Raw genomic sequence first — 115343 nt, 5'->3', positions numbered from 1 at the left:
TTGAACAAGCCTTATACCATAGGAAGCATAGGCAGGCCGATAGAGAGCCTTGACATAAAGTTTTCCGAGGAAGGGGAGATTCTTCTGAAAGGTCCGACAATCACGAAAGGCTACTACAACCGCCCTGACCTTAACGAGGCGGCGTTCACGGAGGACGGATATTTCAAGACGGGTGATGTGGGCTACATGAAGGACGGTGAGCTTTACATCACGGAGCGCATAAAGGATTTGTACAAGACCTCCAACGGCAAGTACATCGCCCCACAGCTTGTAGAGTCGAAAATCCTTGTCGACAAGTATGTGGAGCAGGTGGCTGTGATTGCCGACAAGCGCAAGTTTGTCTCTGCGTTGATAGTCCCGAACTACCAATTGCTGGAGAAATACGCCTATGACAACGGCATTGAGTTCGCCGACCGTGAGGCGTTGTGCGCCGACAAGCGCATCAATGCGATGTTTGCCGAGCGCATGGAGACGCTTCAGCAGTCACTTGCCGGATATGAGCAGATAAAGAAATTCACGCTTATGGCTCACCATTTCTCACTTGAAAAGGGTGAGATTACGAACACGCTGAAGATAAGGCGCAATGTATTGAACAAGAATTATTCAGAGATAATTAAAAAGATGTACGAAGAATGATAACACTCGACCAACTGAAAGACATACAGGACAGGGCTGACGCCTTGTATAAGTACCTTGACATCGACAGGAAGAAGATGGAATATGAGGAGGAAGACCTCCGCACTCAGGCACCGGACTTCTGGGAAGACCCTGTCCGTGCTCAGGAGCAGATGAAGCTTGTCAAGGGAATAAAGAAATGGATTGACGGCTATAATGAGGTGCGCACCGCTGCCGATGAGTTGCAGCTCTCCTTTGATTTCTACAAGGATGAGCTTGTGACGGAAGAGGAAGTGGATGCCGCATACGAACGTGCCGTGAAGGCTATCGACGACCTTGAGTTGCGCAACATGCTCCGTCAGGAGGAAGACCCTATGGACTGTGTGCTGAAAATCAACTCCGGCGCCGGCGGCACCGAGGCTCAGGACTGGGCTGAAATGCTTATGCGCATGTACCAGAGGTGGGCAGAGAAGGGCGGCTACAAAGTCACAATCTCCGACCTTCAGGAAGGGGATGAGGCAGGAATCAAGTCTGTCACTATGCAGATTGAGGGCGGCGAGTATGCCTATGGCTTCCTGAAATCGGAGAATGGCGTGCACCGTCTCGTGCGTGTCTCTCCTTATAACGCGCAGGGAAAGCGCATGACATCCTTCGCTTCCGTGTTCGTCTCGCCGCTTGTCGATGACACTATCGAGGTCTATGTCGACCCGTCGAAGGTCTCTTGGGACACGTTCCGTTCCTCGGGAGCCGGCGGTCAGAATGTCAACAAGGTGGAGACGGGCGTGCGATTGCGCTATATGTACACCGATCCGGATACCGGTGAGGAAGAGGAAATCCTCATCGCCAACACCGAATCGAGGAAGCAGCAGCAGAACCGCGAGAACGCCATGCGCCTCCTCAAGTCACAGCTCTACGACCGTGCCATGAAGAAACGCCTTGAGGCTCAGGCTGCCATAGAGGCGGGAAAACTGAAGATAGAGTGGGGAAGCCAGATACGTTCCTATGTGTTTGACGACCGCCGTGTGAAGGACCACCGCACAAACTATCAGACAACCGACGTGGATGCCGTGATGGACGGTAAGCTGGACGGTTTCATAAAGGCGTACCTCATGGAGTTCCCTGTGGTGGACTGATTGCGCAGGGATTACCGTTGAGGCTTGTCCTCATGCCGGTTTGCAAGCCGGAAGCAATGAATTGGAGCAATAAACCTTAATAAACTAAAATACAGAAAACTATGTCACGCAACAAAAACAAAAGAGAAGTCGGACGCGCCCGCAAGGCGGCACGCGACGAACAGCAGGGAAAGAACGTTGTCAATGCCATCTTCGGTGTGCTTGTAGCCCTTGCATTGGCGTTCCTTATCTATTTCGTCGTTGCCATAGGATAATGAGCGGACAGGAGATAGAACGTAAGTTTATGGTGAGGAAAGCCGGCGCGCCATGGCGCAGCCGGGCTTTCTCCGCCAGCCGGATACGGCAGGGCTACATGGCTGTCACCGGTGCTACGGTGCGCATAAGGGTGCGTGACGACAGGGCTTTCCTGACCATAAAAGGACCTTCTGCCGATGGCGGGATGTCCCGGTATGAGTTTGAGAAGGAGATAACCTTGGACGAGGCGCAGCATCTCCTTGACCTCTGCCGTGGGGGAATGATAGACAAGACGCGCTATCTCGTTAGGAGCGGTGCGCATACGTTTGAGGTTGACGAGTTTCATGGTGCAAATGACGGGCTTGTGTTCGCGGAGGTTGAGCTTGGGAGTGTTGACGAACCGTTTGAAAAACCTTCGTTCATCGGTCCCGAAGTGACCGACAACAGGCATTATTATAATGTATGCCTGCTTGCCAACCCCTATCCGCAATGGAAGGAAGAGGTGCCGGAAGAGTACCGCTGACGATACGTTATGGAACAAAAAATGCTCTTCTGTCCATGGTTAATGTGGACAAAAGAGCAGATGTATTGTGTCTGTCTTGCAGATTGTTTTCTGTTATTTGACGGATGAATATCTGTCGTTGAACAAAAAAGGTAAAAGGATATGTACGATATTTCAAAGGTAAGGGAGGAATTCCCGATACTTGGGCGTGAGGTTTACAACAAGCCCTTAGTGTATCTTGACAATGCGGCGACGACGCAGAAGCCGAGGGTTGTCATCGAGGCAATGACTGATGAGTACTACAATGTCAATGCCAATGTCCACCGTGGGGTGCACTATCTCTCGCAGCAGGCCACCGATTTGCATGAGCAGGCACGCGAGACAGTGCGCCGTTTCATCAATGCGCGCTCCGCCAGCGAGGTCATTTTCACGCGTGGAACGACAGAGAGCGCGAACCTTGTTGTCTCCTCTTTCTCCGACGCCTTTATGGAAGAGGGGGACGAGGTGATACTCTCCGTCATGGAACACCACTCGAACATCGTCCCCTGGCAACTGCAGGCGGCGAAGAAAGGCATAGCACTGAAGGTCATACCGATGCACGATGACGGCACGCTTGACATGGAGGCATACGAGAAACTGTTCTCCGACAGGACAAAGATTGTCAGCGTCACGCATGTCAGCAATGTGCTCGGAACAATCAATCCGGTGAAGGAAATCATACGCATCGCCCATGAACACGGTGTTCCGGTGATGATAGACGGCGCGCAGTCAACACCGCATTTCAAGGTGGACATGCAGGAACTCGACTGCGATTTCTTCACATTCTCGGGACATAAGATATACGGTCCGACGGGCATCGGTGTGCTTTACGGCAAAGAAGACTGGCTTGACCGCCTGCCACCGTACCAAGGCGGTGGTGAGATGATAGAGAGTGTGACATTCGAGAAGACAGTCTTCGAGCGGCTGCCCTTCAAGTTTGAGGCAGGCACTCCCGACTATGTCGCCACCCATGGGTTGGCAAAAGCCCTTGAATACGTCACATCCCTTGGCATGGACAACATCGCCAAGTACGAACAGGAGCTTACCCGTTACGCCATGGAGAGGATGAACGCCATAGAAGGCATGAAGATTTTCGGCGTTAAGGATGCAGCCATGAAGGATGCGGTCATCTCGTTCCAAGTTGGCGACATACATCATCTTGACATGGGAACGCTGCTTGACCGCCTCGGAATAGCCATCCGCACCGGTCACCACTGTGCCCAACCGCTTATGGAACGCCTGGGAGTCAACGGAACGGCGCGTGCATCCTTTGCACTGTACAACACTCGTGAGGAGGTCGACGCCCTTGTTACAGGCATAGAGAGAGTGGCGCGGATGTTCTGATTCCACGCTTTTCCGCTTGCCCGGCATGGCTTTCCCACCAAGATTATTCCGCCATTCGCTGCTTGCAGAGCAGCAATGAACCCGCAAAAAGAGCAATGCTTGCCGTGCGATAGACCATACCGAGGTCGGCAGGAAACACCATTGCGAAGAACGCAACCTGTGCCATGACCAGCGCTTTCGCCTGCTTTGCGGTGACGTTCTGCTCAAGAGTGGTGCTGTACCATGTGGCGATTGCAGCGAAAACCGTCTCGATTGAGTTTGCGAAATGCCGGATTTCGTTGCTTAAAGCAGTGGAGGCATTGCTCTGAAGTGTAATCTCGTTGTTCATATTCTGTGTGGTTTTAATTATGGATATGCTGTTAATAATCACGCTAATCATGATTTTCGGGTGCAAAAGTATAGCGGTTTTGTGAACGATAAGTTCACTCTTGAAAATTCTTAGTTAAATAACTCTAACATTTAAGCAAAATTAAATAAACCGATGCTCTTAAACCATTATTATGACGGTCTTGTCGAAGCTGGCTGCGATGAAGCAGGCCGCGGATGCCTTGCCGGTTCGGTTTATGCCGCCGCCGTCATCCTTCCGCCCGACTACCATAATGAGGACCTGAATGATTCCAAGCAACTTACGGAGAAAAGGCGTTACATGCTGCGCGAGCAGATAGAGCGTGATGCCGTGGCGTGGGCGGTGGGCATTGTCACGCCGGAGGAGATAGACCGCATCAATATCCTGCGCGCCTCGTTCCTTGCCATGCACCGCGCCATCGACGGTCTTGGCGTGCGACCCGAAGCACTGATAATCGACGGCAACCGTTTCACGCCCTATTGCCCTCTGCTCCCTGACGGCAGCCGTGCGGAAAAGCCGCTGCCATACACGCCTATAATAAAAGGTGACGGCAAATATCTCGCCATAGCGGCGGCAAGCATCCTTGCAAAGACATACCGCGACGACTACATGAACCGCCTTGCAGAGGAATATCCGCAATACGACTGGCTGTCAAACAAGGGCTACCCGACCAAGAAACACCGACAGGCAATCAAGGAATACGGCACGACACCTTACCACCGCCTCTCGTACAACCTGCTCGGCACGGGCGAGCTGAGCCTTGATTTCAAGTAGGTTTCTATCGTTAAATATAGAAAAATCAACCTCTGCTGCTTTATTGTATCTGCACCTGAGCAGATTTTTCCATATTTATTTTGCAGTTTCCCATAAATTAATTAATTTTGTATCAGAAAGGATGATTCATCATGAACTTTCGGATATAAGTGGTAGAGAGCTTAACAGAACTTACCCAATATTGGCTGAAAACCTAAAGTTTAATATAAAATATGTAGTTGTGGATTTCTAACATAAACCAACATGCATTGGTGCTGATAAATTCTATTATTTATAGTGTGACAGTTATAATCCCCCCCCCATTATAATTTTTATGAAAAACTGTATTTTTTTTGTTTTACTGTGCAGTGCCTTTCTGGTCATGTTATCATCATGCGAGGAAGAAGTTGAAACGGTAATTGATGATACAACTACTCATGAGACAATGGCTCTCCGAGAACAGTATTCTGATAAAATAACCGGTGGTTGGATATCAGTTATAGAAACTGAATCGTCATATTTGGAACAACACTATTCTTTTGGCGCAGACGGCAAAATGACAGGAAAAGTCTTTTTCAAGTCCCGAAAGAACATGGTTAATGGTGAAAGTGTATTTGCAGACTGGGAGATTCTTGCAGACGAGGATGTTGCCGGCACTTGGGACTTGCGTTATGTCTCATCATTACAGAAGAATGTTCTATACATGAATGTGGATTCAGAATACGCTTTTAATAATCCGATAGAATTTGTCAGTGTAGACAGCTCCGTCTTGGAGATTACATCACCGTTCTTCCTGAATGAGATAATTAAGATGCAGCGAGTCGCTGATTAGTGCGAAAGCTGTTTTGTGATGTTTTACAACAGGTTGCCTTTTACTCAGTGAAAGGCAGCCTGTTGTGTATTAGGACGCACTTCTTGTGCAGTGCCCACCATAGGATTCTTGTACAAAGGCATAGCTCTGTCTGCTAATATTTGCATTCCTGTAGCTCGCTGTTTTGCGGCGTACTGTTGCGAATGTTCTTGTCCACGGTACGGTGACCTTTAGCTGCATTTGGCGTAAGGAAATCATAAAAAATACAAAAGTATGCGGAAATACAGAAAAAATCAGTAACTTTGCCTTTCGGCAGGTTTGTCACGCTCCACTTTTGCCATACGGTGCCGGCATTGATCCGGCAGCATAGCCACTTACGGAAGGAGGTCACTGCCAGACAGCATCACTCATTACCAAAGAACAAAAAAGCAAATATGCGCCACGACAAACTTGGGCTTCAGTTAGAACTCCTTCTCATGCTCACCGAGAACAAGCAATGGACCGTTGAGCAGATGTGTGAGCGTCTGGACATCGGCAAACGCAACCTGTACTATTATCTGGAGTTCTTCAAGGGAGCCGAGTTCAACCTTGTGAAGCATGGGCGTTATTACAGCATCTCGCGGCAGTCGAAGTTCATCTCGCGCCTTTGCGACATCGTGAAGTTCACCGAGGATGAGGCGATAATGCTTAAACTCCTCCTTGACGGAGCCGATGACCGCAGTGCAGTGGTGCGCTCCGTGAAGCAGAAACTTGCACGGTTCTACGACTTTGACATCATCGAGAACGACCCCGTGCGCCGCAGGCATGCAGAGATGGCGAGCAGAATCTATGAAGCGATAAAGTACAGGAACGTCATCTTCATACGCGGTTACTCATCCTCCCATTCCCATTCTGTTACGGACAGAAAGGTGGAACCCTTCCTGCTGATGAACGGCGGAAGGGATTTGCGAGCCTATGAGCCGCAGTCTGGCATGAACAAGACATTCCGCATCGCACGAATGGCGGATGTTGAGATTCTGGATGAGGAGTGGACGTATGCCGACTGCCACCGTCAGATGTTCAGTGACTATTTTAATTTCGCCTCGGAGACGCTTACCCCTGTCCGCATAAGCATGGACAGGCTGGCGTACAATGTGCTTGTCGAGGAATATCCGCGTACGGAGAACGATGTAAGGGAAGAGGACGGCAGATGGATTCTTGCCACGGAGGTGTGCTCCATGCTCGGCATCGGAAGGTTTGTCCTCGGACTTTATGACCACATAGACATTATTGACAGCCCGGAGCTTGCCGACTATGTCAAGGATAAAATTGCCGGATACGGCGAAAAACATGAAAGACATAACCAAGAGAAATGAAGGAACTTACACTATTACCGGTGAACATAAAGCGCTTCATGCGTTATTGCGAACCGACTTGCCACATCGATGAAGACCTTGTGCTGACGGATTTCACAGAATTTCCCATTCCGGGCGAGGCACGCAAGATGCAGTGTGCACTTGCCGCAGTGTGCACGGGAGGAGAGGGAAGGTACACAGTGGATACGGTGGAGCATAAGGTGAAGCCCAATGATGTGATAATCGTTGCGGTGGGGCAGGTGCTTGGCGACATAAAGACAAGCAAGGACTTCCGGGGCAGTGCGCTGCTCATCTCCCACGACTATCTGTACTCCGTCATCCGTGAGGTGCGCGACGTCTCCAACCTTTTCGTCATGTCGCGCAAGCGCCCTGTGGTCACGTTGTCGTCGGAGACCATGGCAGCATTCCTGAATTATCTTGCCATTCTGAGGGAAAAGGTGGGCGACACGACGCACAAGTTCCGCCGCCAGATAGCTGGGACGGTGCTTGCCACAATGATTTATGACCTCAGCAACATCATCACCGACGAGCAGCCAACGACAAGCCTTAAGGCGCAGGAGACTTTCGAGACGTTCATACGTATGGTGGAGGGCAATTTCCGCCATGAGCGTCACATATCATGGTACAGCGGGCAACTGGGCATTTCGCCGAAGACTCTGCTTGAAGTGGTTAAGAGAGTGTCGTCGCGCACGCCGAGCGAGTGGCTTGACATTTACACTACGCTTGAAATAAGGCTTCTCCTCCGCCATACCGCGAAATCGATAGGGCAGATTGCCGAGGAGATGCACTTCAGCACACAGTCGGCTCTCGGTAAGTTCTTCAAGGAGCAGGTGGGCATGTCTCCGAAAGCCTACCGCCAGTTTGAGGGCTGAGGAATATCATGGTTTAATGGGGAAACTCTGTGCAGGGAACCGCGTCAGCGGTGACGAGAAAGGATCCCAAACAATTTGCTAATAAACACGACCGATTTATTGGTCGAATAAATATAAACAGTTGGTGCTGTTCGACCGATAAATCGGTCGTTTTGTGTGGCTTGACTTACATTCCGTGGGTACGACCCACGGCTACTTTCTTGTCACCGCTGACGCGGTTCCTTTGTATAGAGTTCTCACGCAGAATGCAAATGCAAAGTTAATTTATAGTCACCGCTGACGCGATTCCTTTGCAGAGTGCAGCTTTGCTTGTGCGAAAGACAAAGTGCTTTCCTGCAACTGCTAATGCGTCAGCATGAGCAGGTTGCTGCCTGCAAAACTTTAATCAGCAAAAATGCCAATACGATGCTTGTAAAGACAAATGCCATAGTGCTCCACACACTGAAGTATGGTGACCGCAAACTCATCGTTGATTTCTACACCGAGGAGCTTGGCAGGGTGACCTCAGTGGTGAAGATTCCGCAGACCCGGCGGTCACGGTTGCCGAAGCAGCTCTTCATGCCGCTGACACTGCTCGCCATGGAAATCGACTTCCGACCACGGCAGCAGATGCAGAAAATCACTGACGCACAGTTGCTTGCACCCTGGCAGTCGCTGTGCTTCGAACCGGCAAAGACCACCGTCGGCATATTCCTCGCCGAAGTCCTGACCTACGCCACGCGCACCGGACAGCCGGACCACAGCCTCTATGGCTTCGTGGCGACATCGCTGCAATGGCTTGACCTCGCAACGGAAGGGACGGCAAACTTCCACATAGCCTTCCTTGTCATGCTGACGAAATATCTCGGATGGGACATGCTCCACTCGGAAAACGCATGGAAATTCGGCGATGTCATCGGCATAACCTATGACACAATGGACTCCTGTCCGCTTTCCAGGCAGCAGCGGCAGATGTTCCTCGGCGAACTGATGCGCTACTACCGGCAGAACATCCCCTCGTTCCCGGAACCGAAATCCTTGCATATAATGCAGCAGATTTTTGACTGAAATGCTTTTCCGTTGAGCAGGTTTGATGTGGAAAGCGCACCATTACTTGTTTTGGGGACTGCAACCTGTAATTCTCTTTTGCCATTTTGCCGGCAAAAGGAAGCAATTGCTTGCAAAATGACAAGTGTTTGGTAAGTTTTTGGCAAACCAAAAACTTACCAAACGTTAAAATATCATTGGTAAAACGAAAGGTAACACTTTACCATGTGAAAGGTAACACTTTACCATGTGAAAGGTAACGCTTTGCACGGTAAAGTGTTACCTTTTGTTTTGTAAAGCGTTACCCTTCATAATGTCACTCGCCACCTTCCGGCTCCCCATGCCGGCAACCTTTTAGGCTGATTGACAGCAAAACTGGCAGAATCCGTAATCCGGGTACAACAAACCGTAATCGAGATACAGTACGAACGATTGTTTTGCCTTAACTTTGCAAACGGAAAGAAATCCGAAAAGCAATTCACTTGCCAACGACTTGTTTTTTCAGGACCAATGCAAAAGAAAATGTATTACAACAAACTCAATGTACAATGAAAAGACTTATTCTGTCCATGGCAGCCATGATCATTGTCGCTGCCATGCAAGCAAAGACCCTTGTGGCTTGCTACAGCTACACCAACAATGTGGAACGTATCGTGACAGCACTGAGGTCACAGACGGCAGTGGACGTGATAAAGATTGAGCCTGCCGAAAAGGGGCTTGACTACGCTGCGAATAATTATGCTCTCGGCACGCAACTGCTGAACGCCATACGCAGCAATCCTAACGATGCCTCGTCGTATCCGGCGACAGACCCCGTCAAGGTTAATATGAATGAGTACGATATGATTGTCATTGCCACTCCTCTGTGGTGGAGCCAAATGGCGGCACCGTTCCAGACATTCCTGTTCCATTACGGACCGCAGATGGCAGGGAAGAACATTGGGGTGATTGTGTCGAGTGCCAGCAGCGGCATCAGCGGAGTGGTGGCTGACGCAAAGCGGCTGATACCCGGAGGGAACTTCGTTGAGCCGAACCTTTGGATACGCTCCTCACAGACATCAGACGCTGCATCCATGATTTCATCGTGGCTTGAGGACATTCATTACAATGACCTCACAACAGGCATCTCGTCGATGACCACGGAGAATGGTTTCGGAATAACGGCGTCACACGGTTTCCTGAGTGCAAGCGGGGAGTTCGGCACGCTCTCCTTGTACAATCTTTCAGGTAACAAGGTGGTTGATGCCACGGAATGTCCGGTAAGCACCTCGGCACTTGTCCCCGGCATATATATTGCGGAGGCAAGCAATGGCAACAGGTCCGTAAAGCTGAAAATAAGCATCGGTGGACGTTAAAATGCCGTTTGGCAGACTTTATGGTTATACATTCTTTAACCACCTGTCATCTTTCCCTGCCTTATGTTTTACAGATAACAGCACTTTTTGTGTTAATAATATCTAAATATTCAAGGTGTGAAGGTTCCCGATTGCGGTTTTCTTAATTATAATGTGTACCTTTGCATGAGTTCAGTGGAATGAGGGACCTCAGCCGAGGTCTCTCATTCTTATTTTAGAGAAGGGAGGGACGCATACCACCCGGTAAGTATGATGTGCACTCAAAAGCATGTTTTTCAGGCACACCTTATAACACATATATATGATAAACAAAGAAACAGTAAGGACATTGGTCAACGAGTGGCTCAAGGAAAAGGAGTATTTTCTCGTTGATGTGGAAGTTACCCCGGACGACAGAATCGTGGTCGAGATTGACCACAAGGACGGAGTCTGGATTGAGGACTGTGCGCAGTTGAGCCGTTTCCTCGAAGAAAACCTCAACCGTGACGAGGAGGACTATGAGCTGGAAGTGGGCTCGGCAGGTCTCGGGCAGCCTTTCAAAGTCGTGCAGCAGTACATCAACTGCATCGGCGAGGAAGTGGAGGTGCTCCGCAAGGACGGCAAGAAGCATACGGGAATCCTTAAATCCGTCGATGAACCGAAGTTCGTTGTCACGGTGAAGGAGAAGAAACGCCTCGAAGGGCAGAAGCGTCCGCAAATGGTGGAGACAGACATTGAGTTCGACATGAACGAGGTCAAGCACACAAAGTATGTCCTGAAGTTCAAATAAACAACCATTAACCCACATCCGCCGTGTGGGTTAGTTTCTGCCACCATGCCACCCTCCGTGGCACATGAAAAGGAAGAAAAGAAAACAAAAACATAAAAATGGCAACAAAATCAACTATTCAACAGCCCTCAATGATTGAGACCTTGAAAGAGTTCAAGGAAACAAAGAACATTGACCGCACAACGCTCGTAAGCGTCCTCGAAGAGAGTTTCCGCAACGTAATAGCGAAAATCTTCGGCAGTGACGAGAATTTCGATGTCATTGTCAACCCTGACAAGGGCGACCTCGAGATTTACATGAAGCGCACTGTTGTGGAGAACGGAGCCGTACAGGACGAGAACAAGGAAATCGAACTGAAAGAGGCACAGAAGATTGACGCCGACTATGAGGTCGGCGAAGACGTGTCCGAATCTGTCGATTTCGCAAGTTTCGGACGACGCGCAATCCTCAACCTCCGCCAGACTCTTGCATCAAAGATTCTCGAACTGGAGCATGACGCTGTCTACAACCAATACAAGGACCGCATCGGAGAGCTTATCTCAGGCGAGGTTTACCAGACATGGAAGCGCGAGATCCTCATCATCGACGACCAGAACAATGAGCTTATCCTCCCTAAGGCAGAGCAGATTCCAAGCGACACCTTCCGCAAGGGTGAGACAGTGCGTGCGGTAATCCTTCGCGTTGACAATGAGAACAACAATCCGAAGATTATCCTTTCACGCACATCCCCTATGTTCCTCCAGCGTCTTCTGGAGCAGGAAGTGCCTGAAATCACAGACGGACTCATCAAAGTCCATAAGATTGCCCGCATCCCGGGTGAGCGTGCAAAGATTGCAGTGGAGACCTACGACGACCGTATCGACCCGGTTGGCGCATGTGTGGGTGTCAAAGGCGCACGTATCCATGGTATCGTGCGTGAGCTTAACAACGAGAACATCGATGTCATCAACTACTCCGCCAACACTAAAATCTTCATACAGCGCGCCCTCTCTCCGGCAAAAGTCAGCAGCATAACCCTTGACGAGGAGAACCGCAAGGCAGATGTGTTCCTCGCTCCAGAGGAAGTCAGCCTCGCCATCGGTCGCGGCGGACTCAACATCAAGCTCGCTTCTCTACTCACAGAATTCACCATCGATGTCTACCGCGACTCCGCTGACAATGAGGAGGGAGAAGAGGACATCTATCTCGAAGAGTTCAGCGATGAAATCGACGGATGGGTAATCGAAGCAATAAAGTCTATCGGCCTTGACACGGCAAAATCAGTTCTTAACGCACCACGTGAAATGCTAATTGAGAAGGCAGACCTCGAAGAAGAGACTGTCGACCACGTTCTCGAAGTACTCCGCGCTGAGTTCGAACAGTAAGAATAGGAGGTATCAATGAGCATAAGATTAAACAAAGCAATCAGAGAACTTAACATCGGAATCCAGACGGTGTCTGAATTCCTTGAAAAGAAATACGGCATAGACAGTGTCGACCCTAACCTCAAACTCACCGATGAGCAGTACTCTGCCCTGAAGACAGAGTTCAGCACCGATGCCGAAGTGCGCAGCAAGGCTGAGCAGATGATTCAGAAGAAGGACAAAAAGTCCGACAAGAAGGAGGCTGCCGCTGCCACCAAGGCTGAAAAGGCTGAGAAAAAGGAGGAGAAGCAGACATTCAACGTCCTTGGCAAGATTGACCTTGACCAGTTCAAGAAGCCTGCCAAGAGCAAGCCTGCTAAACCTGCCAAGGCTGAAAAGGTTGAGGCGAAACCTGCCAAGAAAGAGGAAAAACCTGCTCCACAGCCGGCAAAAGAGGAGCCAAAGCCTGTAAAGGAAGAGCCTGAGAAGGAAAAGGCAGAGCCACAAAAGCCACAGGAAACACCGAAACCGGAGGCTCCGAAACCTGCCGAGAAGCCTGCTCCGGCTCCTGAACCAAAGCCTGTCGAGGCTAAAGAACCGGCAAAGGAGGAGGGGATAACAGAGAACGGAGCCTTCCGTCTTGAACATAACAAGAAGCCTTCCTTCACCGTCCTTGGCAAGATTGACCTTTCCGCCATCAACCAAAGCACTCGTCCGAAGAAGAAATCCAAGGAGGAGAAGAAGAAGGAGCGTGAGGAAAAGGCCCAGCAGGCACGTGACCAGAAAAAGAAGCGTGCACGCATAGGCAAGGAGCGTGTCGACATCAACGATGTTGCCAACCAGCCTAAGAAGGGCAAGGGCGGCAATAACGGCGGTCAGAACGCTAACGCCAATGCCGGCGCTCAGGGCAACAACAAGAAGTCAAAGAAGAAGAACCGCCGCAGCAACCAGCCTCAGGAGGTCAACGAAGAGGATGTTGCACGCCAGGTAAAGGAGACTCTTGCACGCCTTACCAACAAGCAGACGCAGAACAAGAAGGGCGCAAAGTACCGTAAGGACAAGCGTGACGCAGCAGCAGAACAGCGCGATGCCGCCATGGCTGCTGAGGCTGCTGAGAGCAAGGTGCTCAAGCTGACAGAGTACGTTACTGTCTCCGAGCTTGCGACGATGATGGATGTCCCTGTGACAAAGCTGATTGGAACTCTCATGTCCATAGGTGTCATGGTGTCTATCAACCAGCGTCTTGACGCAGAAACCATCAATATGGTTGCCGAAGAGTTCGGATTCTCAACGGAATATGTCTCTGCCGAGGTGCAGAACGCTATCACCGAGGAGGCCGACGATGAGGTGGATCTTGTCGAGCGTGCGCCGATTGTCACCGTCATGGGACACGTCGACCACGGCAAGACATCACTCCTCGACTATGTCCGCAACACCAATGTCATCGCCGGAGAGGCAGGAGGCATCACGCAGCACATCGGTGCTTACAACGTGAAACTTGCTGACGGCAGACGAATAACCTTCCTCGATACACCGGGACATGAGGCGTTCACCGCCATGCGTGCCCGTGGTACACAGGTTACGGATATAGCAATCATCATCATTGCTGCCGATGACTCCGTCATGCCTACCACCAAGGAGGCTATCGCACATGCACAGGCTGCCAACGTGCCTATGGTGTTCGCTATCAACAAGATTGACAAGCCGGGCGCAAACCCTGACAAAATCCGTGAGGACCTCGCCCAGATGAACCTCCTCGTTGAGGACTGGGGCGGCAAGTACCAGTGTCAGGAAATCTCTGCAAAGAGCGGTCTTGGTGTCGACGAGCTTATGGAGAAGGTGCTCCTCGAAGCGGAAATGCTTGAACTGAAGGCCAACCCTAACCGCAAGGCAACGGGCTCAATCATCGAGGCTTCGCTTGACAAGGGACGCGGATTTGTGTCAACAGTACTTGTAAGCAACGGTACGCTGCATGTCGGCGACATAGTAATCGCTGGAACATACTACGGCCGTGTAAAGGCAATGTTCAACGAACGTAATCAGCGCGTGCAGCAGGCTGCTCCGTCAGAGCCGGTGATTATCCTCGGACTCAACGGTGCTCCGTCAGCCGGAGACTCATTCCACATCATGGAGACAGAGCAGGAAGCCCGCGAGATTGCCAACAAGCGACAGCAGTTGCAGCGTGAGCAGAGCCTGCGAACAACGAAGACCCTTTCCCTTGAGGAGATTGCCCACCGTATCGCATTAGGAGAGTTCCACATGCTCAACCTTATCGTCAAGGCGGACACACAGGGTTCTGTCGAGGCTCTTACCGACTCTTTCATCAAGCTTTCAACAGAGAAGGTGGAGGTGAAGGTCATCCAAGGTGCTGTCGGTGCTATCTCCGAGAACGATGTCATGCTGGCCTCAACAGCCGAGAACGGTATGATTGTCGGCTTCAACGTGCGTCCTTCCGTTGCTGCAAAGAAACTTGCAGAGAACGAAGGTGTGGAAATCAATACTTATTCTGTCATCTATGATGCCATCGACGACATCACTGCCGCCATGGAAGGCATGCTTGACAAAATCAAGAAAGAGGTTGCCACGGGTACTGTTGAGGTCCGCGAGGTGTTCAAAATCTCCAAGGTTGGCACCGTTGCCGGTGCCATCGTCACCGACGGCAAGGTGCATCGCTCCGACAAGGCGCGCCTTATCCGCGACGGCATAGTAATCTTTACCGGCAACATCAACGCCCTCAAGCGTTACAAGGATGACGCCAAGGAGGTTGCGACAGGCCTCGAGTGCGGTATCTCACTCGTCAACTGCAACGACATTCAGACAGGTGACATCATCGAGACCTTCACCGAAATCGAGGTCGAGCAGCACTTGTAATCCTACATTCTCCCACGGCTCACAATGCCAAGGGCGAAACATAACCACCAAGAAATGTCACGGCGCATTTGCGCGCCGTGACATTTTTTCGGTTGATAATGTGCAGAAATGCAGTTTTTTATAATAAAATTTGCCAAATTGAAAAGAAAGCATTATCTTTGCATAAAATAGGCTGCAGCTCAGCAATAAGAGCAAGCTCTTGCTGCTCTCGCCTTGCATTATCTTTGCGACAGAATAACATAAGAGTACATGAAGACACGAGAATACTACATAAGCATCTTGAAGAATTTCAAGTTACAGCATGTTGAGAAATTCGGACTTCGCAGCATCGGCATCTTCGGGTCTGTCTCCCGCAACGAGCATACGGAGGATAGTGACCTTGATGTCTTTGTGGATGTCAGCAAGCAAGATTATTTTCTAATGGACGAGATGCGTGAAGAATTGGAACGTCTTTGCGGTTGCAGGGTCGATTTGGTGCGCCTTCGTCCGACATTGCGTCCGCTTTTGCTAAAACGAATACAGGAAGATGGGATATACGCTTAGGCAGAAAGAAGAGCTGCTTGACAAACTCGAACAGATTTCGGAGTCGGTAACAGTCATTGCAGAACGGATAAAAGGCATTGACTCTTTGGATGAACTCATGGTTACGCCTTGGGGAATGACGACCTTGGATGCTTGCATCATGCGCCTGCAGGTGATAGGCGAGCTTGTGCGTGCCATAGACTGTAAGACAGAAGGGCTTTTGTTTGAGCAGTATCCGTCAATTCCTTGGAAGCGCATTGTTGGTATGAGAAACATTATTTCTCATGAGTATGCGAACATTGACTATCATTTGATTTGGGATGTGTTCACCACGCACCTACCCATTCTTGGCAAAGAAGTTGAGAAAATAAAGAAAGATTTAGGGCAATGTGATATTTCCGAAAATGCCGAGGAAAACATATAGATTATGTATTTTGTTTTCTGATTTTCAAAAAGAATTGCCGGAAGGTATGGAAGAGTGAGTGGCTCTTGTCATTGTTTGTGCTGTATTTCGCTTCAAACTCTGTGACAAGGTCTTGGAATTCGGTTGGCAGATAGCCCATAGCCTTCTCGCGGATGTCCTGCGGGATGCCGTAGTACGCCTCGGCTATTGAGCCTGTTATGCAGCCGATGGTGTCGCTGTCGCCGCCGATGCTTATGGCATTACGGATGCAGTCCTCAAAGTCTGTGCCGTCAAGGAATGCGCGTATGGCTTGTGGCACACTGCCCTGACAAGTTCCGCCATTGCCTGCGTCGTCCAGTCCGCCCCATGAATAACGGGGACGGATTTCATCGATGCTGAGTGAAAGGTCGTAATGGAACTCGCTCTCTATGGCTTTGCGTATTTCGTCTTTCGACGCTCCGTTTCTTGCCATGAAGATGCATAGTGCTGTTGCCTGTGCGCCTTTGATTCCTTCCGGATGATTGTGGGTGCATTCTGCCGACAGTTTGGCGTGATGCAGCACCTCTTCTTTTGTGTTGAACGCCCATCCCACGGGGCTTACACGCATTGCGCTGCCATTGCCACAGCTGTTGTATGGACGGTAATCTCCTGTTGTTTGTGAACGAGCAACCCATCTTATGAACATACCGCCATAGCCACCCATAGGGCAATGGTTCTTTGCAGCATAGTTGCTGTAAAGATGTGCGATGTCACCGCCATGCAGCAGCCAGTCAGCCGTGGCAAAGGTGAGAATGCTGTCGTCGGTATAGTTCGAGCCCTCCGGGAATAACGGGAACTCCTTTGTCTTGATGTTGCAGAACTCGTAGGTGCTGCCTACAATGTCGCCAATGATTGCTCCTAACATAAATGTGTGTTGATTTTAAGGTTAAAACTCTAATCTGAATCCCTTCTGCTTCAGTTCGTCATACTTCTCCTTGTTGAAACTGTAGAGATAAGCCTCACGCTTTGGTGTGGGCCATACGGTCTCTTCAAGTTGGGTAAGTATGTCGAAATGAAGCATTTTCTTTGCAAAGTTGCGGCGGTCGAAACGCACATCGAGGATAGCCTCGTAGAGCATCTGCAGCTGCTTCAAGGTGAATTTCTCAGGCATCAGTTCGAAGCCGATTGGCCGGAAATGGATGCGTTCACGCAGCTTTTGCAGAGCCATACGCAGCATTCTGTCGTGGTCGAATGCCAGTTGCGGAATCTCGTCAAGATTGAACCACCGTGCGTTGGCAGCATCATCGCCCCCGTGCACTTCCGACATTTTCACCAAAGCGAGGAACGCAACGGAGATGACCCGCTCACGAGGGTCACGCTGCGGGTCGGAGAAGCAATAGAACTGCTCTATCATGTTTGTCTCCAATCCGGTCTCCTCCTTCAGTTCGCGCCTTGCACCTTCCTCTACCGACTCATCCATTTTTACGAATCCACCGGGAAACGCCCATTTCCCTTTGTATGGTTCCAGTCCGCGTTCTATGAGCAGGACCTTCAGTTTCATGTCCTCGTAACCGAATATCACACAGTCGGTTGTGACAGACGGATGCGGATACTTGTAGCAGTAGTTTTTCTCTTCCATAACGTCTCTTGTGTATAAATTACGCTGCAAAGATACATACTTTACCTGACACTGCCAAATTTTCAGGGTACAATTTACGCAAGAGTACGAAATTTGTTCATGAAAAGACATAAAAGACAGATTCACATCTTATATTTTTATTGATAATGTGAGTTCTATAAAAAAATAATGGAAAGCAATTGAGCAGGCTTTTGCTGAATAGCTGGCACAGAGAAGATGTCAAACGATGAAAAAAAGATAATAGAGAATATGCCATACATCTCCGCTGAAAGCGGCATATTGGCCGCAGATTGACTTACAGTAGTTTATCTGCAAACCGGCGATTCATAGTATTTCGCACTTGTTAAAAATGGGAAATATTTTGACAAATGAAAATGTTGCTTTTTTGCGCCATATTGCCTTAGAAACAGAAAAAGTGCCGAAAAATGCAAATTCTCGGCACTTTTCCGGCTCGTTCAATACCTTCCGCATGTCAAAGCAGTACGTTTCATGGGACAAAGCATTACTCATTGTATCATGAAGTGATACTTTTTGCGTGGTAAAATGATACTCTTTATAACCTTTTGTGGCAATAGAAGGGTGAAGAATTTATGATGTTACAACTAACAGTTTGATATACAGTAAGTTGCGGTTTGAGTATATTTTCGCGGTTTTTCCTCCCTTGTCTTGCAAGTTCTCGCAGAAATGTTAAAAGTGGCCTGCTTTGTTTTATCTTCATCTCAGGCTGTGCCTTTTATTCGAGTTTGGTTTTCTGGTACTGTGCGGGGGACATGCCACATATTTTCTGAAAGACTCGATAAAAGGTGCTCCTGCTTGTGAAATTGGACTCTGCCGCAATGGCATCTATCGAGAGGTATGGCTTTTCGCTCATCAATTTTATGGAATATTCCACCTTAAGGCGATTGATGTAGTCGGTAACATTGTCAGCGCCGGCATATCGGCGCAGCATCGGACTGATGTCGTTCTTTGAGACATTGGCTATCCGGCACAATTCGTCGCGGCCGAATCGTGGCTCAAGAAACAGTTTTTTATCAACAATCAGAGATTCCATTTTCATGAATTTCCCATAATCAAAGCCTTCGCCGCCAGATGTGATACTCTCAGATGCTGAGTTTGATGCCAAGCTTTCGGATGCCTCCTCTGTAGCTTGGGCTTCCAAGGTTGATTCACCCACGTCGAGGACACTCTCTCCATAGGCTCTGCGATGTTCTTCATGTTCAGCGATATATTTGTCGAGTTTGTTGGCCAATGCCTTGTTTTTCTCCTTGGAAATCGAAAGATTACGCCGCGCAATCCACAGCAGGACAATCAGCAGTACGGTTATGATGGTTATTCCCGTAAGGAAGATGTTACGCTTAGTGGCATTGGCGTTAGCCATTTTTAATTCAAACTCCTTCTCCTTAAGCTGGAATTGCACGGCAAACTTTTGGGCTTCACTTGCGCTTTCACGAGCATATATGGTATCACGCAGTGTGTAGCATCGTTTCATGGTGATGCTCGCCGCCTGATAGTCCTTGAGACGGCGTTCTATGTCAGCCTTATGCTGCAAGAGTTGAAGATACTCATAGCTGACGGTGTCATTGGCAAAGGCAGCTATGCACTCCTCGTTCAGTGCCTTGGCTTCACGGAAGCGGTTGGACGAGATAAGGAATGGTATGGCATAGTTTTTGCCTTCAATCGTTTTGGAGAAGTCTGTTGAAAGAAATTTGGCATGATATCGTTCCGACTCTCTCTTTCGCCCCGCTGTGTGCAATAAGAATGCCATTTTGGTGAACAAGTATCCATATTCCCGGTCGATATATCCCGGTGGAGGGCCGGGTGCCATGCTCATCCTTCCAATGACAGCTTCCTTCTTGTATCCGGCAGAGAGAGCATCATCTATTCGGCCTTGGTCTATAAAGAACGAGATGTAATCGCCGTAGGCAGTGGACAAAACCGCCATATCACGAACATCTTTGGAATCCTTCATCAAACTTATGGTTTTGTCAAAACACCTCTCCGCCATACTGTTGTATGACATCTGCTTGTAGATGCTTGCCAAGTCACAGAAAATCTGAGCCTCGGCATTCCAGTTTCCTGTAGTGCGAGCCATACCAATCACTGAGTCACATTGATTGATGGCCTCCTCGTATCTGTTGGTACGCACCAACGCCTCTACCAGAAGTCTTGAATATGGGATGTTCCGTTCTGGCACCAAACGTATCGAATCATTGGCCAATCCCCTGCGGACGCACGCCTCCACTTGGAGATAGTCTCTCTTTACATTATAGCACCATGCACGCATCAGGTCAAGGCGCAGAGGGTCTATCCCTCCTGAAGGTGACTTCTCCTCCTTGCCTATGAGTGCCAGAGCTCTGTCCGGGTTTTTCATATAGATTGCCCGAAAAGTGTCTTCCGTAAATGATGTTCTGCAGATTCCCTCCGTATGGAAAAACCCTGCCAATAGAACAAGTAATAATATATGATTTGATCGAAGCATCAGTTTGTGGATTAAGGCTTCCGCCTATTGCTTTACAAATTTAATAATTTTATCGGAATCACACAAGGATATTCCACAATAGATTGATTCCTTCCTGCTTGATGAAGTTAGTGCATAGGTGGCATATATACGCAAAACTTGATTTGTTGTTGTTTGTAATCCATTAATTAACAGCAAAATGACATAATGAGATATTGGTTTGACAATATGGGACTACAAGGTTGTACAACAGAAAGGACAGAATGGGACTCCTCCATAGAGACAATATGTCCCGGTGACAGTATTATTGACTAAATTTGCATGAAATGACACTTTACAGCTTACGGCGGCTTAGCGGATAGCAGGGGATGCCAATGCGCCAACGCTTGGAAAGAATTTTGCAAGATATTTGAAAACATATTATTACCGATGCACAAATTTATTGATTACTCCTGGTGGAAAGATGTGACGATAGCCACCACCGGCACTATAATCGGCATTGTTGTGACCTTTGGCACAACGGCTTGGTTAGAGGATAAGACACGGAAGGAAATGGCAGACAAAACCGTCATTATGACTCTTCACAATCTTGACTCTTCGATGGACAATCTGAGCAATCTCCTTGGAGAAATGCAGAGCAACGACACGCTGTTCCACCGTGTGTTGTCGCTGATGCCTGACAGTCTCGGCGTGATGGGCAACGACTCTCTGGAGATGGTAGTCAGCAGATTCGCTTCTATGCGAACCTATACCACCGACAAGAGCACACGCCGGATTTTCTCTTCGAGCTTCGAGGTATGGCAGAATATAGACGATGCCAAGGTGATAAGCCGCATCGGCAACTGCTACAGCATGCTTGATCTATGCTACAAGGAATATGACAAGATTGAGCAACTCAGAGCGGAGGCGTTCAAGGCCTACTGGAATGAATGTCCCCCGCAGGACTACGCTGATGCCGAGGAAGCGGTCAGGGTTTTTCTGAAGCGGAATGATGTCCGTTATGCCATAGACATGCAGGCCAACATTACACCAATCCTCGTCTCTGTAAATGATATAGCGCGTCAGTTGAACGAACGCAACAAAGAGGTGCTGGGAATAACACAGGACGAGTTGGATGAAGTGGGCAATCTTCTGGACAAAAACGAATATTTCACAGATGAAGACTACAGGAATCAGAAAAAGCAAAATTAATCATAATAACAGAATGTCAATATTTCATAACAGACTTGAGGGTTTTTCGAGAAAGGCGTTGCTCATTTTTGCAGGATTGGGCATAAACATTCTCGCATTTGGAGACGCTCCTCCCGGTGACATGCAAATTGTTTTTGAAAACCGTAAGAGTGCAGACAGCATCATGGCACTGTATCCCGACATCAAATTCGAGAGGGTCATCCCCCTTGCTTCCAATCGGGAAATCGAAGCACGTCATCGCGATTCGGGCATCGACCTGTGGTATATAGTCAGAACGTCATCAAGGAAAATGACACGGTCAGCCAATATGTTTGCGAATTGCCGTGGAGTGCGTGGAGTTTTCGAGACACAGTTGATAACGATGCCGGAATCCCACCCTGTCTCAGATACAGGTTTCAAGCAACAGGCGTCACATCGCTCGCTGGTTGCGCGCAGTGCCTCGGTGATGAACGACCCGCTGTACCGGCGTCAGTGGCATTATAGCATGATAAACATGGAGAAAGCATGGGAATTGGAGCAGGGCAAACGTAATGTGACAGTTGCGGTGATGGACGGATGGATTGACCACTCTCATCCCGACCTTGCCCCTAACATGTGGGTCAACGAGGCAGAACGCAACGGACAGCCGGGCGTTGACGATGATGGCAACGGATATGTCGATGACATATATGGATACAATACATCTGCTGATCTGGACTATTATAGCCCTCATGGAACTCATGTTGCCGGCACGGTGGCTGCTGTAAACAACAACGGTATCGGTGTATGCGGTGTGGCCGGAGGCAACGGTGTGGACACCGGCGTGAGAATAATGTCTGTCGGAATCCAGAACACCGGGCAGAAAATCCCGGAATGGTTAATGGCTCGAGGATTCGTATATGCCGCAGACAATGGTGCTGTCATATCTCAAAACAGTTGGGAAGGAAGCTACACACATCAAAGTCCGGTACTTAACGAAGCTATCAGTTATTTTATGGAGAATGCGGGCAAACACCCTGACAGCCCGATGAAAGGAGGTCTTGTGCTTTTTGCCGCAGGAAACGACAATTCCAATACACCCCACTTCCCGATAAACGGCCAGTCGTTCAACCGCAACCGTTTTATCACGGTCGGAGCGGTATCGTCCGACAAGATTCGCTCTTCGTATTCTAACTATGGGTGGTGGGTTGATGTTGCAGCCCCGGGCGGTGAGCAGAATGGCGTCAGCATAATGAGCACAGCCCTCGAAGGAGGCTATATGCTCATGAACGGAACATCCATGGCTTGTCCGCATGTGTCAGGCGTGGCGGCCTTGATAGTATCCAAATTCGGGTCTGCTGGTCTGACTCCGGAATTTGTCAAGAACCGCATCCTCTCTACGGCTACTCCGATAGAGGGGTATCAGGCCGGTTATACGCATGCGACAGAGACATCACTTGGCATCGTAAACGCTTATGCTGCTCTATGTGATGAAAACAAGGAAGTTCCGGGGATTCCCGAGGATTTCTGCATTAAAACATACGATAAATCCTATGCCCTGTTCTCTTGGGCAATGCCATCCGACAGCAATGGCAATGCCCCGTCTGTCTGCAAAATATACACCGGCAAAGAGGATGTGCCGTTTGCCGTCGTAAAGACATCGGGTGCGGAAGCAGGCGCACGGTATGAGTATTTCGACCAGTCCGGATATGCTTCAGATTATTCTGAATTCACCATCGAGGCCGTAGATTGTGACGGGAACAGGTCCGGACGTTCGGCAGCATCGGCTGTTGCCGACTGCACAAATGACTTGGCTGTCATCAACCCATATAACATTGATAATTTTGTCGTATATAAACCGTCGGAATACGACTTCGCCGAGCCGTTTGATGACGTGGCACTAACATTCTTTGTAAACAGCGACGGGCCTAAAACAGTGGAAATCGAAAACTCCAACGATTTTATCAGATGCAGCCTGTTTAGGAATGAATGTGAAGTGACATTTGACTTGACAGATGAGACACCGACGGGCACATTTCCATTCACCATCAAGGCATACGAGAATAGTGATCCTGACAATGCCGTCCGTTTGCATCTTACTTGCACGGTAAAGAATGCGCTATCCGGAAACAAAGGAGTCGTCAGCACAACCGGTGGAAGCACTCTTGCCGTTGTCGAGACAAACAAGCGTAGAGGGGAGATTTCCATGGATCTGACAAAATATTTGACTCATCCGTGGGGCACCAACTTTGCCATTCCTGACAACAGCAGAACAATAAAGGATGACTTCTTCGGCTTTGAAGTAAACTATAGCATAGTAAATGGTATATTGGATGCCAAATACAATTTTGACAACGCAATCACATTTTGTTCGGCAAGTATAAAGCTGGATGCTGTGGACGAATATATGATAGAATCTTCATTTGATGTTGAGGTGAAATTCATTGACAATGGCACCGGTATTGAGGATGCAGTGTCTGACAAAGCAACAAATAATTCGGGAATCTATACAACTCAAGGGGTAAAACTTGATTGCGAGGTAGAGGACCTTCTTCCGGGCATGTATATTATCAATGGTAAAAAGGTATTAATAAACAGATAATAAATGAAAAGAATAGACTATACCATTATTAGTTTGGTTGCCATCACTGCAGTGATTCTTTCTTGTTGCGGGAACACTAAAAGCGAGACTTCGGATAATCCGGAGGAGCAGTCGTTGCCGATGCTCGGCTCATGGAGATACGCATCAATGACATATATATTTGAGGGAGACAAGCCTGACACTGCCTCTACTGTATTCGGACCGGACACAATCCAAATATATGATGTGTATCGCCATGACAGTATTTTGGAGTCGTATGTTACTTTGGGTGATACAATCCTGCGCCGGACGCAGATGCGCTATATCTTCCGCAATGATTCCATCATCGCTGAGAATGAAGTGAAAAAGGTGCAGGTGCATGTTGCAAATGCCACCGACAGCACCCTGAACTTTGACTTCACACTTGTTGATGGAGACAAGACTGCCATTTGTCATACACTAAGCGAACGTTGCGAACTTCCTGAATGGCTGAAACACAAGATTAAACGCTAACGGCACACCGGTAATCATTATTCTTGACCTCTTGCAGGCAGAGTAAGCGTGACGGGTTATAAGGAAATGCCGGTACGCAAATGAACTGAATGATAATATCAAAAAAAGAAGCACATAAAAATGAAAACGAGTAAAATTATCTATGGGCTGTTGCTTGCTCTGACTCTTTCGCTCACGGCTTGCCGTGATGAGGCGGACAATCTCATGCAGCCCGGTGCCCTTCCAGGCGAGACACTGACTTCCCAGTTTGAACAAATCTGGCAAGGAATCAACCAAAACTACGTGTTCTGGGAGATAGACCCGGTTGATTGGGATGCTGTATACACCCAATACAAGCCCAAGATTGAGGAGTTGGACAAGCAGGAAGTTGTTAAGACATCTGATTTGAATAAATTGTATGAGGAAGCCTTCGGTCAGCTGATAGACCACCACATGCTGATAAAAGCCGTCAATGTCAAGGCTGCTCCGGATGACGAACAAAATGTGTACGTCCATCCCGGTTCCTTAGCCTCGGCAAAGCGCGAAGGCTTTCATGAGGCAATTCCCATCATAGGGTTTCAAGTAATACGCAAAAAGATGAAAGAAGACGGCCGTATCACTTTTGCGCATGAATATGTGAATGAGGAAGCGTCGCCAAGGCACTTGGAAACCTGTGTCATCGACAATGACATACTATATCTCGGTTTTAGGGCGTTTAATATCATTGAAAAAATCCAGAGATACAGATTTCTTGGCGATGAAGATGCCAAGGAAATTTATGACGTATACTCCGAATATATGCGCCAACTGCTTTTTAACAAGAACATTAAGAGCATCATTGTGGATGTGCGCAGCAATAGCGGAGGCGACCTCGGCGATATGCTTACGGTGCTTTCACCGCTCTTGAAAGAGGATGTGCATCTATTTGACTCCAAAACAAAGATAGGCCTTGGGCGTCTTGATTACGGCGAATGGACTCCTTGGAACGGAAAAGCTGTCACCCAACGTCAAATGGGAGAACTGCTCGCCTGGGAGGAGGAACTGCCGAACACGGACTGCATAGGTGACCGCAAAGTGGCATTCCTCATCGACTGTCAGTCGGTAAGCATGGCTGAGATGTCTGCGACAGGGGCAAAGTCCCTGCCTTACGCCACGGTGATTGGCGAACGCTCTTTTGGAGGTCTCGGCCCTTTGACCTCTGATGTGCACAATTCCTTCTGTGGACAATTTGGAGATGAAAAACTGAAATCAAAGAGCTATTATGTGTACACAAGCACTTGGATCACACGCACTGCCGATGGTGAGTATCCGGAAGGAAAAGGCGTAGAGCCGGATATTACGGTACCATTGAATATAGAGATGCTTACAGGCCAACATATCGACAATCAACTTGAATATGCCGTTGACTACCTCCATGGTAAAAAATAATATCAGAGTATGAAAACAAACAATATCATATTATTAGCACTAATCCTTTTGTCGGCTATCTTTCCAATGCCGGTAGTCGCACAATGGAAAGTTGGCGCCACCGTCGGATACGATTATAACCATTATGCCCTTGACACACAGTATGCCTACGACCTGAACTACAGTGAGCGGAGTGGTGTCACCGTAGGCTTCCTCGGAGAGTACGGATTCAATGACTGGCTTGGCTTGCGAGCCGAGTTGGTATACCTGCAAAAAGGGTACAAAATGGACCGTCTCTACAATGAGACAAGCCGGCAACGTCGCGACCACTATCTTGAATTGCCAATAATGGCACGCTTCTCATTCGGTTCACAAAAAATCCGAGGTTTCCTGCATGCCGGCGGATATGTTGGCTACTGGATGAATAGCCGCGTGAAGGGAGCGGAACGAAGCCTTACCTACGATCCTGACAAACAGATTGAATATGAGGACGCTAATGAGCTTTACGCCTACAACAAATCTTATGTTTTCGATTCAAGGCGCGATAATCGTTTTGATGCCGGCTTGGTTGGAGGCGTTGGTGTAAGCTATCGGGTTCTGCCTCAGCTTGAAGTGGAAATGGAGGGACGCTGTTATTATGGCTTGACCTCCACTACAAAGGATTACATGGAATATATGAAACAGCCAAGATACAATACCACCTTCACCTTGCAGGCCGGGATAAAGTATTGCTTTTGACAAATGCGCGTGTATTATAGTAAGACAGAATAAATTAGCGAAAATATGCAAGCGTATTGCTCATGGTTTTCCTATTACTCAATGACTACGTTTTTGTATAATTCCCATGTTCTACAGTAAATGCCGTGCAAATTAATTTTGTGGACAAACTTAGCTTCAAATATTATCATTTAAATTATTTTTGTGGATAAACTTATGATACAGCTATTTTATCGAAACATCACAGCAATTCTACTGCTGTCATTCACTGTGATTTTCACGTCATGTGGCAATGACGATGACAACGACATCATTAATGAAGAACCTCTGCCGGAAGAGTCACAACCGGTGGAAAGAGCCATTCTCGCTTATATCTGGGGCGACATTGATGGCGAAAGCGGTCTTGAACTCAGTGATTGCCAGTTGGATTATATCAACAAAATGGAAGCAGGATGGAACGACAGTTATGCCGGAAGCCTTTATGTCTATATCGATCCGTCGCCGATGTTTGTACAGTTTGAGAATCCGGTGCTGTTGAAAATAAAGCATGATGACACACCGGCCATCGTAAGCGAGGTCGTCAAAGAATATGAGCCAATCGAGGCTCATGGGGACATCACCCGCTATCCGGAAGTGCAGAACGACGTCCGTGCCATAGCCCCTGCAAAAAGCTATGGACTTATGCTTTTCGGACATGGCAGCGGCATCATCCCATTTGGTGCAAATGATGATACTGCGGTTAAAACCAGAGGAATGGGCGGTGATGCCGTGAAATATCTTGAAAACAGAGAAATAGCAGGACTTACTCTGCCTGACTATGAATTCATAATAATGCACGCTTGCATGATGGCGAGTGTGGAGGTGGCATATGAACTGCGTCAGAAAACCAAGTATTTTGTTGCAAGCGAAGTGTCCCTTTCTTCAGTAGGATGGCCTTGGCATGAAAATCTGTCGTACCTTTACACCAAGCCTCGCGCCGACTTGTCAAAGTTTGTGATACATTCCTACGAATGGCTTTACAACAATTTGGACGATAGCGACAAGTATGCGACACTGTCCCTCATAGATGCTGCCCAACTTGACAACCTTGCCGTAAGTACAAAGAAAGCTCTGATGGACAGTGAAATCACCTTGGACAACATCAAGGACGCTTTTGTCAACAAATGTCATCTTACGGAAAACGTCTTGGACGATGGCAAAGGAGAGGAAGCATTCCAAAAGAACTTTCCTTACGCTCAGCTTGATTTTGTGGATTTCATGCGCAAGACAGGCGCGTTTACCGATGAATGGTTCTCGGCATACAATAAAGCATGCCTGATTAATGTTTGCGGATTCGGGAAAGATTTGCAGATGCATGATGTGGTTGGGAACAATATAGAGTCTTATTACAACGGACTTTCAATATATCCTATTGTGGCACTGGAAAACCACTTTGACTCCCCGTCATACAAAGATTATGTCAATTATGCCATACGCTCATACCGTTTGAACCAATGGTACACCGCCTGTGGCTTTGACTTGTTGGAGTAAGCAACTTGACATTTTTAATTACGTATTTGCGATAAACTTATATCAATCAGCACATTAACACTGCAATATCATTGCAATGTTAATGTGCTGCAGTGTTATTATTTCATTCTTTCAAAATATATAACGTGAGTTTGACGGATTTGCAATTATTCGGCAGAATGAAGAAAAACGCTATCAAATCACCGTAAAACGGTGGCTCTTCATTAACTTTACCCCTATGCCATAATACAATGCCAATTGCTCTTGGTTAACCGACTTTGCTGCACGAGCCTGACTTTGCAATATAGCGGTTTTCAATATATATACAGCATCAGTTGCTTGCAGAACTCCATTCTTTTTGATATGTTTATCCATAGTAATTGCTTTTTATGTATTGAAAACTGTGTTTCTATATTTGCCTATACTATCGGCAGGCTTATACCATTGATTTTCTGATAGATGTCGAGAGCATAGATGTCTGTCATCCCGGAGATGTAGTCTATCACTGCAAGGATGCGGGTTTCGAGGTCTTCCGCTTCAATGTCGTACTGGGATGACACACGGCGTATGAGCTGGCGGGAGTAGAAGCGGTCGGGATATACAGCGGCTTCCACCATCTGTTCCATGAGAGTTTCCATTATTTTGTAACCCGAAAGCTCAATGTCGAGGACAGGCTTGCTGCTGTAGATTTTCTTCTGTGACACCTTTTGGCAGCGTTTGTAGGCAGAGCGAGGCTGCTCAGGAATGCAGTCCATGAGGCAACCGCGGAACTCTCCGCGCAGGATATCCTGCTCGTGAGTTGTGAACACCTCGGTGCAAAGGCTTTCAAGAAGCCCGATGACACGCGCTCTCATGTAGATGATTTTCTCGTTGCTGTCCGTTATTCCCTCATCGTCGATTCGCTTGCGGATGCTTTCCTGTGTCTCATTGTCAAAGAATCCGAGGAGGAGAGAGCTTGTCTCCTCAAAGGAAAGAATCTTCAGTTTGTGGGCATCCTCGATGTCCATTATCTCATAACAAATGTCATCCGCAGCTTCCACAAGATAGACCAAAGGATGACGGAGCTTGTAACAGCCAAGGTCGGTGGCTATTTTGCGATAGATTTGCGCATCGTCATTGAAGAATCCGAATTTCCCTTTGCCACAGTAATGTGCGCCGGGAGCGTCGGAGACAGTGCCTTTCTCCGCCAGACGGCTCTCGCAAGGATACTTTATTATGGATGCGAGAGTGGTGTATGTCATCACGAAGCCACCTTCACGGCGTCCCTTGAACCTGTGGGCGAGAAGGCGGAAACCATTGGCGTTGCCCTCAAAGTGTGTGATGTCGTCCCACAGTTCGCGGCTTATCATCTCGCGGATGTACTTGCCCTTGCCCTCAGTGAAGAACGTCTGTATCGCCTTCTCTCCCGAATGTCCGAAAGGAGGGTTGCCCATGTCGTGGGCAAGGCAGGCGGTAGCCACGATTGTGCCTATCTCCTGAAACAAAGTGTCCTGCAGTTCCGGATGTATGGCTGTGAGTGCGCGTGCCACGTCGTTGCCGAGTGACATGCCCACACTTGCCACTTCGAGCGAATGCGTCAGGCGGTTATGCACGAAGATGCTTCCCGGAAGCGGAAAGACCTGTGTCTTGTTCTGCATACGGCGGAAAGGAGCGGAGAATATGAGTCTGTCATAATCGCGCTTGAATTCAGAGCGTTCGTCGTGGCGCTCAATATGTCGTGCCTCCTGACCGAGGCGTTTTGTCGAAATAAGTTGTTCCCAGTTCATCATGATGCAAAAGTAGTAAAATAAATTAAGAATTAGGTATTATGGATTGACATTTCTTGCGTTATTCGGGAAAAAACTGTAAATTTGCACTTTATATATAACATAATGCAATCAATTACAAGGATGTTAGAGGTAAAGATAATCAACAAGGGACATCACGAGCTCCCTGCTTATGCCACAGAACAGAGTGCGGGAATGGACCTGCGTGCCAATCTTGACGAGCCTGTTGTGCTCCGTCCGCTGCAGCGCGCGATAGTGAAAACGGGACTGTTCATGGCACTTCCTGCCGGTTATGAAGCACAGGTGCGCCCACGTTCGGGACTTGCACTGAAGCACGGCATAACGGTTCTGAACTCTCCCGGCACCATCGATGCCGACTACAGGGGAGAGATTGGTGTGCTGCTGGTGAACCTCAGTGACAAGGACTTTACAATCAACGACGGCGAGCGTATCGCCCAGATGGTCATAGCAAAGCACGAGACAGTGCAGTTTGTCACTGTTGACGAACTTGACGAGACAAAGCGCGGTGCAGGAGGCTACGGTCACACCGGTGTGAAGTGATTGCAAGGATTTATTCTTGATTATGATGAATGAATTGATACGTAAACATGGAGGCTTGAAAAGGGCTTTTGCCGCTGTGCTTCTCTGCATTGTGGCGATGGTCTCTTTTGCCGATGACTACCTTGAAAAAGGAGGGTTTGCCGAGGAGGAGAAGAACAGTTACAAGTACATCTTCCTCGGTGCGGTGACGCGTCTTAATGTCGGCGACACCGACTCCGCCATGGTTCTGCTGGAACGTTGCCGTGAGATGAACCCGGAGGCATCCGAGACATACTTCTTCCTTGCTGACTGCTACCGTCAGAAAGGGCAGGATTCGCTTAAGGTCGTGATGATGCGCAAGGCTGCAGAGCTTAGCCCGGGCAACATCACGTATAAGGAGGCACTGCTTCCGGTGTATCTGGAGAATGAGGAGATTGACAGCGCCATATCTGTCGCAGAGGAGATTGTGCGCGGCACTCCGGAGCGTACGGACATGCTGCAGCTGCTCCTGCAGATTTATTCCTACAAGAAGGACAACGCCAAATGTCTTGAAACGCTCAACCGCCTTGAGGTTCAGGACGGACAGACGGAGCAGATTACCATGACAAAGGTGCAGCTCTACAGTAACATGGGTGAGGACAAGAAGGCTTACAATGAACTGGAAGCCCTTGTAGACAACCACCCTCTGAATCTCAACTACCGTGTGATGATGGGCAACTGGCTGCTTGGAAAAGACAGGAAGAAAGAGGCTATGGCAGAATACAGCGCCGTTCTCCGTGAAGACCCTGACAATGAGGCTGCACAGATGTCACTGATGGATTATTACAGCAGTGAGGGACAGGGAAACATTGCTGACACTCTTCGCAACAGAATCCTTCTTAACCCGAAGACACAACAGTCCACGCGCCTCCTGCTCCTTAAGCAGTACATCCGCCGGCAGGAACAGGCATCGACGGATTCCACGGCGGTTCTCGCCCTGTTCGACAAAATCCTTGAAAGCAAGCAGACAGACACTCAGGTCATGGAGTTGAAACTTGCTTACATGACCATGAAGCGCATGCCGGAGGATTCTATAAGGACCGTGCTGCAACAGATACTTGACCTTCGCCCGGAGCATGCTCAGGCACGCTTCGAACTGATAAAGATGGCATGGGGAAAGGGTGAGCATGAGGAGATGATACGCCTCGCAAAGCCCGCCCTGCAGTACAATCCCGACGAATGGGCGTTCAGCTATTTCCTCGGTGTGGGCTATTTCCTTAACGACCAGACGAAGGAATGTGTGGAAGCTCTCATGAAGGCTTCGGAACATGTCGATGAGGCAAAGGAGAAGGATTTGGCAGTGGAGATGTACGAACTCCTTGGCGATGCGCAGCATAAGCTGGGGAACACAAAGGAGGCGTTCGAGGCTTACGAGAACTGCCTGCGCCTTGACCCGGAGAAGATTCCGTGCCTGAACAACTACGCTTACTACCTCTCCGAGGAAAACAGAGACCTTGACAAGGCGGCTGCAATGAGCCTGAAAACAATAAAGGCGGAGCCGAACAATCCGACATATCTTGACACGTATGCCTGGATTCTCTATCTTCAGGGACGCTACGAGGAGGCGAAGATATACATGGATCTTGCCGTAAAGAACCTCAAAGAGGGTGAGGAGAAGGAAGTCTACCTTGAACATCAGAAGGCAATCGACAAGAAAGTCGCCGCCTCACAGAAACAGAAATGACAACAAAACACAATCCAATGAAAATGAACATAAAGGCAACAATATTCGCCATGGTACTCGGACTGACGCTTGCCGGTTGCGGTTCTTCAAAGCAGGTGTCACAGGAGCCTATCAAGAAAACCACGGGAGGAACGACCATTGCTTCTGAAACGCGTGAGGAACTTGCACGCCAGGTCGAGGTGGAACAGAAAACCACTGTCAACAGGTTCATCGCTGACCTTGACCTCGCTGTCGGTATGGACGGCAGTTCCTATAATCTCGGCGGAAAACTCGCCATGAAACGAAGCCAGGTGGTAAGGATGAATCTCACATTCATGGGATTCATAGAGGTGGGAATCATAGAGTTCACGCCGGATTATATCCTTATCGTCAACCGCATGGGAAAGGAATACACAAAGGCACCGTACAACTCTCTTGATGTCCTTGTCAAGAATAACATCAACTTCAAGACAGTCGAGGCCATGGCATGGAAGAACCTTTATTCGCCTGACGGCAAGAAAGTCAAGGATGCAGACTTCGGAAAGATGATAGAACAACTCATAAACTCCAACATAAAAGGCAGCGGAAAAGTCACCGTGAAGGTTAATATCGGCGCACCGAACACGACACGCGACTTCGAGACCTACACCTCGGTAAAGGCTAATTACAAGGAAGTGCCGGCACAGGTGCTTATGGCAAAACTCATGAGCTTTGCACAATAGCATTAAAAAAACATATTCCACAGAAATCCACCCCGTAAGACCATACCACTGACAGTACCACAGACTGACAATGAAGAGACACATACTTATCATCCTTGCAATGCTCGTCTGCCTCGGCATTCCTGCACAGCAGCGGAACGGAACGGCAAGGAAAAAGACCACGACAACCACTGCAAAAAAGCGTCCGCAAGGAAAAAACACCAAGAAGACAGCACGGTCGAAGACAAAAAAGGCTGCACCGACAAACTCTTCCATAAAGGGACTGCAAAACAAGCGTGTGGCATTGCAGAAGCAAATCAGGGCGCAGGAGGCTGCCCTGCGACGCAACAAGGCGGACGTGAAGAAGAAGCTCCACGACCTGATGATTATCTCCGGTGACATAGAGACTCGCCGCCGCAGCATCGACAGCATCAATAACGACATCCGCAGCATACAGGGCAACATAGACATCCTTGAGAGCCAGCTCTCAACGCTCAACCTTCAACTTCAGGAGCGCCGCCACCGGTATGTCAAGGCAATGCGCTACATGAACCGCCATAATTCGGTTCAGGACCAGTTGATGTTCATCTTCTCCGCAAAATCCATGACACAGATGTACCGCCGTCTGCGTTTCCTGCGTGAATATGCCTCGTACCAGAAAGTCCAGGGTGAGCAGGTGAAACTGAAACAGCAGCAGATAAACAAGAAGCAGGAGCAGCTTGTTGCTGTCAAGAGCGAGAAGAGCAATCTGCTTTACAAAGGAAAGAAAGAACAGGCGGCACTGCAGGGTAAGCATGCCGAGCAGCAAGCCCTTGTCGGAAAGCTGCAGAAGCAGCAGAAAGTGATACAGAGCGTCATCGACGAGCAGAAGAAGAAGGATGCTGCCCTTAATGCCCAGATTGACGCTGAGATAGCCAAGGAGGTGGAACGTGCCCGCCTGCGTGCCGAGGCAGAAGCCAAGAAGCGTGCCGAAGAAGAGGCTGCGGCAAGGAAAAGGGCTGCAGAGGAACTTGCGCGCAAGCAGGCTGAGGCTGCCAGAAAGGCTGAGGAGAATGCACGGCGCATAGCCGAAGCGCGTAATCGTGAGGAGAAAGCTAAGGCTTTGGCGCGTGAGGCAGCAAAGAAAGATGCTGCTGCCAAGGCGCGTGCCGAACAGGCTGCGCGTGAGGCAGAGGCAGAGCGCGTGGCTGCAGAGCGCAAGGCGAAGGCGGAGAAAGAACGCTCTGAGAAGGCTGTGGCAGAAGCCAAGAAAGAGGCGGAGCCTGCGCTCAGGATGAGTTCTGCCGACCGTCTTGTCAGTGGTGGGTTTGAGAAGAACCGCGGGCGACTGCCGGTTCCAATCACCGGTGGTTACCGCATAGTGAGCCATTACGGGCAGTACACCGTCGAAGGTCTGCCTAATGTGCACCTTGACAATAAGGGTATAAACATCCTCGGCTCTTCTGGATGCGCCGCACGTGCCATATACGACGGCGAGGTTAGTGCCGTTTTCGGCTACGGAGGGCAGATGGTGGTCATGGTGCGCCACGGCCAGTACATCTCCGTCTACTGCAACTTGCGCAACGTAAGCGTATCGCGCGGGCAGAAAGTCTCTGCAAGGCAGCAGCTCGGTCTTGTAGGCAAGGACAATATCCTGCAGTTCCAGTTACGCCGAGGCACATCGAAACTGAATCCAGAGTCTTGGCTCGGACGGTGATAAAAGCATTTTATTGACGCCTATACAGCGGCAGCATATTCTGTTTTGGAATATGCTGCCGCTGTTTTTATGGTTGTTCGACCAAACCTCTGATGCCTGTTTTCTTCGAGAGATAAAGAATCTTTAAGAAATGTAAAAAATCATTTTCGGATTTTACTTTTGGGGACTTTGCGGGTTTATATATACAGAAACCCTCCGAAAAATTAATCAAATGGACGATAAAGACATAATCCTTGCGATGCAGGCGGCTCCCGACAGAGGCTTCAGGATGCTGATGACGAAGTACAAGGAGCCGGTCTATTGGCACATACGCCGCCTTGTCGTGGCGCATGATGATGCGCAGGACGCGGTGCAGGAGACATTTGTGAGAGTGTTCCGCTCTTTCTCGCGGTTTGAGGGAAAAGACTCGCTGAAGGCATGGATTTACAGGATTGCCACAAACGAGGCATTGCGCCTCCTTTCCCGCTGCCGCACGGAGACATTGCCGCTTGAGAATGCAGGGACTGCCGTGGCAGGGATTCCGGCCTCCGACTATGTCGACTACAGCGACCTGGAGGCGGTGATGCTGCAGAAAGCTATACTCTCCCTGCCGGAGAAGCAGCAGATAGCGTTCAACCTGCGGTACTATGACGAGATGGACTATGACGAGATTGCCGCCGTCATGGAGTCCACTCCGTCGGCAGCAAAGTCCAACTACCACCTTGCAAAAGGCAGGATAACAGAGTACATGAATAATCACGGATAAACATACATACAATGATGAAGGACAGATTTGATTTTGACAAGGTAGGCAAAAGGATGCCTTATACCGTTCCTGACGGCTTTTTCAAGGAGATGGAGGATAATGTCCTCAATAGTGTAGCGTGCCGCAGGACGGAAGAAAAACGGGGTTTCCGCCTCTCCCGGCGCGTCAAGGCTGGCATGGCAGCCACAGCCGTTGCCTCCGTGGTGCTTGCCTTCGTGCTCTCCACAGGCGGGTATGAGCCCCGGCACACGGACTTTGCGGAGGTCGAGAAGGCTTTCTGCAACCTCAGCCCCGAGGACCAGATGTACATGCTTTCGGTGTACCAGGAGGATGTGTTCATGGAGGAATAACCATTATAATAACAAATAAAAACAACCGGATTATGAAACATTTTTTCAGATTTTTCCTGCTTGCCGTTGCAGTGATAGCATGCAGTGTGGAGACAAAAGCTCAGGACAACGACAAGCAGCGCATGGCACCTGAGGAGCGTGTGGAGAGGAAGAAGCGGGCGATGAATGCCGCTAAACGTGGCGAAAGTGAAAAAAAAGAGATGCAGAAGAGGGTTGCCATGACGCGCGAGCAGCTTGCGGAGAAGCAGGCAAGGCACATAGCCGAGGCAATGGCAATGGACGATGCTACGGCAAGCCGCTTTGTGAAGACCTACGGGGAGTGCCAGAAGGAAGTATGGGCAATCAGCCCCAAACGTGAAAAGGGTGCACGCCGTAATGCTGCCGAAATGACGGAGGCGGAGGCGGAGCAGAAACTTAAGGCTGGTTTTGAGCACAGCCAGAAGATTCTTGACATACGCAGGAAATACTATGCGGAGTACAGCAAGTTCCTGACCCAGAAGCAAGTCAAGCGTGTCTACGAGCTGGAGAAGCAGACGAAGAACCGTCTGATGCACCACAAGGGCAGAGCGCAGCGCAACAAGCCAGTGAGAAACACCGGAAGATAAGCCTGCGGGAAACGCAGCTGCCAGACCCTGTCCGCCAGTTGATTCCTATTAACTTATAAATCAGCCTGTTATAAGGCGTATGACAAAAGGTCACCTTTCGCATCATGAAAGGTGACCTTTTGCCGTATAAAGTGTGGCCTTTTGTCATGCAAGCCGTAACCTTTCGCTCAGCGGCCTGTATAGTTGCGCTTTTGCTTGCTCACAAGGTTAGGTTTTGACCCTTCCGAAATATTCCTCCTGATGGAAATAACCAAGCAACGCGCCTCAAACATGCGCAGCCGCCTTAACGAAAAACTGTTCCACCAAAGTGGCTCTGCAACATTCAGGAAGAATATTTACAGATTATAGCGTGCAGTGTACAAAATGTACTTTTTGATGTAACACGCTATATAATAACACTTTGTACGCTGTGTCAAAAAAAGCAGTGTACAAATTGTACCTCAAAAAATCTTTGTTTCTGAAAAATGTTTGTACTTTTGCAAGCGGAATTCCAAAGTGAAACTAAAAAAAACAGTCAGAAACATGAAAAAACTAATTATTGCAATTTCCTGTGTTTTGTGGAGCATCGGCTCTGTTGCCCACAATGAAACGTTGGATTCCTATGAAGATGTAGTGCGGATAGATTTGACATGCTCATACGATGACATTACACGCTACACAGGGGATATCAAGCGAGCACCGGCACGCAAGCCAACGGCATATCTCGAAGGCAACACCATCTCTTTCCCCGCATTTGCAAGCGACTGCACGTTTGAAGTAGTGGACGCTGCGACGGAGGAGGTTGTTTTCAGCCGGTACGTTTCTGCCTCAGAGACAAGTTGCCAGTTGCTGGCAGACTTGATTGGGGAGTATATCATACGCTTTGTCTTTGAGCAGTATGTGCTTGAAGGGAAGGTAGAAGTATAAAAAGATAATATTTCAAGCAAAACATAACGAGAGAAGCCGGCATCTGTCGTTTGTCCGTATTCGAAAATCGGTACGGTGATAATTCTAAACAAAATTACAATTATGAAGAAGATTTTATTTGGAGCAATGTTTATTGCAATGTCCACATCTTTGTATGCGCAAGAAGTGAATACGCAGCCAAGCTTGCTGTCAAGTAATGGCAATGGCAACGAGCAAGTGACGACATTTTACGGTTCGAAAGCCAGTTCAAACGCCAACAATCCCTGCAAAGGTGCAACAATCAGGAAATGTGGCACGATTTCTACAAAGATGTTCAGTGACGACGTTGCCATGGTAGAGACAACATGGCTGGACGAGAACGGTAATGTCGCAAAGCAAGAGATGTGTGTCAAAGAGGCTGAGGACTTAAAGCTTGATTTTGATGATGTACTTCCGGAAATCAACGATTAGTATTTTACTGTTGTTCTTTTCTGTCTGTGCATCTGAGGCCCAGACCTCCAATCTGATGTATGACATGGAGAACAATTATCTGCAAATTCGGCAGAAGGCTGGCACAGACAGCCTTCTGCGCGAATTCATTTGGGATAACGGCATAGAGGAGGACACCATCTATGCGTTTATGTACAGGCCAGGCAACTGTCCGAGATGTGAAGCCGGGTTCAAGCTTTTCAGGAAGTGGCTGAATGAGCGCGGCAGGAAATTTACGCTTATAAGTGTCGGCAGGGATGCTAATGTATCCGGTTATTATAACAGGATGAAAGGGTATTTGGCTGACTATTATATAAATGACACTACTGAGGCGTACAGCAGAATATTCAGTTTCAACAATATTCCTTTGGACGGTTCCAATGTCCTGAAGATAAGCCGTGACGGCCGTCTGATAACTGGTGGTGATTTTACAGAACTCTGCCCGGAGTTTGTTGACCAGCTGATTGCACGCACGGAGCCTGTGCCCTACAAGACTTATGAGCAGTTGTCGTCCGAAGAGTATGTGGAAAATCCGGACACATCTGCTTTTGAGCGTTTCAGAGAGGAGAAGACATTTACGCTTGACGGATGTGACATTCCGTTGTGCAAGGTGGACCGCGCCCCTGTATGGAACGGCAGATGGCTCTGCATCCCTGATGACATTCTGAACGAAGTGTTTGTTTTTGAAGAGGAACAGAAAAGGTTCGTATTCCGCCAGCTTGCCGGTGTGCAGGAAGATGTGAAGAATACCTTCATAGAAGTCTCCGACTCCATGAAAGCCAATTATGAGAGAAACGGCATGCTGTTCTATCTTCTGTGCAATGCCGGTGTGGACAGGGATACACTGTACATGTCATATTCCATACCAAAAATCATTTTCACGGACAGTCTGAAAAGCAGGATAGGAATCTTCAACCAGCCTTGCATAATAGCCCGTGTTCTCGGCGGGGAACCTTCTGCGGACAGGCTCTGCCCTTTGGATTTCAATATATTCAATGAAGAGTATTTCTACAAGCATTTCCAGTTTGCCGTGGCAGGAGGTCATGTCACCCTTGGCTGCCAGCAGCTTACATGGCCTATGGAGTATGAGGCGGAAGATTACAGGGATGACGAACGCAGGAATCCTTTCCGTGACGAATATTATGACTACGGGCATCCGTATATGGCAGATTTCCGCCTGGCGGACGGCAAACTCGCAAGAAGGTACGGAAATCTCTCAGAGGAGGCACGCAGGACGAAGACGGGCTATTATTTCAATTTGCCTTTTGTCACAGCCAATGGAGATGAGACTGCATATACTGACGGATTCTCCGGCAAGGTCTGTGTGGTGGAATCCGGCAGAGAATCAGTATATGATGTCTTTGACTTCAACGCTTCAACGCTTCCGTCAGGCGATTCTGCCTTGTTCTATACGTATGAATACGCTGATGCTTTCAAGAAATATTTCAACAGGCAGATTGTTGACATGCAGATTAGCGGCAAGGAACTGTGCTGCATTGTCCTTCACGGAGGGTGGACCAGTGATGTACGGCGCAAGGTGTACACCTTCGTAAGGATAGACCGCAGGACAGGAAGCAGGCATGAATATCTGCTTCCTGCCCGTAAGAACCTTATATGCACAGGACTGAGGCGTGGCAAGTCGTCCATCACTCCTTTCCAAATCGTAAGGCATAATAACACGTATGTCGTAAAGTTGTTGGAATAGGAAGCATGAATGATATACATAAATGAATAGGGTGTGTCAAAACTCAAAACGGTGTCTTCAAAGGTTGCGATTTGTAAGCTCAGTGCCACGAACTGCCACGTAGCGGTTGAAGATTATAGTTTTACCTTTGCATTCGATTAGCAAACTCTGTGCATCTGAAATGGTATCCTGTCTTATCAAGACTCTGCAAGCTGTCATTGGCAATGTTGCCTGTGGCTCCAATTGGCAACATTGTGTATAATGCCACCATTGTGCTTTTTTCCTCCTATTGGTTGCTCTTTTCATAATATCCGTGGTTGATTATTCTGCGGAATATAAACCGAATTACCTGGATATGCTGATAGGTGGCCTTGGGGTGTTCAATGTTTTTTTTCTTTGGCGGCAAGGGGCATGCGATATTTTGGTTGGCTTATCTGTGCTTTTTGTTCATTGATAAAGTGAGAAATCGCAAGTGTGGCTAAATCATTGGTCAGTATGTTTAAGTGACATATGGATTTCAAGTTCCACAAGCAGATGGAAGTCTGCGTGTGGAACTTTGTTTTATTAATGCCAGGTATATGCCGGCTGGATTGTTGTACCCCTATTTGTATCCCCATAAGATTTGGAATCGCTTGTGAAATGTTGTACCTTTGCATTGTAATCAGAACCAAAAGAGATGTTGGATATATTGATTACAGTGTTCTTTGGCATGTTTACCATACTAAAAAATAAATCTTCTGAATCCGTATGAGAAGTCATGATGGGATGCGGATTCAGGAAGATTCGTGCTGAGCTAAATAAGTTAGGGCATAAAAAAAGACCACTTGCCGTTGTCCGGCAGTGGTCTTGCGTATTGTTGTATGTGGCTGTACGCCACGGCTGTGTCATTGCCTTCAGCAAGCAGGCTCTTAGAGAGAGTTTATGTGGAGAGCGATGCTTGACTTGATGTTGGCAGCTTTGTTCTTGTGGATGATGTTCTGCTTTGCGAGCTTGTCGAGCATCTTCTGAACCTTAGGAAGCATTTCTGTTGCCTCTGCCTTGTCTGTTGTTGCGCGGAGCTTTCGTACAGCGTTACGCATAGTCTTAGCGTAGTACTTGTTGTGGAGAGTCTTGGTCTTGGTCTGACGGATTCTCTTCTCTGATGACTTGTGATTTGCCATTGTTGTTAATGATTTTGATTGTGTGAGTAATAGCCTATGGGTCTTGCGCCGTCGTTGAGGCTGCCCTGGGCGGATTAGTTGAAACCCTCATGTACCAAAACGCCGCATCAACTGCGGCGATACATGATATTATGAGTGGTAGCGCGTAGGGGAGTCGAACCCCTCTTACAAGAATGAAAATCTTGGGTACTAACCGATATACGAACGCGCCATTGCGTAAAAGCGAGTGCAAAGGTACAACAAAAAGCTGAAAGACAGAAGACAAGATGAGGAAATCTGTTAATTGTTAAGGTTAATTAACTAAAGGTAACCTTTTATGTCCATTGCTACGGCTTTTTATTGTGCAACAGTTGTCTTCTGTCATTGTTCTCAGCAGTTGTCAGTTTGCGGATTTGCGGTCTGCATATCGCGGATGCGCTGTTCGGCTTCGTCGAGGATAGGGAGTAGCTCGTCAAGAGTGTTTGCGCGCAGCATGGCGATGCGTGTCTGCCGGAAGTCCGGTATACCTTTAAATATAGGTGTGGCAGCGAGGTGGCGGCGTGTATGTAGTATTCCGCGACGTTCGTCGATGCGTTCGATGTTTATGCGCAGCTGTTCCCGCAGGAGATGGAATTTTTCTTCGAGGGACAGTTCCTTTTTGTTGAAGAACCATGGGCAGCCGAAAGTCGCTCTGCCGACCATTACGGCGTCGACACCGTATCTGTCGAATGCTGCATCAGCTTCTGCAAGGGAAGTGATGTCACCATTGCCGATGATAGGGATGTGAATGCGAGGGTTGCTTTTCACCTCACCGATAAGAGTCCAGTCTGCCTCACCTGTGTACATCTGTGAGCGTGTCCTGCCATGGATTGTCAGTGCCTGTATGCCGCAGTCCTGCAGTTGCTCGGCAAGAGTTGTGATGATCAGGTTCTCGTGATCCCACCCGAGGCGTGTCTTGGCTGTGACGGGAGTGCTGACGGCTTTCACGACCTTGGAGGTGATGTCAAGCATCAACGGTATGTTGCGGAGCATTCCTGCGCCTGCCCCTTTGCCCGCCACCTTCTTTACAGGGCAGCCGAAGTTAAGGTCTATGACGTCAGGATGTGCCTCTGCCTCCACAATCTTTGCCGCTTCAACGACGGCATCGGCGTCTCTGCCATAGATTTGTATGCCTACGGGACGTTCATCTTCGGCGATTGTGAGTTTCTCGACCGTGGACTTGACAGAGCGTACGAGGGCTTCTGCGGCGACAAACTCCGAATAGACCATCGCTGCTCCTTGCTGCTTGCACAGGCGGCGGAAGCCGATGTCCGTGACGTCCTCCATGGGAGCAAGGAACAGAGGGCGTTCTCCTAATTCAATATTCCCTATTTTCATGTGAGTTGTGTTTTTGGGGGATGTGTCATGATTAATCATGTTGCATCAGCATCTTGTTGCGTCATGTTGAATCATGATACACCAACCTAAAGTCTCCCACTTTCGCGCAATGCGCGAAAGTGGGAACTGATTTTACTTTTTCTTGTTCTTTTTAGGTTTTCTGCGTGCCCAACCCTCTTCTGAGAAGTCAGGCTCGTCGTCATGGAACTTGAAGTTCTTGTTGTCCTGCATGAGTGAAAGCCAGTCGTCGGCCGTGAATTCCCCTGCCTGCCGGTTCTTTTTCTTTGACGGCTTCATGAACGGTTTGCCGTCATCGCGGCGGCGTCTCTTGGAACGGCTGAAGCGGTCGTCACCTCTGCTCCAACGGTTGACAGGAGCATTGAATGCCCCTTCCGGTTTGCCGTCGTCCTCAGCGTTGCAGCGTACCTGACGCCCGTGGTAGGTTGTTCCGTCAAGTGCGCCCATGACATTGTCGGCGTCCCGTTCCGGTACTTCTATGAAGCAATAGTGAGACATTAGGTCGATGTGCCCGACTTCCTGGCGTTTGCCCTGTCCTCCTTTGCCTTTTCCTGATACATGCTGGTTGACAAACTGCATGATTTCTCCCGGATAGAAGCCCTCTGCCTTGCCGAGATTGATGAAAAGGCGTGTGTAGCCCTTCTCCGCCTTGTGTTCTGGTCCGCGGTCGCGTCCGTCACGGTCACGGCGGCGTCCGTCGCGGTTCTTGCCTTTCTTTGTCTCGCTTACTTCTTCAATGTCCGGTTCGTCAGCATAGTATTCGAGGAACTTGCTGAACTCCATCATGACAATCTTCTTTATGATGTCCTCTTTGTCGAAATACTCGAAATGGCGCTGTATCTCTTCCATGAACGGGTTGATTGTCTCATCGTCGACATCAACTTTCGTTATGTGGTCCATGACGCGGAAGAGCTGTTTCTTGCAGATTTCCTGTGGGGTAGGGAGAGCACCCTTTATGAATTTCTTCTGTATGATTTTCTCTACGGCATGGATTTTGTGCTGTTCACGGCTGTGGATGATAGCTATTGAAGAACCTGTCTTTCCTGCGCGTCCTGTTCGTCCGGAGCGGTGGGTGTAGGACTCTGTGTCGTCAGGCATGCCATAGTTTATGACGTGAGTGAGGTCGTTGACGTCAAGTCCGCGTGCTGCCACATCAGTTGCGACAAGCAGCTGCACGGTATGCTGACGGAACTTCTGCATAGTCTGGTCACGTTGCGGCTGTGAGAGGTCGCCGTGGAGAGACTCTGCATTGTAGCCGTCCTTGATGAGTTTGTCGGCAATTTCCTGCGTCTCGAGTTTTGTTCGGCAGAATATTATGCCGTAGATTTTAGGATAAAAATCGACAATGCGCTTCAAGGCGAGATATTTCTGTTTTGCTGTGACCATATAGAATGTGTGGTCAACATTCTCCGCGCCTTCATTACGTGAACCGACGACAACCTCCTCATAGTCATGGAGATAGTTCTTTGCCACTTTCTCCACATCTTTTGACATTGTCGCGGAGAAGAGCAGTGTGCGGTGGTTGGCGGTGAGCTGTTCGAATATGGCATTTATGCTGTCAGCAAATCCCATGTTAAGCATTTCGTCTGCCTCGTCAAGCACGATTGTCGTGGCGGTGGATATGTCTGCCACTCCTCGCTCTATGAGGTCGACAAGGCGTCCCGGTGTGGCAACGATGACCTGTGAGCCTTTCTTCAGTTGTCGTATTTGCGAGTCGATAGGCGCACCTCCGTAGACGGCGGTGACGCGAAGCCCTTCCATGTATTTGCCGAAATCCTTGAGGTCATCACTGATTTGGAGGCACAGTTCTCTTGTTGGGGACATCACCACGGCTTGTGTCTGGCGTGTGGTGAGGTCAATGCGTTGCAGCAGAGGAAGGCCGAATGCGGCAGTCTTTCCTGTTCCTGTCTGTGCCAGTGCGATGATGTCGCTGCCTTCGTTGAGGAGCTTTGGTATTACAGCCTCCTGTACAGGCATCGGTTGGACGAAGCCAAGTTCGTCGATAGCTTTCCTGATGGTGTCGTTGACACCTAATTCTTCAAAGTTTGCCATATTGGTAGTAAGATTCTAAAAACCAAGATTTTTTTTATTATTGTGTTTTTTTAGGTTGGATTCTTTTGCCTTGCCTTTTGTTTCTTTTAAAAAAGATGACAGGCAGGTTGCGTGTTTCTTGCTGATTGTTTTTGCCTGTCATTTGTAGTTTTTTCCTGACTTTTAGAATCCGCCTAAAAAAGGAGCCCCGAAGACGAGGCTCCTCTAAATTAAGTATAGAGGGTCTCTTTACTATAAAGAAACCCTCTACACAAAAGAATTAGTTTATTTTACTTTGTTGTGTCGTTGAAGAGAGCAACACGGTTGAACTCAACTTCGTCGAAGAGTTTGTCTGTTGCGCCAAGACCTTCTGTTGCAATACGGTCAGCAGCAATCTTGTACTTCTTAACGAGGACATCCTTAACGGCAGCTGCACGCTTCTCGGAGAGCTTCTGGTTGAATTCCTTAGAGCCTTCTGGTGATGCGTAGCCAGAAATCTTTATCTTAGCGTTAGGATTGTTCTTCATGTACTTAGCAATCATCTCAACGTTAGACATCTGTGATCTCTCGACAACAGACTTGCCCTGAGCGAATACTACAGATGGCTGGAGGTTAGCAGCCTTTGTCTCTACTACAGGAGCCGGCTTGTTCTCGCAGTCAGAGAGAGCCTTCTTCAGACGAGCGATTTCAGCGTCTTTTCTTGAAGCGGCAGACTTGGCAGCGTCAGCCTCTGCACGTGCAGCGTTGATTTGTGCGTTGAGTGCGTCAATCTCAGCCTGGTCGCGAACCTGCTCTACTGCGAAGTTGTGTGTGCCGTTGGAGTTGCCGAACTTGTAGTTCACACCAAGCTTAAGAGACACGCCAGAACGGTTGATGTCATACTTGAAGTTGTTGTCAGCTGGCTCGCCCTCTGCATATCCCTGAAGGCCATAAGTGATGGCTGGCTCAAGGTAAACCTGCCATGCTTTGTCCTTGCCGAGGTTGAGAGCGAAGTCAAGGGCAACCTTGGATGTGAGGGCGTTGCTCTTGCCATAATATCCTTTGAACTGGTGTCCCCATCCGAAACCGCCGAGAGCGATTACCTCGAATGTGCGTGGCTCACCTTTGTATCCTGCGAAGAGGTTGGAGAGGTTTGCTGTACCGAGAAGGGAGATGTTTGTGTTGTCTACCCATGTTTTTGTGTTGAACTCGGATGGCATAGAAGAGAAATGCATTGTAGCATCAACTGCAACACCGAATACGGTCGTAAAGTTCTTGCCAATACGTACGCCAAGTTCCGGAGAGAGGTTTCCGAATACAGAGTGGTGTGTGGTAGGAGCTGCTACACCGGCATTAACACCTACATAGATGTTGTCAGAAGCTTTTGAAGCTGTAACCACAGTTCTCTGTGCGTTTGCTGAAGCTGCTATCGCAGCGGCAGCAACAAACATTGCGATTTTTTTCATAATTGATAATATTTAAATAAGTGGAATACTTTAATAATAAAGCACACTGCAAAGATACATACTTTTTTTTAATTACCAAGCGAAAGTGAAGAAAAATTAGGAAAAAGTTGCGAAATTGTCGGAAAATGACGAACTTTGCAGCAATACATAACACTTTTAAGTTTTTAATAATGGAAAAACTGTTGCATTATTGCTGGAAACACAGGATTTTTCCTGAGGGCAGGCTCATGACAACTGACGGCAGGGAATTGGAAATCGCGGACTCCGGGCTCCATAACTCCGGTTCCGGTCCGGACTTCTTCAATGCGAAGGTCAGGATAGGTGGGGAGTTGTGGGCAGGGAATGTTGAAATGCATATTGCAGCAAAGGATTGGTTCGCTCACAAGCACGACAAGGATGAGGCTTACAATAATGTCATCTTGCATGTTGTCTCCCGGGCTTCCAGCGACAGAAAGGCTGTTACGAGCAGCGGACGTGAACTGCCGGAGTTTATTTTAGATGTACTCGCGCACGTTCGAGAGAACTATGAAGAACTGCTGAGTGTGGACAGTTATCCTCCTTGCTATAAGAACATCCCCAATCTTACGTCTTTGAAGATACACTCATGGATGGCTTCTCTGCAGACAGAACGCCTTATGCAGAAGACTGCCGCTGTCAGTGAGTACCTCCAACAGCTTGACGGCGATTGGGAACATGCCTATTTCGTGTCCCTCGCACGCAGTTTCGGATTCGGCTCAAACACAGAAGCCCTTGAACAATGGGCCATGACACTGCCACTGAAGGCTGTCGCCCACCACCGCGATGACCTTCTTCAGGTGGAGGCACTCTTCCTCGGGCATGCCGGACTGATAAAGGATAATCCGCGCATGCAGCAGGAATACGACTACCTTTGCCGGAAGTTCTCGGTCTCACCGGTGGTGTACGACACTCTCCCTGACGGCAGCCGGCGATGCGCACCGGCATGGCGGTTCATGCGCATGCGCCCACAGAACTTCCCCGATGTGCGCATACGGCAGCTTGCACTCCTTTTCCATGAGAGCCGCACCTCACTGTCACAGCTCCTTGCCTGCGAGACAACAGAAAGTCTTGGGAAACTTCTTGGACAGGGATTGTCAAAGAACAGCGTCAACCTCCTTATGATAAACTGTGCCATACCGATGCTTTTCGCCTATGGAAAAAGTTTCGTGAAAGAACATTTGTGTGAGCGTGCGCTTAATCTGCTTGAGGAACTTCCTCCGGAGAACAACAACATCACAAGAATGTGGCGTGACGTAGGGCTTGACGTGCGCTCTGCCGGCGACTCGCAGGCACTCATACAACTCAAGAAACAATACTGTGACCGAAGGGATTGCCTTAACTGCCGCTTCGGCTACGAATACCTGAATCAAAAAACACAAGAATGAAAATAGCGGTATACTGTTCGGCAAACAACAACATTGCCGGGGAATATTACGAAGCCACACGCCGTCTTGGCGAATGGATGGCTGCCAACAACCACACGCTCGTATGGGGCGGTGGCAACTGCGGACTCATGGGATGCATCGGCGACACGGTGCACGCCCATGGCGGAAGAACTGTCGGTATGGTACCACGCGCATTGGAACAGAGTGGGCGAGTGTCGGACAACATCGATGTCTACATACCCACAAACGGTCTTGATGACCGCAAGGAACTGATGATTGCACAGTCGGACATCGCCATAGCACTGCCCGGCGGCATAGGGACCCTTGACGAAATATTCACTCAGGCGGGAGGAAACACGATTGGTTTCCACAACAAGAAGGTGGTCCTCTACAACGTTCGCGGCTTTTGGGACACGACAATCGCACTGCTTGACTTCATGCAGGACAACGGCATGGTGCGCGGTCATTGGGCTGACTACATAATTGTGGCAAACAACATGGAGGAACTTTCACACATAATAGAACAAACATCATAACATAATGAACTACCATTACGAGACAATCATGCAGGTGCGCGACTACGAATGCGACATCCAGGGCATCGTCAACAACGCCAACTATCTGCACTACACAGAGCACACGCGCCACCTTTTCCTGCAGCATTGCGGAATCTCCTTCTCCGAAATGCACAAGAAAGGTGAGGACTTTGTCGTGGCACGCATGAACCTTCAGTACAAGACCTCCCTTTGTCCTGACGACGAGTTCCGCTCTTGTGTGCGCCTGAAGAAGGAGGGATTGCGTTACATCTTCCTTCACGACATCTACCGCCTACGCACAAACGGCGAGGGCATACGGGAGAATGACACGCTCTGTTTCCGCGGACAGGTGGATGTTGTCTGCCTGGTAAACGGACGACTTGGCGAGAGTGAAGTGTGCAACAAGGCTTTTGAGAAGTATCTGAATGAATGACAATGTCCATAAATCACTTGCATTCCAGCGACTGACCTTCAACCATCCGCAGGCTGCCATGCGCCTTTGCCTTGCTGCAGGGGCAATGGCGGAGCTGTACGACAACCGCATGGACATACGCCAAGTGGACAGTGAGGCGTCGGAAACCCTATGCTCGCTGCTGCGTTCCGACTGGAAAGAGGCGTTGCAATGGGCGGAAAAGGAGGTGGAATGGTGTGCGAAAAAGGGTGTCAGCATCCATACTTTCGACGATGAGAGCTATCCGCAGCGTCTCCGTGACTGCATTGACGCGCCTGTCGTGCTGTTTTCCCTTGGCAATGCCGACCTTAATGCGTCCCATACGGTCTCCATTGTAGGCACGCGCCAAAACACTGCCTACGGGCAGGACTGTGTCAGCCGTCTTGTCCGCGACCTGAAGTCGCTGGTGCCCGATGTGGTGGTTTTCAGCGGATTGGCTTATGGCATAGATGTCTGCGCCCATAAGTCTGCATTGGCGAATGGTGCGGAAACGGTGGGCGTTGTCGCTCATGGCTTGGACACAATGTATCCCGCATCCCACCGCTCCATAGCTGCGGAGATGCTTGCCCATGGCGGTGTGGTCAGCGAATATCCTTCGGGGACGCGCTGCGACAGACCGAATTTCTTGCGCCGCAACCGCATTGTGGCAGGGTTGGGTGATTGCACTGTCGTGGCAGAGTCCAAAGCTCACGGCGGAAGTCTTGTCACTGCACGCATCGCAAACGACTACGGACGTGATGTGTTCGCGTTCCCCGGGCGTGTCGGTGATGCCTCTTCTGAGGGCTGCAACGCACTTATCCGTGACAACAAAGCGTCTCTGCTCACCTCTGCCAATGACATTGTCGAGGCCCTCGGGTGGCAGACGGCACAACGGCAGGCGGAGGAACGCAAGAAAGGTGTGCAGCTTGAGATGTTCCCGGACCTTTCTCCTGAGCAGCGGAAGCTCGTCGACATCCTGAAAGAGGGTGACTGTCAGACGGGTGCTTTGTCTGTGAAGAGCGGTTTGCCGATAAACAAGGTTATCGCCATGCTCTTTGAACTGGAGATGAAAGGCTTGGTAAGACCCTATGCCGGAGGTGTGTATCATCTGGTGATGCCATAACAAAAGGCATTGAAAAAGTTATTAACAAACAGTTTTTTTTGATATATAGTCAAACAAAATTGATTTGCGGAAACACTCATGCTTTATTGTCAACATCTCCATGCAAAGTGTGGCGGTTACTGTAGAACATGGGAATTATACAAAAACGTAGTCATTGGGTAATTGGAAAACCATGGACAATGCGCTTGCATATTTTCGCAAATCTATTCTGTCTTACTATAAAAAACAAAATAAAAACGTATGAAAAAGATTTTATTGCTTACCACTTTATTCCTCGTTTCCGCCTTTTCGGCAGTTGCACAAGACAAATTCGTGCCGACGGCGGAGGAACTTGCAAAGTATCTTCCCACACTGAAAGCCGGTGACAAGGCTCCGGAATTGTCGGGAAAGGACACGCTCGGCGTTGTCACAACCCTCGAATCGTTCAAAGGTTCGTATGTCGTCGTGGATTTCTGGGCTACATGGTGCGGCGACTGCCGTCGTGAGATTCCTGCCCTGAAGGCACTTTATGAAGAGACAAAGGGCATGAAACCGAACGGAAAACCGATGAAATGGCTCAGTTTCAGCTTTGATTTCCAGGCTGATGCATGGAAGAACATGCTGAGGAAAGAGCGTTTCCCATGGCCGCAAATCAGCAACCTGAAGAAGACGCGTGAAGACCCGACATTCAAGAATTGGCAGCTTCGTTGGATTCCCGCGTTCTTCGTCATCGCTCCCGACGGCACTATCTGTGGCACGGCAATCACTGCTGACGGCCTGCGTGAGGAAATAAAGAAAATTGTGACTCAAAACTGATTGATTGTTAGTGTGTTACGGGTTATGGTGTAATTCGTAACACTTTGTCTTGCAATTCGTAACACTTTGTCTTGCAATTCGTAACACTTTATAAGGTAAAAGGTAACGATTCGTTTGGCGAACCGTTACCTTTTGTTTTACTGTTTGTAATGGTATGTTTTCAAAAGTATTGGAAGATAGTTTTGCTTTGTTTGATCTTTCCTGCGTTATAGGTCTCTGAAACCCGGAGGGCAGGTTAGAAAGTTTGCCCAATGTTTTTCCCGGTCTGTCCAATGTTGAAAAACCGTCCTACTGCTAATTGCTGTTAAAAAAGGATAAGTAAAACAAAAATGGGGGGGTAATTGGCACTTTTCTGTTTTTATAGTAATTTTGTAATGGAAAAAGAGGGAGGATTCTTTTTTTTGTCAATTCATGCTATATTAGAGAATTATGAATATAAATTACTAACCAAAATTTACATGATTATGAAAAAAATCTTGTTTTTATGTGCATCTTTATTCCTTGTACAGAGTATTAATGCGCAAATCAGCGAGAAACCAAGCGTGTCATTGGGTGAGAAGAGTTATTTGTATCTTACTTCTCCTTCGCTGGCGGCAAATGACAACCCGATAATTTATACTTTTGTGACGAACGAGAAAGAATCTCAAACAGAAATCACTATTTTTGATAACAATTTATCTGTTATAAAGGAGTTTGTTGCCCCATATGGGCGTTTTGAGCGTACTATAACTCTATATTTTCTGGAGGATGATGGTTCTTGGAGATCTTCCGATCTTGGCGTTAGTGATATAACATCATATCCGGCAGAGCCTTATTATGATAATCCTTCAGCTGCAATAGATGATCATCCGGCACTTCTAACGCAGACATTTTTCAATGATGATGACAACTATGAATACATTGTTCCCATTGTAGAAAAAGGAAATTGGGAATATATTGAACCCACCGGTGATGAGAAGTATGCTATAGACGGATATGCCGTTGTTGGAATTAAGGTTGTCAATGATAAAGGTACTGAGGTCTGTTCTTTAAGAACGGGCGCAAGAGTGTCTGAATATGATTGGGAGGTTGATTTTTACACAATTGGGGATAACAACTATCTTACGGTGGGCAATGAATTCTACAAAGTTGACAAGTTGCGTTCAAGCCTTACCAAGGTCGCTATGCCGGAGCGTTTCTCTGTCTCTCCTAAAGTGGCAAGGCGCAACACTCTTGTTAATGTTAGTTTTGACGCAAGCGACAGCCCTCGTGCAATCAAGGTCATCGGCGGCAATGGCATGGAGTGCCAGAAGATAAATGTCGTCCCCGGCACGGAATCCGTTGGCGTTGACACATCACGCTTGTCACCGGGAGTGTATGTTGTTATGATGAGCGAAGGCGGCAAGAATGTTGAGAAATGCAAGATTGTCGTGCGCTGACCAATGGTAGTGTTATATATAATGGAAGGCTGCCATCCGAATTTCGGGTGGCAGCCTTTTCCGTCTATATTTGACTCGTTTTTTTTTGTATTCCTTGCAGGACAGCGCAGTTTCTCTGTCTCTGCTATTGGGAGAAGTGTTTTTTTTTAGTCGCCCCAGTTGGATGTGTCGCTCATGTCAGGGAAATAGTTTCCGTCTACAAACACTCCGCTGTTTGCTGAGAAAGCAGGGTATACTACAATAGGAGTTTCACACTTCTCCACCTTGCCATTGTAGTCTATTGTGCCGGTGAGCAGTATGTACCATCCGTTGACTGTGCCTACATAGTTTGTCTCGTTTGCGCGTGCGAGTCCGGTTGTGTTGGCGTATTTGGTAGTATATGTCGCCTTCACTTTGTTGCTTTTTCCTGTTTTGTCGCCGATGAACACCCATGTCTCCTCCTGTTCCCAGTTCTTTCCTTGTTTTGTCACAGTGTATCCGGCTGTCATTGCGTCGTCAACCTCTTGCTGTGTTTTCAGGATATCTGTGGCTTTGTAGACCTTTATTTCCTCCGGGCGGAGGTTGTCAAGCATAGTCGCGCTGATGTATGCCTTCTCTCCCGTAGGGCTTTTTACCTGTCTCCAGCCGTTGTTTGCCGCTTCTGCATAAAAGACCATGCCCTCTTTCGCCTTTCCCACGATTTTCCCTTGTGTGGACGGTGTGGCACGCATGTTTACATTATTCTTTGTGACGAACGCAAGTTCTTGCGCATTTTGCGCGTATGCTGCCATTCCGACTGCCAACGCTGCAAGGAAAATTGATAGTTTCTTCATGTTGAAAGGGTTATGTTTGTTATGTTTGCGCATAGTGCCTTTGTAGTGTAGTGCAAACTCTTTCTTTGCAACTGTAAGGCGGATGCTCGAGTGTATTTCTCTTGCGCTCCCTTTAGTCCACGTCCTTGAAATCCTCGGCGGAAGGCTGTGACTTGTCCTCGTAGATGACTTTGTTGGCGCCGGAAGTGATGGTGCGGCACTCAGGATGCTCCTTTATGAAAGAGTCGATGTGGCGCAAACGCTTCTGCTCGAATATCTCATCGACGGCAATGAGTATGCCCGTCTCCTCCACATCGCCGAAGCCGTAGTTGATGGCTGTGCCGAAGAGTTTCATTGTCGGCGACAGATTCATGTAGGCGTTGATAAGCGGTGGGATGTTGTAGCCCAGTGAGCGAATCTCACGGTTAAGGATTCGGTAGTTCTCCTTGAACGTCGGAGCATTGAAAAGATTCTCGAATTCCGAGTCGGGAGTGTCAATTTTTAGCGGTTTTATCGGTAAAATCAATGCTTCCTTGTCACCGAAGAACTGCTTCAGGAAGTACAGAATCATGTCCCTTCCGCGACGGATATATGACGGATACATCGTCATTTTTCCGAAATAATACTTCAGTTTGGGGTTCACAACGGTGATTGCTCCGAGTCCGTCCCACAGGTTGTCGAGTGCAAAGATGCTCTTCGCGCCCTTCTCGGAACTCTGGTAGCCGAGTGTGACAAACGACCTTCCGAGTTCCACCGTCTGGTCTTTGTACTCCTTCAGGAACTTCTCCGAGAAGTGGAACATGTGGCTTGTCGCGAGTACGGGCTGCCCGTTCTCGTCCATTTCCCAGTCCTCACCCTCCAGGAACCTGTAGCCTCCGATAATCTCCTCCTCTTCAGGGTTCCATACGATGAGCTGCTTGTAGCAGTTCTCGCAGATGTCAAATTCATCGATGTCGCATTCCTTGCCCGTTCCACCGCCGGCGGCGCGGAACGCCTCCTCACGCAAACGGCCTATCTCGCGCATCGTGTGCGGTGCGTTGTGTGCGGTGATGATGTAAATCCTGTTGTGGCTTTTGTTTGTAAGGCGCAGCTGGCGTTCCTCTGTCAGTTCGCTCTTCAACAGTTCTTTTGGCACTGGTGCGATTATTGGTTGTTCCATGTTCTTTTGTTATGGTTGTGGGTTGTTGGTCTTTGTGTGTTCTTTTTGTCGATGAAATCGTAGAAAATTGTATGTGTGATGTGTATTTTGTGTACTTTGCAAGTGTACTATGTGTACTCGGCAGTGTACAAGTGTATTTGTCTATTTCTGTAAATTGTAGACCTTGTCCTGTATCGTTTTTGCCCATTCCATCGGTGTTCTCGACTTGTCGAGTGACTGCCAGGGGATTGGCTTGCCGATTGTTATGCGGAAAGTCTTGTTGCGGTTTTTGTACATTTCATCGACAAGGAACAGCATTGCGATGTTGAATTTGATGTGCAGAGCCTTGCAAAGGTTAGCGATGCGGTAGAACTTGTCAGAGTTCTGTCCGCCGAAATGTATGGGGATGATGTCGCGGTGGGTCTCTATAGACTTCGCTACGAAAGTCTTTGTCCAAGGGATGTCGCGTATCGTGCCGTCTTTTTGCCGTCGCGAGCACAGTCCGGCAGGGAACATGAGCATATGTTTGTCCGAGGCGAAGCCCGCCTCCACCATTGCAGGGAATGCGCGGCTCTGCTTGCCGGTCTTGTTGATTGGGATGCAGAGAGGCGCGAGTCCCGGCAGGAACATCAGTTCGTCGCGGACGAGATAGGAGAAGTTCCCGTCATAGTGCTTGCCTATCAGTGCTCCAAGAGCCACTCCGTCGATGCCCCCAAGCGGATGGTTGGACACAAACGTATACTTCCGTCCGTCGTTGGCGGGCGGAAGATTCTCCATTCCTTCGACTTGCAGGTCCATGCCAAGGTATTCCACACAGCGCTGCAGCCATGGGACTCCCTTCTCGTTGCGGCTCTCCCAAAGGAATGCGTTTACCTCGTCCTCGTGGAGGATGCGTTTCAGCCAGTTGGCAAGGAAGCGTGGCACCATGTTTGCCTTGTCCCCCATTTTGCTTCTCAGCAGGCTGTCTATATCAATGGTTTTGTTTGTACACATAATGCTGTGCAAAGGTAATGATATTATTTTGTTTTTGTCTCTTTTTGAGTAAAAAAAACACATATTTTAAGAAAGAAAATATTTTTACGAAAAAGTTTGTGTAAAAATGGTGTGGAATAGAGAAAATTTCGTAACTTTGTACTCCAAAACCGCAATAGAATAACAAGACAGTTGCAGAACGATAATCAGACATATCATGTGCCGGTTCTCCTAAAGGAGAGTGTCGATGGTTTGGCCATCGGCGAAGGCGGTGTTTTCGTTGATGTCACGTTTGGTGGCGGAGGTCATTCGAGGGAGATATTCTCCCGTTTGGATGAGAGGGGCAGGCTCTTCTCTTTTGACCAGGATGCCGATGCCGAAAAAAACGCCGAAGTGACGCGTGAGGACGGTATACGGCTTGCCGGTGACGACCGCTGGACTTTCGTGCGCTCGAATTTCCGGTATTTGAAGAACTGGATGAGGTACTACGGCGTGGACGGCGTGGACGGGATTCTTGCCGACCTCGGTGTCTCAAGCCACCATTTTGACGACGAGAGCCGCGGCTTCTCGTTCCGTTTCGATGCACCGCTTGACATGCGCATGAACAAGCGTGGAGGGAAGACGGCTGCCGACATAGTCAACGAATACGACGAAAGCCGCCTTGCGGACATCATCTATCTCTACGGTGAGCTTAAGCAGTCGCGCAAGATTGCAGCAAGCATTGTCAGGGCAAGGGCTGAGAAGCCTATCCTTACGACTCAGGATTTGCTTGCCGCAACGCAGAAGTGCTTCCCTCGGGAAAGGGAAAAAAAGGATGTCACCCGACTGTTCCAGGCTCTCCGGATAGAGGTGAACCATGAGATGGACGCCTTGAAAGAGATGCTCCTCGCTGCCGGCGAGGTGCTCCGTCCGGGAGGAAGGCTGGTGGTGATCACCTACCATTCGTTGGAGGACCGTATGGTGAAGAACATCATGAAGGCGGGAAACGTCGAGGGAAAACGTGAACAGGACTTTTTCGGACGTGTCACAACGCCTTATGCCACAGTGACAAGCAAGCCAATAGTCCCTACGGAAGAAGAACAGGCAAATAACCCAAGAAGCCGCAGCGCGAAACTGCGTATTGCAGAGAAAAGATGAAAGACGACGAACTTATCATAACGAACGAGGAGGAGCTGGCAGTGTCCGATGACACTGCCGCTCCTGTCGCGCAGAAGAAAGGTCGTGCCGCGAGTGACCGTGGTACGGCAGAAAGCGATGCGGAAAAAGCCGAGCTGCAGAAGCCGCAACCTACTTTCCGGGAGGCATTGGCGAAGGAAATCCACGAGGAAGACACCAAACAGGGGCATGACATCTCCGTGATAAAGATTCTTGGCGGCGATTTCTTTACGGCGCAGATTCTCAGACGCCAGGTCTGGCTGATGCTTCTCATAGCATGCTTTGTCGTGTTCTATATCTCCAACCGTTACAGCTGCCAGAAAAGTCTGTTGGAGATAGACAAACTGAAAAAGGAACTGAAGGATGTGAAGTACAAGGCGTTGTCGACGTCAAGCCGCCTTACGGAAATCTCAAGGCAGAGCCATGTCTTTGACCGCCTGAAGGAAAACAGGGACAGCACCCTTCACATTGCAGACCAACCGCCTTTTATCATACAAGTGCCGGAGCAATGATTGGCAAGGCATGTGTAAGGCTGCGACGGATGTTGTTGCGTCGGGCAAGTCCGCATGCGATGCGGAGAATGATGCCACAAGCAGCCGGTTTGCCTGCAAGCAATGCTGTATTTTTATTTTGTCAAGTTTTATCCCAAAAGCAAATAGCAACCGGAAATGAGCAAATTCGATTATAAATCTTCGATGTTGCGTTACCGCATCCTCGCATGGATCATGTGCCTGATAGCTGTGGTGATAGTCTGCCGCGCAGGCTATATCATGACAGCGAAGCGAGACTATTGGATTCAGGTGTCCGACCGCCTGAAGGCTGACAGTGTGCCTGTCAAGCCGACACGCGGCAACATACTAAGCACTGACCGCCAGCTCCTCGCGTCAAGCCTTCCGGAATACATGCTTTTCGTGGATTTCAAGACGATGAGGGAAACGCAGACCGACACGCTTTGGGAGGAAAAGGAGGACTCTATATGCTACGGTCTGAACCAGATATTCCCGCAGGTGTCGGCGGAAGAGTTCCGCCAGCATCTCCGTGAGGGGCGTGAGAAGCAGAGCCGCTACTGGCGAATCATCAACAAGCGTGTCAGCTATGATGTCTTTTGCGAGGTGCGCCAGCTGCCGATATTCCGCCTGCCAAGGTTCCGCAGCGGTTTCAACTATGAGGAGTACAATGCCCGTACGCGTCCCAACGGACTGCTTGCGTCGAGAACCATAGGTGAGATGTATGGCTTGAAAGACTCCGCGCGTTGCGGACTGGAGCTGTATTATGACTCTGTCCTCCGCGGAGAGAAAGGGCTTATCAACCGTCGCAAGGTGCTCAACAAGTACCTGGACATCATGGTCAAGGAGCCTGTCCATGGCGCGGACATTGTCACAACGCTCGATGTCAACATTCAGGACCTTGCCGAGCATGCCATGATAGAGGAGATGAAGAAGGACAACGGTGAGCTTGGCGTGGTGATTGTCATGGAGGTCAAGACGGGAGACGTAAAGGCTCTTGTCAACATGAGCCGCCTTACGGACAGCAATGGCAACTACTATTACAGAGAGGTGAAGAATAATGCCGTTTCTGACCTTGTCGAACCGGGTTCCGTTTTCAAGACAGCATCAATCTTTGCCGCCCTTGATGACGGGCTCATAGATACCACTGCCGCATACAACATTGACACAGGCGGCGGCGTGTGGCCGATGTATGGCAGGGAGATGCGTGACCATAACTGGCGCAGAGGAGGCTACGGAGTGATGACAGTGCCACAGGTGCTGCACTACAGCAGCAACATCGGTGTCAGCCGCCTTATAGACAGAGGGTTATACCATGAACATCCTGAAAAGTTCGTGGAGAAGATTCACAGTCTCGGACTGGGCATAAACTTCGATCTTCCGTTCCCCGGAGCGCAGAAGCATGCCATCATCCGCAAGCCTGTACCGGCTAAGAAGAAAGGGCAGTACCTCAACTGGTCAAAGACAACCTTGCCATGGATGTCCATAGGCTACGAGACACAGATACCGCCGATATTCACTGTGGCGTTCTATAACTCCATAGCCAACAACGGACGCTTCATGCAGCCGCGCTTCGTCAAGGAGATTGTGAAGGACGGACAGACTATCAAGGAGTTCCCGCCGGTATGCCTTATCGAAAAGACATATAAGAACAAGGAGGCTCTCCACAAGATACAGGCGATACTCGAAGGTGTCGTTTCAAAGGGACTCGGCAAGAAGGCCGGCAGCAAATCCTTCCGTGTCGCCGGCAAGACAGGCACGGCACAGATTGCCGACCAGCACGGTTCCTATAAGTCGGGTACAGTGCGCTACTGGCTGTCGTTCTGCGGCTATTTCCCTTATGATGACCCACAGTACACATGCATCGTGTGTCTCAAGAAGACTGGTCTGCCTGCTTCCGGTGGCGGAATGTGCGGAGTGGTGTTCCATGACATAGCGGAAGGAATAATGGCTCATCAGCTGAAGCGCGACCATCTGACGGCGCGCGACTCCACTTCGGTGCTTGTCCCTGATGTCAAGAAGGGCAACATCCTTGCCGCGGACTATGTCCTGACACGCCTCGGCATGAAGACCGGCGGCGGTTGGAAAGGCTCTTATGCCACCGGAAACCCTATCTGGGGCACGGCACAGAAGAACGCCGCATCCGTAAGTCTTGTGAAAAGCGGCGCGCCGTCAAAGTATTTCGTCCCGGATGTCATCGGCATGGGAGCCCGCGATGCTGTCTATATCCTTGAGAGCAGGGGAGTGAAAGTGCAGCTGACGGGCAGAGGAAAGGTAAAGACCCAGAGCATTGCACCAAACACGAAGATAAGGAAAAACATGAAAATATCCCTTGAACTTGGTTAGAACCATAAGCAGGGACCGAACAACAGAAAAAGAAATGCACTCTGCAGATGCAGGATGTGACATACATTACATATAACATGTTATCATGAAACTATCGGAAATCATCAAGAAAGTCAGCGTACTGAAGACAGTAGGCGACACTGACAAGGATATAACAGGCATAAACATCGACAGCCGCCGGATACAGCCGGGACACATCTTCGTGGCGATGAAAGGCACACAGGTCGACGGTCATAGGTTCATTCCTAAAGCCATTGAACTCGGAGCCGTGGCGGTCATCTGTGAGGATATGCCTGAAGAACAATTCGAAAATGTGACATTCGTACAGGTGCAGTCATGCGAATCCGCTGTCGGTCCTGCCGCTACGGCATTCTACGGCGACCCTTCACGCAAACTGAAGCTCGTCGGCGTGACAGGAACAAACGGCAAGACGACAATCGCCACCTTATTATATAATATGTTCCGCCGCATGGGTCACAAGTGCGGACTGCTTTCCACAGTGTGCAACTACATAGAGGATGAGGCGATAGAGGCGTCGCACACCACTCCTGACCCTATCGAACTCAACCGTCTCCTCGCACGGATGGCGGAGGCAGGATGCGAATATGTCTTCATGGAATGCTCCAGCCACGCCATCGTACAGCAGCGCATCGGCGGCTTGCAGTTCGCCGGCGGCTTGTTCACCAACCTCACCCGCGACCACCTTGACTACCACGGGACGTTCGAGAACTATCGCAACGCAAAGAAACTCTTCTTTGACAACATGCCGAAGGGTGCTTTCGCAATCACCAATGCTGACGACAAGAACGGCATGGTCATGGTGCAGAACACAAAGGCGACAGTGAAGACCTACAGCACACGTGGCATGGCAGACTTCAAGGCACGCATCCTCGAGTGCCATTTCGAGGGCATGCTCCTCGAAATCAATAACCGCGAGGTTGCCGTCCGCTTCATCGGAAAGTTCAATGTCTCCAACCTTCTCGCTGTCTACGGTGCCGCCCTGATGCTTGGAAAGCAGGAGGAAGACGTGCTACTCGTCCTCTCTACACTGACGAGTGTTGCCGGACGACTCGAGCCCATACGCTCCAAGGAAGGCGTGACAGCCATTGTCGACTATGCCCACACCCCTGATGCAATCGACAATGTGCTGAAGGCTATCCACGAAGTCCTCAACGGCAAGGGTCAGGTAATCACCGTCTGTGGATGCGGAGGCAACCGCGACAAGGGCAAACGCCCTGTCATGGCACAGGAGGCCGTGCGCCAGAGCGACCGCGTAATCCTCACTTCCGACAACCCGAGAAAGGAAGATCCGGAGATGATTCTTGACGACATGGAAGCGGGACTCGATGCGGAACAGATGAAGAAGGTGCTCCGCATCACCGACCGCCGTCAGGCAATCAAGACCGCACTGACACTGGCTGCGCCGGGCGATGTTGTCCTCATTGCCGGCAAGGGTCACGAGGACTACCAGATAATAGGTGAGACAAAGCATCATTTTGACGACCGCGAGGAGGTTCGCAAGGTCTTCGGAATGTAGGAAAACAAACATAAGAACAGCAGAAACGCATTATGCTATACTACCTTTTCCGCTTCCTGGAGCAGTACGGCATCCAAGGAGCACACCTCTGGAGCTACATATCCTTCCGTGCCATATTGGCACTCATCACCTCACTCGTCATAAGTATATGGTTCGGTGAGTACTTCATAAAATGGCTGCGCAAGCGCAATGTCAGCGAGACACAGCGCGATGTCTCCATCGACCCTTACGGACAGCAGAAGAAAGGCGTGCCCACGATGGGCGGAGTCATCATCCTTGTCGCCATCCTTGTGCCATGCCTCCTCTTCGGAAGGTTGCGCAACATCTACATGATTATCCTCCTTGTGACAACCGTATGGCTTGGAGCGATAGGCTTCATCGATGATTATATAAAGATGAAAATCACGAAAGACGGACTGCGCCCTGTCTACAAGCTCGCCGGACAGTGCCTCCTCGGATTGTTTGTCGGCGTGACCCTCTGGCTTTCCCCTGACGCTGTCATCCACGAGAACGTATCGATGAAGAAGCAGGGCACGGAGATTGTCGTCCACAAGAGTAAGCCTGTGAAGTCCACGATAACGACAATCCCGTTCGTGAAGGACAACAACCTCGACTACAAATGGTTCGTCAGCTTCTGCGGAGAGCATAAGGAAGCCGCCGGCTGGGCAGTGTTCGTGCTGATGACAATCATCGTTGTCACAGCCGTCTCCAACGGTTCCAACCTCAATGACGGCATGGACGGCATGTGCTCCGGCAATGCCGCGATAATCGGAGTGGCACTGGGCATCCTGGCTTATGTGTCGTCGAACATGTCGTTCGCCTCATATTTCGACATCATGTACGTGCCCGGCTCGCAGGAACTCGTCATCTTCCTCTGCGCATTCATCGGCGCACTGATAGGTTTCCTGTGGTACAACGCCTATCCGGCACAGATATTCATGGGTGACACCGGTTCTCTCGCCATCGGCGGAATCATAGCCGTGACAGCCATCATCATCCACAAGGAACTGCTCATCCCTGTCCTCTGCTTCATCTTCTTCATGGAGAGCGTCTCCGTGCTGCTGCAGGTTCAGGTGGCGAAATACGGCAACAAGCGCGGCAAGAAGCTGCGACTGTTCAAGCGCGCGCCTATCCACGACACGTTCCGCATACTGCCCGGACAGCTTGCTCCGGACGTGAAAGTGCTGCTCAACTGGCCTCGCGGATGCTGGCTGGAGTCAAAAATCACGACACGATTCTGGATAACCACCGTGCTGCTGGCGGCACTTGCAATAATAACTCTTAAGATAAGATAACCGGAAGGTTGTAGGTTATGGGTTGGAGGTTGTTGGTTTTTCATGATGCAGAATGATGTAACATGATATGACACGATGCACCATGAGAAAACATGATGCACCATTATTAATCATAAAGATTCAACCAATAACCCGCAACCCATAACCCAAACAAAAAACAGACGACGATGGGAAAGATAGCAATACTCGGTGCCGGAGAGTCCGGAGCAGGCACAGCAATCCTCGCAAAGAAGCAGGGCTACGATGTGTTTGTGTCCGATATGGGCACCATTCTGGACAAATACAAGGCGTTGCTTGACGCCAACAACATAGAGTGGGAGGAAGGAAAGCACACCGCAGAGCGCATCCTCGATGCCGATGAGGTGGTGAAAAGCCCGGGCATCCCTGACACAGCACCGCTCGTAAGGCAGCTGATAGAGCAGGGGACACCTATCCTTGCCGAACTGGAGTTCGCACAGCGGTACAGCAAAGGAAAGACAATCTGCATAACAGGGTCCAACGGAAAGACAACCACAACGTCACTCATATATTACATAATGAAGAAGTCCGGCGTGGATGTAGGTCTCGCCGGAAACATCGGACGCTCCTACGCTCTTCAGGTGGCGACGGAAGACCACGACTGGTATGTCCTTGAAATCAGCTCTTTCCAGTTGGATAACATGTTCGATTTCCGTGCCGACATCGCTGTGCTCATGAACATCACGCCCGACCATCTTGACCGCTACGACTTCGATTGCCTTAAGAATGGCGCGACACCGATGCAGAACTATACAGATTCTAAGATGCGAATCATACAGAACCAGACGGAGAACGACATCTTCATCTATTGGAAAGAGGATGAGCACATCTCCGAGGAACTGCGCAAACGCATGCTCGGCTACGCTCCGCAGCCTACGCCTTCAAGCCGTCCGGCGAACGACGGAATGCCGTCACAATACGCTTTCGTCGACACGGACTTTGAGGATATGGGGCTTGAGTTCTCACAGATGGGGCAACACAACAAGCGCAATGCTCTTGCCGCCTATCTCGCTACGCGCAGCGCAGGTGCCGATGAGGCTCTCGTGCGTGAGTGTCTGAAGGATTTCCCGGGCGTGGAGCACCGTCTCGAGCGTGTCGCGGAGAAGGGTGGAGTGCTCTATGTCAACGACTCAAAGGCAACGAATGTCGATGCCTGCCATGTCGCTCTGAAAGCCATGGACAAGCCTACTGTGCTCATTGTCGGCGGAAAGGACAAGGGCAATGACTACTCCGCAATCACCGGCATAGTGAAGGAAAAGTGCCGCGCCGTGGTCTGTCTCGGAGCGGACAACGCCAAGCTCCACGGCAGTTTCGACAGTCTCGGGCTGCCGGTTGCCGACACTCATTCCATGAAGGATTGTGTCGAGGCATGCCGGAGCCTTGCACAACCGGGCGACTGCGTCCTGCTCTCGCCATGCTGCGCATCGTTCGACCTCTTCAAGAACATGGAAGACCGTGGCGAGCAGTTCAAGACTATTGTCCGTGCCATGCCATGATTCATAATGAAGAGTGGTATGCATAGGTGTTATTTGTAAAACATTGTCTTTCAGGTGTTTATAAAGTGTTAAACAAAAGGTTACGCTTGACTATGCGAAAGGTAACCTTTTACATGGTGAAAGGTTACACTGTGCACTGTCAAAGGTAACGCTTTGGAACCGCATCTGTACACCATAGATTAATATAAGGTAAAGTGAACAAGAAATTAGAGAATCTCTTCAAGGGAGACAAGGTCATCTGGATGATATTCTTCATCCTCTGTCTGGTGAGCATCATTGAGGTGTTCTCCGCCTCGTCGTTCCTTATATACAAGGGCGGAAGCTACTGGTTTCCTGTCATGAAGCACACGTTCTTCATACTGATGGGCATCGGCGCCATGCTCTGTGTGCTCAATGTGCCGTGCAAATATTTCAAGATTGTCACCTTCCCGCTGCTCATCGTCTCCGTGTTCATGCTCCTTCTGGTGCTGTTTTTCGGAGAAAGCACCAACGGAGCAAGCCGTTGGATGGGCATCGCCGGCATACAGTTCCAGCCTTCCGAGATAGCGAAAGGCGCATTGGTGCTCGCCGTTGCGCAGATTCTCAGTGCCATGCAGACCGAGAAGGGTGCCGACAAGCAAGCCTTTTGGTGGGTTCTCGGCACAAGCGCATTCATTGTGCTGCCCATATTCTTTGAGAATTTCTCCACCGCAGTGCTCATCTCCGCAGTGGTGTTCTTCATGATGTTTGTTGCCCGTGTGCCGCTTTCCCAGCTCGGAAAACTGCTCGGAGTGGTCATCATCGGTGGCGTCATAGCTGTCTCCAGCATCATGGCGTTCGGCAAATCATCATCTGACGCGAAGCCGGCAAACACGGAGCATGTGGAGTATGCAGAAGGTTCGCAGCGAGGACAGCAGGAGGATAATGCGGAAAAATCCGGCGGTCTGCTCCACCGTTTTGACACATGGAAGTCACGTATAGAGAAGTTCACGTCAAGTGGCGACATCGCCCCGAACGAGTATGACCTTGACAAGGATGCGCAGGTGGCACACGCCAACATCGCCATCGTAAAGAGCCAGGGTGTCGGTTGTGGTCCGGGCAACTCCGAGGAGCGTGATTTCATCTCGCAGGCGTTCTCGGATTTCATCTTCGCAATCATCATCGAGGAACTCGGACTGTGGGGAGCGGCAATCATTGCCAGCCTGTATGTGATAATATTCTGGCGCGCCGGACATATCGCACGCAACTGCGCCAACACCTTCCCAGCGTATCTTGCCATGGGCATCGGCATGCTCCTTGTCATCCAGGCGATGTTCAACATGCTTGTCGCCGTGGGACTTGCGCCTGTCACGGGACAGCCCCTGCCGCTCGTAAGCAAGGGAGGAACGTCGACAATCATCAACTGCGTGTACATCGGCATGCTCCTCTCTATCTCCAGGTCGGCAAAGAAACGCCTGCCGGCAGAGAAGGCGCACGTGTGAGAAACAGAACGGCATCACGATGCATAATGTTATATCATGTTGCATCATGTTACATCATGCTGCATCATGATAAAAAAAACAAAAAAATAACCCAAACAACCCATGAGAATCATAGTAAGTGGTGGAGGCACCGGAGGCCATATCTTCCCTGCCGTATCGATAGCAAACGCAATCAAGGCGCTGCGCCCTGATACAGAAATATTATTCGTCGGCGCAAACGGACGCATGGAGATGGAGCGCGTGCCGCAGGCAGGCTACAAGATTGTCGGTCTGCCCGTGCGCGGACTTATACGCCCACTCTGGAGTCCGAGGAATGTCGGTGTGATGCTCGACTTCCTCAAAAGCCGCTCACAAGTGAAGAAGGTCATCCGCGAGTTCAACCCGCAGGCAGTGGTCGGTGTGGGCGGATATGCTAGCAGCCCGACACTCAACGCCGCACATTCCATGGGAATCCCCTGCATCGTCCAGGAACAGAACTCCTATGCAGGAGTGACAAACAAGTCCCTGGCAAAGAAGGCTGTCAAGATATGTGTTGCCTACCAAGGCATGGAACGCTTCTTCCCGAAGGAGCGCATCGTCCTCACCGGCAACCCTGTCCGTCAGGCTCTGCTCGAGTGCAAGGCGTCACGCGAGGAAGCGCGCAAGGCTTTCGGACTTGAGCCCGACCGTCCTACTGTTCTCGTCATTGGCGGTTCGTTGGGTGCAAGGACAATAAACGACAGCATAGCACAGGGCATCGGCGAGTTCGAGAATGCCGGCATACAGGTGCTTTGGCAGACAGGAAAGTTCTATGCAGAGGAGTGCAGGCAGAAGGCGGAGGCTTCCGGCACCCGGCTTGTCCACCCTCAGGCGTTCATTTCTGACATGGCAATGGCGTACCGTGCCGCGGATGTCGTCATCTCACGTGCCGGAGCGTCAAGCATTTCAGAGCTTTGCCTTCTTGGAAAGGCTGCTGTCCTCGTCCCTTCCCCTAACGTTGCGGAAGACCACCAGACAAAGAACGCCTGCGCATTGTCCGACAAGCAGGCGGCAGTGTTCTGTGCTGACAAGGACGCACGCCGGGAACTTGTCAGGGAAACGATAGCACTCGTCAACAGTCCTGAGCGCATCAGCGCGCTTGAGCGTGAGGCAGCGAAGCTCGCTTTCCGTGATTCGGCGGAGGTGATAGCCAAAATCGTCATCGAACAGGCAGAGAAGAAATAAGGCATTAAAACAAGAAAGGCAATACAAGAATGAAGGCAATATACTTTATCGGCGCAGGAGGCATCGGCATGTCCGCCCTCGAACGCTATTTCAACAATAACGGATACAAGGTCGGAGGGTATGACAAGACTCCGTCCACCCTTACCGAAATTCTCATCAAGGAGGGCATCGACATACATTATGAAGACAATATAGACTCCGTTGCACCGGAGTTCAAGGACAAGGAGAACTGCGTTGTCTGCTATACTCCTGCCATTCCGGCTGACCATACAGAGCTGTGCTATTTCCAAAAGAACGGTTTCCAAGTGATGAAGCGTGCCCAAATTCTCGGCATGCTGACACGAGACAAGAAGGGGTTGTGCTTCGCCGGCACTCACGGAAAGACCACCACATCGACCATGTGCGCACACATCATGCACCAATCCCATGTCGATTGCAACGCTTTCCTTGGCGGAATATCCAAGAATTACGGCACAAACAACATCCTTTCCGATAAATCCGGGTTTGTGGTGATAGAAGCTGACGAGTTCGACCGCTCTTTCCATTGGCTCCGTCCGTGGATGACCGTCATCACATCCACTGACCCTGACCACCTTGACATCTACGGGACGGAAGAGGCTTACCTCGAATCCTTCCGCCATTACAGCACCCTTGTCCGGCCGGGCGGTGCCATTATCCTCCGCAAAGGCCTGGCAATGAAGGCTGAACCACAGCCGGGAGTGCGCGTATATGAATATTCCAAGGAAGAAGGAGACTTCCATGCGGAGAACATCCGCATAGCAAACGGTGAGATAGTCTTTGACTTCATCTCCCCGATAGAGGACGTCCGCGACATCAATCTTGGACAGCCTATACCGATAAACATCGAGAACGGCATCTGCGCCATGGCGATGGCACAGCTCAACGGATGCACGGCAGAGGAGTTGCGCCACGGCATGGAGACCTACGGAGGTGTCGACCGCCGCTTCGATTTCAAGATAAAGGACGCACGCCATGTGTTCCTCTCCGACTATGCCCACCACCCGAAGGAGATTCTGCAGTCGGCACGCTCCATGCGCGAACTGTACAAGGAGCGCAAGATTACTGCCATATTCCAGCCGCATCTCTACACCCGCACACGCGATTTCTACAAGGAATTCGCCGACGCGCTTAGCATTCTCGATGAAGTTGTGCTCACCGAAATCTATCCGGCGCGTGAGTTGCCGATAGAGGGCGTTACCTCCCGGCTCATCTATGACAACCTTGCGGAAGGCGTGGAGAAGCAGATTATCGCAAAGGCCGATGTGCTTGACTTCGTGAAATCTCGCGATTTCGATGTCCTTATCATACTTGGTGCGGGCGACCTTGACAACTATTGCGGCAAGATAGCTGAGATAATACAGGCAAAATAGTAGCCTTCGGCGCAACATATAAGGAAGTATCATAACCATTATAACAACATACTTTAAAACAATAGGACAGATAATTGAAAAAGTATATCATCATATTGATTGACATAGTCCTTGCGGTCTATCTGCTGCTTGCCGTCACTGCCTTCAACAGTCCTAAGGAACTGGTGAAGAAATGCACAAAGGTGAACATCAATATCACTGACGAGTCGACCTACGGCTTCCTTGATGCCAACGAGATAAAGGCAATTCTCACGAAGAAAGGGATATATCCTCTTGAGCAAGACCTTGACAAAATCTCGCCACGCAAGATAGAAAGTGTGTTGCGGAACTCACCGTTTGTAAACACTGCCGAATGCTGCAAGACCACTGACGGCCATGTCCTCATCTATGTCACCCAACGTTCGCCGCTCGTGCGCATCAAAAGCCGGAACGGTGATGACTACTATATCGACGAGAATGGAGGAATAATGCCAAACTCAAAGTACACCTCCGACCTCATAATCGTCACGGGCAATGTCTCAAAACAGTTCGCAAGACAGTACATCTCGGCACTTGCCAACACGATAATGAAGAGCGATTTCTGGCGCAACCAGGTTGAACAAATCAATGTCAGGCAAGACTTTGGCATAGAAATTGTGCCACGTGTAGGTGACCATATCATCTTTCTCGGCTATCTGCCTGAAGCAACAACACAGCAAAAGAGGATAGATGAGGTCACGGCATACACCAATGAGAAGCTCGACCGTCTCGAAAAGTTCTACATCTATGGATTGAAAGAGACAGGATGGAACAAGTATGAAACCATCGATGTGCAGTTCCGTAACCAGATTATCTGCAAGAAACATCCGCAGCAAACCAAAATCCAGATTGCCACACCACCGGAACAGAAGCCCGGAAGCATTCACGACATGGCGGCAGGAATCTTGGATGGACAAGAGAAGAAGCAAGAACAAAACAAGAAACAGAATAATTAACAACTGAAAATACTCCTAAAAAAATACACATTATGCCAGCAACAAAAGAATTTTATGTAGCCATAGAACTCGGCTCTTCAAAGATTATCGGCATAGCCGGACAGAAGAAGATGGACGGAAGCATCTCCGTTCTCGCCGTCGCTTCTGAGACAGCACCCTCCTGTATACGCAAAGGAACCGTCTATAATATAGAGAAAACAAACCAAAGCATACGCAACATAATACGCCGCCTGCAGGACCAGCTGCAGACAGAAATCATCCGTGTGCATGTCGGCATAGGAGGACAGGGAATACGTAGCGTGGTCAACACCATCGTAAGGGACCTTGATGAGGCAACCGTTGTCAACAATTTCATCATCGACCACATGATGGACGGCAACCGCGCCACACACTATCAGGGCAAGACAATCCTCGATGTCGTGCCACAGGAGTATAAAGTCGACTCGCAGTTCCAGCTTGACCCTGTCGGCATAGAGTGCAACCGCATAGAGGGGAACTTCCTCAACATCGTATGGCGCGACACCTTTGACCGCAACCTCTCAAAATGCTTCGAGCAGGAGAAGATGCCGGCAACAAGCTACTATTTTGCCCCTATAGCCCTCGCTGACTGCATCCTGACGGAGTCAGAGAAGCGCACCGGATGCATCCTTGTCGACCTTGGGGCTATGACAACGACAGTATCCGTGTACTACAGGAACATACTCCGCCATATCGTCACCGTACCTATGGGCGGATGGAACATAACAAAGGACATCATGTCCTTCCATGTCGATGAGATGGACGCTGAGAACATGAAACTGAAATACGCTTCCGCACTGACAAACTCCTCGGATGTAGACCCTGAGATGAAACTCAGTATCGACCCTCTGAGGTCAGTCCCTCAGCGTGAATTCATCCCTATTGTGGAGGCGCGTGCCGAGGAAATCATAAAGAACGCCATAGCGCAGATTCCTTCGGAATACGCCGACAAACTTGTCGGTGGCATAGTCCTCACCGGCGGAGGATGCAACCTGAAGAACATAGAACTGGCGTTCCGCAAATACTCCAACATCGACAAGATACGCATAGCAAAGGAAATCAATGTCAGTGTCAACACTGCCAAGAATGTCAACATTGAGGAAAATGCCACAATATGCACAGCACTCGCACTCCTTGTGAAGGCTGACGGCATCTCTTCCGGCAGACCACTGAGCGAGATTAACACCCTCTTTACCTCGGATAACGACACCAATGCCGAAACTTCCGGCACACGCACGACCAGCGAGATGAAACCGGGACAAATCCAGGGAGCAAGGGAACGCGAGGCGGCTGCCGAGGAAGCGCGCAGAAGAGCCGAAGAGGAGGAGCGCAAGAGGGCTGAGGAAGAGGCTGCAAAGAAGGCTGCCGAAGAAGAGGAACGCAAGAGAAATTCCACCTCCGGCAAGATAAAGCGCGGATTCATTGACTTCTTCAGGAAGATAACCGAGGCGGAAGAATAACACCGGAGAATAAGAACGACCAATATTGAAACGTAAAAAAAGAACAGTAATTTATGGCAGACAACAACAATACATTATCCAATCTCGTGGATTTCGGTGCTCCGGAGAAAAAGCACAGCATAATAAAAGTCATCGGTGTAGGCGGTGGCGGCGGCAATGCTGTCAACCACATGTACCGTGAAGGCATACATGACGTGTCCTTCGTGCTCTGCAACACTGACGCACAGGCTCTCAATGATTCCCCCGTACCGGTGAAGCTGCAGCTCGGCAACGAGGGACTCGGTGCCGGCAACCGCCCTGCACGTGCCCGCGAGGCGGCAGAGGAAACCATCGACGCCGTGCGCAACATGCTCTCCGACGGTACTAAAATGACATTCATCACCGCAGGAATGGGCGGCGGAACAGGCACAGGTGCCGCTCCTGTCATTGCACGCGAGTCCAAGGCACAGGGCATCCTGACCGTCGGTATCGTGACCATCCCGTTCCAGTTTGAGGGCAGGAAGAAGATTGACCAGGCTCTTAACGGTGTGGAAGAGATAGCAAACAATGTCGATGCGCTGCTTGTTATCAACAACCAGCGCCTGCTCCAAATCTATCCTGACCTGCCTATCATGCAGGCATTCGGCAAGGCTGACGACACTCTCTCTATCGCCGCGAAGTCCATTGCAGAGATTATCACCGAGCACGGCATAATCAACCTTGACTTCAACGATGTCAAGACAGTCCTCAAGGACGGCGGTGTGGCAATCATGTCCACAGGCTATGGCGAAGGCGAAGGTCGTGTCAAGAACGCCATCCGTGACGCTCTCGACTCCCCACTGCTCAACAACAAGGACATTTTCAACTCAAAGAAAATCCTCCTCGCCATCTATTCCTCTGCCGAAAAGAACGCTCAGGGACTGATGATGGACGAGATGAACGACGTCAATGACTTCATGGACGGCTTCAGCGATGAGATAGAGACCAAGTGGGGACTGTTCAGCGACCCGGAACTTGGCGACAAGGTCAAGGTCACAATCCTTGCCACAGGCTTCGGCATCTCCTCCGTTGACGGACTCTCCGAACGTGTCAAGAAGCAGGACCAGGAAGAGGCTATCGCCGAAGCCGCCAGGGCTGAGGCTGAGGCGAAGAAGGATGAACGCCGCCGCAAGTACTATGGCGACACCGACAACAAGTTCGTTCGCCGTGCCGCCAATGTCTATATCTTCAACGCAGAGGACTTGGACAACGACACAATCATCGACGCCGTGGAGAACACTCCTACCGCTAAGCGCACACGCCAGCAGCTCAGTGACCTCATCAGCCAGTCGACAGGCGCACCGCGCCGTGACGACTTGTCCGGCGGTGAACATGGAGCGGACAAAGTGAAGGTAATCAGCTTCACGTAAGACATAGGAAAACAGTCATATAACTTACGGTCTTGCAGACGCGGAGAAGCGTTTGCAGACCGTCTATGGGAACAAAGCATGATAATCGAAATACAAGGAATACTCGTCTCGACGGACATCATTACCGAGGAATTCTGTTGCGACCTCGAGGCCTGCAAAGGGCAATGCTGCATCGAGGGCGACGCCGGTGCGCCGGTCACCCTTGACGAAATAGCCAACCTCGAGGACGTTCTTGACACAGTGTGGCATGACCTTTCCGCCAATGCGCAGGCTACGATTGACAAGCAGGGCGTGGCATACACCGACCGCGAGGGTGACCTTGTGACAAGCATTGTCAACGGAAAGGACTGTGTCTTCACCTATTATGACGACCTCGACCTTGGCGGTTGCACAGTCAAAGGCTGCTGCCTCTGCGCCACGGAGAAGGCTTTCCGTGCAGGGAAAACGTCATGGTGCAAGCCCGTTTCCTGTGCGCTTTACCCCATCCGCGTGAAGGAGTTCGGCAACGGCACTGTCGGTCTGAACTACCACCGGTGGGACATCTGCAAGGCCGGCATAAAGAAAGGCAGGGAACTGCACATGCCTTTGTACAAGTTCCTTAAGGAACCGCTCATCCGACGCTTCGGGAAAGAGTGGTACGATGAGCTTTGTACCGTGGCGGACGAACTGAAAGCGCAGGGCTTTTCCTCATGATGCCAATAATGAAGGAATGGGGAGTGGAAAATGAAAGGTAACACTTTACCATACGAAAGGTTATCTTTTGACCAATAAAGTGATACCTTTTGCAGGGTAAAGTGATACCTTTTGCAGGGTAAAGTGATACCTTTCGCAAGTACTTTGTAACTCATTGAAAAACAAAAGAATAAAAGATACTCTATATAAAGATTATGGCAGAGAAGAACGAATTTGTGCGTCAGGTGGCTGAACAGAAATATGAATACGGCTTCACCACCGATGTGCATACCGAGATAATACCCGTCGGACTCAATGAGGATGTCGTGCGCCTCATTTCAGCCAAGAAGGGTGAGCCGCAATGGCTGCTCGATTTCCGTCTTGAGGCTTACCGCCACTGGGAGAAAATGGAGCAGCCGACATGGGCACACGTCACTGTGCCGGAGATAGACTATCAGGCAATCTCCTACTATGCCGACCCTATGGCGAAGAAGGAGAGCAAGGTCAAGACCCTGGACGACATCGACCCGGAGCTCATGAAGACATTCGACAAACTGGGAATCCCGTTGGAGGAACGCCTCGCACTGAGCGGTGTGGCGGTGGATGCCATAATGGACTCTGTCTCTGTGAAGACCACCTTCAAGGAGAAACTCAAGGAGAAGGGCATCATCTTCATGTCCATCGGCGAGGCTGTCAAGGAGCATCCCGACCTCGTCCGTGAGTATCTCGGCAGCGTTGTACCTTACCGCGACAACTATTTCGCCGCCCTCAACTCGGCAGTGTTCAGCGACGGCTCGTTCGTCTACATACCGAAGGGTGTGCGCTGCCCCATGGAACTCAGCTCCTATTTCCGTATCAACGCAAGAAACACGGGACAGTTTGAGCGCACACTGATTATCGCCGATGACGAGTCCTATGTCTCTTATCTTGAGGGATGTACGGCACCGATGCGTGACGAGAACCAGCTCCACGCCGCCATCGTCGAGATTATCGTGAAGGAAAAGGCAGAGGTGAAGTACTCCACCGTGCAGAACTGGTATCCCGGTGACGAGAACGGAAAGGGCGGTGTGCTCAATCTTGTGACCAAGCGCGGAGACCTCCGCGGCGCGGGCAGCAAACTTTCGTGGACTCAGGTGGAGACCGGCTCTGCCATAACGTGGAAATATCCGTCGTGCATCCTGCGCGGTGACGACTCTGTTGCGGAGTTCTATTCCGTTGCGGTGACAAACAACTACCAGGAGGCGGACACCGGGACGAAGATGATTCACATGGGAAAGAACACGAAATCGACAATCATCTCCAAGGGAATCTCCGCCGGCCATTCGCAGAACTCTTACCGCGGACTTGTCCGTGCGACATCCAAGGCGGACAATGCACGCAACTATTCTTCCTGCGACTCCCTGCTTCTCGGTTCGGAATGCGGGGCGCACACTTTCCCATACATGGATGTGCGCAACGACACCGCTATCTTTGAGCATGAGGCGACGACATCGAAGATCAGCGAGGACCAGCTCTTCTACTGCCAGCAGCGCGGCATCCCGATGGAGCAGGCGGTGGGACTTATCGTCAACGGCTATGCCAAGGAGGTGCTCAACAAGCTGCCTATGGAGTTCGCAGTGGAGGCGCAGAAGCTCCTTTCCGTGTCGCTCGAAGGTTCGGTAGGATAGGGAAGACTACTGTTGCTTTGTCATGATGAATCATGTCGTCTCATGGTTCATCATGATTAATACTGATTTCTCATGTTGCATCATGATACATCATGCCGCAACAACAACAAAACCAAAATGTCAAAACTCGCTTCTTTAGCAAAAGACACAGCCATCTACGGCTTGAGCAGCATAGTGGGCAGATTCCTCAACTACCTCCTTGTGCCGCTCTACACCCATGTCATCGCAGCGTCAAGCGGCGGATATGGCGTGGTGACAAACCTCTATGCCTACACCGCACTGATACTTGTCATCCTCACTTTCGGCATGGAGACAACCTTCTTCCGCTTCGCCAACAAGGACGGAGAGAACCCTGACACAGTGTTCTCCACCACCATGGGCATTGTCGGAGCGCTCACTGCGGTGTTCCTTCTCGGAGTGTTCGGTTTCGCAACGCCACTGTGCGAATGGCTCGGTTATGCCGACCACCACGCATACGTGCTGCTTATGGCTGCCACGGTTGCGCTCGATGCCGTTCAGGCAATACCGTTTTCGTTCCTCCGTTATAAGAAAAAGGCACTCAAGTTCGCAGCCCTGAAACTCCTGTTCATCATCATGAACATAGGACTAAACCTGCTTTATTTCGTCGTTCTCGGCAAGGATGATGTCTATTACGTCTTCTCCCTGAACCTCGTATGCACCGCCCTGATAACCTTCTTCTTCATTCCTGAACTGTTAGCGATAAAGTGGCGGTTTGACTTCTCACTGCTCAGGCGGATGCTTTCCTACTCATGGCCAATCCTTGTGTTAGGCATTGCCGGCATACTCAACCAGGCTTTCGACAAGATGATATTCCCATGGGCGTACACAAGGACCAGCATCCACACCATGGCGGAAGCGCAGGTGGAACTCGGAGTCTATGGCGCGTGTGTCAAGGTGGCTATGATTATGGCGATGATAACCCAAGCTTTCCGCTACGCTTATGAGCCGATTGTCTTTGCAAAGGCTAAGGACAAGGACTCCAAGGAGTACTATGCCGTGGCGATGAAGTATTTCCTCATCTTCACGCTCTTTGCCTTCCTCTGTGTCATGGGTTATCTGAACATCCTGAAACACATAGTGCGCAGCGACTATCATGCCGGACTTCAGACCATTCCTATTGTCATGGCGGCGGAGATAATGATGGGAATCTACTTCAATCTCTCCTTCTGGTACAAGCTCATCGACAAGACTATCTGGGGCGCATGGTTCTCATTCGCCGGCTGTGCGGTGCTTGTGGCGGTGAACATCCTCTTTGTTCCGGAGTACGGATACATGGCTTGCGCATGGGGAGGCTTTGCCGGCTATGGCACGGCGATGGTGCTTTCCTACATCGTAGGACAGAGAAAGAACCCTATCGCTTATCCTATGGGCAGCATAACGGTGTACATTCTGATAACGATACTGTTCTATCTTGCAATAGAATGGAGCAACAGCAATCTGCCGACCGTTGGCGCACTTGCTGTGAACACCAGCGTGATATTCCTTTTTGTGGCACATGTAGTGCACTATGACCTGCCACTCGGTCCGATACTTAAACGCTTACACTTGAAGAAATGAACATACTGAAGCAATACTTGTACATGGCTTTGACAGCCGTTGTGCTGCTTGCCGTGCTGTGGTTCGGCATGAAATGGATGCTGAAAGACACCGGAATCTCCACCTCACAAGAGGAGAGGGTGGAGCAGACAAAGGCGGTGATGGACTCCATACGCTCCATAGGGCAGTGGGAACTGACCTATGTTGACACTAATGTGCAGGTGGACACCGTCGTGAAGCGTTGGCTCGGATTTGTCAACGACAAGCTGCAGAGACGCTATTATGGCAGGCTTTCCGTCGGTATGGATATGCAGAAGCTGCCGGAAGACTGGTGTGTGCGCACGAAAGACACCGTCCGCTTGACGCTGCCGGACATTTGTCTGCTGGACTCAAACTTCATAGACGAGAGCCGTACGGTGCTTGTCCTGTCGGAGAATGATGACATCGAGGCGGACAAATCAATCAAGAAGGCGATGCTGGAGCGTGCGAAAAGCAAGATGATACAAACTGCCGTGACTCCCCGTGTGGTGTCCGATGCGCGCCGTCTCGCCACGGACAGGATGTCGGAACGCTTCCGTGCCATAGGCTACGAGACAGTGGTCGTGGAGTTCAGATAGGACTCCCGTGCCGTGGAAAACAGTAAACAACAGGTAAAAAAAACATGGTTCTGAATTACATATTCATCGCATTCTTCCTCATTGCCTTTGCAATAGGACTCATGAAACTGATTTTTTTCGGAGACATAACCGTATTTCCGGCAATCATAGACTCCACTTTCGAGTCGGCAAAGACGGCGTTTGAAATCTCTATAGGTCTTACAGGAGCACTCTCACTGTGGCTCGGAATAATGAAAATCGGTGAGAAAGGTGGCGTGGTGAATGTCCTCGCCTGCTTGCTTTCGCCTGTTTTCTGCCGTCTGTTCCCTGATGTTCCCAAGGGACATCCAGTCACGGGAACAATCTTTATGAACATCGCGGCGAACATGCTCGGCTTGGACAATGCCGCCACTCCTATGGGACTAAAGGCGATGGGAGAGCTTCAGGCGATGAACAAGAAGAAGGACACCGCCACGAATCCTATGATTATGTTCCTTGTGCTGAACACTTCCGGCCTGACACTCATACCGGTCAGCATCATGGTCTATCGTGCACAGCTCGGTGCGGCGAACCCTTCTGATGTGTTTATCCCCTTGCTTCTCGCCACATTCTTTTCCACATTGACCGGCATTATTGTGACTTCGATGTTCCAGAAGATAAACCTCATCAACCGCACCATGCTTTCCGCGCTCGGTATTATGTGCCTTGCTGTGTCGGCGATAATATGGGGTTTCTCGATGATGGACAGGGAAACGATGGAGATTGTGTCAAGGACGGCGGCGAACGTCATCCTCATGTCCATCATCTGCACATTCATTGTGGCAGGCATGCGGAAGCGCATCAATGTCTACGATGTGTTCATTGAGGGTGCGAAAGAAGGCTTTAAGACCGCTGTAACCATAATTCCGTACCTTGTGGCTATACTTGTAGGCATCGGTGTTTTCCGCGCTTCAGGCGGCATGGATTGGCTTATTGGCGGCATTTCATGGACGATAGAGGCTGTCGGAGGCAGCACAGAATTTGTCGGAGCTTTGCCTACCGCCATCATGAAGCCCCTCTCCGGCAGCGGTGCGCGTGGCATGATGGTCGATGCGATGACACAGTATGGCGCGGATTCCTTCGTCGGCAGGCTGGCAAGTATCTTCCAAGGTTCTACGGACACTACCTTCTACATCCTTGCAGTCTATTTCGGCAGTGTGGGAATACGCAAGACCCGCCACGCTGTCACCTGCGGTCTCGCCGCAGACCTTGCGGGAATCATTGCCGCAATCATCATCTGCTACATGTTCTTCGGATAGTTTCCTGAATGGATATTCTTGCCAACCTGCATCGGAAAGAATAGAAAGACTATGGCGTATAGGTCAAAACTGTAGCCCCAAAACCAACAACATATTACCAGAAAAGCATGAAACCGGTTACATCTTGTGACCGGTTTCATGCTTTTCCATTACAATGTATTTCTGTTTTCACCACCGTATAGGCTTCAGACCTTGCTGCTTCAGCCATTCGTTGCAACGGGAGAAATGGCGGTTTCCGAACCAACCGCCACGGTTGGCGGAGAGGGGAGAGGGGTGGACGGACTCAAGAATGAGGTGCTTCTGTTGGTCGATGAGACGCTTCTTGTTGCGCGCATAGCCGCCCCAAAGCAGGAAGACAACATGGGGACATTCACGGGAGACGGTCTCGATGACGGCATCCGTGAACTCTTCCCATCCTTTCCGCTGGTGCGAAGCGGCAACATGCTCGCGCACGGTCAGTGTGGCGTTGAGGAGCAACACTCCCTGTTCCGCCCATCGGCGGAGAGAACCGTCATAGAGTTTCCTGCCGTTGGCATCCTCTATAATCTGTGGAACGGTGCCTATGTCGTCCTTTATCTCTTTGAAAATGTTGACAAGGGACGGTGGCAACGGTATGCCTGTCTTGACAGAAAAGCACAGACCTTCCGCCTGACCTGCACCATGGTATGGGTCCTGCCCTATTATTACGACCTTCACCTTGTCAACAGGACAGAGGTTGAAGGCATTGAAAATCTCGTTCCCGGGAGGATAACATCTGTAATGGCTGTATTCCTCGCGTACAAAACGGGTGAGTCCGACAAAGTAGTCTTTGTCAAACTCACCCTGTAGTTTCTCTTGCCAAGAAGGCTCGATGTTTATGTGTTTCATCAAATAGGTTTTGGGTTGCAGGTTTTGGGTTGTCAGTTTGTCTGCTGTTGGTAATTCTACCCACAACCTGTCACCTGCAACCCATAGCCCGATTAGTCAACGATGAGGTTCTCACCCGTCATGTCTGCCGGCTTCTCCAGTCCCATGATGTGGAGGATAGAAGGAGCAACGTCAGCCAAACGGCCGTCCTTTACTGTCGCAGAGTTGTTGTCTGTGACATAGATGAAAGGAACAGGATTGAGAGAATGTGCTGTGTTTGGTGTGCCGTCAGCGTTGATTGCATTGTCCGCATTGCCGTGGTCAGCGATGATAATCGCCTCATATCCGCACGCCTTTGCTGTCTCGATGACATCCTCAACACAGTTGTCAACAGCGTGTACAGCCTTTGCAATGGCGTTGTAGATGCCTGTATGGCCCACCATATCGCCATTTGCGAAGTTCACGACGATGAAATCATACTGCTCTGTGAGTATTGCTGCGCACAGTTTATCCTTAACCTCGTAAGCTGACATCTCAGGCTTGAGGTCGTAAGTGGCAACCTTCGGGGAAGCTACAAGTATGCGGTCCTCACCCTCGTAAGGAGTCTCTCTGCCGCCGTTGAAGAAGAATGTCACGTGAGCATACTTCTCTGTCTCTGCTGTGTGGAGCTGCTTCTTGCCCTGCTGTGAGAGATATTCGCCGAGAGTGTTCATAACATTCTCCTTTGGGAAGAGAATCTTCACGCCTGTGAAACTTGCGTCGTAAGGAGTCATGCAATAGTATTGCAAGCCCGGAATAGTCTTCATGCCCTGCTCAGGGAGGTCCTGCTGTGTGAGCACCTGTGTCAGTTCTTTTGCACGGTCGTTACGGAAGTTGATGAAGATGACCACATCGCCCTCCTCAATCTTGCCGTTTACGGCAGCGTTTGTGATAGGCTTGATGAACTCGTCGGTAACGCCTTCATCGTAAGACTCCTGCATAGCCTTCACCATGTCGTCAGCCTTCTTGCCCTCAGCGTTCACGATAAGGTCGTAAGCCTCCTTAACACGCTCCCAGCGCTTGTCACGGTCCATGGCATAGAAACGTCCAACGATGGATGCTATGTTGGCATCGTTCTCCTTGCACTTTGCGTCAATCTGCTCGATGAAGCCCTTGCCTGACTTAGGGTCTGTGTCACGGCCGTCCATGAAGCAGTGTACGAAAGTCTGCTGAGAGAGTCCGAATTCCTTGCCTACCTCAATAAGTTTGAAGAGATGGTCCAGTGAAGAGTGTACGCCACCGTTTGACGCAAGCCCCATAAGGTGGAGCTTCTTGCCGTTTTCCTTGGCGTAGTTGTAAGCCTCCACAACCTGTGGATTCTGGGATATAGAGCCGTCAGCGCATGCGCGGTTGATTTTCACGAGGTCCTGATAGACTATGCGTCCGGCACCGATGTTGAGGTGACCCACCTCGGAGTTGCCCATCTGTCCGTCAGGCAGACCTACATCTTCGCCTGAAGCCTGAAGCTGTGAGTGAGCCGATACGGCTGTGAGATAGTCAAGATAAGGTGTCGGAGTGTTGAAGATAACATCACCATTGTTGTGCTTGCCGATTCCCCATCCGTCGAGAATCATCAAAAGTGCTTTCTTTGCCATCTGTTTGTTTTTTCTTTTATTGTTGTTGGTTGATTTTTGTTTTATCAAGATTTTTCACGAGAAACCATGATGAATCATGATGTCTCATGTTGCATCATGATTCATCATGGTTATTGTTTCTATTTACGCATCGATATTAGCGTATGTCGCGTTCTCCTCGATGAACTGTCGGCGTGGTTCCACATCGTCGCCCATGAGCATGGAGAAAATCTCGTCAGCCTTGGCGGCATTGTGGATTGTCACCTGCTTCAGAAGGCGTGTCTCAGGGTTCATTGTAGTGTCCCAAAGCTGTTCCGGGTTCATCTCACCCAGACCTTTGTAGCGTTGGGTGTGGAGCTTGCTGTCGTCAGCATTGCCGCCACAGTAAGTGTCGATGAATCTCTGACGGTCCTCCTCTGTGTAGCAGTACTCTTTCTTGTCCTTGTATGAACAGCGGTAGAGCGGTGGAGTGGCGATGTAGAGGTGACCTTCCTGAATGACTTTCGGCATGAAGCGGAAGAAGAGAGTCATGATAAGTGTGTCGATGTGAGAGCCATCGACGTCGGCATCGGTCATGATGATAATCTTGTCATAACGCAGTTTGTCGATGTTTGCCTCCTTGGAGTCCTCGCCGTCGATGCCGAAACGCACACCGATAGCCTGCAGGATGATGTTTACGGACTCAGCCTCGAACACCTTGTGCCACTGCACTTTCTCCACATTGAGAATCTTTCCTCGTAACGGGAGTATCGCCTGATAGTGGCGGTCGCGTCCCTGCTTTGCCGAACCGCCGGCGGAATCACCCTCGACAAGGAAGATTTCCGTCTTCTTAGGGTCACGGCTTGAGCAGTCGGCGAGCTTGCCCGGCAGACCGCCTCCCGACATAGGGTTCTTTCGCTGCACACTCTCGCGGGCCTTTCTCGCCGCCACACGCGCTGTTGCTGCAAGGACAACCTTGTTGCAAATCATGCGCGCTTCGTTAGGATGCTCCTCGAGATAGTCGTTCATTGCCTCACCGACAGCCTGCTGAACGGCACCGTTCACCTCAGAGTTTCCGAGCTTTGTCTTTGTCTGACCCTCAAACTGTGGCTCTGCAACCTTCACGGAGATGACGGCAGTAAGTCCCTCCTTGAAGTCGTCCTGTGCAATCTCTATCTTCGCTTTCTCTATCTGCTTGCGAATCTGGTCGTCATTGTCGGCATACTTCTTCAGTGAGCGCGACAAGGCGATGCGGAAGCCTGTGAGGTGCGTACCGCCCTCGATGGTGTTGATGTTGTTGACATAAGAGTGGATATGCTCAGAGTAATCGGTGTTGTACATTATAGCCGCCTCGATAGGCACACCCGCCTTTTCTGTCTTCAGATAGATGACATCATTGAAGAGATGAGAGCGGTGCTGGTCGATGTAGCGCACAAACTCCTTCAGGCCGTCCTGTGCGTGGAACACCTCCTCCTTTGGAGTCCATCCCTCTGCCACATTGCCTTCAGCGTCCAGTTGGGGGCGCATGTCGCGGAGAGTGATTTTGATTCCTGCGTTGAGGAATGCCAGTTCGCGCATACGTGTCGCCACGATGTCATATCTGTATGTCGTTGTTGTGAAGATTGTCGGGTCAGGCCAAAACTGCTGGCGAGTGCCGCGCTTCTCTGTCTCGCCAACGATTTTCACAGGATAGAGCGGTTTTCCTTGCTCATATTCCTGCTGGTAAATCTTGCCGTCGCGGAACACCTGTGAGAGCATGTGTGACGAAAGGGCGTTGACACAGGAGACACCCACGCCGTGGAGACCGCCGGAAACCTTGTAGGAACCTTTGTCAAACTTGCCGCCGGCATGCAGCACGGTCATCACGACCTCAAGGGCTGACTTGTGGAGCTTCGGATGCTCATCGACAGGGATGCCGCGTCCGTTGTCCTCTACAGTGATTGAGTTATCCTCGTTGATAGTCACTTCAATGTCTGTGCAGTAGCCTGCCATAGCCTCGTCGATGGAGTTGTCCACCGTCTCGTTGACAAGATGGTGGAGACCCTTCTCAGAGATGTCGCCGATATACATCGCAGGTCGCTTGCGCACCGCCTCGAGTCCTTCGAGGACTTGGATGCTGCTACCTGTGTAGTTCCCTTCAGTTTTCTGTATTTCTTCCATTTATCTTATAAATAATTTATTGTTCTTTTCCCTTGTTCCGCCACAGCCTTTCGGTGGAGTCTGTTGCGCTCCTCTGCGCGAAGGTCGGCGGAAGCCGTATTTCCGTGCAAAGATACTAAAAAAAAATGGAATAAGGAAATTATTTAATTATAAAATAATTAAGGTGTGAAAGAAATGTTTCCCATGTTTTTTGATGAGGAGATGTGAACTCGCCTTGGCGGCATTGTTTTGCCCTCATTGAAAGAATCATGGCACAATGGCAAAAGTTGGGAAAACGAAAGGTAACACTTTGTGTGGTGAAAGGTAATACTTTGCATGGAAAAAGGTTACCTTTCATGGTGCGAAAGGTAACCTTTTGTTATGCGGTTGCTAATGTGTTGTTTTACAGGAGAATACGTTGTTAGTTGTAGAACCTCTTGCTGCTTCTCAGGATGCGCCGTGTCGCGGCGATGAACTCCTGTGTTTCCTGGAGGATGTTGAGATAGAGGATTGTGGTGTTGATGTTCGAATCATCTTCCTGAAGGTGGTCCATCTGGCGTTTCCGCAGGGCGGATATGTGCCTCTTGAAGCCCTCTTTCTCAGCGAGGAGGGTGTCGATGGCTGCCACATCGTTGTGCTTTATGGCGGTGATGCCGCGCTGTATGAAGCCGAGAACCTGCTCCTTGACCGGCTGCAGTTCAGCTATCTGTGCATTGTTGAGCGGTGTGAAGTTGTTGTCGACATGCTCCTTGCATGGCACAGCCATACGTTTCAGACAGTAGATGACCTGCTCGTCGGCGTTCATGGCAAGGTGGAACCATGTGTTCTTCTCCAAGGACAGTGTCCTGTCTATGCTCCTCATGCCTATGAGGAGACGGTGGCGAGTCTTCTTGCGCCTTTCGTTGTCAATGTCAAGCTGCCTTATTGCCTTGCGCAACTGCTTCAGGTTCTCGTTTATCATGCCGCTGACGGTGGAGTCGAAACACGCTCCGGCATGCGCAAGCACTTCCGTCTGCACCGAGCGGAGGTGGTCGCGGAGCAGCGGCCAGCGCTCATCTTTGTCCTGAATCTGCATGATTTCCTTCAGGAACTGTCCGTCGTCGACTCTTGGCTCCTTGTCTGTCTTTGGCTTGTTGCTCTTGAAAAGCAGCACTATTGCGAGGACTATGAATCCTGCCATGGCGATGAAGCCGCCGAAATGCATCACCAGAACTACAATGCCGGCTGCAAGGAAAGCCACTCCGGCAGTAATCAGCCAGCCACCGATGACGCTGAGCATGCCTGTGATTCGGAACACCGCACTCTCTCTGCTCCATGCCCTGTCGGCGAGGGATGTACCCATGGCGACGATGAATGTCACGTAGGTTGTCGAGAGAGGCAGCTTAAGTGATGTGCCGAGGATTATGAGCAATGCCGCGAGGACTATGTTTATGGCAGCGCGGACAAGGTCAAACGCTGCGCCGTCGGCTATGACAGTCCCTTCCTTGCTGAACCTTTTGTCAATCCATTGGCGCATGTTCTTCGGCACAATCCTCACCACTGTCTCGCTGACGGTGTTGAATGACCTTACCATGCTTCTTGCCGCGCTTGACGAACCGAACATCTCTTCGCCCTGATCTTGGCGTGAAAGGTCGACGGAAGTCTTCACAACGTTGTGCGCTTTCTTTGATGTCGCAAGGGAATAAATCATGATTATTCCGGCGGCAAGAAGGAAAACAAACGGTGTGCGTGCACTGCTGTTGAGCGAGTCCATCATGAATGTGTCAGGGTTTCCCATGCTGTTGGCGGTGAAATCCGTGTATGCACTGTAGCCCGCCAATGGCACACCGATGAAGTTGACAAGGTCGTTGCTGGCGAAAGCCATGGCGAGTGCGAACGTTCCCACAAGGACTATGAGTTTGAGGACATTGCCTCCTGCGGCATGGAGCATCTGCATGAGCACGGTGAAGAGGACGAATCCGCCTGCCACAAGCAAAGGAGTCTCCTCCGCAATCCATGCCCTGAGGTCGTCGTTCATAAATGAAGACTGCCCCAGACCTTTTATAAGTATGAAATAGCCTATGGCTGTCAGTGCCATGCCTCCGAACAGTCCGATGAAATATTTCTGCCGTTTCACGTAGTTGAACGTGAAGAGCAGTCGCGCCAGCCACTGCACCACGGTGCCGAAGAAGAAGGCTATCGCCACGGAGCAGAAGATGCCGAGGATTACGGACAGTGCCTTCTCCGTGTTGAGAAGCTGTGCGAAGGTCAGTGTGCCGGTGTCGTCAGCGATTATCTTCAGCAATGCCAGCACGAATGTTCCGCCAAGAAGCTCGAAGACAAGAGACACCGTCGTCGATGTCGGCAGACCCAGATTGTTGAATGAGTCGAGCAGCACGACGTCGGTCACCATTACGGCAAGGAAGATGCACATGATGTTTTCGAAAGAATACATCTCGGGACGGAAGATGCCATGCCTCGCGATGTCCATCATTCCGTTGCTCATCAATGCTCCTGCCAGCACACCTATCGAGGCGATTATGATGACTGTGCGCAGTTTCGCCACCTTTGCTCCGACGGCGGAATTGAGGAAATTCACGGCGTCATTGCTCACGCCTACCATGAGGTCGAATATCGCAAGGACGAATACAAAGATGATAACTCCTAAGAAAATCATTTCCATGTTTCTGTCGTTTTTTCTGATGTAATTATTGCTTTTCGTTTCTAACCGGCTTGCGGTTTTTCAGGTGCAAAGTTACTTTTGCGGTGTTACAAAGCTGTTACAAACATGCTATAAAACGGTGAACTTCACGCCGGAGTACGTAATAAATCAAAATGTAACCTAATTGTAATGCCGGAAACGCTTGTTTTATAGGAAAATAATGCTAAATTTGCACCACAGAAAAACTTGACGATTATGACAGAACGTAGAATACTTGTTGTCGATGACGAGGAGGACCTGAGGGAAATCCTCAGGTTCAATCTCGAGAAAGAGGGGTTCAAGGTTGACACAGCCGCTTCCGCCGAAGAGGCTCTGACGCTTGACATCGCCTCGTACAGTCTGCTGCTCCTTGACATCATGATGGGCGAAATCAGCGGAATGGCTCTCGCACGTGTGCTGAAACGCCGCCCTGACACTGCCCATATACCTATTATATTCATTACGGCAAGGACTGCCGAGGATGACACGGTGGAGGGGCTTTCGATAGGGGCGGATGACTACATCACGAAGCCTTTCCGCCTGAAGGAGGTCGTCGCAAGGGTTGAGGCGGTGCTTCGCCGTGCGGGAAAGGATGCCAATGTGCAGCATGAACGTGACAAAGGTGTCGTTGGGTATGAGACATTGCGCATCGATACTGTATCGAAGCGTGTCACTGTCGACGGCACAGAGATTGCCCTGACAAAGAAGGAGTTCGAGATACTCCTGCTGCTTGTGGGCAACGCCGGCAGAGTGTTCTCGCGCCAGGAGATACTCTCCCGTGTGTGGGATGATGATGTTTACGTCCTCGAGCGTACCGTTGACGTGAACATAACGCGCCTGAGAAAGAAGATAGGTGCCTATGGCGACTGTATTCACACACGCCAAGGGTACGGTTATTCGTTTGAGAAATAAAAAAGAAAGGAATGATTTATGGGAAATAAAAGGTCACTGAGCAGCCAGCTGTTCCTCACCGTGCTTATGCTGTTCTCGGTGTTTGTGGCGGGCTTTGTATATTATCAGTATGAGCGGGAGAAGCAGTTCAAGATAGGAATCCTCCACACTCGCCTGAAGGACTATAACCACCAGCTTGCGGAAAGCATAGCAGAAGCCGGTGAAATGACGGACTCTTCGCTCACGGCTTATGTCAGGAGCCATCCTCTTCGCGGACTGCGTGTCACGCTGCTTGACACACGTGGCGGTGTGATCTATGACAACAGCCAGCGCTCTTATTCCTCGCTGCCTAACCACCTGGAACGCCCGGAGGTGCGGCAGGCTCTTATGTCAGGGGAAGGGTTTGAGATAAACCGCTACTCGGACACCATGAACGAGAACTATTTCTATGCCGCCACGTATTTTCCACGGCAGGGAATCATTGTGCGTACGGCATTGCCTTATGATTTCGAGCTTGCCGACCATCTGCGTGCGGACATGATTTCTATATGGATAACACTGGCGGCGAGCATCATCATCATGGTCGTCTTTTGGCTGTGCACCCACCGTCTTGGCAAGTCCATAGCACAGTTGCGCCGCTTTGCCATGCTTGTCGACAGGGGCGAGAACTATGATGCGGAGCGTGAGGCGGCGGCTTTCCCTGACACAGAGCTTGGGGAAATCTCACAGAACATTGTGCATCTCTACAAGCGTCTGCAGGAAAGTCAGGAGGACAAGCTGAGACTCAAGCGGCAGCTGACGCAGAACATCTCGCACGAACTGAAGACTCCGGTGGCGAGCATCAAGGGTTATCTGGAGACGATAATCGACAATCCGGACATCACTCCTGAGCAGCGTGACAACTTCATCATGCGCTGTCATGCGCAAAGCGAGAGACTTGCGCAGCTTGTCCAAGACATATCGTCGCTGAACCGTATGGATGAGGTGCTGCATTCGCTGAACATGCAGGTGGCGGACATTGCTGCTATCGTCCACGACATACAGCAGCAGGTGGCGCTGCAACTGGCGGAACGGCGCATGACTATCACCAACACGCTTCCGAGGACGCTGCCTATCATGGGCGACCCGTCCATGATTTACTCCATCTTCCGTAACCTTATCGACAACTCCATCGCTTATTCCGGCGAGGGGACAGCCATTGTCATCCGTTGCCGGGAGGAGAAGGACTGGTATCATTTCCGCATTTCGGACAACGGCATCGGCATACCTGAGGAGCATATCCCTCACATTTTCGAACGCTTCTACCGTGTGGACAGCGGACGGGCAAGGAAATTTGGCGGTACGGGTCTCGGGCTTGCCATAGTAAAAAATGCCGTGATGCTGCATGGCGGCAATATCACGGCGAGTGCTCTCCCCGGTGGAGGAGTGGAGTTTTCGTTCAGTCTTAAGAAGCGGGCGTAGCATTTTACTCGAATCATTCGAGCGATTCGATTAATCCGAATGAATCGGATGAACTGTTGAAATCACCTTATCAGATGCCCCTCGTCTGCAAATTCCAGGAGTTCTTTGTCACCGCGGGAATCCCCGAAAGCGGTGATGAAGAACTCTTTTCTTTGTTTTTCTATGTCGGGATACTCACAGAGGAGGCGGCAAACCTTCTCCTTCCCGTAACAGTTCTTTGACAGAAAACGCCCCGTGAAGCCTTTTTCACCAAACTCCATCTTTGTGCCCAACACCTTGAATTCCGGCACAAGGCGGCTCACCCAGTTCTCTGGGCTTGCGGTCACGAGCACCACTTCGTTGCCGTTGCGCTGCTCTTTTATCAACCGGTGGTGGAGGTCTGTGCGCAGGATGTGCCTGTGTGTATCGGCAAACTGTTGGCAGAAAGCGTTGAACTCCTCTTCACTCATCTTGCCGAAGCAGTTGTGCAGCAGCCTTTCCTTAGCCCTTTGGTTAGGGTAAAGGCGTGCAACCATGAGCAGAATCCACGGCATAATCCGCAGCATTGCCAATGCCAGACCGAGTCGTCCGCGTTGGAAAATGATGATGGACATCATGGAGTCCGTCGTTGTCAGTGTGCTGTCAAAGTCGGAGACAAATAGTTTTTTCATTTCTTTTGCTATAAAAAACAACCTATAACCTGCAACCCTCAACCCAAAACCTTATCTCCGTAAAGTATGAAGACATAGGAGAGAATCCACAGAAGGATTACAACCTGCAGGAAATGGTCCTTATACAAGAGTTTCGTTGGGTCGCCTGTGGCGTCATCAACCTCTGCAAGCTGGATGTAGCGGAGCAGTCCGAGAAGCACGAAAATGGTGGTAAGGTAGATGTATTCGGAGTTTGTTCGTGCCAAAAGTTCAGGTGAAATGGTATACATTATATAACATACGACGGTCACGGCGGCGGTTATTGTCACCGATTGGTTGATGAATGCGAGGTTGTACCGATGCGTATTATGGCGCGGAGCCTCACCGGTCTTCATCATTCTGAGGACATCATCACGCCGTTTTGCGAAGCCAAGGAGGAGTGTCAGCAGGAAAGTCATCAGCACAAGCCAATGGGACGGCACGATACCTGTGGCTGCACTGCCGGCGATTATGCGCAGTACGAACCCGAAAGAGAGGACACAGACATCTACGATGGCATAGTGTTTCAGCAGCCGGCAATACGCTATGTCGAGCACATAGTAGGCTGCGATGACGCAACCGAGGTCTGTTGCCCTGTAGCCGAGTGTGTAGACCATTGCCATTGAGAGGGAAAACATCAGCAGCATTATGGCATAGCCCTGCCCGATGGTTATCGCTCCGGAGGCGATCGGACGCTTGCACTTGACGGAATGGCGCCGGTCGTCCTCCACATCGATTATGTCATTGTAGCAATAGATTGACGATGCGGCAAAACTGTAAGCAAAGAACGCGATGACAGTGCTCACGAGACTTGTCATATTCGTTAGTGCTCCGCCGAAGAACATAGGCATGAAGATGAACGCATTCTTTATCCATTGGTGCGGACGGATGAGTAGTATCAGGTTTTTCATGTGGTTTTTGTTTTGTTAGGGGATGAGTTTCTGTACTTTGGCTATTGCCTTGTGGAGCAGCCATGCGAGAGGGATTGATATTGCCATAACTATGAGGAACGTGCGCCAATAGCCGAGATGGTATGTCTCGACACGGCGCATGACAAACTCGACATGGATGAGGTACATCTCAAGGGATATAGTCCCGATGAACGCCGCGGCACGCTTTATCCGGTGCGGTGTGTGGAGAAACACCTCGTTGAGCAGGAGAATGAAAGTCATGGTAAGGGGAATGTAGAGCATTCTCTCAAGGAACAGCGGGAAGCGTCCGTGCTTCATCTGCTCCAGCCATACGCAGGTGGCGAGGGAGAAGGTGAAGAGGAACACAATAAGCCATATCGCCGAGCCGTCGATTGTCTCCTTTTTCCTCACGCTTTCCGCTATGTTTATGCCGAGGAAGAATATCGGCACACGGCTCCAGAATATCTCGATGTGTCCCACGGCGGTGTGGATTGGCGTGACATACTGCACTGCCACGCACCACATTATCATGCCAACGACCAGCCAGCGGTAGACGGGATGCTTGCGTATGAGTTCCATGTAGGGCGGCGCAAAGACGTAGAGCATCATCGTGGCAGGGATGTACCAGAAGGTCAACTCGTCACGTGTCCAGAAGTTCCAGTTGATGGCGATGTCGAGAATGAGGTCAATCCATTGTGCCATGGTGTGTGACTCGTGAGCCATGAAGCGTGGGATGTAGTACAAAGAGGCTATCACCAGCCATGCAGGATACACCCTTACGAGCCTTCGCCAATAGAAATCCTTCCACTTTTTCCAAAAGGGCGCGGTGGAGACGGTGGTCTTCATCCATGAGAACCATAGTCCCATGCCGCTCAGGAAAAGGAAGATGTCCACTCCGAGGTTGCCCATTCTCCGCAGTCCGAAGAACGCATCGGAGCGCGGAAGGGCGACATGGAAGAGGACAACGATGACCATTGCCACTCCCATTTGCTCTGCACGGAAGCGCGAAATGTCGGCGAGGTTGAGGTTTTTGAGGTTCATAGGGTGGGAATTTTAGTCATTATTGTCAGCTCTTGTTTATGCTTTCCGTTACAATCTCTATCGCCTTCTTGAAGAGAATGGCAACGATTATCGTCGCAAGGATATAGAACAGCAGTCCGGCGTACATCTCTCCGTGGCGTGAAATTGGGATTATAACCTTTCTTGTGATAGGGTGACACACGAACATCGCCGCGGATATGCCGCCCATCCATGCCAAATGACGCAGCAGAGCGTCAGGCAGTGCGCGGACAAGCTTAATCGTTCCTATGCACACAAAGAACGGTGCGAATGTCCAAAACACGAAGTCAACACTGAAAACAGCCACCAGTGCCAGCGCAGAAATAGCCCACGGAACTTCCAAAAGACGTGATTTCTCCGTGCGTTCCATACCCCTTGCATAGATTATTCCCAACGCAAAGACCGGCAGATTGCCCATACAGTTGTAGCGGAACCAGTTGAGCTCCGCGCTCAAAGGCTCAAAACTGAGCTGCACAGCGATACATCCGACGGCAAGAACGACAGGGACAGCTGTCTGCCACCTCTCGGAAAGGAGTCCTGACAGTGACGCTTTGCCGGGATAAAGCACAAAACGGTAGACAAGATACAACTGCATCGTCAGGCCGAAATACCAGTATGGTCCGGGCCAAATGGCATGATCCGGGTCGGAATATAAGTTGCTGAACATGCCCAACTGCCCAACAACGTTCCAAAATGTGTAACGGTAATGCCCCGGAGTCATATAGTCCACGAGGACAAAGGCACTGTATCCCACCGCCATCATTATCCACAGCTTCATGAAATGCTTCTTGGCAAAAGTCCATGCGCCCTCCTCCGTGACGGCTTTCCGTGGCTTCCAGCCCTGCCGACCGCCACCTTCGTACTTCATCACCAAGCCGTATGCGCTGAGAAAAACGAACACCGGCACACCGTAATGCCCGAAAAACGAGAACAGATGTGCAATGATGTCCCATGACGGGTGTGAGATTTCTGCAAGCAGCCTTTCGACATTATGCCACGAGAAGGTGTATTCGTTCTCCTTGACCATTGGCCCGAGCCAGTGTGTGTAGTTATGGAGAACGATGGCGAGGATGGCGATTCCGCGCATCGCTGCTGCTTCCCTGCGTGTTAGGAGTTCTTTGTTCATTGGCGTATGGATGGGTTGTCACCCGGTTGAGGGTGTTGTTTCCTTTTCATGATGACGTCATAGTCCGTCTGATGCTTCAGAATACGCGGTCGTGAGGCGTTATATTCTGGAGAGAGAAGGTTAAGGTCATCACGGTAATACTTGCATTTTATTCCTGCGAGATACATCAGAAGATGCGGCAGAGCGTCCGTCATGTATGGTCTGTCAGCCGATGCCCTTATCGCCTTCCACAGCTCCGGATGCGACTTGCGGTAAGACTTTGACGCCCAAATCCAGAACGGTATCTCAAACTCCTCCCTTGCAAGCCGCTCCGTAATAGTGGTGGAGTGCATTCTTCCGCTGAAATGCGGCAGTTCGCGTGAGTGTACTTCCTCGCCGTGGTCAGGCATGTAGATGACCACAGAATTGGTGTTTTCGAAGAGCCGTACTATTTCGCGTACGATGGAATCGTTGTATAATGTGGCGTTATCATAGTCACGCACGTTCTTCTTCCATTTCGGCCGCAAGTCCTCACGGTCGCTGTAATCCTCGAGAGTGAAATGCTTTTTCGATTTCGGGCATCGCACACGGTAGTTCTGATGCTGACCTATAAGGTGGAAAATGGTGAGATTCCCTTTCTGCAGTGTGTCACCGTCATGCGCGCGTCGTTCTTGTACAGCCTTGTAATCGTCAAGAAGTCCTTCGTCAAAGATGTGCACACGGTCGTTGCGCGCGTCAAACTGCGCCGCCGACATCTCAGGGTCGTTGAGGAAAAAGCCGCCGCTGAAGTCATAGACCGCCTGCTTAGCCTTAGGCAGGAACTCGTTTGTGAGGAACGTTACGTGGTAGCCAGCCTTGCGGAATACCTCCCCGAACAACGGATAGTCGCACCATTCGCCCTTGTCGCCGACGGTGTATGTCGACATGATGTGCTTGAACACATAGCTCGTAAGGTTCCATGGAGTCACCACATCGCTATAAGCCACAAGCTCACCCCTCTTTGCCATAGCCACCTGGCGTGGCGTTGTGGGCAGATGATAGCCGTAAAGTCCGGAATGGCGCTTGCAGTATGCCTCGCCGATTATGAGCACAATGTTCGGCGAAGTGTAGTCGCAACTGTCGACGGTGACGGTCTTTGCCACATCTTTTATTATGTCTATCTGCTTCGAGGCAAGATAGTTGGCGTAAGCACTGAAGGCGAAACGGTAAAGCGGAAGATACTGTTTGCCGCAATCCTTCTCCGTAAGTCTGTGCTCGATGCCGCCCACTGTCTTCTGCGACATAAGGCTTTGAAGGTTACGGAGGTTAGGGAAACAGTGGATTCCCGACACGAGGACGCATACGGCGACAAGCACATTCCACAGCGGGCGCACTCTCTTTATGCCGTCCGCAGCCTTTCTTTCGAGACCGATAAGCCGTGAAGGCTTGCGCAGTTTGCGGTGTATTGACCAGAGGATGTGCAGGATAGGTATGAGAAGAACCCAGCCCACGTTTGTCATAAGGACATCCGGAGAGAGATAGGCGGAGAAGAATTCCCCTGCCTCGCGTGGGTCTGTCTCGTTGACAAGCATGAGGATTGACGGATTGAGCGTAGCGTCAAACTTCACGAAACAGTACATGTCCACGATTGTCACGGGATAGGCAACGGCATAAACCAAGCCCCTTGCCACCGCGCGCAGCCGTCGCGGCAGCACCGCAAGCACTGCACAGACGGCATAAAGGCAGAAGAACAGTTCCTCCCAGGCATACTCGTAGGGCTTCGCCTTGTGGGCATAGTCCACGGAAAGCAGTGCAGCCGTGATGCCGAGGGCGAACATGAAGACAAGAAACTCCGGGTTTCTCGCTATCGGGGCGGTGATTATGTCAAGCCAACGTAACCGGTTTCTCATTGGTTTTTGTAGTATAAAGGAGTGTGGCTCTGCCACACAACGGATGTTGTCTTTGTATAATCCCCATGGCTGAAGCCAGGGGTTACAATAAGGAATGTGGCTTTGCCACACTTGCGGCGGTGTGTTTATCTCAAATAAAGCCCATTCTTTTTGATGTATTCCGCCACTTTCGGGCAGACAAGGTCTGTTATTCTCTTGCCCTCCATGACACGGCGGCGGATTTCAGTGCTGCTGATGTCCAGCAGCGGTTGTGTGACAATGGAGAGGCGGAGCTCCATGTCTTGCAGAGCTTCTGGCGTGGTGAGGGCAGAGCCTGTGCGCGGATAGACAGCCACAGGGTGGTGGGTGAGAATCTCGCGGTGTTCCGCCCAGTTGTCGAACGCCGCCCAGTTGTCGCCGCCGATGAGCAGTGTGAACTCCGTGGCGGGGAACTCCGTGCGCAGACTCCTCAGTGTGCGGTAGGAGAATGACGGCTTTTCGAGGTGGAACTCATAGTCGGACGCCGTCAGCCCCTCCTCATTTTCGAGGGCGAGGCGTGCCATTTCGAGGCGGTCATGGTCAGGGGAGAGCCTTGAATCCGTCTTCCATGGGTTCTGCGGCGTGACAAGAAACCACACCTCATCGAGCCCGAGCTGCCGGCGGAAAGCCTTTGCGAGGGCAGTGTGGGCTATGTGGACAGGGTCGAAAGTTCCACCGAAGAGTCCTATTCTCCTATGTGTTCCCATGTCTTATGTTTTTGTTCCGTGAATCGCGTCCTAAGGAAGCGTTTTGCGAAAGGTTACCTTTTGAGGTGTGAAAGGTAACCTTTTGCCATGTAAACCGTTACCTTTTGCATGGCAAAGTGTTACCTTTTGTTTTGTGATTTGTAATCCTTTATGAATCAAAGTGTTGTTAAGTTATTCTGCAAGGAACTTGCGGATTTTCTCCAAAGTCTCCTGTTTCGCCTTTTCAAGGTCATCATTGACCACGACGGTGTCGAACTTCGGTGCGAAGGACAGTTCGTATTCAGCCTTTGCAAGACGCTGCTCGATGACCTCCTGAGCGTCAGTCGCACGCCCTTCCAGTCGGCGGCGGAGCTCTTCGAGAGAAGGCGGCTGGATGAATATGCTCAGAGCCTGTGCGCCATACTGCCGCTTGATGTTGCATCCGCCCTTGACATCGATGTCAAAGACCACGTTGTCGCCCTTCGCTGTCTGGCTTGTCACCTGGGATTTCAGTGTGCCGTAGAACTTGTCGGTGTACACCTCCTCGTACTCCACAAACTCGTCCTTTGCGATTTTTTCCTTGAACTCTTCAGGCGTGAGGAAGAAGTATTCCACGCCGTTCTGCTCCGTTCCGCGCGGTTGGCGCGTGGTGCATGAGACAGAGAAGTGCATGTTAAGTTCCGGATGCTCCTGCATGAGCCACTGCACGATGGTGGACTTTCCCGAACCGCTTGGTGCACTGAAAATGAGTAGTTTGCCTTGTTTCATATTGTGGTTTTGGGTTTTCGTTAAATCTGACAATTAGACAATTTGTCAATTTGTCAATTTGTCAATTTGTCAGATTGTCGGGAAAATTGCTTACAGCGCGTTGAGCACCTGCTCCTTTATCTGTTCCAGTTCGTCCTTCATCTTCACCACGATGTTCTGCATCTCTGCCTGGTTGCTCTTTGAGCCGGTGGTGTTTATCTCGCGCCCCATTTCCTGAGCGATGAAACCGAGCTTTTTGCCGATAGGCTCGTCAAGAAGCATCGTGTCGCGGAAGTACTGCAAATGGTTTGTCAGACGCTGCTTCTCCTCCGAGATGTCCAGTTTCTCGATGTAGTAGATGAGTTCCTGCTCCAGACGGTTCTTGTCATACTCCACGTCAGGGATAAGCTTCAGGTTGTCGGTGATGCGCTGGCGTATCTTCTCCACACGGCTCTGCTCATACGGCTCAAGCTCCTTCTGCAGGCCGGCGATGTTGTCCAGTTTCTCAAGGAACTTCTTTTGCAGTGCGGCACCCTCCTGGATGCGGAACTCGATGAGTTGGTCAATGGCGCAGTCAATGGCGTTCCGTGCCGCCGCCCATTCCTCTTCGCCGAGCGTCTCCACCTCGTTGCGGCTGAGGACGTCAGGGAGCCGGAGGATTGTCGACCAGTCCATGCCGAGCGAGATGTCCTTCTCGTAAGCTATCTTGTTGATTTGCTGATAGTAGAATTCCACCATTTCAGGGTTTATTGGAGTGGCAGCCGCAGTCTCGTCCTTGTCAATCCAGATGCAGAAATCCACCTTTCCGCGTGACAGTCTGTCGGAGACAATCTGGCGTATTTCCATTTCCTTCTCACGATAGAGTGGGGCGATGCGTGTCGAGAGGTCAAGAGTCTTGGAATTGAGAGCCTTGACCTCGACGTTGATTTTCTTGTTCTCAAAGGTTACGGTTGCTTTTCCGAAACCCGTCATTGATTGTATCATTTTCTTGTGTGTCTACGTTAAATTTATGCAAAAGTACAAATTATTTGCGAAAAAAATAGTAAATTTGCAGAATATTTAAGTATTTTGCGAAAAATGGCTTGTATACTCAGTATTGAAACCAGCACCGATGTGTGCTCCGTCGCCATTAGTGAGGATGGCAAGTGTATCTACTCTGACGAGGATCGCACAGGTCCGAACCACAATGAGCGGTTGGGAACGTTCGTCGATGAAGCCCTTGGCTTTGCCGACAGCCATGCCATTCCTGTCGATGCCGTTGCCGTTTCGATGGGTCCCGGCTCATACACCGGGCTGCGAATCGGCGTGTCGATGGCGAAAGGCGTGTGCTATGGTCTTGACATTCCGCTGATTGCGGTGCCTACGCTTGAGCTCCTCAGTGTGCCGGTTCTGCTGAAGCATGACGACCTTCCCGAGGACGCGCTCCTCTGCCCGATGCTTGACGCACGCCGCATGGAGGTCTATGCCGGGCTCTACGACCGTGCCCTGCGCCCTGTACGGCAGGTGCAGGCAGACATTGTCGACGGGGAGACCTACCGCGAGTATCTTGACCGCCACCCTGTCTTTTTCTTCGGCAACGGCGCAGCCAAGTGCATGGAGGCTGTCAATCATCCCAATGCGCGGCTCATTGAAGGCATAGAGCCTCTGGCGAAGAACATGTTCCCTCTCGCCGAGCGCAGGCTTATGCAGGGAAAGACAGAGGATGTGGCTTATTTCGTGCCTTTCTATCTGAAAGATTTTGTAGCATTAAAACCAAAGAAACTCCTATGAACCTTGAAGGACTGGACTACAATACCCAGCGTGAACGTATGAAGATGCCGGAGTATGGACGTTGTGTGCATACTCTGGTGAAGCATTGCCTTGCAATTGAAAACCGCAGTGCACGGCAGAAATGTGCGGAGAACATTGTGAAGACAATGGAACTCATGCACCCTGAGATACGCCAGACGCCAGACTACAAGCAGAAGCTGTGGGACCATCTCGCCATAATGTGCGACTTCAAACTTGACATCGACTATCCTTATGACATCTCCGGGGCGAAGAAAATCTTCTCGCGCCCGGCTCCAATGCCTTACCCGAAGCGGAGGATTCCGGTGCGCCATTACGGCAGTCTTGTGTTCCAGACTCTCGACTGCATAAAGGAAATGCCGCCGGGACCGGCACGTGATGAGGCGAGCCGTGTCATCGCCAACCAGATGAAGCGTGACATCATACAGCATGGTTTCGCCATTCCGGAGAACGACCGCATATTCTCGGACATCGCACAGTTCACTGACGGTGTGATACAGCTTGACCCTGAGAAAGTAAAACTGGACTTCTTCACCATCGAGAGCAACGCCACAAAGAAGGCGAAGCCTAAGAAGAAAAAGGGTAAATGAATGACTGTTCAAAATTGTTTTATGAGGGAAAGCTCTGGCAAAAAAAACAATTTTGAACAGTTAATTGATAAAAAGAAACAATTATGTCCAAGCAAATCATGGAAACTTTCATCATAGAAGGCGGTCATCCGCTAAAGGGTACTATCGTCCCACAGGGTGCGAAAAACGAGACTCTGCAAGTCATCTGCGCCTCGATTCTTACGCCGGAACCGGTGCGTATAAACAACGTTCCGGACATCCTTGACATGAACAATCTCATCCGGTTGCTCACAGACATCGGTGTGAGGGTGACGAAACATGCGCGGAACGAATACACGTTTCAGGCTGACAGTCTGAACCTTGACTACCTTGGGAGTGATGAATTTGTGAAGAAATGCTCTTCATTGCGTGGCTCGGTGCTTATGATAGGCCCGCTTCTCGGACGCTTTGGCAAGGCTACTGTGGCAAAGCCGGGCGGCGATAAGATTGGCCGCCGCCGTCTTGACACGCACTTCCTTGGCTTCAGCAAGCTTGGTGCGGAGTTCTCCCGTGTCGAGGGAAGGAATGTCTATGAGCTTCGCGGAGAGCATTTGAAAGGCTGTAAGATGCTTCTTGATGAGGCTTCCGTCACAGGAACGGCGAACATTGTCATGGCGGCTGTCATGGCTGAGGGCGAGACAACTATATATAATGCAGCCTGTGAGCCGTACATACAGCAGTTGTGCCGTATGCTTAACAATATGGGTGCTGACATTACGGGCATAGGAAGCAATTTGTTGCACATCAAGGGTGTTAAGGGGCTCCATGGATGTGAGCACCGTGTGCTGCCTGACATGATAGAGGTTGGTTCGTTTATCGGTATGGCAGCGATGATTGGCGACGGCATAAGGATAAAGGATGTGTCGATAGAGAATCTCGGAATCATACCCGAGACTTTCCGCCGTTTGGGCATTGATGTCAGGGAAGAAGGCGATGACCTGTTTATTCCGAAGCATGATACCTTCACAGTCGACTCTTTCATGGACGGCACAATCATGACTCTCTCCGATGCACCGTGGCCAGGGCTGACGCCGGACTTGCTCAGTGTGCTGCTTGTTGTCGCCACTCAGGCTAACGGTTCGGTGCTTGTCCACCAGAAGATGTTCGAGTCCCGACTGTTCTTTGTCGACAAACTCATTGACATGGGGGCAAACATTATCCTCTGTGACCCTCACCGTGCAGTGGTTGTCGGTCTTAACCACACAAAGAAACTGAGGGCGGGAGTTATGACAAGCCCGGACATCCGTGCAGGCATTGCCATGCTTATTGCAGCATTGACGGCAGACGGCACATCACGGATTGGCAACATCGCGCAGATTGACCGCGGATATGAGGACATCGAGGAGCGTCTGAACGCTCTCGGTGCGAAGATAACACGCCAGTGATTATTCCACGGAATGACCGGTGATTGCTTGGAAACAGTGCGGAAAAAATACACGAACAGAGATGATAAAGGATACTGACGTTTACAAGATTGGGCGCGTTGGAAAGCCCCACGGAGTGAAGGGCGAGGTGCAGGTGCAGATAGATGATGATGTGTTTGACCGTGTCGGAGCGGACTATCTTGTGCTGCGCATCGACGGAATCCTTGTGCCTTTCTTCATGGAAGAGTACCGTTTCAAGAGTGATGAGATAGCCCTTGTCACCTTCTGTGACATTGATTCCGCCGAGAAAGTGCGCGAACTGACCGGCTGTGAGGTGTTTTTCCCACGCTCGCTCGCCGACGAGGTGGAGCACGACCTTACTTATGCTGAGCTTGTGGGCTATGAACTTACGGATTCAAACACAGGCAAGACCATAGGAACAATAGAGGCTGTGGACGATGCGACAGAGAACATTCTCTTTGAACTCGACAACGGGCTCCTTATTCCTGCTCCCGAAGAGCTTATCGAAGAGGTGGACACGGAATGCCGCAAAGTGACCGTCGCCGTGCCGGAAGGTCTGCTTGACGGTTCGTTCTGCTGATTGTCAATCGTATCAACCTTGTCAATATTGTCAATTATGTCAGTATTGGCAATCCTGACAAAAACAAAGAAAACAATGAAAAAACAAATATGTATATTGGGCTCCACAGGCTCCATAGGCACTCAGGCGTTGGAGGTCATCGAGGAACATAGCGACCTTTACGAGGTGTATTGCCTTACTGCGTACAACCATGTGGAGATGCTTGCCGAACAGGCGCACAAGTTCAAGCCGGCAGCGGTGGTCATCGCCAATGAGGACCACTACGAACGGCTGTGCTCTCTGTTATCCGACTGCCCTGACATCAATGTATATGCCGGTGCTGAGGCTCTTGAAGAGATTGTCGAGGCAGAGCCTATCGACATGGTGCTCACCGCCATGGTGGGCTTCGCGGGTCTGAAGCCGACCATCCGTGCGATAAAGGCGCATAAGAAGATATGCCTTGCCAACAAGGAGACTCTTGTCGTTGCAGGTGAACTTATAATGGGATTGGCGCAGGAAAACCATTGCCCTATACTCCCTGTCGACTCCGAACACTCCGCCATATTCCAAAGCCTTGTGGGTGATGCCGACACGGAAATCGAGAAGATTCTCCTCACAGCTTCCGGCGGACCGTTCAGAAAGTTCACCTTGGAAGATATGAAAAGTGTCACTGCTGCTGACGCATTGAAGCATCCGACATGGGACATGGGCGCAAAAATCACCATAGATTCCGCTTCGATGATGAACAAAGGCTTTGAGGTGATAGAGGCAAAATGGCTCTTTGGTGTGGACGCTGACAGGATACAAGTCCTTGTCCATCCGCAGTCTATAGTGCATTCTGCCGTGCAATACGTTGACGGCAGCGTGAAGGCGCAGCTTGGTGTGCCGGACATGCGACTGCCTATCCAGTATGCGTTCTCCTTCCCACAGCGTCTGCATCTCTCGGGTGAGCGGCTCGATTTGTTCAGACAGCCACTGGAATTCTTTGAGCCGGACATGGAGAAGTTCCGCTGTCTCGCCATGGCTTATGAGTCTTTGCGCATGGGCGGCAACATGTCGTGCATCGTGAACGCTGCCAATGAGGTCGTCAACGAGGCGTTCCGCAAGGATAAATGCGGATTCCTGCAGATGGGCGACATCATCGCCGAGACAATGCAGCGCGCCACTTTCGTGAAGAAACCGACGCTTGACGACTATCTCATGTCCGATGCTGAGGCAAGGCGCATAGCAGCTTCGCTGTTATAAGGCAGTGTTGACAGTGCAGACAGTATTGACATTAACCTTGTCAATATTGTCAATAATGACACTACTGTCAGTACTGACCGGAAATCCCAACCCCACAACCCATAACCCAAAAACACAACCATTCAAGCAAAACTCCAATGGAAACATTCTGGATAAAGACATTACAATTCCTGCTTTCGATAACAATCCTTGTGGCTCTCCACGAGGGAGGACACTTCTTTTTCGCAAAACTGTTCAAGACACGCGTGTCACGCTTCTACATTTTCGCCAACTTCAAGTTCCACATCTGGAGCTCCTACGACAACTGGTGGCGAAAGCTGAGAGGCAAGAAACTCATCACCGAGCGTGGAGAGGACGGCAACAAGAAGTACAATGAAGAAGCCGGAACCGAGTACGGACTGGGCTGGTTGCCTATCGGCGGCTACTGCCAGATTGACGGCATGGTGGACGAGACACAGTCTGCCGACGACCTTGCCAAGAAACCTGTGCAGCCTTGGGAGTTCCGAAGCAAGAAGGCGTATCAGCGACTCCTCATCATGGCGGGCGGCGTAATGGTCAATTTCTTTCTCGCACTGATAATCTATTCTGCCGTGTTCTACACATGGGGCGAGGATTTCATTGCCCTCAAGGACATGAAAAGCGGAATGAAGTTCAACTCTTCTGCCAAAGCCCTCGGATTCAAGGACGGCGACATACTCCTCGGAACTGACCAAGGAGACTTCCGCGAGTTCTCCACTGACATGTTCCGCGACCTCACTACCGCTCGTGAGGCGTATGTCCTTCGCAATGGAAAGAAGACCGCTGTGGCTCTTCCCGGTGACCTTGACCTTCTCCAGATGCTGAAATCCGACCCTGTGTTCGTGCGCCCTCTCGTGCCATGTGACATAGACAGCGTGCTTGTCGGTACTCCTGCAGCAAAGGCAGGGATAAGAAAAGGCGACAAAATCATCGCCATCAACGGCAAACCGGTGGACTCTTGGAACGCTTTTGCCTATCAGATAGGTGTGCTCGAGGACAGACTTATGGCTGCAGAGACAGCAAAGGACAGTCTTAAAATACGTACAGTGCAGCTTGTTGTGGCACGTGACGCATCGTCAGTACTTTATCCTTCCGCAGCAAAAGCCATTCCTTTGGAGTCCGCAGTTAAGGACACAATCACACTTGTAATGACTCCAAAACTGAAAATCGGTGTGGGCGAGAGCAACATATTCTCTTATTACAAGCCGACACACGTTTCCTACGGCATTGTCGAGAGTGTCCCTGCCGGAATCAACTACGGCATTGATGTCCTGAAAGGATATGTAGGCGATTTGAAATACCTCTTCTCCGCTGACGGCGCGAAGAACCTTGGCGGCTTCGGTGCCATAGGCTCGATGTTCCCTCCGGTGTGGGATTGGAGCATGTTCTGGCGCATGACAGCGTTCCTTTCCATAATCCTCGCCTTCATGAACATCATCCCTATCCCGGGACTTGACGGCGGTCACATCCTTATCCTCCTTATGGAAGTGGTGACGGGAAAGACACCGAGCCTCCGTTTCCAGCAGATTGCGCAGAACATAGGCATGGGTCTGCTACTCCTGCTGATGCTTGTCGCCAATTTCAATGATGTTCTTAGAGTGTTAGGATTGATGTAAACTATATTGCAGAACAACGTATGAAATAATATCGGGCCGGATTCCTAATGGTGGAATTCAGCCCGATATTATTATTGTGGTTTGGAAATATGGCGCAAGAGGAATGAGTACATCCGCTGCAAATCCTCAGTGCTCTGCGGTACGGAGTGCCCTTTTCCGTAGTCTTTCAGTACCTCATGAGCAATGCCTTTCGCCTTGAAACTCCTGATAATGTTGTCCATCTGTATGCCATAGTTAGGGTCATCGTCACTGTTATAGAAGAGGAATGTCGGAGCAGCCCTGTTCGTCTTTACTGTCAACGCTCCTCCCTGACGCTTCCATGTAGCTTTCGGGTCAGCGGTGGAGTTGCAGTAAGCCGCCATATTCTTGTACTCCCGAGAGTCTTTTGGCATCAGATTGTAGTCGAAAACGCCGGGACCGAGGAACGCAGCCTGGATGTATGCCGCCTCATTCGGGCAGCGTCCGCGCTCCCTTTGTGTCCATTCCTCGAACGGTTTGTCGCCGATGGCGAGCGAGCCTGCCGTGGAACCGCGAGAGAAGCCATAGATGGCGATGTCATGCCCAAGGCCTACTGTCCTGCCAATGCCACGCACGGTGCGTATGGCGGAGCGCACTTTCCGGGCAGCATCATCGGCAATCTCTATTGAGCCGAGTGACTTGTTCGGTCCGCCTTTGTACTTTCCGTTGCCCCAGTCGCAATATTTCGGGTGGTCAGCGATAGCCCATGCGCATCCCACAGCCGGTGCTCCCTGGACGAAAGAGTCGTTGAACGCCGCCCAATGGTAGGGTAGGAACATGCGCTTGTGAGTGTTGCCGTAGTAGCTGTTGCTATAAGAGAATGAGAGGATTGTGGGCACAGGTCGCTTCGGGTTTGCCGGATAGACGATGTCCATGTAAAGGGAATCGTTGCCGGCTGCCATGTTGTAGACCTCCTTGTCGTCGAGATGATAGCTTACATCACGCAGTATGCGGTAGCCCTCAAAGAGGATATATGCACGGTCCTGTGAGATGTCGGCAATTCCGCAGAACGTTCCGTTGCGCATTTCGCTGTTTATGGCGATGATGTCCTTGTTGATTAGCGGTGAAACGGCGTTTGCATGCTTGCCGTAATCAAGCTCGATGACGCAGTAACCTTGTTTGAGAAGCCAGTTTACATCCTTCTTGTTGGAGTTTTGTCCGACCTTCTCGCAGGCGAGATTCTTGAGGTAGACGACGGTCATCCGCTTGCCTTTCTTGTCCAAGGCAGGCTTTTTTGCTTCCGTGGTGGTGTAGCGGATGTCAGTGTTCAGTGTCACGCTTTTCCATGTGCCTTTGCCTGCAAATGCAGTGAGGGGCAGAATTGCAGCGAGGAGAAGCAGTAGTTTCAGTTGTTTCATGGGTTGGTGGGTTAGTTTGGTCAGTAATGTCAATAGTGTCAATACTGACAGTATTGTCAAGATTGTCTATACTGTCGATATTGCAGGGCTATGCTTTCAGAAGCTGATTTTCAGGTTTTCTTTTGTCAGGGCGTCTTCAAGTTCTTTCGGAGTGCCATGGAGCAGGCGGCGGTCCTGTGTCATCAGCCAAACCTCATCGGCAAGGTGCAGTGCCATTTCCATGTCGTGCGTGGAGAGCAGCACCCCTTGTGCGTGGTGTCCGCCGCCGTTGTTTTCCGCTGCGATGGCTTTCATCAGGCGCATGGTCTCCACCTTTGACGGATAGTCAAGAAAGGCTGTCGGCTCGTCAAGGAGGATGATTGGCGTCTCTTGTGTCAATGCTTTTGCGATAAGAACCTTCTGGCATTCGCCGTCGGAAAGGGTCTCTATGTTCCTTTCTGACAGGTTTCCTATGCCTACTCGCTCCATTGAACTCTCAACAACCTCACGGTCACTGTCGCGAAGTGTGCCCCACATGTCCGTGTACGGCGAGCGTCCGAGTCCCACGATGTCACGTGCTGTCATCATGGAGACATCAGGACGCCCTGTAAGCACCACACTCACCCGTTTTGCCAACCGTCCGTTGTCCGTACGCCTGCCACTGTCGGGAGTTATGACGATGTCATCAGAGCCATTTGTCCCTGAGTACCTTATCTCTCCATGTATAGGGGGAAGGAACCCCGCAAGAGTCTTCAGCAGTGTGGATTTCCCCACACCGTTCCGTCCGACAAGACAGGTCAGTTTGCCGGCTGCCAGTTGGGCATTGAGGGACGATGCCACAATGTGTTTCCCATGTCCTATGGTGAGGTCAGAGATTGTCAATGTATTCATATAGCTTCTTGTAGAAAGGGTGGCGCGTCATTGTCGGAGCGTCACCGAGTATGATAAGTTTCATCCTTGCACGAGTTATCGCCACGTTCATTCTTCGCAGGTCACGGAGGAATCCTATCTGTCCTTCGTCGTTGGCACGGACAAGGGAGATAAGCACGATGTCACGCTCCTGACCTTGGAAACCGTCGACAGTGTTCACGCTGATAAGGTGGCGGTAGGGCTTGAAATATGGCTCTTTCCTCACCAGTTGGCGCAGATACTGCACCTGTGCACGGTAAGGTGAGATGATGCCGACATCGATTCTCTCGCTGAGGATGCGCTCTTTGCCAGTCTTGTCAAAGTAGAGCTGCAGGGCGGCGAGGGTCAGTTTTGCCTCCGTCTTGTTGATTCTGCCGTAGCTTTCTCCCACAAACTCCTCGTGGCAAGCCATGTCCGCCGTGTCAATCCACAGCATGGGGATGTCGAAATCAAGGACAGAACGGTGGCTTACCTCCGGTGCAGACTCCACTTTCCCTCCATAGAACCAGTCGGAAGAGAACTTCATAATCTCGTGGTTCATGCGGTACTGCACCTTCAGGAGTGTCACGACCTCCGGCTTCTGCTTGGCAATGCGCTCCATGAGTGTCACGCCCAACCCACCTTTCAGAGCCTCGTTGCTCTTCACGGTAGGAGGAAGCTGACAGTGGTCGCCTGCAAAGACGACGCGTGAAGCCTTCTGTATGGGTATCCAGCATGCCGCTTCAAGAGCCTGTGCCGCTTCATCTATGAACAAAGTGCCGAACTTCTGCCCCTCGAGAATACGGTTTGCGGAGCCGACAAGAGTGCATGCAATGACACGCGCATCGCCGAACAGCTGTTGGTTTATCCGCATTTCAATTTCCGTTGCGCGTGACCTCAGCCTGTCCATCTTCTGGTGGAACGAGCGGTCGCCACGCTTTCGGTTGGCGCGAAGCTCACGCATCGCCTTGCGCATTGCCCACAACTGCTCATAGTCGGGATGGCTCTCAAACTGCCGTTCGTAGGTGAAGGACAGCATTTTGTCGTTCACTCGCGTAGGGTTTCCTATCCTGAGCACCGGCACACCGCGGTCAACGAGTTTCTCGGAAATCCAGTCCACCGCCATATTGCTTTGTGCGCAGATGAGCACCTGGTTCTCTTTCCTCAGGCATTCGAACACAGCTTCCACAAGAGTCGTTGTCTTTCCCGTTCCCGGAGGACCGTGGACAATGGCGACATCCTTTGCCAGAAGCACCTCATTGACAGCCTTCTCCTGAGTAGGGTTGAGCCATGGAAGGCGCACAGGAGTGTCGAAGCGGTAGCGTTGGGCAGGCATGTCGGTGTAGAAAAGGTCACGCAGATAAGTCAGTCGTGTACCTTTTCCACGGATGACCCGATTGAGTGCGGCAGTCATCGTGCGGTAGCTTGTCTCGTCAAAGCTCAGTTGCACACCGAGATTCTCTTTTCCCAACAGTTCCGCAGCGTGGCTTTCATTGTTCAGGGCTATCACCATACGGTCGCCGTCGACGTATGAGACAATGGCGGTGAAAGGCAGATAGGACGGTTTGCCGTCGGCAAGAGTGAAGAAACAGACAGGTTTTCCGTACTCGAAATTATGCTCTGTCTCGTCCTCTTTCTGCTGATGCACTTCGATGCAGTACTGGTTCAGCGAATTGTAGTACGCCTTTCCCGTCTGCAAAGGGTACCACGCTTCTCCTCGCTTTATCTTCCTTCCTATGCCCTGCGCCTCTGTCTGCTGACGGAACGCCTCACGCTCCGCCTCGTATTCCAGTTGCAGAAGGCGCTTCTGCTTCTCAAGTTCAAGTATGGGGTTGGTGTAACTCACGTGCTGTTGTCTTAGGATTATGGTTGCAATCTTTTATGCAAAGCGAATGCAAACCGAACGCAATAGAGCTTGCTCTTGATTGCTGAGGTGCCGCTTCGTTTCTGCAAAGTTACAAAGAAAAATGAATAAAAGCAAGAAATCATTGTTTTTAAGTATTGTGGGTGTCGTGATTTCTGACTACCTTTGTAACGGATTTGACGAAAACATATAGACTTTTGAAACAAAAATGAAGGGAAAAAGTTGGCGAAAGTGGCATAAATGGTTAGGCATAGTATTCTCATTCTTCCTTGTGATGTTCAGCATTTCAGGGATAATCCTTAACCACAGGCATTGGTATGGGAACGTAAATGTGAGCAGAAACCTGCTGCCGGAGTCGTTCCATTATGATAATTGGAACAACGGACTGCTGCGCGGGACATTGAAATCAGGGGATTCTGTCCTTATCTACGGCACCGGAGGCGTTTTTCTTACCGACACTCGCGCATCCTGCTTCACGGAGTTTTCCGACGGAATGCCGGAAGGTGCCGATGCGCGCACCATACGTTCTGTCGTCCGTACACCGTCAGGAGAGCTTTTTGCCTTGTCGCCTTTCAATGCCTATCGCCACAATGGAGCAGAGTGGAAAGAGTTTTCCGCACCTTGGGACAAAGGAGACAAAGGCTCGGACATGATAATGAAGGGCGACACTCTCGTCATCCTCTCACGCAGCAAGGTGTACACAGCCATGCCGCCATACACGGAATTCACGGCACATGAACTCAAAGCGCCTGAGGATTATACAGGCAAGGTGTCGCTTTTCCGCACAGTCCTCATGCTCCACAGTGGCGAACTGTTCGGCGTTCCGGGCAAGGTGGTTGTGGATGTTCTTGGCATCCTTGTCATCTTCTTCTGCATTTCAGGCATTCTGCTGTGGGCGTCAGGGCGTGGAAGGATGCCTAAATTGTTCCGCATAAGCTACAAATGGCATGAATTTCTTGGGCGGAAGACGATAATGATAACCATGCTTCTCTGCCTTACAGGCTGGGCATTGCGTCCGCCGGTGCTCATAGCACTTGTGAAATGCAGCACGCCTGCCGTGCCGTATTCTGTCCTTGACACAAAGAATGCGTGGCAGGACAAGCTGCGCATGGTGCGCCATGATGCTGACAAAGGCGACTGGCTGCTCTCCACTTCCGAGGGCTTTTATTCGCTTAAGGACTTCGGTTCCGTTCCACGGCGTGTGGAGAAAACACCGCCGGTGAGCGTCATGGGGCTTAATGTCTTTGAGGAAAGGGATGGGAAATGGCTCATCGGCTCGTTTACGGGCATGTATGAGTGGGACAGAAACAGTGGCGTTGCCGTCGATGCTGTAACAGGGGAAAAGGCGCCGGAGACAGCCGGAGCACCGTTTGGAAAGCTCGCTGTCGCAGGTTATTCAAAGGACTTTGCATGCGGAAAATTCTTCACGACATGGTACGAAGGCACGGAAGCAATCCCGCAGCCACAACGTTACGAGGGACTGCCGATGTCCGTTTGGCAGTTGGCGCTGGAGGTTCACACAGGCAGGATTTACACGTTTATGTGCGGAATGGAAGTCCTGCTGTGGATTTTCGTGGCAGGGATAGTCGCCATGCTTGTCTTTTGGTCAGGGTGGAAAATAAGAAAACGCTCCTCAAAGTAGGAGCGTTTTGCGAGAAAATATCATCATGAAAGGATAATGCTCAGTACGGCAGACCAATGGGCTGCTGCTCCGAGAAGCACGAACACGTGCCAAATGGCGTGGTAGTTCGGGCGATTGTCGTGGGAGAAGAAATATGTCCCGGCAGTGTAGAAGACACCTTCCGCGCATATCAGTGACATGGCTGTGGTGGAGAGATGCCGGCAAGCCTCCGGTGCAATGACGAGGACGCTCCACCCCATGATGAGATAAATGGCGAGGGAAAGCCTTGGGAAACGGTTGATAGCTATTATTTTATAGACCGTTCCGCCAAGAACCACAAGCCATTGGAAGATGAAGAATCCCCAGCCTATCCAGCCTCCCACCACTCCGATGCAGACAGGAGTGTAGGAACAGGCTATCATGACATATATGCTTATATGGTCGCACTTGCGCATAGCATCCTTAGCCTTGCCTTTGGGCAGCAGATGATAGACAGTGCTTGACAGGAACATGAGGAACATTCCCGTTATGAAAAAGATGACACCCATTGTCATCTGCCAGCCTTTCTCCGTTGCGGGCCATACTGTCCATATACATGTCAGGGCGAACACTGCACCGAGGAGATGGGTTAATGTGTTTGCTTTTTCTTCTATTCTCATGCTTGCTTAGGGTTTATGGCTGCCGATAAAAACAACAATAATTGCCCAATAGCAGCTTATCCTATGCAAAATTACAAACAATTTTCTGTAATAACAAAAAAAACAGCAAACTTTGTATGCCCCACGTATATAAATGTTGCTTTATGAGTTTGTTCTGCTAAAACAAGTCAAAGGATATTTGTGCGACAATCTCACGCGGACGGAGCGAGTAGACGGAACAAACGTTTGTGTTCGTTGTCAGTAACATTGTCCTTCATGCAAGGAAGAAATATCCAATGAGGATGTTGTCTGCCCGATTATGCGCAATGACGCCGTACCTACGGTTTCCCATGCTCATTGCATACATAAATGATGCTTTCGCCTACGTAATTGTTAATATTTACAGATAAAGAATTGTCATTATATGCTTGTCTTGTGAACCGCGTTAGCGGCAAATATATAGTCAAGAAATTGCACTTCTATCCTGAATGTATAGTCTTGTGAACCGCTGACGCGGTTCTCTGCACAGAAAAATCCGGACGCAGCACAGGGAACTCCGTACGCTGTGTATGAGGATATGGGCGTACCACACGGAAACAGATGAATTACAATGTATCGTGTCCGTTTGACGGACAACATTAATAGATTTCAGTGACGCTTTTCAGTGATATGATGCATTATGGATTCCATTTTTGAGCATAAGATTCTGCCAAAACAAAAGGTTACCTTTCATGGAACGAAAGGTAACCTTTTAGGTGGTGAAAGGTAACACTTTGCATGGTAAAGTGTTACCTTTGGGAAATGGGGTGTAATCATGCGAGGTCGGTGCGCTCCACTTCGATTGTGTGATGCAGGAATATTTTGGCGCATTCGCGGAAGCGTTCGGGGTTTTCGGTGGTAAGGTACGCCGTCGTCCCTCCCTTTGAGCAGCGGGCGTCCATGTCGGGATGCCTGCGGAAATAGTCGGCAAGGCTTTCGACGATGATGTCCCCCTGAGGGATGATTCTGATATGCTCCGGCACGGCTTTGCGGAGGGAGCCAATCAGGAGAGGGTAGTGGGTGCATCCGAGGAGGATGGTGTCGATGAGTGAGTCTTTGGCGAGCAGTTGGCTGATGCGCTTCTTGACGAAGAAGTCTGCGCCTTCGCTGTCTGCCTCGCCTGCTTCGACGATGGCAGCCCACAGCGGGCATGCCTGCCCCGTGACCTTGATGTCTGGGAAGAATTTCGCTATCTCCAGTTCGTAGCTGTTGGAGCGTACTGTGCCTTCGGTGGCGACATAGCCGATGTGGCGTGTCTTTGTTATGCTCCCCACCTGCTCCACGGTAGGGCGTATGACGCCGAGCACGCGCCTGTTTCCCGGCGTGCCGTCAGGGGAAGGGTGAGTGCGGTTGTAGGCTATGAGGTCGTTCTGCTGTATGGTGCGCAGAGCCTTTGCCGAGGCTGTGTTGCATCCAAGGATGACAAGGTTGCATCCGAGGTCGAAGAGTTTCGTCACCGCTTGGCGTGTGAATTCATAGACAACATCAAAAGAGCGCGAGCCGTATGGGGCACGCGCATTGTCGCCTAAGTAGAGGTAGTCATATTGCGGCAGCCGTTCTTGAAGTTTCTGCAATATTGTAAGTCCTCCGTAGCCGGAATCGAATATACCTATTGGGCACATGTCGGATTAGGGTATAACGGTTATTTCTGCTTGATTTCCTCACCGGACAGTGTTGTGATGTCCTCGTTGAGCAGTGCTGTGATGTCCTCACCGAGCATAGGGTCGATGAACGGGCATGCGTTGTTGTCAGTGTTGAGGATGAGGCTGAAGCCATGCTTTTGTGCCACAAGGCGCACTCTCTCGTTGAGTTTCATGCGCAGAGCGTCCATTGCTTCCTCCTCTGTACGGCTTATGCGTCGGCGTGTCTCTTCACGGAACTTGACATTGGACTCCAGCAGTTGCTGCATCTCTGCCTGTCTTTTGCGCCGTATGGATGTCGCGAGGCGGTCATAGCTGTCAAGGAATTCCTCGTATTTTGTGTTGAACTCCTCTTCTGCACGTTGTGCCTCGCCTTCGTATTCTTTGCGTATTGCTTGCACGGAGTCGAGGGACGCTTGGTATTCAGGCATGGACTTTATGGCTGCGTCGTAGCTGAAATAGCCGATTTTCACCTGTGCCATTGCCTGTATGGACAATGTGGCGAGGAGTATTGAGAGGAACAGTAGTTTTTTCATAATGTATAATAGGAAGCACACCTGCTGCCATACGGTTTCTGAGAGCATGACAACAGGTGCGCGGAGGGTTTATTTCATTTTGTTGAGTTCAGCCTTGACGTCACTTGAGATGTCCTTGCTGAGGGTCTCGCTGATGTAAGGGATTCCTGCAGAGATGTCCATGATGTAGACGTAGTTGCCTGCCTTGCCGACAGCCTTGATGGCGTTCTGGAGCTTTGTGGAGATAGGCTGGAGCTTCTCCTGGCTTGCCTTCTGGATTTTCTGCTGGTTGTCCTGGTAAGCCTGCTGTATCTTTGTGTACATCTCCTGAAGGGACTGCTCTGTGGACTGCTGCATAGTGGCGTTCATTGTAGCCTTCTCCTTCTCGTATTTCTCTGCCTTAGCCTGAAGCTCTTTCTGCATCTCCTGGAGTTCGTTCTCGTACTGCTTCTGCTCAGCTTCGAGTTCGCCGCGAGCCTTGATGAACTCAGGCATTGACTGCATGATGGACTGTGTGTCGATGTGGCCGAACTTGGCGTTCTGTGCCATTGCTGCCATTGGCAAGAGTGCCATCAGCATGATGATAATCTTTTTCATTGTTGTTTTGTTATTTTGTTGTTATTGTTATGCTTTCTTTCGTTACGGCAGGGCTGCGGACTATTGGTAGCCGAGCTTCTGAAGCACCTCGTTGGAGATGTCCACTCGTGGCGAGCCGTAGATGATTCCGTTGTCGGCGGAGCGGTCGATGACCATGGAGTAGCCGCGGAGTTCTGCTATTTCCTTGACAGTGTTGTAGATTTCGTCCTGTATAGGGGTCATGAGTGCTTCGCGCTTCTTGAAGAGCTCGCCCTCCGGTCCGAAGTATTTCTTCTTCAGGTCGGCAGCCTGACGCTCCTTGTTCATGATAGCTTCCTGTCGGGACTTCTTCTGTTCCTGTGAGAGGAAGACTACCTCGTTCTGGTAGTTCTTGTAGAGTGTGGACGCTTCTGTGTTCACTGCCTCCACCTCTGCCTGCCATTTCTTGCTGACTTGCGCGAGCTGTTCGTTGGCGCGTTCGTATGCAGGGATGTTCTTAAGGATATATTCCATGTCGAGGAGGGCGTACTTCTGTGCTGACATTGCCAACGATGTCAGCAGGAGAGCGAGTGTGAATAGTGTCTTTTTCATAACTGTTTTTCGTTTTAGGGTTTATACTTCCGGCTGCAAAGGTACGTCATTTATCCTTCAGGGGAAAGGGGGAACCGCCTTTTTCGTGTAGGGGAACCACTATCCTGCCGAGGTGTTTCCTTCTTTCGGGGTGTTGACAGGGAGTGGCTTTTAGAACTCTTGTCCGAGGATGAAGTGGAATTGTGAGCCGCCCTTTGTGCCGTAGACTTTGTCGAAGCCATACGCCCAGTCGATGCCCATAAGACCTACCATCGGGAGGAAGATGCGGACACCTGCTCCTGCCGAGCGCTTCATGTCAAACGGATTGAGGTCTTTTGTGTCGCTCCAAGCGTTGCCGGCTTCTGCGAATGCCAGTCCGTAGATGGTGGTGTTGCCAAGGAGGAATGGGTAACGGAGCTCCACTGCGAAGCGGTCGTAAGCATATCCGGTTGCGCCGTTAGGAGTGAGTGAGCCGTTCTCGTAGCCTCGCAGTCCGATGGTCTCTTCCGCATAGGTCGTGGAATAGCCGGACATGCCGTCGCCACCCATATAGTATGTTTCGAAAGGCGATTTCTTGTACTTGTTGAAATGGCCGAGAATGCCGAACTCGACGCGTGTCATGAGGACGAGACATTTCTGTCCGCCGGTGAGCGCGGTGTAAGTCTTGGACTTGAACTTCCACTTGTGGTACTCAATCCATCTGTACTTCTCCTGCTGCTCCTTCTGGTAGGTGGCCGACTTGTAGTTGGTGGCAAGGTGCTCATAGTCCTTTCCGTCGAATGCAGACCATGGCGGAGTGATGGAGAGAGAGAGCTCAAACTCTGAACCTTTACGTGGGAACAGCTGGTTGTCGACGGAGTGACGTGTCAGTGCAACGCTAAGGTTGAGGTTGTTGCAGTTACCTGTTGTGATGAGGAAGTAGTTCCAGTTTCTCAGCATATAGCGTGTATATGCAAGGGAGAGAGACAGCTGGAAATAGTCGTCAGGCCAGTTGAGGCGCTTTCCCCATCCAAGGCTTGCGCCGAAGAGCTGGATGTATTTGTCCGGGTCGTAATAGTTCTCGTAGTTGTTATAATAACCACTGTTGCCGTATCCGTAGAGGTAGTTGTAGTAGTTATTGTAGTAACTGCTGTTGTAATAGGTTGAAGAAACGTCGGTCTGCTTGGAGAAGAACGCTCCCACATTGAGCGATACAGGACGCTTGCCGCCAAACCATCCTGTAGAATAGTTGATGTTGTAGGACTGGTAGTATGTACCGTTGGTCTGTGCGCCGAGGGACATCACCTCACCATCGCCGATAGGCATGATGCCGCGGTGCTCCTTGTTCTTGTTGAAAAGGTTAGCCATGGAGAAGTTGTTCAGCTTCAGTCCGACACGTCCGATGACACCTGTCTGTCCCCAACCGAGGGAGAGCTCCACCTGGTCGTTGGACTTTGAGACGAGGTCCCAGTTGATGTCCACGGTGCCGTCCTCATAGTTCGGCTTTACATCCGGGTTGATAGATTCCAGGTCAAAGTGACCCATTGTCGCCAGTTCTCGTGCGGTACGCTGCAGGGACTCCTTGGAGAAGAGGTCGCCCGGCTTGGTCCTGAGCTCGCGGCGGATGACCTTTTCATATACGCGGTCATTGCCGTTGATGCGCACACGGTTGATGTGAGCCTGCTGACCCTCGAAGATTCGCATCTCGAGGTCTATGGAGTCACCCTTGATGTCAACCTCTGTAGGCTGGAGATTGTAGAAGAGGTAACCGTTGTTCCAATACATGTTGCCGACGGCATCCTCATCCTCGCTGAGTCGCTTGTGGAGAAGTTTCTGGTTGTAGGTGTCTCCCCTGTTCATGCCGAGGACGCTTTGCAGCTGGTCGGTGTTGTAGACGGTGTTGCCAACCCACTTGATGTCGCGGATATAGTATTTCTGTCCTTCATCGATTTTGAGGTAGACATTGACGTGCTTGTCATCGAATTGTGAGACGCTGTCCACGGTGATGTCCGCGTCACGGTAGCCAAGCTCGTTGTACTTGTCGATGAGTGACTGCTTAGCCTCCTTGTAACGCTCCGGAGTATATTTCTTTGACTTGAAGAAAGAGTAAAACTTTCCTGCCTCGTTGATTTTCCCGAGTGCGCCTTTTGAGAACAGTCCGCCCTTGATTTTGCTGTCGGAGAGTTTCTCGTTTCCGTCAAGGATGATGCTGTGCACCTTCATTTTCGACTTCTTGTCGACATCGACGTCAAGGATGACCATGTTCTTCTGTGCCACATCGTCACGCTGGCGTATAGAGATTTCGGCGTTGTTGAAGCCCTTCTCGTCGAAGTATTTCTTGGCGAGAGTCTTTGCGCGGGCAATCATGTTAGGGGTGATCTGTGAGCCTTTCAGCAGTCCCAGTTTCTGTTCCATGTCCTCTTTCTCGGACTTTTTCAGTCCGATATAGTTGATGGTGGAGACGCGTGGGCGTGCTTTCAGGTAAATGTGCAGGTACACTTTGTCACCTACGAGCGAGTCAGCCGCTATGCTCACTTCCGAGAACAGTCCGTGGCGCCAGTAGCGTTTTACGGCATCGGTTATCTCATTGCCCGGGAGTGTTATCTGCTGTCCTTCTGCAAGACCGGAGATAGACAGGAGCATATAGTCTTCATATCCTTCTATGCCGCTTATGGCGAGTCCTCCGATGGTCACGCTGCGCGGATTTCCTGCATACGAGATTTCCGGGTTTACGATTTTATCCTGTGCGTGCATCATTGCCATGTTGCATAGGACTGTGGCGATTGCGAGTGCAAATAATCTCTTTGCGAAATTCATCTATATATCTTTTTTCTGTCTTTATATGTTCTCTTTGTTCCTGTCCCGTCTGCCCCAACGTTGTAGGTTGCGGATGCAGTGTTCGGGAAAGGTGGGGTGTTGTGAGGTGTTTGTCGTGGATTATGCTGTCTCTTCGTTCTCCACTTGCTCTTCGGTCTTTCCGAACCTGCGCTGTCTTTGTTGGTAGCTTTCTATAGCTTTGTGCAGGTTTTCTTCCGTGAAGTCCGGCCAGAAAGTGTCGCAGAAATACAGTTCCGAGTAAGCTATCTGCCACAGCAGGTAGTTGCTGATGCGCAGTTCCCCTCCGGTTCGGATAAGCAAGTCCGGGTCAGGCATGAAGGATGTCTGCAATCTCTCTGTCAGAGTGTCCTCCGTTATGCTGCCGATGTCCAGTTTTCCGTCCTTTGCTTCCTTTGCTATTCTCTTCATCGTGTCGGTGATTTCCCAGCGTGAGGAGTAGCTCAGTGCCACCACCATGGTCATGGCTGTGTATTCTGCTGTACGCTCCTCAAGTCCTTTCAGCTTCTCCTGCACGTCAGCAGGAAGCCGGTCCATGTCGCCGATGACACGGAACCGCACATTGTTCTCTTTGAACAAAGGCTCTTCGAGTGCCGAGATGACGAGAGCCATGAGTGCCGCCACCTCGTCAGCGGGGCGGTTCCAGTTCTCTGTCGAGAAAGTGTAGAGGGTCAGGTATTTCACGCCGAGTCGCGTGCATTCCGCTGTTATGCGGCGCACGGTGTCCACTCCCGCCTGATGTCCGAAGGTGCGTGGCTTGCCTTGTGCCATGGCCCAGCGTCCGTTGCCGTCCATGATTATCGCAATATGTTGTGGGATGTTGTTCCTGTCCATAGGCTCAGGGTATGTTGTTTAAGATAAATTCTGATGTTTGGTTATGTTTCTTGACCGTCTTGTCAGTCGTATTTGTTGCATGTCTTGCACTTTGCCGAGAAGCTGTAAGTCAGCGTCGCGCGCAGTGAAGAGTAGCAGTCGGTGTTCTTGAATATGCCAGAACTCTTTATGCCATAAGGGTCTTTCATTCCGTCAAGCTCATCGCTTGTGGAGACATGTATGCCCCATTCCAGACCGAGGTTCATGCGCTGCCCGATTTTGTATTTCACTCCAAGTCCGATAGGGACGTTTGCCGCCACACTGCTGTTGGCTTCGTTGCCTGAGGCGAATGTCATTCCGAGTCCCAGGAAGATATAAGGTGTCAGCCGTTGTGCTCCCCGATAGTCTCTTCCCGTTCCATAGGGCCAGAAGTTATATTCAAAGACAACGTTGAAATCCGTGACGTTGCGCTTGAACGTGTATGGCTCTTCCGCATAGTCAGGATAATAGGTTGTGACATCAGCACTGCTGCCTTTCAGTTGCGTGTGTCCCAAGTCAAAGCGCAGTCCGCAATAAGGGCTGAACAGACGCCTGTACACGATGCTTACGGAGGGTTGCATCCCCTTTGTCAGGGAGCCGTTGAAGTCGCCGAGATAGTTTGACATTCCCACACCAACGCCTATTTCCCTGCGATATTCCGGGTCATCCTGCGCCATGGCAGTCGTCAGCGATGCCATTGTGAGGATGAGTGTGAGAATGCTTGTCTTCATACCTTATAATATAACGTAGGTGTGTATATGCGGAAAATGCGGTTAGTACGGAGAGGGTTATTGCCAGCTGAACGTGGTGATATGTCCTTTCCAGATGTGTCCGGTGCCTCCGCAGATTATCCAGAAATGGCTGCCGTCATTGATTAGTGCCGCAGAGTTGGAGTATGTGGAGAAGCCTGTCGGCAGGTACATCTTTGTGTTGCCACAGTTCTCCCACCAGTTCTTGCCGTTGTCAGGCGAGAAGTATATGTTCTCGTAAGGCTTGTTGTTCTTGGCACCCTCGCTTCCTTCCTCCAAGTTAAGTCTCTTGCCTCCGATTAGCAGCGCGCCTGTCCCATAGGTTGTCATGCTTGCGTTTTCAAGCGCAGGAGTCAGGTGCTTGCTTGTGTTGTCAGGAGTTTGGTATGCCCATTTCTGGCTTCTTTCCGGGTTGCCGTTGTCGACAATCTTCACCCATGATGTCATGATAGAGTCAGTCTCGTTGTTGCCGAAGAGCGTAACTCTTTCCATTTCGGGGTTTGTGGCAATCTTTGTTGTGTAGCCCTGTATGTCCTTTGTCGGGTAGATGTTGTCAGGGTCGGCAATTTTGCCCTTGCTCTTGTCGTCAGGGTCAAGCTTCAGAGTCTCTTTCCTGACTGTCTTGTCATTGAGGTTGAAGGTGATTATCTCAGCTTTGTTGCCCATGGCATAGAGTTCGGAAGATGACGCTGTGATGAGCTGTCGCATGTCTGCGTCTGTAGTTTCTGTGGTCCAGTTCTCGCCGTCCTCGGAGGAAAGCACCGTGCCGTTGCTCATGAGAGCGAAGCCTTTCGTGCTGTTTGCTGCCATGGAGACAGGGCTTTCAGAGCCAATCAGCAGTTCCTGCCATGCCAGTCCGTTGTTGTTGTCGGTAGCGTAAGCCTTCGGGGAGCCGTTGTCGGTGCCATAAACGATGATTTTCTTGCCTATGCGTGTGCCACGGATGTTCGCCAGTTTGGATATGTTTTCATCATATCCCTTGTCTTCCCAGTAGAGAGAGTCGGCACCTTCGGTATGGACAAGGACGGTGACAGTGTAGTCCTTGTACCATGAGCCGTCGTTGGCAACGACTCTGAGGATGCGTGGCTTTGACAGGTCGACTGTGTCTGTGGATGCGAACTCCGTATAATTGTCATTGTCAAGGTTCTTCCAGCCCAGATAGCCGCCATTCTTTGCGGAGATTGACGCGAGGCTCTTTGCGATGTGTGTGTTGGAGAGCAGGGAATCAGTGTTGTAGATTCTGTTCTGCGCGTTGTCCACGTGGAAAGGGT

102 protein-coding genes and 1 tRNA gene (2 of these 103 cut by a window edge) are annotated in these 115343 nt (G+C 50.3%); 64 read left to right on the top strand and 39 right to left on the bottom strand.

The genetic code is table 11. The features are described from left to right. The 5 genes from E5358_RS00700 to E5358_RS00685 form a co-directional block, all read left to right on the top strand. Positions 1-636, top strand: partial view of an AMP-dependent synthetase/ligase gene (locus tag E5358_RS00700; RefSeq protein ID WP_135938453.1) — the final stretch only. Its footprint begins 1173 nt before the window's first position; the window shows 636 of its 1809 coding nt (coding positions 1174-1809); its start codon lies off the left edge, out of view; its stop codon occupies positions 634-636. Continuing rightward, positions 633-1748, top strand: a complete 1116-nt coding sequence (gene prfB, locus E5358_RS00695; protein ID WP_135938452.1) for a peptide chain release factor 2 — start codon at positions 633-635, stop codon at positions 1746-1748. The genes E5358_RS00700 and prfB overlap by 4 nt, the downstream gene beginning before the upstream one ends. A gap of 101 nt (positions 1749-1849) precedes the next feature. Next, positions 1850-2002, top strand: coding sequence for a hypothetical protein (locus E5358_RS14990; RefSeq protein ID WP_168354549.1), 153 nt, complete (start codon positions 1850-1852; stop codon positions 2000-2002). Next, positions 2002-2505, top strand: a complete 504-nt coding sequence (locus E5358_RS00690) for a CYTH domain-containing protein (protein WP_135938451.1) — start codon at positions 2002-2004, stop codon at positions 2503-2505. The genes E5358_RS14990 and E5358_RS00690 overlap by 1 nt, the downstream gene beginning before the upstream one ends. A 141-nt stretch (positions 2506-2646) precedes the next feature. After that, on the top strand, positions 2647-3867 hold the full coding sequence (locus tag E5358_RS00685) for an aminotransferase class V-fold PLP-dependent enzyme (protein WP_135938450.1): 1221 nt from the start codon (positions 2647-2649) through the stop codon (positions 3865-3867). Positions 3868-3910: 43 nt separating this feature from the next. Here E5358_RS00685 and E5358_RS00680 read toward each other — a convergent pair whose 3' ends face one another. Continuing rightward, a complete protein-coding gene (locus E5358_RS00680; RefSeq protein WP_135938449.1) occupies positions 3911-4195 on the bottom strand; it encodes a hypothetical protein in 285 nt (94 codons plus the stop codon). A 153-nt stretch (positions 4196-4348) separates the two neighbouring features. Here E5358_RS00680 and E5358_RS00675 point away from each other — a divergent pair, with 153 nt between their 5' ends. The 11 genes from E5358_RS00675 (at position 4349) to E5358_RS00625 (ending at position 16314) form a co-directional block, all read left to right on the top strand. Next, positions 4349-4987, top strand: a complete 639-nt coding sequence (locus tag E5358_RS00675; RefSeq protein ID WP_135938448.1) for a ribonuclease HII — start codon at positions 4349-4351, stop codon at positions 4985-4987. A 313-nt stretch (positions 4988-5300) separates the two neighbouring features. Continuing rightward, on the top strand, positions 5301-5798 hold the full coding sequence (locus E5358_RS15210) for a hypothetical protein (RefSeq protein ID WP_277821110.1): 498 nt from the start codon (positions 5301-5303) through the stop codon (positions 5796-5798). A gap of 413 nt (positions 5799-6211) precedes the next feature. After that, on the top strand, positions 6212-7132 hold the full coding sequence (locus E5358_RS00665; protein ID WP_135938446.1) for a helix-turn-helix transcriptional regulator: 921 nt from the start codon (positions 6212-6214) through the stop codon (positions 7130-7132). Continuing rightward, positions 7129-8004 carry a helix-turn-helix domain-containing protein gene (locus tag E5358_RS00660; protein WP_135938445.1) on the top strand — a complete coding sequence of 292 codons (876 nt, stop codon included), beginning with the start codon at positions 7129-7131 and terminating at the stop codon, positions 8002-8004. Before E5358_RS00665 ends, E5358_RS00660 begins: the two co-directional genes overlap by 4 nt. Positions 8005-8409: 405 nt before the next feature. Beyond that, positions 8410-9051: a DNA repair protein RecO gene (recO, locus tag E5358_RS00655; protein WP_168354548.1), complete on the top strand. Its 642-nt coding sequence runs from the start codon at positions 8410-8412 to the stop codon at positions 9049-9051. 527 nt (positions 9052-9578) lie between these two features. Beyond that, positions 9579-10385, top strand: a complete 807-nt coding sequence (locus E5358_RS00650; protein WP_135938443.1) for a flavodoxin — start codon at positions 9579-9581, stop codon at positions 10383-10385. Between the two features lie 301 nt (positions 10386-10686). Next, complete coding sequence (rimP, locus tag E5358_RS00645; RefSeq protein ID WP_135938442.1) at positions 10687-11154, top strand: ribosome assembly cofactor RimP; 468 nt, start codon at positions 10687-10689, stop codon at positions 11152-11154. A 98-nt stretch (positions 11155-11252) separates the two neighbouring features. Then, entirely contained in the window at positions 11253-12518 is a 1266-nt protein-coding gene (gene nusA, locus E5358_RS00640) for a transcription termination factor NusA (protein ID WP_135938441.1), read from the top strand. A gap of 15 nt (positions 12519-12533) precedes the next feature. Further along, positions 12534-15368 (top strand): translation initiation factor IF-2, encoded by a 2835-nt coding sequence (infB, locus tag E5358_RS00635; RefSeq protein WP_135938440.1) that lies wholly within the window; start codon positions 12534-12536, stop codon positions 15366-15368. Positions 15369-15617: 249 nt separating this feature from the next. After that, positions 15618-15911: a nucleotidyltransferase family protein gene (locus tag E5358_RS00630; RefSeq protein ID WP_135938439.1), complete on the top strand. Its 294-nt coding sequence runs from the start codon at positions 15618-15620 to the stop codon at positions 15909-15911. Next, entirely contained in the window at positions 15895-16314 is a 420-nt protein-coding gene (locus E5358_RS00625) for a HepT-like ribonuclease domain-containing protein (protein WP_135938438.1), read from the top strand. The genes E5358_RS00630 and E5358_RS00625 overlap by 17 nt, the downstream gene beginning before the upstream one ends. Position 16315: 1 nt before the next feature. Here E5358_RS00625 and E5358_RS00620 read toward each other — a convergent pair whose 3' ends face one another. The 3 genes from E5358_RS00620 to E5358_RS00610 form a co-directional block, all read right to left on the bottom strand. Continuing rightward, complete coding sequence (locus E5358_RS00620) at positions 16316-17197, bottom strand: ADP-ribosylglycohydrolase family protein (RefSeq protein WP_135938437.1); 882 nt, start codon at positions 17195-17197, stop codon at positions 16316-16318. 21 nt (positions 17198-17218) lie between these two features. Next, on the bottom strand, positions 17219-17911 hold the full coding sequence (locus tag E5358_RS00615) for an NUDIX hydrolase (protein ID WP_135938436.1): 693 nt from the start codon (positions 17909-17911) through the stop codon (positions 17219-17221). A gap of 733 nt (positions 17912-18644) precedes the next feature. After that, positions 18645-20282: a helix-turn-helix domain-containing protein gene (locus E5358_RS00610; protein WP_168354547.1), complete on the bottom strand. Its 1638-nt coding sequence runs from the start codon at positions 20280-20282 to the stop codon at positions 18645-18647. 516 nt (positions 20283-20798) lie between these two features. Between E5358_RS00610 and E5358_RS00605 the strand changes: the two genes are divergently transcribed. The 6 genes from E5358_RS00605 (at position 20799) to E5358_RS00580 (ending at position 28245) form a co-directional block, all read left to right on the top strand. Continuing rightward, the gene (locus E5358_RS00605) at positions 20799-21560 is read left to right on the top strand and encodes a hypothetical protein (RefSeq protein ID WP_135938434.1); all 762 of its coding nucleotides are present in this window, start codon (positions 20799-20801) and stop codon (positions 21558-21560) included. Between the two features lie 13 nt (positions 21561-21573). After that, entirely contained in the window at positions 21574-24120 is a 2547-nt protein-coding gene (locus E5358_RS00600; RefSeq protein WP_168354546.1) for a S8 family serine peptidase, read from the top strand. Between the two features lie 3 nt (positions 24121-24123). Continuing rightward, positions 24124-24612 (top strand): hypothetical protein, encoded by a 489-nt coding sequence (locus E5358_RS00595; RefSeq protein ID WP_135938432.1) that lies wholly within the window; start codon positions 24124-24126, stop codon positions 24610-24612. Between the two features lie 120 nt (positions 24613-24732). After that, entirely contained in the window at positions 24733-26019 is a 1287-nt protein-coding gene (locus tag E5358_RS00590; RefSeq protein WP_135938431.1) for a S41 family peptidase, read from the top strand. Positions 26020-26028: 9 nt separating this feature from the next. Next, a complete protein-coding gene (locus E5358_RS00585; protein WP_135938430.1) occupies positions 26029-26736 on the top strand; it encodes a porin family protein in 708 nt (235 codons plus the stop codon). Between the two features lie 195 nt (positions 26737-26931). Next, positions 26932-28245, top strand: a complete 1314-nt coding sequence (locus E5358_RS00580; RefSeq protein WP_135938429.1) for a clostripain-related cysteine peptidase — start codon at positions 26932-26934, stop codon at positions 28243-28245. Positions 28246-28419: 174 nt separating this feature from the next. Here the strand turns inward: E5358_RS00580 and E5358_RS00575 are convergent, their stop codons facing one another. Together E5358_RS00575 and dgt are read right to left on the bottom strand one after the other, a co-directional pair. Continuing rightward, complete coding sequence (locus tag E5358_RS00575; protein WP_277821109.1) at positions 28420-28599, bottom strand: hypothetical protein; 180 nt, start codon at positions 28597-28599, stop codon at positions 28420-28422. A 44-nt stretch (positions 28600-28643) separates the two neighbouring features. Beyond that, positions 28644-29990, bottom strand: coding sequence for a dGTP triphosphohydrolase (gene dgt / locus E5358_RS00570; protein ID WP_135938524.1), 1347 nt, complete (start codon positions 29988-29990; stop codon positions 28644-28646). A gap of 123 nt (positions 29991-30113) precedes the next feature. On the opposite strand from dgt, the gene dut reads away from it, so the two are divergent. The 10 genes from dut to E5358_RS00520 all read left to right on the top strand — a co-directional run bounded on the left by dut (position 30114) and on the right by E5358_RS00520 (position 39408). Continuing rightward, the gene (gene dut / locus E5358_RS00565; RefSeq protein ID WP_135938523.1) at positions 30114-30551 is read left to right on the top strand and encodes a dUTP diphosphatase; all 438 of its coding nucleotides are present in this window, start codon (positions 30114-30116) and stop codon (positions 30549-30551) included. Positions 30552-30606: 55 nt separating this feature from the next. Next, positions 30607-32253 carry a tetratricopeptide repeat protein gene (locus E5358_RS00560; protein WP_277821108.1) on the top strand — a complete coding sequence of 549 codons (1647 nt, stop codon included), beginning with the start codon at positions 30607-30609 and terminating at the stop codon, positions 32251-32253. A gap of 17 nt (positions 32254-32270) precedes the next feature. Continuing rightward, positions 32271-32954 (top strand): lipoprotein insertase outer membrane protein LolB1, encoded by a 684-nt coding sequence (lolB1, locus tag E5358_RS00555; protein WP_168354544.1) that lies wholly within the window; start codon positions 32271-32273, stop codon positions 32952-32954. 70 nt (positions 32955-33024) lie between these two features. Further along, entirely contained in the window at positions 33025-34629 is a 1605-nt protein-coding gene (locus E5358_RS00550; protein WP_135938426.1) for a murein hydrolase activator EnvC family protein, read from the top strand. Between the two features lie 211 nt (positions 34630-34840). After that, a complete protein-coding gene (locus tag E5358_RS00545) occupies positions 34841-35374 on the top strand; it encodes an RNA polymerase sigma factor (RefSeq protein WP_135938425.1) in 534 nt (177 codons plus the stop codon). Positions 35375-35385: 11 nt separating this feature from the next. Then, complete coding sequence (locus E5358_RS00540) at positions 35386-35724, top strand: hypothetical protein (RefSeq protein WP_135938424.1); 339 nt, start codon at positions 35386-35388, stop codon at positions 35722-35724. Positions 35725-35756: 32 nt separating this feature from the next. Continuing rightward, entirely contained in the window at positions 35757-36329 is a 573-nt protein-coding gene (locus E5358_RS00535; protein WP_135938423.1) for a hypothetical protein, read from the top strand. Positions 36330-36851: 522 nt separating this feature from the next. Next, positions 36852-37235 carry a hypothetical protein gene (locus tag E5358_RS00530; protein WP_135938422.1) on the top strand — a complete coding sequence of 128 codons (384 nt, stop codon included), beginning with the start codon at positions 36852-36854 and terminating at the stop codon, positions 37233-37235. 102 nt (positions 37236-37337) lie between these two features. Then, positions 37338-37685, top strand: a complete 348-nt coding sequence (locus E5358_RS00525; RefSeq protein WP_135938421.1) for a hypothetical protein — start codon at positions 37338-37340, stop codon at positions 37683-37685. Positions 37686-37749: 64 nt separating this feature from the next. Continuing rightward, positions 37750-39408, top strand: a complete 1659-nt coding sequence (locus E5358_RS00520) for a hypothetical protein (RefSeq protein WP_135938420.1) — start codon at positions 37750-37752, stop codon at positions 39406-39408. A gap of 887 nt (positions 39409-40295) precedes the next feature. Here the strand turns inward: E5358_RS00520 and rpsT are convergent. From rpsT to E5358_RS00495, 5 genes are all read right to left on the bottom strand, one after another. Next, complete coding sequence (gene rpsT, locus E5358_RS00515; protein ID WP_135938419.1) at positions 40296-40547, bottom strand: 30S ribosomal protein S20; 252 nt, start codon at positions 40545-40547, stop codon at positions 40296-40298. 136 nt (positions 40548-40683) lie between these two features. Then, a tRNA-Glu gene (locus tag E5358_RS00510) sits at positions 40684-40758 on the bottom strand. A gap of 158 nt (positions 40759-40916) precedes the next feature. After that, positions 40917-41903: a tRNA dihydrouridine synthase gene (locus E5358_RS00505; RefSeq protein ID WP_135938418.1), complete on the bottom strand. Its 987-nt coding sequence runs from the start codon at positions 41901-41903 to the stop codon at positions 40917-40919. A gap of 132 nt (positions 41904-42035) precedes the next feature. Next, positions 42036-43973, bottom strand: coding sequence for a DEAD/DEAH box helicase (locus E5358_RS00500; protein WP_135938417.1), 1938 nt, complete (start codon positions 43971-43973; stop codon positions 42036-42038). A 269-nt stretch (positions 43974-44242) separates the two neighbouring features. After that, entirely contained in the window at positions 44243-45397 is a 1155-nt protein-coding gene (locus E5358_RS00495; protein WP_135938416.1) for an OmpA family protein, read from the bottom strand. 170 nt (positions 45398-45567) lie between these two features. Between E5358_RS00495 and E5358_RS00490 the strand changes: the two genes are divergently transcribed. From E5358_RS00490 to E5358_RS00465, 6 genes are all read left to right on the top strand, one after another. Beyond that, on the top strand, positions 45568-46800 hold the full coding sequence (locus E5358_RS00490) for a DUF2851 family protein (RefSeq protein ID WP_135938415.1): 1233 nt from the start codon (positions 45568-45570) through the stop codon (positions 46798-46800). Beyond that, entirely contained in the window at positions 46797-47336 is a 540-nt protein-coding gene (locus E5358_RS00485) for an LOG family protein (protein ID WP_135938414.1), read from the top strand. Before E5358_RS00490 ends, E5358_RS00485 begins: the two co-directional genes overlap by 4 nt. 1 nt (position 47337) lies before the next feature. Then, the gene (locus E5358_RS00480; protein WP_135938413.1) at positions 47338-47769 is read left to right on the top strand and encodes an acyl-CoA thioesterase; all 432 of its coding nucleotides are present in this window, start codon (positions 47338-47340) and stop codon (positions 47767-47769) included. After that, a complete protein-coding gene (dprA, locus tag E5358_RS00475; RefSeq protein ID WP_277821107.1) occupies positions 47762-48889 on the top strand; it encodes a DNA-processing protein DprA in 1128 nt (375 codons plus the stop codon). Before E5358_RS00480 ends, dprA begins: the two co-directional genes overlap by 8 nt. Before the next feature lie 240 nt (positions 48890-49129). Beyond that, a complete protein-coding gene (locus E5358_RS00470; RefSeq protein WP_135938412.1) occupies positions 49130-49684 on the top strand; it encodes a TlpA family protein disulfide reductase in 555 nt (184 codons plus the stop codon). Positions 49685-50058: 374 nt separating this feature from the next. Then, positions 50059-51102 (top strand): T9SS type A sorting domain-containing protein, encoded by a 1044-nt coding sequence (locus E5358_RS00465; protein WP_135938411.1) that lies wholly within the window; start codon positions 50059-50061, stop codon positions 51100-51102. Positions 51103-51248: 146 nt separating this feature from the next. Here E5358_RS00465 and E5358_RS00460 read toward each other — a convergent pair whose 3' ends face one another. From E5358_RS00460 to glsA, 3 genes are all read right to left on the bottom strand, one after another. Continuing rightward, on the bottom strand, positions 51249-51914 hold the full coding sequence (locus tag E5358_RS00460; RefSeq protein ID WP_168354543.1) for an SH3 domain-containing protein: 666 nt from the start codon (positions 51912-51914) through the stop codon (positions 51249-51251). A 112-nt stretch (positions 51915-52026) separates the two neighbouring features. Continuing rightward, entirely contained in the window at positions 52027-53052 is a 1026-nt protein-coding gene (glsB, locus tag E5358_RS00455) for a glycine N(alpha)-acyltransferase GlsB (protein ID WP_135938409.1), read from the bottom strand. A 141-nt stretch (positions 53053-53193) separates the two neighbouring features. Further along, positions 53194-54024 carry a lyso-glycine lipid O-acyltransferase GlsA gene (glsA, locus tag E5358_RS00450; protein WP_135938408.1) on the bottom strand — a complete coding sequence of 277 codons (831 nt, stop codon included), beginning with the start codon at positions 54022-54024 and terminating at the stop codon, positions 53194-53196. 171 nt (positions 54025-54195) lie between these two features. On the opposite strand from glsA, the gene rsmH reads away from it, so the two are divergent. Next, the gene (gene rsmH, locus E5358_RS00445; protein WP_135938407.1) at positions 54196-55140 is read left to right on the top strand and encodes a 16S rRNA (cytosine(1402)-N(4))-methyltransferase RsmH; all 945 of its coding nucleotides are present in this window, start codon (positions 54196-54198) and stop codon (positions 55138-55140) included. After that, entirely contained in the window at positions 55137-55670 is a 534-nt protein-coding gene (locus E5358_RS00440) for an FtsL-like putative cell division protein (RefSeq protein WP_135938406.1), read from the top strand. Before rsmH ends, E5358_RS00440 begins: the two co-directional genes overlap by 4 nt. Here the strand turns inward: E5358_RS00440 and E5358_RS15205 are convergent. Further along, entirely contained in the window at positions 55648-55773 is a 126-nt protein-coding gene (locus E5358_RS15205; protein WP_277821106.1) for a hypothetical protein, read from the bottom strand. The two genes, E5358_RS00440 and E5358_RS15205, sit on opposite strands and share 23 nt — an antisense overlap. Positions 55774-55826: 53 nt before the next feature. Between E5358_RS15205 and E5358_RS00435 the strand changes: the two genes are divergently transcribed. The 15 genes from E5358_RS00435 to E5358_RS00365 all read left to right on the top strand — a co-directional run bounded on the left by E5358_RS00435 (position 55827) and on the right by E5358_RS00365 (position 76040). Further along, positions 55827-58010, top strand: a complete 2184-nt coding sequence (locus E5358_RS00435) for a penicillin-binding protein (RefSeq protein ID WP_135938405.1) — start codon at positions 55827-55829, stop codon at positions 58008-58010. 85 nt (positions 58011-58095) lie between these two features. Further along, entirely contained in the window at positions 58096-59547 is a 1452-nt protein-coding gene (locus E5358_RS00430; RefSeq protein WP_135938404.1) for a UDP-N-acetylmuramoyl-L-alanyl-D-glutamate--2,6-diaminopimelate ligase, read from the top strand. Between the two features lie 32 nt (positions 59548-59579). Beyond that, positions 59580-60842, top strand: coding sequence for a phospho-N-acetylmuramoyl-pentapeptide-transferase (locus tag E5358_RS00425; protein ID WP_135938403.1), 1263 nt, complete (start codon positions 59580-59582; stop codon positions 60840-60842). A gap of 167 nt (positions 60843-61009) precedes the next feature. Beyond that, complete coding sequence (murD, locus tag E5358_RS00420; protein ID WP_135938402.1) at positions 61010-62356, top strand: UDP-N-acetylmuramoyl-L-alanine--D-glutamate ligase; 1347 nt, start codon at positions 61010-61012, stop codon at positions 62354-62356. Positions 62357-62598: 242 nt separating this feature from the next. After that, positions 62599-63816, top strand: a complete 1218-nt coding sequence (locus tag E5358_RS00415; protein WP_135938521.1) for an FtsW/RodA/SpoVE family cell cycle protein — start codon at positions 62599-62601, stop codon at positions 63814-63816. Between the two features lie 102 nt (positions 63817-63918). Further along, entirely contained in the window at positions 63919-65019 is a 1101-nt protein-coding gene (gene murG / locus E5358_RS00410) for an undecaprenyldiphospho-muramoylpentapeptide beta-N-acetylglucosaminyltransferase (protein WP_135938401.1), read from the top strand. Between the two features lie 29 nt (positions 65020-65048). Then, the gene (locus E5358_RS00405; RefSeq protein ID WP_135938400.1) at positions 65049-66410 is read left to right on the top strand and encodes a UDP-N-acetylmuramate--L-alanine ligase; all 1362 of its coding nucleotides are present in this window, start codon (positions 65049-65051) and stop codon (positions 66408-66410) included. 74 nt (positions 66411-66484) lie between these two features. Beyond that, the gene (locus E5358_RS00400; protein ID WP_135938399.1) at positions 66485-67384 is read left to right on the top strand and encodes a cell division protein FtsQ/DivIB; all 900 of its coding nucleotides are present in this window, start codon (positions 66485-66487) and stop codon (positions 67382-67384) included. Positions 67385-67416: 32 nt separating this feature from the next. Then, complete coding sequence (gene ftsA / locus E5358_RS00395) at positions 67417-68862, top strand: cell division protein FtsA (RefSeq protein WP_135938398.1); 1446 nt, start codon at positions 67417-67419, stop codon at positions 68860-68862. A gap of 53 nt (positions 68863-68915) precedes the next feature. After that, the gene (ftsZ, locus tag E5358_RS00390; protein WP_135938397.1) at positions 68916-70250 is read left to right on the top strand and encodes a cell division protein FtsZ; all 1335 of its coding nucleotides are present in this window, start codon (positions 68916-68918) and stop codon (positions 70248-70250) included. Between the two features lie 78 nt (positions 70251-70328). Continuing rightward, complete coding sequence (locus E5358_RS00385; protein WP_135938396.1) at positions 70329-70943, top strand: DUF3109 family protein; 615 nt, start codon at positions 70329-70331, stop codon at positions 70941-70943. A 194-nt stretch (positions 70944-71137) separates the two neighbouring features. Further along, on the top strand, positions 71138-72589 hold the full coding sequence (gene sufB, locus E5358_RS00380) for a Fe-S cluster assembly protein SufB (protein ID WP_135938395.1): 1452 nt from the start codon (positions 71138-71140) through the stop codon (positions 72587-72589). A 117-nt stretch (positions 72590-72706) separates the two neighbouring features. Continuing rightward, on the top strand, positions 72707-74167 hold the full coding sequence (locus E5358_RS00375) for a lipopolysaccharide biosynthesis protein (RefSeq protein WP_135938394.1): 1461 nt from the start codon (positions 72707-72709) through the stop codon (positions 74165-74167). Further along, complete coding sequence (locus tag E5358_RS00370) at positions 74164-74763, top strand: DUF4230 domain-containing protein (RefSeq protein WP_135938393.1); 600 nt, start codon at positions 74164-74166, stop codon at positions 74761-74763. Before E5358_RS00375 ends, E5358_RS00370 begins: the two co-directional genes overlap by 4 nt. A 44-nt stretch (positions 74764-74807) precedes the next feature. After that, positions 74808-76040, top strand: a complete 1233-nt coding sequence (locus tag E5358_RS00365) for a nucleoside recognition domain-containing protein (RefSeq protein ID WP_135938392.1) — start codon at positions 74808-74810, stop codon at positions 76038-76040. A 168-nt stretch (positions 76041-76208) separates the two neighbouring features. Here the strand turns inward: E5358_RS00365 and ung are convergent, their stop codons facing one another. The 4 genes from ung to E5358_RS00345 all read right to left on the bottom strand — a co-directional run bounded on the left by ung (position 76209) and on the right by E5358_RS00345 (position 83279). After that, complete coding sequence (gene ung / locus E5358_RS00360; protein WP_135938391.1) at positions 76209-76907, bottom strand: uracil-DNA glycosylase; 699 nt, start codon at positions 76905-76907, stop codon at positions 76209-76211. Between the two features lie 92 nt (positions 76908-76999). After that, positions 77000-78520: a 2,3-bisphosphoglycerate-independent phosphoglycerate mutase gene (gpmI, locus tag E5358_RS00355; protein WP_135938390.1), complete on the bottom strand. Its 1521-nt coding sequence runs from the start codon at positions 78518-78520 to the stop codon at positions 77000-77002. A gap of 123 nt (positions 78521-78643) precedes the next feature. Continuing rightward, entirely contained in the window at positions 78644-80638 is a 1995-nt protein-coding gene (gene gyrB / locus E5358_RS00350; protein ID WP_135938389.1) for a DNA topoisomerase (ATP-hydrolyzing) subunit B, read from the bottom strand. A 400-nt stretch (positions 80639-81038) separates the two neighbouring features. Next, on the bottom strand, positions 81039-83279 hold the full coding sequence (locus E5358_RS00345; RefSeq protein ID WP_135938388.1) for an inorganic phosphate transporter: 2241 nt from the start codon (positions 83277-83279) through the stop codon (positions 81039-81041). A 234-nt stretch (positions 83280-83513) separates the two neighbouring features. On the opposite strand from E5358_RS00345, the gene E5358_RS00340 reads away from it, so the two are divergent. Together E5358_RS00340 and E5358_RS00335 are read left to right on the top strand one after the other, a co-directional pair. Next, entirely contained in the window at positions 83514-84209 is a 696-nt protein-coding gene (locus E5358_RS00340) for a response regulator (RefSeq protein ID WP_135938387.1), read from the top strand. 18 nt (positions 84210-84227) lie between these two features. Beyond that, on the top strand, positions 84228-85649 hold the full coding sequence (locus E5358_RS00335) for a sensor histidine kinase (RefSeq protein WP_135938386.1): 1422 nt from the start codon (positions 84228-84230) through the stop codon (positions 85647-85649). A gap of 62 nt (positions 85650-85711) precedes the next feature. On the opposite strand, the gene E5358_RS00330 is transcribed toward E5358_RS00335, so the two are convergent. From E5358_RS00330 to E5358_RS00295, 8 genes are all read right to left on the bottom strand, one after another. After that, positions 85712-86299, bottom strand: a complete 588-nt coding sequence (locus E5358_RS00330) for an HAD family hydrolase (protein ID WP_135938385.1) — start codon at positions 86297-86299, stop codon at positions 85712-85714. A 38-nt stretch (positions 86300-86337) separates the two neighbouring features. After that, the gene (locus E5358_RS00325; RefSeq protein WP_135938384.1) at positions 86338-87228 is read right to left on the bottom strand and encodes a decaprenyl-phosphate phosphoribosyltransferase; all 891 of its coding nucleotides are present in this window, start codon (positions 87226-87228) and stop codon (positions 86338-86340) included. 15 nt (positions 87229-87243) lie between these two features. Then, the gene (locus E5358_RS00320; RefSeq protein WP_135938383.1) at positions 87244-88269 is read right to left on the bottom strand and encodes an acyltransferase family protein; all 1026 of its coding nucleotides are present in this window, start codon (positions 88267-88269) and stop codon (positions 87244-87246) included. Positions 88270-88294: 25 nt separating this feature from the next. Next, positions 88295-89413 carry an acyltransferase family protein gene (locus tag E5358_RS00315; RefSeq protein ID WP_277821105.1) on the bottom strand — a complete coding sequence of 373 codons (1119 nt, stop codon included), beginning with the start codon at positions 89411-89413 and terminating at the stop codon, positions 88295-88297. Next, positions 89410-91281, bottom strand: coding sequence for a phosphoethanolamine transferase family protein (locus E5358_RS00310; protein WP_135938382.1), 1872 nt, complete (start codon positions 91279-91281; stop codon positions 89410-89412). The genes E5358_RS00315 and E5358_RS00310 overlap by 4 nt, the downstream gene beginning before the upstream one ends. A 125-nt stretch (positions 91282-91406) precedes the next feature. Next, complete coding sequence (gene nadD / locus E5358_RS00305; RefSeq protein ID WP_135938381.1) at positions 91407-92006, bottom strand: nicotinate (nicotinamide) nucleotide adenylyltransferase; 600 nt, start codon at positions 92004-92006, stop codon at positions 91407-91409. Between the two features lie 171 nt (positions 92007-92177). Next, entirely contained in the window at positions 92178-92753 is a 576-nt protein-coding gene (gene gmk / locus E5358_RS00300; protein ID WP_135938380.1) for a guanylate kinase, read from the bottom strand. A gap of 90 nt (positions 92754-92843) precedes the next feature. Continuing rightward, positions 92844-93716 (bottom strand): YicC/YloC family endoribonuclease, encoded by an 873-nt coding sequence (locus E5358_RS00295; protein ID WP_135938379.1) that lies wholly within the window; start codon positions 93714-93716, stop codon positions 92844-92846. Between the two features lie 93 nt (positions 93717-93809). Between E5358_RS00295 and tsaB the strand changes: the two genes are divergently transcribed. The 6 genes from tsaB to rseP all read left to right on the top strand — a co-directional run bounded on the left by tsaB (position 93810) and on the right by rseP (position 99951). Continuing rightward, complete coding sequence (gene tsaB / locus E5358_RS00290; protein WP_135938378.1) at positions 93810-94502, top strand: tRNA (adenosine(37)-N6)-threonylcarbamoyltransferase complex dimerization subunit type 1 TsaB; 693 nt, start codon at positions 93810-93812, stop codon at positions 94500-94502. Continuing rightward, positions 94499-95110, top strand: a complete 612-nt coding sequence (locus E5358_RS00285) for a DUF4290 domain-containing protein (protein ID WP_135938377.1) — start codon at positions 94499-94501, stop codon at positions 95108-95110. The genes tsaB and E5358_RS00285 overlap by 4 nt, the downstream gene beginning before the upstream one ends. Positions 95111-95208: 98 nt before the next feature. After that, positions 95209-96513, top strand: a complete 1305-nt coding sequence (murA, locus tag E5358_RS00280) for a UDP-N-acetylglucosamine 1-carboxyvinyltransferase (protein WP_135938519.1) — start codon at positions 95209-95211, stop codon at positions 96511-96513. A gap of 61 nt (positions 96514-96574) precedes the next feature. Next, a complete protein-coding gene (gene rimM, locus E5358_RS00275; protein WP_135938376.1) occupies positions 96575-97093 on the top strand; it encodes a ribosome maturation factor RimM in 519 nt (172 codons plus the stop codon). A 75-nt stretch (positions 97094-97168) separates the two neighbouring features. Further along, positions 97169-98317, top strand: a complete 1149-nt coding sequence (locus tag E5358_RS00270; protein WP_135938375.1) for a 1-deoxy-D-xylulose-5-phosphate reductoisomerase — start codon at positions 97169-97171, stop codon at positions 98315-98317. A 137-nt stretch (positions 98318-98454) separates the two neighbouring features. Then, on the top strand, positions 98455-99951 hold the full coding sequence (gene rseP, locus E5358_RS00265; protein ID WP_135938374.1) for an RIP metalloprotease RseP: 1497 nt from the start codon (positions 98455-98457) through the stop codon (positions 99949-99951). 71 nt (positions 99952-100022) lie between these two features. Here rseP and E5358_RS00260 read toward each other — a convergent pair whose 3' ends face one another. The 3 genes from E5358_RS00260 to E5358_RS00250 form a co-directional block, all read right to left on the bottom strand. Further along, the gene (locus E5358_RS00260; protein WP_135938373.1) at positions 100023-101327 is read right to left on the bottom strand and encodes an alpha/beta hydrolase; all 1305 of its coding nucleotides are present in this window, start codon (positions 101325-101327) and stop codon (positions 100023-100025) included. A 96-nt stretch (positions 101328-101423) separates the two neighbouring features. After that, a complete protein-coding gene (locus E5358_RS00255) occupies positions 101424-102197 on the bottom strand; it encodes an ABC transporter ATP-binding protein (RefSeq protein ID WP_135938372.1) in 774 nt (257 codons plus the stop codon). Next, entirely contained in the window at positions 102175-104040 is a 1866-nt protein-coding gene (locus tag E5358_RS00250; protein WP_135938371.1) for an AAA domain-containing protein, read from the bottom strand. Before E5358_RS00250 ends, E5358_RS00255 begins: the two co-directional genes overlap by 23 nt. 226 nt (positions 104041-104266) lie before the next feature. On the opposite strand from E5358_RS00250, the gene E5358_RS00245 reads away from it, so the two are divergent. Next, positions 104267-105700, top strand: coding sequence for a PepSY-associated TM helix domain-containing protein (locus tag E5358_RS00245; protein ID WP_135938370.1), 1434 nt, complete (start codon positions 104267-104269; stop codon positions 105698-105700). A 23-nt stretch (positions 105701-105723) separates the two neighbouring features. Here the strand turns inward: E5358_RS00245 and trhA are convergent, their stop codons facing one another. From trhA to E5358_RS00200, 9 genes are all read right to left on the bottom strand, one after another. Continuing rightward, positions 105724-106338, bottom strand: coding sequence for a PAQR family membrane homeostasis protein TrhA (gene trhA, locus E5358_RS00240; RefSeq protein ID WP_135938369.1), 615 nt, complete (start codon positions 106336-106338; stop codon positions 105724-105726). A gap of 791 nt (positions 106339-107129) precedes the next feature. Further along, positions 107130-107978, bottom strand: a complete 849-nt coding sequence (gene murI, locus E5358_RS00235) for a glutamate racemase (protein ID WP_135938368.1) — start codon at positions 107976-107978, stop codon at positions 107130-107132. A gap of 20 nt (positions 107979-107998) precedes the next feature. Further along, positions 107999-108532, bottom strand: a complete 534-nt coding sequence (locus E5358_RS00230) for an OmpH/Skp family outer membrane protein (RefSeq protein ID WP_168354542.1) — start codon at positions 108530-108532, stop codon at positions 107999-108001. Between the two features lie 69 nt (positions 108533-108601). Beyond that, complete coding sequence (locus E5358_RS00225) at positions 108602-109108, bottom strand: OmpH/Skp family outer membrane protein (protein ID WP_135938366.1); 507 nt, start codon at positions 109106-109108, stop codon at positions 108602-108604. 60 nt (positions 109109-109168) lie between these two features. Beyond that, positions 109169-109678, bottom strand: coding sequence for an OmpH/Skp family outer membrane protein (locus E5358_RS00220; protein ID WP_135938365.1), 510 nt, complete (start codon positions 109676-109678; stop codon positions 109169-109171). Positions 109679-109828: 150 nt separating this feature from the next. After that, positions 109829-112453, bottom strand: a complete 2625-nt coding sequence (locus tag E5358_RS00215) for a BamA/OMP85 family outer membrane protein (RefSeq protein ID WP_135938364.1) — start codon at positions 112451-112453, stop codon at positions 109829-109831. A 120-nt stretch (positions 112454-112573) separates the two neighbouring features. Continuing rightward, positions 112574-113305: an isoprenyl transferase gene (locus tag E5358_RS00210; RefSeq protein WP_135938363.1), complete on the bottom strand. Its 732-nt coding sequence runs from the start codon at positions 113303-113305 to the stop codon at positions 112574-112576. A gap of 62 nt (positions 113306-113367) precedes the next feature. Beyond that, positions 113368-114054, bottom strand: a complete 687-nt coding sequence (gene porG, locus E5358_RS00205; protein WP_135938362.1) for a type IX secretion system protein PorG — start codon at positions 114052-114054, stop codon at positions 113368-113370. A gap of 57 nt (positions 114055-114111) precedes the next feature. Further along, positions 114112-115343, bottom strand: partial view of a DUF6242 domain-containing protein gene (locus E5358_RS00200; RefSeq protein WP_135938361.1) — the 3' portion only. The gene runs 214 nt beyond the window's last position; the window shows 1232 of its 1446 coding nt (coding positions 215-1446); its start codon lies beyond the right edge, outside the window; its stop codon occupies positions 114112-114114.

It is taken from the genome of Palleniella muris (assembly GCF_004792655.1).
Lineage (GTDB): Bacteria > Bacteroidota > Bacteroidia > Bacteroidales > Bacteroidaceae > Prevotella > Prevotella muris_A.
Note: the sequence above shows the minus strand (reverse complement) of the source record. Positions and strands in the feature narration are given on the sequence as shown.

Excerpts from the sequence above, each read along its gene's own strand:
- prfB (WP_135938452.1), top strand. The coding sequence starts at position 633 with ATGATAACACTCGACCAACTGAAAGACATACAGGACAGGGCTGACGCC.
- E5358_RS14990 (WP_168354549.1), top strand. The coding sequence starts at position 1,850 with ATGTCACGCAACAAAAACAAAAGAGAAGTCGGACGCGCCCGCAAGGCG.
- E5358_RS00690 (WP_135938451.1), top strand. The coding sequence starts at position 2,002 with ATGAGCGGACAGGAGATAGAACGTAAGTTTATGGTGAGGAAAGCCGGC.
- E5358_RS00685 (WP_135938450.1), top strand. The coding sequence starts at position 2,647 with ATGTACGATATTTCAAAGGTAAGGGAGGAATTCCCGATACTTGGGCGT.
- E5358_RS00680 (WP_135938449.1), bottom strand. The coding sequence starts at position 4,195 with ATGAACAACGAGATTACACTTCAGAGCAATGCCTCCACTGCTTTAAGC.
- E5358_RS00675 (WP_135938448.1), top strand. The coding sequence starts at position 4,349 with ATGCTCTTAAACCATTATTATGACGGTCTTGTCGAAGCTGGCTGCGAT.
- E5358_RS15210 (WP_277821110.1), top strand. The coding sequence starts at position 5,301 with ATGAAAAACTGTATTTTTTTTGTTTTACTGTGCAGTGCCTTTCTGGTC.
- E5358_RS00665 (WP_135938446.1), top strand. The coding sequence starts at position 6,212 with ATGCGCCACGACAAACTTGGGCTTCAGTTAGAACTCCTTCTCATGCTC.
- E5358_RS00660 (WP_135938445.1), top strand. The coding sequence starts at position 7,129 with ATGAAGGAACTTACACTATTACCGGTGAACATAAAGCGCTTCATGCGT.
- recO (WP_168354548.1), top strand. The coding sequence starts at position 8,410 with ATGCTTGTAAAGACAAATGCCATAGTGCTCCACACACTGAAGTATGGT.
- E5358_RS00650 (WP_135938443.1), top strand. The coding sequence starts at position 9,579 with ATGAAAAGACTTATTCTGTCCATGGCAGCCATGATCATTGTCGCTGCC.
- rimP (WP_135938442.1), top strand. The coding sequence starts at position 10,687 with ATGATAAACAAAGAAACAGTAAGGACATTGGTCAACGAGTGGCTCAAG.
- nusA (WP_135938441.1), top strand. The coding sequence starts at position 11,253 with ATGGCAACAAAATCAACTATTCAACAGCCCTCAATGATTGAGACCTTG.
- infB (WP_135938440.1), top strand. The coding sequence starts at position 12,534 with ATGAGCATAAGATTAAACAAAGCAATCAGAGAACTTAACATCGGAATC.
- E5358_RS00630 (WP_135938439.1), top strand. The coding sequence starts at position 15,618 with ATGAAGACACGAGAATACTACATAAGCATCTTGAAGAATTTCAAGTTA.
- E5358_RS00625 (WP_135938438.1), top strand. The coding sequence starts at position 15,895 with ATGGGATATACGCTTAGGCAGAAAGAAGAGCTGCTTGACAAACTCGAA.
- E5358_RS00620 (WP_135938437.1), bottom strand. The coding sequence starts at position 17,197 with ATGTTAGGAGCAATCATTGGCGACATTGTAGGCAGCACCTACGAGTTC.
- E5358_RS00615 (WP_135938436.1), bottom strand. The coding sequence starts at position 17,911 with ATGGAAGAGAAAAACTACTGCTACAAGTATCCGCATCCGTCTGTCACA.
- E5358_RS00610 (WP_168354547.1), bottom strand. The coding sequence starts at position 20,282 with ATGAAAAACCCGGACAGAGCTCTGGCACTCATAGGCAAGGAGGAGAAG.
- E5358_RS00605 (WP_135938434.1), top strand. The coding sequence starts at position 20,799 with ATGCACAAATTTATTGATTACTCCTGGTGGAAAGATGTGACGATAGCC.
- E5358_RS00600 (WP_168354546.1), top strand. The coding sequence starts at position 21,574 with ATGTCAATATTTCATAACAGACTTGAGGGTTTTTCGAGAAAGGCGTTG.
- E5358_RS00595 (WP_135938432.1), top strand. The coding sequence starts at position 24,124 with ATGAAAAGAATAGACTATACCATTATTAGTTTGGTTGCCATCACTGCA.
- E5358_RS00590 (WP_135938431.1), top strand. The coding sequence starts at position 24,733 with ATGAAAACGAGTAAAATTATCTATGGGCTGTTGCTTGCTCTGACTCTT.
- E5358_RS00585 (WP_135938430.1), top strand. The coding sequence starts at position 26,029 with ATGAAAACAAACAATATCATATTATTAGCACTAATCCTTTTGTCGGCT.
- E5358_RS00580 (WP_135938429.1), top strand. The coding sequence starts at position 26,932 with ATGATACAGCTATTTTATCGAAACATCACAGCAATTCTACTGCTGTCA.
- E5358_RS00575 (WP_277821109.1), bottom strand. The coding sequence starts at position 28,599 with ATGGATAAACATATCAAAAAGAATGGAGTTCTGCAAGCAACTGATGCT.
- dgt (WP_135938524.1), bottom strand. The coding sequence starts at position 29,990 with ATGAACTGGGAACAACTTATTTCGACAAAACGCCTCGGTCAGGAGGCA.
- dut (WP_135938523.1), top strand. The coding sequence starts at position 30,114 with ATGTTAGAGGTAAAGATAATCAACAAGGGACATCACGAGCTCCCTGCT.
- lolB1 (WP_168354544.1), top strand. The coding sequence starts at position 32,271 with ATGAAAATGAACATAAAGGCAACAATATTCGCCATGGTACTCGGACTG.
- E5358_RS00550 (WP_135938426.1), top strand. The coding sequence starts at position 33,025 with ATGAAGAGACACATACTTATCATCCTTGCAATGCTCGTCTGCCTCGGC.
- E5358_RS00545 (WP_135938425.1), top strand. The coding sequence starts at position 34,841 with ATGGACGATAAAGACATAATCCTTGCGATGCAGGCGGCTCCCGACAGA.
- E5358_RS00540 (WP_135938424.1), top strand. The coding sequence starts at position 35,386 with ATGATGAAGGACAGATTTGATTTTGACAAGGTAGGCAAAAGGATGCCT.
- E5358_RS00535 (WP_135938423.1), top strand. The coding sequence starts at position 35,757 with ATGAAACATTTTTTCAGATTTTTCCTGCTTGCCGTTGCAGTGATAGCA.
- E5358_RS00530 (WP_135938422.1), top strand. The coding sequence starts at position 36,852 with ATGAAAAAACTAATTATTGCAATTTCCTGTGTTTTGTGGAGCATCGGC.
- E5358_RS00525 (WP_135938421.1), top strand. The coding sequence starts at position 37,338 with ATGAAGAAGATTTTATTTGGAGCAATGTTTATTGCAATGTCCACATCT.
- E5358_RS00520 (WP_135938420.1), top strand. The coding sequence starts at position 37,750 with ATGGAGAACAATTATCTGCAAATTCGGCAGAAGGCTGGCACAGACAGC.
- rpsT (WP_135938419.1), bottom strand. The coding sequence starts at position 40,547 with ATGGCAAATCACAAGTCATCAGAGAAGAGAATCCGTCAGACCAAGACC.
- E5358_RS00505 (WP_135938418.1), bottom strand. The coding sequence starts at position 41,903 with ATGAAAATAGGGAATATTGAATTAGGAGAACGCCCTCTGTTCCTTGCT.
- E5358_RS00500 (WP_135938417.1), bottom strand. The coding sequence starts at position 43,973 with ATGGCAAACTTTGAAGAATTAGGTGTCAACGACACCATCAGGAAAGCT.
- E5358_RS00495 (WP_135938416.1), bottom strand. The coding sequence starts at position 45,397 with ATGAAAAAAATCGCAATGTTTGTTGCTGCCGCTGCGATAGCAGCTTCA.
- E5358_RS00490 (WP_135938415.1), top strand. The coding sequence starts at position 45,568 with ATGGAAAAACTGTTGCATTATTGCTGGAAACACAGGATTTTTCCTGAG.
- E5358_RS00485 (WP_135938414.1), top strand. The coding sequence starts at position 46,797 with ATGAAAATAGCGGTATACTGTTCGGCAAACAACAACATTGCCGGGGAA.
- dprA (WP_277821107.1), top strand. The coding sequence starts at position 47,762 with ATGAATGACAATGTCCATAAATCACTTGCATTCCAGCGACTGACCTTC.
- E5358_RS00470 (WP_135938412.1), top strand. The coding sequence starts at position 49,130 with ATGAAAAAGATTTTATTGCTTACCACTTTATTCCTCGTTTCCGCCTTT.
- E5358_RS00465 (WP_135938411.1), top strand. The coding sequence starts at position 50,059 with ATGGAAAAAGAGGGAGGATTCTTTTTTTTGTCAATTCATGCTATATTA.
- E5358_RS00460 (WP_168354543.1), bottom strand. The coding sequence starts at position 51,914 with ATGAAGAAACTATCAATTTTCCTTGCAGCGTTGGCAGTCGGAATGGCA.
- glsB (WP_135938409.1), bottom strand. The coding sequence starts at position 53,052 with ATGGAACAACCAATAATCGCACCAGTGCCAAAAGAACTGTTGAAGAGC.
- glsA (WP_135938408.1), bottom strand. The coding sequence starts at position 54,024 with ATGTGTACAAACAAAACCATTGATATAGACAGCCTGCTGAGAAGCAAA.
- E5358_RS00440 (WP_135938406.1), top strand. The coding sequence starts at position 55,137 with ATGAAAGACGACGAACTTATCATAACGAACGAGGAGGAGCTGGCAGTG.
- E5358_RS00435 (WP_135938405.1), top strand. The coding sequence starts at position 55,827 with ATGAGCAAATTCGATTATAAATCTTCGATGTTGCGTTACCGCATCCTC.
- E5358_RS00430 (WP_135938404.1), top strand. The coding sequence starts at position 58,096 with ATGAAACTATCGGAAATCATCAAGAAAGTCAGCGTACTGAAGACAGTA.
- E5358_RS00425 (WP_135938403.1), top strand. The coding sequence starts at position 59,580 with ATGCTATACTACCTTTTCCGCTTCCTGGAGCAGTACGGCATCCAAGGA.
- murD (WP_135938402.1), top strand. The coding sequence starts at position 61,010 with ATGGGAAAGATAGCAATACTCGGTGCCGGAGAGTCCGGAGCAGGCACA.
- E5358_RS00415 (WP_135938521.1), top strand. The coding sequence starts at position 62,599 with ATGATATTCTTCATCCTCTGTCTGGTGAGCATCATTGAGGTGTTCTCC.
- murG (WP_135938401.1), top strand. The coding sequence starts at position 63,919 with ATGAGAATCATAGTAAGTGGTGGAGGCACCGGAGGCCATATCTTCCCT.
- E5358_RS00405 (WP_135938400.1), top strand. The coding sequence starts at position 65,049 with ATGAAGGCAATATACTTTATCGGCGCAGGAGGCATCGGCATGTCCGCC.
- ftsA (WP_135938398.1), top strand. The coding sequence starts at position 67,417 with ATGCCAGCAACAAAAGAATTTTATGTAGCCATAGAACTCGGCTCTTCA.
- ftsZ (WP_135938397.1), top strand. The coding sequence starts at position 68,916 with ATGGCAGACAACAACAATACATTATCCAATCTCGTGGATTTCGGTGCT.
- E5358_RS00385 (WP_135938396.1), top strand. The coding sequence starts at position 70,329 with ATGATAATCGAAATACAAGGAATACTCGTCTCGACGGACATCATTACC.
- sufB (WP_135938395.1), top strand. The coding sequence starts at position 71,138 with ATGGCAGAGAAGAACGAATTTGTGCGTCAGGTGGCTGAACAGAAATAT.
- E5358_RS00375 (WP_135938394.1), top strand. The coding sequence starts at position 72,707 with ATGTCAAAACTCGCTTCTTTAGCAAAAGACACAGCCATCTACGGCTTG.
- E5358_RS00370 (WP_135938393.1), top strand. The coding sequence starts at position 74,164 with ATGAACATACTGAAGCAATACTTGTACATGGCTTTGACAGCCGTTGTG.
- E5358_RS00365 (WP_135938392.1), top strand. The coding sequence starts at position 74,808 with ATGGTTCTGAATTACATATTCATCGCATTCTTCCTCATTGCCTTTGCA.
- ung (WP_135938391.1), bottom strand. The coding sequence starts at position 76,907 with ATGAAACACATAAACATCGAGCCTTCTTGGCAAGAGAAACTACAGGGT.
- gpmI (WP_135938390.1), bottom strand. The coding sequence starts at position 78,520 with ATGGCAAAGAAAGCACTTTTGATGATTCTCGACGGATGGGGAATCGGC.
- gyrB (WP_135938389.1), bottom strand. The coding sequence starts at position 80,638 with ATGGAAGAAATACAGAAAACTGAAGGGAACTACACAGGTAGCAGCATC.
- E5358_RS00345 (WP_135938388.1), bottom strand. The coding sequence starts at position 83,279 with ATGGAAATGATTTTCTTAGGAGTTATCATCTTTGTATTCGTCCTTGCG.
- E5358_RS00340 (WP_135938387.1), top strand. The coding sequence starts at position 83,514 with ATGACAGAACGTAGAATACTTGTTGTCGATGACGAGGAGGACCTGAGG.
- E5358_RS00335 (WP_135938386.1), top strand. The coding sequence starts at position 84,228 with ATGGGAAATAAAAGGTCACTGAGCAGCCAGCTGTTCCTCACCGTGCTT.
- E5358_RS00330 (WP_135938385.1), bottom strand. The coding sequence starts at position 86,299 with ATGAAAAAACTATTTGTCTCCGACTTTGACAGCACACTGACAACGACG.
- E5358_RS00325 (WP_135938384.1), bottom strand. The coding sequence starts at position 87,228 with ATGAAAAACCTGATACTACTCATCCGTCCGCACCAATGGATAAAGAAT.
- E5358_RS00320 (WP_135938383.1), bottom strand. The coding sequence starts at position 88,269 with ATGAACCTCAAAAACCTCAACCTCGCCGACATTTCGCGCTTCCGTGCA.
- E5358_RS00315 (WP_277821105.1), bottom strand. The coding sequence starts at position 89,413 with ATGAACAAAGAACTCCTAACACGCAGGGAAGCAGCAGCGATGCGCGGA.
- E5358_RS00310 (WP_135938382.1), bottom strand. The coding sequence starts at position 91,281 with ATGAGAAACCGGTTACGTTGGCTTGACATAATCACCGCCCCGATAGCG.
- nadD (WP_135938381.1), bottom strand. The coding sequence starts at position 92,006 with ATGGGAACACATAGGAGAATAGGACTCTTCGGTGGAACTTTCGACCCT.
- gmk (WP_135938380.1), bottom strand. The coding sequence starts at position 92,753 with ATGAAACAAGGCAAACTACTCATTTTCAGTGCACCAAGCGGTTCGGGA.
- E5358_RS00295 (WP_135938379.1), bottom strand. The coding sequence starts at position 93,716 with ATGATACAATCAATGACGGGTTTCGGAAAAGCAACCGTAACCTTTGAG.
- tsaB (WP_135938378.1), top strand. The coding sequence starts at position 93,810 with ATGGCTTGTATACTCAGTATTGAAACCAGCACCGATGTGTGCTCCGTC.
- E5358_RS00285 (WP_135938377.1), top strand. The coding sequence starts at position 94,499 with ATGAACCTTGAAGGACTGGACTACAATACCCAGCGTGAACGTATGAAG.
- murA (WP_135938519.1), top strand. The coding sequence starts at position 95,209 with ATGGAAACTTTCATCATAGAAGGCGGTCATCCGCTAAAGGGTACTATC.
- rimM (WP_135938376.1), top strand. The coding sequence starts at position 96,575 with ATGATAAAGGATACTGACGTTTACAAGATTGGGCGCGTTGGAAAGCCC.
- E5358_RS00270 (WP_135938375.1), top strand. The coding sequence starts at position 97,169 with ATGAAAAAACAAATATGTATATTGGGCTCCACAGGCTCCATAGGCACT.
- rseP (WP_135938374.1), top strand. The coding sequence starts at position 98,455 with ATGGAAACATTCTGGATAAAGACATTACAATTCCTGCTTTCGATAACA.
- E5358_RS00260 (WP_135938373.1), bottom strand. The coding sequence starts at position 101,327 with ATGAAACAACTGAAACTACTGCTTCTCCTCGCTGCAATTCTGCCCCTC.
- E5358_RS00255 (WP_135938372.1), bottom strand. The coding sequence starts at position 102,197 with ATGAATACATTGACAATCTCTGACCTCACCATAGGACATGGGAAACAC.
- E5358_RS00245 (WP_135938370.1), top strand. The coding sequence starts at position 104,267 with ATGAAGGGAAAAAGTTGGCGAAAGTGGCATAAATGGTTAGGCATAGTA.
- trhA (WP_135938369.1), bottom strand. The coding sequence starts at position 106,338 with ATGAGAATAGAAGAAAAAGCAAACACATTAACCCATCTCCTCGGTGCA.
- murI (WP_135938368.1), bottom strand. The coding sequence starts at position 107,978 with ATGTGCCCAATAGGTATATTCGATTCCGGCTACGGAGGACTTACAATA.
- E5358_RS00230 (WP_168354542.1), bottom strand. The coding sequence starts at position 108,532 with ATGAAAAAACTACTGTTCCTCTCAATACTCCTCGCCACATTGTCCATA.
- E5358_RS00225 (WP_135938366.1), bottom strand. The coding sequence starts at position 109,108 with ATGAAAAAGATTATCATCATGCTGATGGCACTCTTGCCAATGGCAGCA.
- E5358_RS00220 (WP_135938365.1), bottom strand. The coding sequence starts at position 109,678 with ATGAAAAAGACACTATTCACACTCGCTCTCCTGCTGACATCGTTGGCA.
- E5358_RS00215 (WP_135938364.1), bottom strand. The coding sequence starts at position 112,453 with ATGAATTTCGCAAAGAGATTATTTGCACTCGCAATCGCCACAGTCCTA.
- E5358_RS00210 (WP_135938363.1), bottom strand. The coding sequence starts at position 113,305 with ATGGACAGGAACAACATCCCACAACATATTGCGATAATCATGGACGGC.
- porG (WP_135938362.1), bottom strand. The coding sequence starts at position 114,054 with ATGAAGACAAGCATTCTCACACTCATCCTCACAATGGCATCGCTGACG.